General features: G+C 40.4%; 101 protein-coding genes, 4 pseudogenes and 2 riboswitches (1 of these 107 only partly in view). Of the genes and pseudogenes, 29 read left to right on the top strand and 76 right to left on the bottom strand.

The annotated features are described in order from the left end of the window. From MHB45_RS01075 to MHB45_RS01025, 11 genes are all read right to left on the bottom strand, one after another. On the bottom strand, positions 1 to 2,946 hold the 5' portion of the coding sequence (locus MHB45_RS01075) for a non-ribosomal peptide synthetase (RefSeq protein WP_253349037.1). Its footprint begins 1,773 nt before the window's first position; 2,946 of the gene's 4,719 nt are visible here — the first part of the coding sequence; its start codon is at positions 2,944 to 2,946; the stop codon falls past the left edge of the window. Positions 2,947 to 2,972: 26 nt separating this feature from the next. Next, positions 2,973 to 3,239 carry a phosphopantetheine-binding protein gene (locus tag MHB45_RS01070; RefSeq protein ID WP_048679062.1) on the bottom strand — a complete coding sequence of 89 codons (267 nt, stop codon included), beginning with the start codon at positions 3,237 to 3,239 and terminating at the stop codon, positions 2,973 to 2,975. 10 nt (positions 3,240 to 3,249) lie between these two features. Then, on the bottom strand, positions 3,250 to 10,785 hold the full coding sequence (locus tag MHB45_RS01065) for a non-ribosomal peptide synthetase (RefSeq protein ID WP_072272394.1): 7,536 nt from the start codon (positions 10,783 to 10,785) through the stop codon (positions 3,250 to 3,252). 12 nt (positions 10,786 to 10,797) lie between these two features. Then, entirely contained in the window at positions 10,798 to 11,457 is a 660-nt protein-coding gene (locus MHB45_RS01060) for a hypothetical protein (protein ID WP_048679052.1), read from the bottom strand. Next, the gene (locus MHB45_RS01055) at positions 11,448 to 12,158 is read right to left on the bottom strand and encodes a 4'-phosphopantetheinyl transferase family protein (RefSeq protein WP_048679049.1); all 711 of its coding nucleotides are present in this window, start codon (positions 12,156 to 12,158) and stop codon (positions 11,448 to 11,450) included. Before MHB45_RS01055 ends, MHB45_RS01060 begins: the two co-directional genes overlap by 10 nt. 349 nt (positions 12,159 to 12,507) lie before the next feature. Further along, positions 12,508 to 12,795 carry a transposase gene (locus tag MHB45_RS01050; RefSeq protein ID WP_072272393.1) on the bottom strand — a complete coding sequence of 96 codons (288 nt, stop codon included), beginning with the start codon at positions 12,793 to 12,795 and terminating at the stop codon, positions 12,508 to 12,510. An 88-nt stretch (positions 12,796 to 12,883) separates the two neighbouring features. Then, positions 12,884 to 14,476, bottom strand: a complete 1,593-nt coding sequence (locus MHB45_RS01045; protein ID WP_072272392.1) for a hypothetical protein — start codon at positions 14,474 to 14,476, stop codon at positions 12,884 to 12,886. Next, positions 14,451 to 15,167, bottom strand: coding sequence for an ABC transporter ATP-binding protein (locus MHB45_RS01040; protein ID WP_072272391.1), 717 nt, complete (start codon positions 15,165 to 15,167; stop codon positions 14,451 to 14,453). The genes MHB45_RS01045 and MHB45_RS01040 overlap by 26 nt, the downstream gene beginning before the upstream one ends. Positions 15,168 to 15,216: 49 nt before the next feature. Continuing rightward, positions 15,217 to 16,005, bottom strand: coding sequence for an ABC transporter permease (locus MHB45_RS01035; RefSeq protein ID WP_048679040.1), 789 nt, complete (start codon positions 16,003 to 16,005; stop codon positions 15,217 to 15,219). Further along, positions 16,002 to 16,907: an ABC transporter ATP-binding protein gene (locus MHB45_RS01030; protein ID WP_072272390.1), complete on the bottom strand. Its 906-nt coding sequence runs from the start codon at positions 16,905 to 16,907 to the stop codon at positions 16,002 to 16,004. The genes MHB45_RS01035 and MHB45_RS01030 overlap by 4 nt, the downstream gene beginning before the upstream one ends. Continuing rightward, on the bottom strand, positions 16,904 to 17,143 hold the full coding sequence (locus MHB45_RS01025) for a PLD nuclease N-terminal domain-containing protein (RefSeq protein ID WP_034305547.1): 240 nt from the start codon (positions 17,141 to 17,143) through the stop codon (positions 16,904 to 16,906). Before MHB45_RS01025 ends, MHB45_RS01030 begins: the two co-directional genes overlap by 4 nt. Positions 17,144 to 17,548: 405 nt before the next feature. Here MHB45_RS01025 and MHB45_RS01020 point away from each other — a divergent pair, with 405 nt between their 5' ends. Beyond that, entirely contained in the window at positions 17,549 to 18,094 is a 546-nt protein-coding gene (locus MHB45_RS01020) for a helix-turn-helix domain-containing protein (protein ID WP_034305549.1), read from the top strand. Between the two features lie 185 nt (positions 18,095 to 18,279). Here the strand turns inward: MHB45_RS01020 and MHB45_RS01015 are convergent, their stop codons facing one another. Further along, on the bottom strand, positions 18,280 to 18,840 hold the full coding sequence (locus MHB45_RS01015; RefSeq protein WP_072272389.1) for a thioredoxin family protein: 561 nt from the start codon (positions 18,838 to 18,840) through the stop codon (positions 18,280 to 18,282). Between the two features lie 210 nt (positions 18,841 to 19,050). Here MHB45_RS01015 and MHB45_RS01010 point away from each other — a divergent pair, with 210 nt between their 5' ends. Both MHB45_RS01010 and MHB45_RS01005 read left to right on the top strand, forming a co-directional pair. Beyond that, a complete protein-coding gene (locus MHB45_RS01010; RefSeq protein ID WP_048679030.1) occupies positions 19,051 to 19,902 on the top strand; it encodes a GRP family sugar transporter in 852 nt (283 codons plus the stop codon). A gap of 18 nt (positions 19,903 to 19,920) precedes the next feature. Then, positions 19,921 to 20,706 (top strand): glucose-1-dehydrogenase, encoded by a 786-nt coding sequence (locus tag MHB45_RS01005; protein ID WP_260088794.1) that lies wholly within the window; start codon positions 19,921 to 19,923, stop codon positions 20,704 to 20,706. 140 nt (positions 20,707 to 20,846) lie between these two features. On the opposite strand, the gene MHB45_RS01000 is transcribed toward MHB45_RS01005, so the two are convergent. The 17 genes and pseudogenes from MHB45_RS01000 to MHB45_RS00920 form a co-directional block, all read right to left on the bottom strand. Next, on the bottom strand, positions 20,847 to 22,196 hold the full coding sequence (locus tag MHB45_RS01000) for an LLM class flavin-dependent oxidoreductase (RefSeq protein WP_072272387.1): 1,350 nt from the start codon (positions 22,194 to 22,196) through the stop codon (positions 20,847 to 20,849). A 16-nt stretch (positions 22,197 to 22,212) separates the two neighbouring features. Beyond that, positions 22,213 to 23,061, bottom strand: coding sequence for a MetQ/NlpA family ABC transporter substrate-binding protein (locus tag MHB45_RS00995; protein WP_176702886.1), 849 nt, complete (start codon positions 23,059 to 23,061; stop codon positions 22,213 to 22,215). 35 nt (positions 23,062 to 23,096) lie between these two features. Beyond that, a pseudogene (locus MHB45_RS00990) lies at positions 23,097 to 23,746 on the bottom strand (methionine ABC transporter permease). Further along, the gene (locus MHB45_RS00985; protein WP_072272385.1) at positions 23,688 to 24,767 is read right to left on the bottom strand and encodes a methionine ABC transporter ATP-binding protein; all 1,080 of its coding nucleotides are present in this window, start codon (positions 24,765 to 24,767) and stop codon (positions 23,688 to 23,690) included. Before MHB45_RS00985 ends, MHB45_RS00990 begins: the two are co-directional and overlap by 59 nt. Before the next feature lie 43 nt (positions 24,768 to 24,810). Then, complete coding sequence (locus MHB45_RS00980; protein WP_048679012.1) at positions 24,811 to 25,644, bottom strand: MetQ/NlpA family ABC transporter substrate-binding protein; 834 nt, start codon at positions 25,642 to 25,644, stop codon at positions 24,811 to 24,813. An 87-nt stretch (positions 25,645 to 25,731) separates the two neighbouring features. After that, positions 25,732 to 26,736, bottom strand: coding sequence for an LLM class flavin-dependent oxidoreductase (locus tag MHB45_RS00975; RefSeq protein ID WP_072272384.1), 1,005 nt, complete (start codon positions 26,734 to 26,736; stop codon positions 25,732 to 25,734). A 453-nt stretch (positions 26,737 to 27,189) separates the two neighbouring features. After that, the gene (locus MHB45_RS00970) at positions 27,190 to 28,332 is read right to left on the bottom strand and encodes an amidohydrolase (RefSeq protein ID WP_053087358.1); all 1,143 of its coding nucleotides are present in this window, start codon (positions 28,330 to 28,332) and stop codon (positions 27,190 to 27,192) included. 14 nt (positions 28,333 to 28,346) lie between these two features. Then, positions 28,347 to 28,856 (bottom strand): GNAT family N-acetyltransferase, encoded by a 510-nt coding sequence (locus tag MHB45_RS00965; RefSeq protein WP_048679003.1) that lies wholly within the window; start codon positions 28,854 to 28,856, stop codon positions 28,347 to 28,349. Between the two features lie 24 nt (positions 28,857 to 28,880). Then, the gene (locus MHB45_RS00960) at positions 28,881 to 29,651 is read right to left on the bottom strand and encodes an amino acid ABC transporter ATP-binding protein (RefSeq protein ID WP_048679000.1); all 771 of its coding nucleotides are present in this window, start codon (positions 29,649 to 29,651) and stop codon (positions 28,881 to 28,883) included. Beyond that, complete coding sequence (locus MHB45_RS00955) at positions 29,648 to 30,358, bottom strand: amino acid ABC transporter permease (RefSeq protein ID WP_048678997.1); 711 nt, start codon at positions 30,356 to 30,358, stop codon at positions 29,648 to 29,650. Before MHB45_RS00955 ends, MHB45_RS00960 begins: the two co-directional genes overlap by 4 nt. 20 nt (positions 30,359 to 30,378) lie before the next feature. Continuing rightward, positions 30,379 to 31,086 (bottom strand): amino acid ABC transporter permease, encoded by a 708-nt coding sequence (locus MHB45_RS00950; protein ID WP_072272383.1) that lies wholly within the window; start codon positions 31,084 to 31,086, stop codon positions 30,379 to 30,381. A gap of 32 nt (positions 31,087 to 31,118) precedes the next feature. Further along, complete coding sequence (locus tag MHB45_RS00945; protein WP_048678991.1) at positions 31,119 to 31,943, bottom strand: transporter substrate-binding domain-containing protein; 825 nt, start codon at positions 31,941 to 31,943, stop codon at positions 31,119 to 31,121. Between the two features lie 20 nt (positions 31,944 to 31,963). Beyond that, positions 31,964 to 32,497 (bottom strand): GNAT family N-acetyltransferase, encoded by a 534-nt coding sequence (locus MHB45_RS00940; RefSeq protein ID WP_072272382.1) that lies wholly within the window; start codon positions 32,495 to 32,497, stop codon positions 31,964 to 31,966. A gap of 121 nt (positions 32,498 to 32,618) precedes the next feature. Next, positions 32,619 to 32,879, bottom strand: coding sequence for a glutaredoxin family protein (locus tag MHB45_RS00935; protein ID WP_048678988.1), 261 nt, complete (start codon positions 32,877 to 32,879; stop codon positions 32,619 to 32,621). Between the two features lie 38 nt (positions 32,880 to 32,917). Next, positions 32,918 to 34,252 (bottom strand): LLM class flavin-dependent oxidoreductase, encoded by a 1,335-nt coding sequence (locus MHB45_RS00930; RefSeq protein ID WP_048678985.1) that lies wholly within the window; start codon positions 34,250 to 34,252, stop codon positions 32,918 to 32,920. A 74-nt stretch (positions 34,253 to 34,326) separates the two neighbouring features. Further along, positions 34,327 to 35,349, bottom strand: coding sequence for an LLM class flavin-dependent oxidoreductase (locus tag MHB45_RS00925; protein WP_048678982.1), 1,023 nt, complete (start codon positions 35,347 to 35,349; stop codon positions 34,327 to 34,329). Between the two features lie 133 nt (positions 35,350 to 35,482). Continuing rightward, positions 35,483 to 36,394, bottom strand: a complete 912-nt coding sequence (locus MHB45_RS00920) for a LysR family transcriptional regulator (RefSeq protein WP_048679107.1) — start codon at positions 36,392 to 36,394, stop codon at positions 35,483 to 35,485. 375 nt (positions 36,395 to 36,769) lie between these two features. On the opposite strand from MHB45_RS00920, the gene MHB45_RS00915 reads away from it, so the two are divergent. Beyond that, a complete protein-coding gene (locus tag MHB45_RS00915; RefSeq protein ID WP_072272381.1) occupies positions 36,770 to 36,982 on the top strand; it encodes a hypothetical protein in 213 nt (70 codons plus the stop codon). Between the two features lie 110 nt (positions 36,983 to 37,092). Here MHB45_RS00915 and MHB45_RS00910 read toward each other — a convergent pair. Then, positions 37,093 to 37,209: pseudogene (locus MHB45_RS00910) on the bottom strand (BBE domain-containing protein); the annotation flags it as partial. Positions 37,210 to 37,402: 193 nt separating this feature from the next. On the opposite strand from MHB45_RS00910, the gene MHB45_RS00905 reads away from it, so the two are divergent. After that, a complete protein-coding gene (locus MHB45_RS00905) occupies positions 37,403 to 37,579 on the top strand; it encodes a hypothetical protein (RefSeq protein WP_340907194.1) in 177 nt (58 codons plus the stop codon). Between the two features lie 24 nt (positions 37,580 to 37,603). Here MHB45_RS00905 and MHB45_RS00900 read toward each other — a convergent pair whose 3' ends face one another. Continuing rightward, positions 37,604 to 38,992 carry an amino acid permease gene (locus MHB45_RS00900; RefSeq protein WP_048685221.1) on the bottom strand — a complete coding sequence of 463 codons (1,389 nt, stop codon included), beginning with the start codon at positions 38,990 to 38,992 and terminating at the stop codon, positions 37,604 to 37,606. A 492-nt stretch (positions 38,993 to 39,484) separates the two neighbouring features. Further along, a riboswitch (glycine riboswitch) is annotated at positions 39,485 to 39,563 on the top strand. A gap of 207 nt (positions 39,564 to 39,770) precedes the next feature. Here MHB45_RS00900 and MHB45_RS00895 point away from each other — a divergent pair. From MHB45_RS00895 to MHB45_RS00885, 3 genes are all read left to right on the top strand, one after another. Then, positions 39,771 to 41,114: an amino acid permease gene (locus MHB45_RS00895; protein ID WP_340907193.1), complete on the top strand. Its 1,344-nt coding sequence runs from the start codon at positions 39,771 to 39,773 to the stop codon at positions 41,112 to 41,114. A gap of 273 nt (positions 41,115 to 41,387) precedes the next feature. Continuing rightward, the gene (locus MHB45_RS00890) at positions 41,388 to 41,588 is read left to right on the top strand and encodes a DUF3311 domain-containing protein (protein WP_048685209.1); all 201 of its coding nucleotides are present in this window, start codon (positions 41,388 to 41,390) and stop codon (positions 41,586 to 41,588) included. After that, positions 41,585 to 43,063 (top strand): sodium:solute symporter family protein, encoded by a 1,479-nt coding sequence (locus MHB45_RS00885; protein ID WP_072272378.1) that lies wholly within the window; start codon positions 41,585 to 41,587, stop codon positions 43,061 to 43,063. The genes MHB45_RS00890 and MHB45_RS00885 overlap by 4 nt, the downstream gene beginning before the upstream one ends. 132 nt (positions 43,064 to 43,195) lie before the next feature. Here the strand turns inward: MHB45_RS00885 and MHB45_RS00880 are convergent, their stop codons facing one another. Continuing rightward, positions 43,196 to 43,402 (bottom strand): hypothetical protein, encoded by a 207-nt coding sequence (locus MHB45_RS00880; RefSeq protein ID WP_237766584.1) that lies wholly within the window; start codon positions 43,400 to 43,402, stop codon positions 43,196 to 43,198. Positions 43,403 to 43,575: 173 nt separating this feature from the next. Between MHB45_RS00880 and MHB45_RS00875 the strand changes: the two genes are divergently transcribed. Beyond that, a complete protein-coding gene (locus MHB45_RS00875) occupies positions 43,576 to 43,872 on the top strand; it encodes a hypothetical protein (protein ID WP_142953047.1) in 297 nt (98 codons plus the stop codon). A gap of 64 nt (positions 43,873 to 43,936) precedes the next feature. On the opposite strand, the gene argH is transcribed toward MHB45_RS00875, so the two are convergent. Genes argH through MHB45_RS00850 form a run of 5 tightly spaced genes read right to left on the bottom strand, consistent with a single transcriptional unit; the run spans position 43,937 to position 50,555 of the window. Beyond that, positions 43,937 to 45,421, bottom strand: a complete 1,485-nt coding sequence (argH, locus tag MHB45_RS00870) for an argininosuccinate lyase (RefSeq protein ID WP_072272376.1) — start codon at positions 45,419 to 45,421, stop codon at positions 43,937 to 43,939. A gap of 15 nt (positions 45,422 to 45,436) precedes the next feature. Next, on the bottom strand, positions 45,437 to 47,125 hold the full coding sequence (locus MHB45_RS00865; protein WP_072272375.1) for an ABC transporter permease: 1,689 nt from the start codon (positions 47,123 to 47,125) through the stop codon (positions 45,437 to 45,439). Next, on the bottom strand, positions 47,122 to 48,234 hold the full coding sequence (locus tag MHB45_RS00860) for an ABC transporter ATP-binding protein (RefSeq protein ID WP_048685194.1): 1,113 nt from the start codon (positions 48,232 to 48,234) through the stop codon (positions 47,122 to 47,124). The genes MHB45_RS00865 and MHB45_RS00860 overlap by 4 nt, the downstream gene beginning before the upstream one ends. Positions 48,235 to 48,249: 15 nt before the next feature. After that, positions 48,250 to 49,329, bottom strand: a complete 1,080-nt coding sequence (locus MHB45_RS00855; protein WP_048685192.1) for an extracellular solute-binding protein — start codon at positions 49,327 to 49,329, stop codon at positions 48,250 to 48,252. Continuing rightward, a complete protein-coding gene (locus MHB45_RS00850; RefSeq protein ID WP_048685189.1) occupies positions 49,329 to 50,555 on the bottom strand; it encodes an ROK family transcriptional regulator in 1,227 nt (408 codons plus the stop codon). The genes MHB45_RS00855 and MHB45_RS00850 overlap by 1 nt, the downstream gene beginning before the upstream one ends. Positions 50,556 to 50,809: 254 nt before the next feature. Between MHB45_RS00850 and MHB45_RS00845 the strand changes: the two genes are divergently transcribed. Then, on the top strand, positions 50,810 to 53,317 hold the full coding sequence (locus MHB45_RS00845; protein ID WP_048685186.1) for an NEW3 domain-containing protein: 2,508 nt from the start codon (positions 50,810 to 50,812) through the stop codon (positions 53,315 to 53,317). 243 nt (positions 53,318 to 53,560) lie between these two features. Here MHB45_RS00845 and MHB45_RS00840 read toward each other — a convergent pair whose 3' ends face one another. The 4 genes and pseudogenes from MHB45_RS00840 to MHB45_RS00825 all read right to left on the bottom strand — a co-directional run bounded on the left by MHB45_RS00840 (position 53,561) and on the right by MHB45_RS00825 (position 57,643). Further along, the gene (locus MHB45_RS00840; protein ID WP_048685183.1) at positions 53,561 to 54,295 is read right to left on the bottom strand and encodes an amino acid ABC transporter ATP-binding protein; all 735 of its coding nucleotides are present in this window, start codon (positions 54,293 to 54,295) and stop codon (positions 53,561 to 53,563) included. Next, positions 54,292 to 54,936 (bottom strand): amino acid ABC transporter permease, encoded by a 645-nt coding sequence (locus MHB45_RS00835; protein ID WP_048685180.1) that lies wholly within the window; start codon positions 54,934 to 54,936, stop codon positions 54,292 to 54,294. The genes MHB45_RS00840 and MHB45_RS00835 overlap by 4 nt, the downstream gene beginning before the upstream one ends. Positions 54,937 to 55,009: 73 nt before the next feature. Continuing rightward, entirely contained in the window at positions 55,010 to 55,786 is a 777-nt protein-coding gene (locus MHB45_RS00830; RefSeq protein ID WP_048685177.1) for a transporter substrate-binding domain-containing protein, read from the bottom strand. 520 nt (positions 55,787 to 56,306) lie between these two features. Next, a pseudogene (locus tag MHB45_RS00825) lies at positions 56,307 to 57,643 on the bottom strand (YjiH family protein). 672 nt (positions 57,644 to 58,315) lie between these two features. On the opposite strand from MHB45_RS00825, the gene MHB45_RS00820 reads away from it, so the two are divergent. Further along, positions 58,316 to 59,368 (top strand): potassium channel family protein, encoded by a 1,053-nt coding sequence (locus MHB45_RS00820; protein WP_048685174.1) that lies wholly within the window; start codon positions 58,316 to 58,318, stop codon positions 59,366 to 59,368. A 353-nt stretch (positions 59,369 to 59,721) separates the two neighbouring features. Here MHB45_RS00820 and MHB45_RS00815 read toward each other — a convergent pair whose 3' ends face one another. The 6 genes from MHB45_RS00815 to MHB45_RS00790 all read right to left on the bottom strand — a co-directional run bounded on the left by MHB45_RS00815 (position 59,722) and on the right by MHB45_RS00790 (position 67,209). After that, positions 59,722 to 61,227, bottom strand: a complete 1,506-nt coding sequence (locus MHB45_RS00815) for a malate:quinone oxidoreductase (RefSeq protein ID WP_048685171.1) — start codon at positions 61,225 to 61,227, stop codon at positions 59,722 to 59,724. A gap of 596 nt (positions 61,228 to 61,823) precedes the next feature. Continuing rightward, on the bottom strand, positions 61,824 to 62,744 hold the full coding sequence (coaA, locus tag MHB45_RS00810) for a type I pantothenate kinase (RefSeq protein WP_048685168.1): 921 nt from the start codon (positions 62,742 to 62,744) through the stop codon (positions 61,824 to 61,826). Positions 62,745 to 62,839: 95 nt separating this feature from the next. Beyond that, the gene (locus MHB45_RS00805) at positions 62,840 to 63,133 is read right to left on the bottom strand and encodes an RNA polymerase alpha subunit C-terminal domain-containing protein (protein ID WP_048685166.1); all 294 of its coding nucleotides are present in this window, start codon (positions 63,131 to 63,133) and stop codon (positions 62,840 to 62,842) included. A 151-nt stretch (positions 63,134 to 63,284) separates the two neighbouring features. Then, the gene (locus tag MHB45_RS00800) at positions 63,285 to 64,682 is read right to left on the bottom strand and encodes an amino acid permease (protein ID WP_034305642.1); all 1,398 of its coding nucleotides are present in this window, start codon (positions 64,680 to 64,682) and stop codon (positions 63,285 to 63,287) included. Between the two features lie 331 nt (positions 64,683 to 65,013). After that, positions 65,014 to 65,973 (bottom strand): L-threonine 3-dehydrogenase, encoded by a 960-nt coding sequence (locus MHB45_RS00795; protein ID WP_053533708.1) that lies wholly within the window; start codon positions 65,971 to 65,973, stop codon positions 65,014 to 65,016. A gap of 45 nt (positions 65,974 to 66,018) precedes the next feature. Beyond that, complete coding sequence (locus MHB45_RS00790; RefSeq protein ID WP_048685159.1) at positions 66,019 to 67,209, bottom strand: glycine C-acetyltransferase; 1,191 nt, start codon at positions 67,207 to 67,209, stop codon at positions 66,019 to 66,021. Between the two features lie 373 nt (positions 67,210 to 67,582). On the opposite strand from MHB45_RS00790, the gene MHB45_RS00785 reads away from it, so the two are divergent. Next, entirely contained in the window at positions 67,583 to 67,714 is a 132-nt protein-coding gene (locus tag MHB45_RS00785) for a hypothetical protein (protein WP_260088796.1), read from the top strand. Positions 67,715 to 68,237: 523 nt separating this feature from the next. Here the strand turns inward: MHB45_RS00785 and MHB45_RS00780 are convergent. Further along, on the bottom strand, positions 68,238 to 69,023 hold the full coding sequence (locus MHB45_RS00780) for an SDR family oxidoreductase (protein WP_072272372.1): 786 nt from the start codon (positions 69,021 to 69,023) through the stop codon (positions 68,238 to 68,240). Positions 69,024 to 69,219: 196 nt separating this feature from the next. Here MHB45_RS00780 and MHB45_RS00775 point away from each other — a divergent pair, with 196 nt between their 5' ends. Beyond that, on the top strand, positions 69,220 to 70,119 hold the full coding sequence (locus MHB45_RS00775) for a 3-hydroxyacyl-CoA dehydrogenase (protein WP_048685156.1): 900 nt from the start codon (positions 69,220 to 69,222) through the stop codon (positions 70,117 to 70,119). Between the two features lie 148 nt (positions 70,120 to 70,267). Here the strand turns inward: MHB45_RS00775 and MHB45_RS00770 are convergent, their stop codons facing one another. From MHB45_RS00770 to MHB45_RS00750, 5 genes are all read right to left on the bottom strand, one after another. Beyond that, positions 70,268 to 70,786: a YehS family protein gene (locus MHB45_RS00770; protein WP_072272371.1), complete on the bottom strand. Its 519-nt coding sequence runs from the start codon at positions 70,784 to 70,786 to the stop codon at positions 70,268 to 70,270. Positions 70,787 to 70,903: 117 nt separating this feature from the next. Beyond that, positions 70,904 to 72,289 (bottom strand): 23S rRNA (uracil(1939)-C(5))-methyltransferase RlmD, encoded by a 1,386-nt coding sequence (gene rlmD / locus MHB45_RS00765; protein ID WP_048685151.1) that lies wholly within the window; start codon positions 72,287 to 72,289, stop codon positions 70,904 to 70,906. After that, positions 72,286 to 73,170 carry a DNA-3-methyladenine glycosylase family protein gene (locus MHB45_RS00760; protein WP_048685148.1) on the bottom strand — a complete coding sequence of 295 codons (885 nt, stop codon included), beginning with the start codon at positions 73,168 to 73,170 and terminating at the stop codon, positions 72,286 to 72,288. Before MHB45_RS00760 ends, rlmD begins: the two co-directional genes overlap by 4 nt. Before the next feature lie 122 nt (positions 73,171 to 73,292). Then, on the bottom strand, positions 73,293 to 74,078 hold the full coding sequence (gene pdaA / locus MHB45_RS00755; RefSeq protein ID WP_048685241.1) for a delta-lactam-biosynthetic de-N-acetylase: 786 nt from the start codon (positions 74,076 to 74,078) through the stop codon (positions 73,293 to 73,295). Between the two features lie 146 nt (positions 74,079 to 74,224). Continuing rightward, positions 74,225 to 74,410 (bottom strand): hypothetical protein, encoded by a 186-nt coding sequence (locus MHB45_RS00750; RefSeq protein WP_034306471.1) that lies wholly within the window; start codon positions 74,408 to 74,410, stop codon positions 74,225 to 74,227. 111 nt (positions 74,411 to 74,521) lie between these two features. On the opposite strand from MHB45_RS00750, the gene MHB45_RS00745 reads away from it, so the two are divergent. Beyond that, the gene (locus MHB45_RS00745; RefSeq protein WP_164468808.1) at positions 74,522 to 74,659 is read left to right on the top strand and encodes a hypothetical protein; all 138 of its coding nucleotides are present in this window, start codon (positions 74,522 to 74,524) and stop codon (positions 74,657 to 74,659) included. Between the two features lie 49 nt (positions 74,660 to 74,708). Here MHB45_RS00745 and MHB45_RS00740 read toward each other — a convergent pair whose 3' ends face one another. Further along, complete coding sequence (locus MHB45_RS00740; RefSeq protein WP_034305659.1) at positions 74,709 to 76,277, bottom strand: fumarate hydratase; 1,569 nt, start codon at positions 76,275 to 76,277, stop codon at positions 74,709 to 74,711. Positions 76,278 to 76,569: 292 nt separating this feature from the next. Beyond that, on the bottom strand, positions 76,570 to 76,755 hold the full coding sequence (locus MHB45_RS00735) for an SE1561 family protein (protein WP_034305661.1): 186 nt from the start codon (positions 76,753 to 76,755) through the stop codon (positions 76,570 to 76,572). Positions 76,756 to 76,911: 156 nt separating this feature from the next. On the opposite strand from MHB45_RS00735, the gene yfkAB reads away from it, so the two are divergent. Next, positions 76,912 to 78,033: a radical SAM/CxCxxxxC motif protein YfkAB gene (yfkAB, locus tag MHB45_RS00730; protein ID WP_397330416.1), complete on the top strand. Its 1,122-nt coding sequence runs from the start codon at positions 76,912 to 76,914 to the stop codon at positions 78,031 to 78,033. A 33-nt stretch (positions 78,034 to 78,066) separates the two neighbouring features. On the opposite strand, the gene MHB45_RS00725 is transcribed toward yfkAB, so the two are convergent. Together MHB45_RS00725 and cax are read right to left on the bottom strand one after the other, a co-directional pair. Next, positions 78,067 to 78,879, bottom strand: coding sequence for a YfkD famly protein (locus tag MHB45_RS00725; RefSeq protein ID WP_048685138.1), 813 nt, complete (start codon positions 78,877 to 78,879; stop codon positions 78,067 to 78,069). Between the two features lie 462 nt (positions 78,880 to 79,341). Further along, positions 79,342 to 80,400 (bottom strand): calcium/proton exchanger, encoded by a 1,059-nt coding sequence (cax, locus tag MHB45_RS00720; RefSeq protein ID WP_048685238.1) that lies wholly within the window; start codon positions 80,398 to 80,400, stop codon positions 79,342 to 79,344. A 189-nt stretch (positions 80,401 to 80,589) separates the two neighbouring features. Between cax and MHB45_RS00715 the strand changes: the two genes are divergently transcribed. Next, on the top strand, positions 80,590 to 81,756 hold the full coding sequence (locus tag MHB45_RS00715; RefSeq protein ID WP_048685135.1) for an MFS transporter: 1,167 nt from the start codon (positions 80,590 to 80,592) through the stop codon (positions 81,754 to 81,756). Positions 81,757 to 82,088: 332 nt separating this feature from the next. Next, on the top strand, positions 82,089 to 84,008 hold the full coding sequence (locus MHB45_RS00710) for a heavy metal translocating P-type ATPase (RefSeq protein ID WP_048685132.1): 1,920 nt from the start codon (positions 82,089 to 82,091) through the stop codon (positions 84,006 to 84,008). Positions 84,009 to 84,238: 230 nt separating this feature from the next. On the opposite strand, the gene MHB45_RS00705 is transcribed toward MHB45_RS00710, so the two are convergent. Further along, entirely contained in the window at positions 84,239 to 85,078 is an 840-nt protein-coding gene (locus tag MHB45_RS00705) for a YihY/virulence factor BrkB family protein (RefSeq protein WP_048685129.1), read from the bottom strand. A gap of 16 nt (positions 85,079 to 85,094) precedes the next feature. Next, positions 85,095 to 85,487 carry a hypothetical protein gene (locus tag MHB45_RS00700; RefSeq protein WP_048685126.1) on the bottom strand — a complete coding sequence of 131 codons (393 nt, stop codon included), beginning with the start codon at positions 85,485 to 85,487 and terminating at the stop codon, positions 85,095 to 85,097. Positions 85,488 to 85,718: 231 nt separating this feature from the next. Here MHB45_RS00700 and MHB45_RS00695 point away from each other — a divergent pair, with 231 nt between their 5' ends. The 4 genes from MHB45_RS00695 to MHB45_RS00680 all read left to right on the top strand — a co-directional run bounded on the left by MHB45_RS00695 (position 85,719) and on the right by MHB45_RS00680 (position 88,064). After that, positions 85,719 to 85,943, top strand: a complete 225-nt coding sequence (locus MHB45_RS00695; RefSeq protein WP_034305672.1) for a DUF1128 domain-containing protein — start codon at positions 85,719 to 85,721, stop codon at positions 85,941 to 85,943. 97 nt (positions 85,944 to 86,040) lie between these two features. Continuing rightward, positions 86,041 to 87,306, top strand: coding sequence for a molybdopterin molybdotransferase MoeA (locus MHB45_RS00690; protein WP_072272369.1), 1,266 nt, complete (start codon positions 86,041 to 86,043; stop codon positions 87,304 to 87,306). After that, positions 87,294 to 87,809, top strand: a complete 516-nt coding sequence (gene mobB / locus MHB45_RS00685; protein WP_065421158.1) for a molybdopterin-guanine dinucleotide biosynthesis protein B — start codon at positions 87,294 to 87,296, stop codon at positions 87,807 to 87,809. Before MHB45_RS00690 ends, mobB begins: the two co-directional genes overlap by 13 nt. A 12-nt stretch (positions 87,810 to 87,821) precedes the next feature. Beyond that, positions 87,822 to 88,064, top strand: a complete 243-nt coding sequence (locus MHB45_RS00680; RefSeq protein ID WP_048685118.1) for a DUF2164 domain-containing protein — start codon at positions 87,822 to 87,824, stop codon at positions 88,062 to 88,064. A 40-nt stretch (positions 88,065 to 88,104) separates the two neighbouring features. On the opposite strand, the gene map is transcribed toward MHB45_RS00680, so the two are convergent. From map to motA, 5 genes are all read right to left on the bottom strand, one after another. Further along, positions 88,105 to 88,851 carry a type I methionyl aminopeptidase gene (gene map / locus MHB45_RS00675; protein WP_072272368.1) on the bottom strand — a complete coding sequence of 249 codons (747 nt, stop codon included), beginning with the start codon at positions 88,849 to 88,851 and terminating at the stop codon, positions 88,105 to 88,107. Positions 88,852 to 88,957: 106 nt separating this feature from the next. Then, complete coding sequence (locus tag MHB45_RS00670; RefSeq protein WP_034305681.1) at positions 88,958 to 89,473, bottom strand: type 1 glutamine amidotransferase domain-containing protein; 516 nt, start codon at positions 89,471 to 89,473, stop codon at positions 88,958 to 88,960. Between the two features lie 127 nt (positions 89,474 to 89,600). Continuing rightward, a complete protein-coding gene (locus MHB45_RS00665) occupies positions 89,601 to 89,876 on the bottom strand; it encodes a late competence development ComFB family protein (RefSeq protein ID WP_072272367.1) in 276 nt (91 codons plus the stop codon). A 45-nt stretch (positions 89,877 to 89,921) separates the two neighbouring features. Then, the gene (gene motB, locus MHB45_RS00660) at positions 89,922 to 90,677 is read right to left on the bottom strand and encodes a flagellar motor protein MotB (protein ID WP_048685110.1); all 756 of its coding nucleotides are present in this window, start codon (positions 90,675 to 90,677) and stop codon (positions 89,922 to 89,924) included. Further along, complete coding sequence (gene motA, locus MHB45_RS00655) at positions 90,670 to 91,461, bottom strand: flagellar motor stator protein MotA (RefSeq protein WP_063595237.1); 792 nt, start codon at positions 91,459 to 91,461, stop codon at positions 90,670 to 90,672. The genes motB and motA overlap by 8 nt, the downstream gene beginning before the upstream one ends. A 193-nt stretch (positions 91,462 to 91,654) precedes the next feature. Here motA and MHB45_RS00650 point away from each other — a divergent pair, with 193 nt between their 5' ends. Then, positions 91,655 to 91,843 (top strand): hypothetical protein, encoded by a 189-nt coding sequence (locus MHB45_RS00650; protein WP_142398468.1) that lies wholly within the window; start codon positions 91,655 to 91,657, stop codon positions 91,841 to 91,843. A gap of 65 nt (positions 91,844 to 91,908) precedes the next feature. Here the strand turns inward: MHB45_RS00650 and MHB45_RS00645 are convergent, their stop codons facing one another. Further along, positions 91,909 to 93,006, bottom strand: a complete 1,098-nt coding sequence (locus MHB45_RS00645; RefSeq protein ID WP_048685104.1) for an AbrB family transcriptional regulator — start codon at positions 93,004 to 93,006, stop codon at positions 91,909 to 91,911. Positions 93,007 to 93,298: 292 nt separating this feature from the next. Between MHB45_RS00645 and mreBH the strand changes: the two genes are divergently transcribed. From mreBH to MHB45_RS00620, 5 genes are all read left to right on the top strand, one after another. Beyond that, positions 93,299 to 94,306, top strand: a complete 1,008-nt coding sequence (mreBH, locus tag MHB45_RS00640) for a rod-share determining protein MreBH (RefSeq protein WP_034305687.1) — start codon at positions 93,299 to 93,301, stop codon at positions 94,304 to 94,306. A gap of 265 nt (positions 94,307 to 94,571) precedes the next feature. Continuing rightward, positions 94,572 to 95,135, top strand: a complete 564-nt coding sequence (locus tag MHB45_RS00635) for a tyrosine-type recombinase/integrase (protein WP_048685101.1) — start codon at positions 94,572 to 94,574, stop codon at positions 95,133 to 95,135. Positions 95,136 to 95,187: 52 nt separating this feature from the next. Beyond that, a complete protein-coding gene (locus MHB45_RS00630) occupies positions 95,188 to 95,685 on the top strand; it encodes a cation:proton antiporter regulatory subunit (protein ID WP_034305691.1) in 498 nt (165 codons plus the stop codon). A 6-nt stretch (positions 95,686 to 95,691) separates the two neighbouring features. Beyond that, positions 95,692 to 96,918, top strand: a complete 1,227-nt coding sequence (locus tag MHB45_RS00625; RefSeq protein ID WP_072272366.1) for a cation:proton antiporter — start codon at positions 95,692 to 95,694, stop codon at positions 96,916 to 96,918. Positions 96,919 to 97,284: 366 nt separating this feature from the next. Further along, positions 97,285 to 98,151, top strand: a complete 867-nt coding sequence (locus MHB45_RS00620; RefSeq protein ID WP_072272365.1) for a YihY/virulence factor BrkB family protein — start codon at positions 97,285 to 97,287, stop codon at positions 98,149 to 98,151. A 48-nt stretch (positions 98,152 to 98,199) separates the two neighbouring features. On the opposite strand, the gene MHB45_RS00615 is transcribed toward MHB45_RS00620, so the two are convergent. The 4 genes and pseudogenes from MHB45_RS00615 to ribE all read right to left on the bottom strand — a co-directional run bounded on the left by MHB45_RS00615 (position 98,200) and on the right by ribE (position 101,622). Then, a complete protein-coding gene (locus MHB45_RS00615) occupies positions 98,200 to 99,366 on the bottom strand; it encodes a DHH family phosphoesterase (RefSeq protein ID WP_048685091.1) in 1,167 nt (388 codons plus the stop codon). Between the two features lie 409 nt (positions 99,367 to 99,775). Continuing rightward, positions 99,776 to 100,246 (bottom strand): 6,7-dimethyl-8-ribityllumazine synthase, encoded by a 471-nt coding sequence (gene ribH / locus MHB45_RS00610; protein ID WP_048685088.1) that lies wholly within the window; start codon positions 100,244 to 100,246, stop codon positions 99,776 to 99,778. A gap of 79 nt (positions 100,247 to 100,325) precedes the next feature. Beyond that, positions 100,326 to 100,964: pseudogene (gene ribB / locus MHB45_RS00605) on the bottom strand (3,4-dihydroxy-2-butanone-4-phosphate synthase); the annotation flags it as partial. Between the two features lie 19 nt (positions 100,965 to 100,983). After that, on the bottom strand, positions 100,984 to 101,622 hold the full coding sequence (ribE, locus tag MHB45_RS00600; protein WP_034305702.1) for a riboflavin synthase: 639 nt from the start codon (positions 101,620 to 101,622) through the stop codon (positions 100,984 to 100,986). 146 nt (positions 101,623 to 101,768) lie between these two features. Next, positions 101,769 to 101,900: riboswitch (FMN riboswitch) on the bottom strand. A gap of 203 nt (positions 101,901 to 102,103) precedes the next feature. Between ribE and MHB45_RS00595 the strand changes: the two genes are divergently transcribed. Beyond that, positions 102,104 to 102,832, top strand: a complete 729-nt coding sequence (locus MHB45_RS00595) for a TspO/MBR family protein (RefSeq protein ID WP_048685080.1) — start codon at positions 102,104 to 102,106, stop codon at positions 102,830 to 102,832. A gap of 17 nt (positions 102,833 to 102,849) precedes the next feature. Here the strand turns inward: MHB45_RS00595 and megL are convergent, their stop codons facing one another. From megL to putP, 4 genes are all read right to left on the bottom strand, one after another. Next, complete coding sequence (gene megL / locus MHB45_RS00590; protein WP_048685077.1) at positions 102,850 to 104,025, bottom strand: methionine gamma-lyase; 1,176 nt, start codon at positions 104,023 to 104,025, stop codon at positions 102,850 to 102,852. A 225-nt stretch (positions 104,026 to 104,250) separates the two neighbouring features. Beyond that, on the bottom strand, positions 104,251 to 105,387 hold the full coding sequence (locus MHB45_RS00585; RefSeq protein ID WP_048685074.1) for a DEAD/DEAH box helicase: 1,137 nt from the start codon (positions 105,385 to 105,387) through the stop codon (positions 104,251 to 104,253). Between the two features lie 47 nt (positions 105,388 to 105,434). Continuing rightward, positions 105,435 to 106,712, bottom strand: coding sequence for an ATP-binding protein (locus MHB45_RS00580; RefSeq protein ID WP_048685071.1), 1,278 nt, complete (start codon positions 106,710 to 106,712; stop codon positions 105,435 to 105,437). Positions 106,713 to 106,877: 165 nt separating this feature from the next. Further along, on the bottom strand, positions 106,878 to 108,347 hold the full coding sequence (gene putP / locus MHB45_RS00575) for a sodium/proline symporter PutP (protein ID WP_048685068.1): 1,470 nt from the start codon (positions 108,345 to 108,347) through the stop codon (positions 106,878 to 106,880). Positions 108,348 to 108,504: 157 nt separating this feature from the next. On the opposite strand from putP, the gene MHB45_RS00570 reads away from it, so the two are divergent. Further along, positions 108,505 to 110,565: a molybdopterin oxidoreductase family protein gene (locus MHB45_RS00570; RefSeq protein WP_048685065.1), complete on the top strand. Its 2,061-nt coding sequence runs from the start codon at positions 108,505 to 108,507 to the stop codon at positions 110,563 to 110,565. A 214-nt stretch (positions 110,566 to 110,779) separates the two neighbouring features. Here MHB45_RS00570 and MHB45_RS00565 read toward each other — a convergent pair whose 3' ends face one another. The 3 genes from MHB45_RS00565 to MHB45_RS00555 form a co-directional block, all read right to left on the bottom strand. Further along, a complete protein-coding gene (locus MHB45_RS00565; protein WP_048685059.1) occupies positions 110,780 to 112,300 on the bottom strand; it encodes an aldehyde dehydrogenase family protein in 1,521 nt (506 codons plus the stop codon). A gap of 217 nt (positions 112,301 to 112,517) precedes the next feature. Next, positions 112,518 to 113,951, bottom strand: coding sequence for an aldehyde dehydrogenase family protein (locus tag MHB45_RS00560; protein ID WP_048685224.1), 1,434 nt, complete (start codon positions 113,949 to 113,951; stop codon positions 112,518 to 112,520). Between the two features lie 18 nt (positions 113,952 to 113,969). Further along, positions 113,970 to 115,295, bottom strand: a complete 1,326-nt coding sequence (locus tag MHB45_RS00555) for an aminotransferase family protein (RefSeq protein ID WP_072272364.1) — start codon at positions 115,293 to 115,295, stop codon at positions 113,970 to 113,972. Positions 115,296 to 115,343 lie beyond the last annotated feature (48 nt).

Raw genomic sequence — 115,343 nt, 5'->3', positions numbered from 1 at the left:
TTGTTTATTTAAGTTGGGCTGATCCTGAACCTTAATGAATGAGTCACTTACTTGCGGATAAGCATTGAGGTTGACCGAAATCTCATCCACTTCGACACGGAAACCTCTGATTTTCACTTGATTATCTTTACGCCCCAGAAAAATCAACTCACCATCGCTCGTGAATTTTGCAAGGTCACCGCTGCGATACAAACGCTTTCCAGGTTTAAAAGGATGTTGAATGAACTTTTCTTTTGTTAAAGCATCATTATTCACATATCCAACAGCTAATCCTTCACCACCAATATATATTTCCCCTGCAGCACCGATTGGTACGAGTCTTTGCTCAGGATTTAATAAATAGACGTCAGTATTCAGGATGGGTTTGCCTATCGAAACTTTATTATTGGTAGTCTCATTGTTTTCATACGCTTTAAACATTTCAATCGTGGTCCATACTGAATATTCCGTTGGACCGTAGGCATTATAAAAATTTATATTTTGATAGCGATCCAGCAAGGTTATTGGACATTCAGACCCGGCTGAACCGACGAATTTCACATGGGATCCCTCTATATTGAGCTCTTGTAATACTGCGGGCGGCAATACTAGATGCGTTAACTTTTCACTTTTGATTTGATTTTCCAATGCGAGTAAATCAAACATTTCCTCCTTATTATTCCCGATATGCAGCTCTGCACCATTTAATAAGCTTCCAAAAATCTCATATATAGAAGCGTCAAAATTAAAAGTCGCAAATTGTAATACCTTTGAGGTCTCATCAAGTTGTAAGTACTTGTTTTGACTTATTATTAAATTCACTACGCCTCTATGGGATAACATGACACCTTTAGGTTTTCCTGTCGTCCCCGAAGTATAGATTATGTAAGCCAGATCGGAAGGTGCAATAGATTCGTTACAGCACTCGGTAGCCATGTAATGTACGGATTCAAGATCAATCACCTTAGCTATTTTTTTAATGGCAGGAGCCTCAACTTGATTCGTAATGCATACATCCATTTTCGAATCATTGACGATATAGTCCAATCTTTCAGCCGGCAGCATAGGATCCAGCGGAACGTATGCACACCCGGCTTTAATGACTCCCAACATGCCGATTACCATATCAATCGACCTGTTTACATGCAGGCCTACCTTATTAGAACCGTTTTCGGTATGTTTTCTAACCAATTTCGCTATCACATTCGACCTTTGATCTAATTCCGAATAAGTAATGGCCTGACCATTATCAGCAACGGCTAATTTGTTTGAATGCTTCTTGACGATTCTTTTGAATATGGAGGTGATCGTCTCATTTTGATGTGCATCCGAAACCTCACCTTGCCACTCAAATAACAAATGATTCATTTGATTGTCATCTAAATACTCCAAATGACAGATAGGTATATCCGCATTTCTGCAAATTTGGAATAACCATTTTTCGAAACTCAGCATGAGTCTTTCAATTGTTTCCCGTCTGAAAAGTTCATCGGAATACTCGAATTCCAGGATTAAGTCATGTGAACCCTTCACCTTTATAGTCAGGTCATAATTTGAATAGGGAATTTCGAATTTGTCTTGTTCAAGAGTGAAGAATGCGTTGCTAAAGTTCCCCTCAAAGCTTTCTTCCATTGCCAAAGCTGTTTGGAACAGTGGGGAATGACTGAGATCCCTGTCTGGATTAATGATTTCAACGATTTTTTCAAATGGAAAAGCCTGATGTTCCAATACATCCAAAATCACTTTACGATTCCGGTTCAATATTTCATGAAATGATTCTGATGGATCAACGGTCAGCTTCAATGGCAGCGTATTGACAAAGCATCCAACTGTCCGGGCAAATTCTTCTTGGCCACGGTTTGCCACGGTACTCCCGACAATGATTTGATCCTTCCCGGTATACCGACTTAAAAACACTTGATAGGCAGTCATCATAAAAGCATATAAAGTCGTACCATTCTCCTTTAAAACCCTGTCAATCCATGCACGAAGTTCATTCGTTATGGCCATTTCCAGTCTTTCGCCTGAGTAAGAAGGTGATTTTGGACGTTGAAAGTCAAATGGAAGTTCTAATGCTTCTTCCTCTTGATCTAAATAACTTTCCCAAAACCTCCTTTGGCTTGGCGTACTTTCCTTGACCCACTCCTTATGCCAGACAGCATAATCTAAATATTGCATGTCCAGAGGGGGAATATCCCCAACCCTGCCTGTTTGAATTCCTTCATAAATCTCCAATAACTCTTCGAAAAAGGTGACAAACGATACTCCATCAAAAATGATATGGTGAAAATTGCATACCAAATAATGTTTTTCTTCATCAACTCGAAATAGTTTCATATTAAATAAATGATCATTTTCCAGGTCGAAGCATCTTTCCATTTCTTCAGTAAGATGGGAGGTGACCATTATATCGCTGACTTCGGGATCTAATCCCCGGCAGTCTTCATAGGCAATCATGTTTCGGCTTTTTTTTGATAAGAATTGAAGGATTTGATGTTCTTCTCCTTTGAAATTAGTTCGCAAAGTTTCATGGCGTTCAATCATGAAATCTAATGCCTGTTGCAGGTCATCAATGTCCACAACGCCATTTAAAATGAATTTAAATGGCATATTATAGAGCATTTTCCTTTCATCCAGGCTGTCGAACAGATACATTCTATCTTGATTATGAGAAAGCATTCCTTCACTTTTCCCACGTTTATAAGGCTTATTTACCTCGTCTTCCCTCATGTCGAGGAGCATGTCCAGAAAACTTGCCAGTTTTTCTATATTCCATTGACTTGAAATGATTTCCGGTGTTAATTGAATACCAAACTCCTGTTTTATCGAAGACAAAAACTCATCTTTTTTTTCATTTGTGCTTAGTGATTCATTCATGTCCTCTACTAGTGATAGTTTAAAAGGTTCAATAACAATTGAAATCAAGTTTAATAGCCTATCTTCCGTTTCACTGATCATCCTGTTCATAGAAAAACACCTCAATTCTTTTCCATTCAACTTAACTTATGCATATCGTCCAATTGTTTGATGAGTACTGATAGTTCCTTGATGGTGGATTGTTCGAACATCACCTTGATTGGTAATCTCACTCCCAGGTTATTCTTCACCATTTGAATAAATTGCATCGCTAAAAGGGAATTCCCCCCTAAGTCAAAGAAGTTGGAATCTGTATCTATTGTCTCTTGTTCTAAAATTTCTTTCCAAAATCCAATAAGTTTTTCCTCAATTAACCTTTCCTTCACCGCAATTGTTATCTCCATATATTTCCCCTCATTTCACTTTTGATTTTTCCAGCATTTCACTTAAGATTTGATTAAATATAGAAAGTACGGATGACCTTAACTTTGGATTGACCGCTGCCTCATTAAATTTAATTTGAACACTTGAACCAGGGGTGATGATGATGACGATTGGATAATGGGTCGTTTCCCGTCCTTCTTTCAAACTCACATTGATTTCATCATTATTAGCTAGTTTCATCGGATAGTTTTCAAAAGCATATAATGATTCAAATAGTTGGTTTTCCAAATTAGCCCACTCATAAATCTCTGATAAAGGTGTATTCTCATAGGCACTTAATTCCAAAAATTCATTTTGAACCTCATCCAGTATTTCCATGTAGGTCTTTTCATGGCTGATATGCTTGATGAACGGCACAGTGTTGATAAATGGACCAACCATTGCCTCAATATTTTGGATAGGAATATTCCTGCCGGATGTCACTACGCCGCAGCATACATATTCCGTACCTTTTATTTCTTTCAAAGTGGCTAGCCAAATGGTTAGAAAGAAAGTATTCATGGTAATCTTGTATTCCTGACAGAATCGTTGAATGGAATCACTTAATTCTTCATCCAATACTTTCAAGTAGCTATTCTCAATGTACCCCTCGCCTTCTTGCACTCCCATTAAACTGGATCCGGAATTTCGGGCACCTTCCAACTTTCCTGCCCAATAGTCCCGCAGTTCCTTATTACTTGTATAATCTTTCATATATTCAACATACTTTTTAAATGAAGGACTCACGGATGATGATGGTGTTATTGAATGATAAGCAGCAAAAATGTCATTAATCACCATCGAGTAACTCCAGCCATCCATAATAATATGATGGAATGTCCATATTAATTGGTATTGATTTTCCGCAAGCTTAACGATCATGAAGCGATTCAGCTTATTATTCTCGATATCTATGATCTTATATTGATCAGCTAACAACTTTTCCAACTTCTCTTGATGATCGATCATTTCTTCATATTCAATCTCGGTATCCATGGAACTCATTAACAGTTGGTAGAATACCCCTTTTCTGCTTGAATACAATTTGGTTTTTAAAATGTCATGTTTCCCTGCAGTTGTCACAATGGCATTGGTTAATTTTTCGACGTCCAGAAAACCTTTAATATCAAAAATGAGCTGCACTTTATACTGGCTGCTTTCACTATCAAACAAGCTATGGTACAACATCCCTTTTTGCAAAGCCGTCAATTCATAAATATCAACAATTCTTGTTTCTTTGTGCAAGAGTTGGTTAAATTCCTCTTCAGGCATATCCACCAATGGAAAGTCTTCCGGACGGTACATCTGTTTTCCCCTTGTTTCTTCTTCCAATGTCCGTAACAATTCCTGCATATTATGTTGCATATATTGCTCAAAATCTTCTCTTACGAAATGTCTGTTATAGTTTATTTTTATGGTTTGCTCCTCATTCACTACAAGCAATTCGATATCGACTTCATGTTCGGTATAGGAATTATGTTGAATATCTTGTTCACTAAAAAAGGTGACCTCTTTTGCAGCCCATTCATTGTTTTGATGAAATCTACCTAGATTATTGAAACTGATGATCGGCCTATTTTGTTTCATATGTGTCTCGCCGCATAATTCGGTTATGATTCCATACTCAATCCCTTTATTAGGCAGGGACCTTAATTTTTTCTTTGTACCTTGAATCGTGTTCGAAATCGATTCTTTATTTTCTATATAAACCGGGCACATGGTCGTAAACCAGCCTACTGTCCTGGACAGATCGACACCTGCAAATAACTCTTCGCGACCATGTCCCTCCAAAGTAAAATGAATATCTTTTTTATTAAAATATTTCCCGATTAGCGCTGCGAAAATGGATAAGTATATTTCATCGATAGATGCTTTATACGTTTTTGTCATATCATTATAGATTTTGTTTGTAATCTCTTTATTCAGTTTCATTTCAAATGATTTTCCATCGTAAACATTTCCTGTTTTGACCAGGGCGTTTTCATATACCGTTTCATGTTCATTCAGCCAGTACTCTTTAATGCCTAAAGGAATGCTATTTTTATATTCATTGAGGTTATTCGCCCATTCCTTATATGATGTCGTTTTATTATCCAGTTTTAGTTCCTGATTGTTTATATCTTGAATATATAGCCGGTCAAAATCTTCGATCAAGATTCTCCAGGAAACCCCATCAACAAGTAAATGATGAATGATCCAAATGATTACATGCTCGTTTTGCCCAGTATTGATGCATACTATTTTCATTAGTGGTCCGTTTGAAATGTTGATGCCCTGTTGTGCACCGATCCCGAGTCTAGCTATTTCCCGTTCCTGTTGGTCCTTATTCAGGTTTGATAGATTTACGTAATTCAAAGTCCAATTTTCAGACGGGCCGATTTGCTTTTCCACCTGCGAAAATGATTCTTCTCTATTGAACCTTGATCTGAGCCCATCATGATGTCTGACGATATGGGCCATGATTCTTTGCAGCGCTTTCTCATTCAATTGCGGGTAGCCCTTTAACGTTACAGATTGATTCCAATGATTAAAATTATTTATTTGTTGAGTGAAAAACCAACTTTGAATAGGTGTAAATGGTGCCTTTCCAAAAACATCAGACTGATTTATCGTTACATCGCCCGTCAATTCCACAACCTTTGCCAGCTCTTCGATACTTTGTTTTTCAAAGATGTTTTTTGATGTGATGAGAAGATTTTCTTTCTTGGCAAGTGAACAAATTTGAATGCTTAGGATGGAATCTCCTCCACATTCGAAAAAGTTATCAAAGATGGTTATTTCCTGATTATTCAGCACCTCTTTCCATATCTTTAACAATTTTTGTTCCGTTCCATTCATGACACTTTTACTGTTAGTTCCTTCCGGGTTCGTTTTTGTATCCGGCAAGTTCTTCGCATCCACCTTGCCGTTAACGGTTAGCGGAAAGGACTCCATTTTAATGAAATAAGAAGGAATCATATAATGGGGAAGATGATTCTTCATATAATCCCGGATATAATTTTCTTCAAGGTCATTGTCGGAGATATAATAGGCCATGATGAATTTCTTCGATTTAGATTCATCTTTTATCGCTATATAGCAATCCTTTATACCAGGGCATTTATTTAGAACTGCACTGACCTCCCCAAGTTCGATACGATATCCGCGTATTTTCACTTGGTCATCAGCCCTGCCTGCAAAGAGTAGATTTCCATCTTCGGCATACTTAACCAAATCTCCAGTTTTATATAGTTTCCTTGAGGGATTGAACGGATTTTGAATGAAACTTTCATCGTTTTTCCCCGGATTATTTATATACCCCCTTGCAATGCCTTTCCCGCCGATATACAGCTCGCCTATTTGACCTTTAGGAACAGGCTTCATCCTGGAATTGAACAAGTATGCTTCTGCATTTAAGATTGGCTTTCCGATTGGAATCACTGTATCATCACTTGGAAGTACCTTATATGCTGTCGCAACGACCGTGCCCTCCGTTGGACCATAATTATTATATAAATCAAAGCTCAAACGCTCGGGTATCGTTTTTAAACGATCTCCCCCTGTCAAAATAGCTCTGATAGATTCTGGAAATTTCATATCGTTAATAAATAATTGCTCGAGCAGCCCCGTTGAAAAAAACGCGAGTGTTACCTTCTCCTTTTCCATCTTCTCCGAAAGGATCTCTACATCCAATAAATCATAGTAATCCAGTATCAGGAGTTTATTCCCATTCGTCAAATAAGGGAATATCTCCCAAACGGAAGCGTCAAAAGATGTATTCGAAACCAGTACTGCTGCATCCTTTCCATCTACTGAATAATAATTGATATGCCAATTACAGAGGTTGGCCAACCCTCCATGTTCAATCATGACCCCTTTAGGTTTTCCCGTTGTTCCTGAAGTGTAGATGATATAGGCCAGATCACTTTCCGATATCTTTCTTGAATGGAATTCTGAGCACTTCATTTCCCGTTCTTTTAGTATGTCTTCGATACATAATAGTTTTCCTTCTTCACCGGGATACTTTGGAAGTCCTTCTTCATTACTTAAGCAATATGTGATTTGAGAATCCTCAATCATATGTTTCAGCCGTGACTCTGGCTGTGACGGGTCCAAAGGCACATATGCCGCCCCAACTTTCATAATGGCTAAAATGGCCGTAACCATATTGATCGATCGATCCATAAAAATCCCAATTCTATCCTCTACACCTACATGATTTAGGAATAAGCGTTGTGCCACCTGATTTGCCTGGGCATTTAACTCGCTATACGTCACCTGATCATCACCATGAACAATGGCAACATCATTGAAATTTGTACTCACTTTATTCTCAAACCTGGTTATTACATCTTCAAAACGATGATCTTCCACTTCTTGAGTTACATTGCCTGTCCCCATTTCGATTAATGATCGCAACTGTGCAGGCTCTAAGTATGTTATGTCCTTTATCCGCTTGCTTGCCTTGGTTGTAATCTCTAACAGCCAATGCTGAAAATTACTAGCCATTCTTTGAATCGTCGTTTTATTGAATAATGAGTTGTTGAATTCAAATGAAATGACTAATTCATCCTCATCCATTTCTTCTGCCTGAACAACCAAATCAAATTTAGCTTTAAAGGTATTGATTTTTCTCGGTTTTAACTTGAAATTCCTATATGCCAGCTTTTCTTTTTGGTTATTTTGCAGGACGAATACTGTATCGAACAATGGCGTATTTTCCATGGTTCTTTCTGCCGATAAATATTTCAAAATATCCTTAGTAGGTAAATTTTGATGGTCAAAAACACCTGCAATTTTTTTTATGTTTTTTCGCAAAATCCCTTCAAATGAATCTTCCTGGGATACATGTAATTTAAAGGGCAAGGTGTTGACGAAATATCCTATCAATTGTTCAGTATCCACATGGTTTCTCTTCGCCAAAGGGCTGCCGACGACAACTTGCTCTTCATCAAAGTAAACCGATAAAAAGGTTTGATAGGCGGTAAGTAAACTCATGAACAAAGTCGATTTCGTTTTTTTATGAAGGCTTTCCAGGTTGTCTTTAATTTCTTTAGGTAACAAAAAGCTGATAATATCAGACGCGCTTTTACCTTCTCCGTTTTTTTGATGATCATATTGTAAAAAAGACTTTTGCCGTAATGCCGCTATTTCATTGCTCCAGAACTCATTATCCTTACCTGTTACATAATTTGGTGAGTTTTTTTGCCATAAAGCATAATCTCCATATTGGATTGCTTGGTTATCTCTATCATTTCGGTCGCCATTCTCGATTTCCTCATAAATGGAAAACCAATCATTGATCATTATTGGAATCGACCAACCATCAAAAATAATATGGTGGATGTTACATAATAATTGATATTCACTTTCATTCGTCTTCACTAACGTAATTGATAGGAGGGGACCATTTTCTAAATCAAATTGCCGTTCCGCTTCTTCCTTCACGAAGTGATTCACTTTTTCTTCCTGCATGTCTAAAGGAAGGTCCGAAACATCGAAATAATTAATAACATGATGAATCGACTCATCGAAAACCAAGATGCCCATTCCAGCTTCTTCCCTAATGACACTTTTTAAAATTTGATGTTTATTGCTTAGCTTATTTAACGATAATCCCAGGTTTCCTTCATTCACTTCACCTGCTATTTCATACGAAAAAACGATGTTATATAATGATTTGTCCACATTGGTTTGATGAATGAACCACAAATTTTCTTGCTCATATGTTAAAGGGTATGTATTTCTGACATTGATATGGATAGGTGTATAATCTTGCTTTACCTCTTCTTTTTGACGAGCTTCTATGACTTCGGATAATTTCATAATCGTATCGTTTTCCAATAAAACGGAAGGAGCAATTTCAATCTGAAATTGATTTTTAATATTGACAATCAATCTCATTATCGATAATGAGTTCATTCCACTTTCAAGTAGCGACTGATTATTTTTTATAACCCCATTGCCTATGATGCTAACAACCAATTCCCTTACTTTTTCACTTATAGTTTCATCTGCTGGACTCTTGATATTCGGTGTAGCTTCACAGTCTTTTATTATGAATTTTGGTAATAGTGATTTATCCAGTTTTCCATTTACAGTTAGGGGGATGTTGTCCACCTTGATAAAAAAGCTTGGAATCATATACGCTGGCAATGAGCTTTTTACACTTTCCCTCAAATAATCAGCAGCGAATTCTTCATCAGCAACATAGTATAAAAATAAATGCATATCATCGTTAAACGCTTTATCCATCGTAACAACTGCATTCTTGATGTTTTGCAATTCATTATACGCGCTCTCAATTTCCCCTAATTCAATCCTGAAACCTCTTAGCTGCACTTGCTCATCATTCCTGGAGATATATTGCAGATCACCATCATCCAACAGTTTCACTACATCCCCTGACTTATAGTAGCGGACATTATCAATATCCGTAAATTTCATCTCATTCATCATCGGATTTTTATAGTAGCCAAGCGATACACCTTTTCCTGAAACGTATAACTCTCCCTCTTCATCTCCAGTTACTTCTTGTCCATTTTGATTCATCACTTTGAATCCAAGATGAGGCAGGACTTTTCCGATATTGGTCATTCCTTTTTCCACATCACTATTGGCGATTTCTTTGTATGTTACATGAACGGTAGTTTCTGTTATTCCATACATATTTATTAGCTTTGGCAGCCTGCCATTTTTGGGAGAAAACCACTGCGTCAATTTCTTGAAGTTTAATGCTTCCCCTCCAAAAATAATGTATTTTAAACTTAATTCATTTTGACGATTTAGGAGCTCACCACTCACTTCGAAGAAAGCGCTTGGCGTACAATTAAAAACGGTTGTTTGTGTATTTATCAATAATTCAACAAAGGATATTGGATTTCTGCTTTCTTCAAATGAAACCACTACAACTTCTCCGCCATATATCCAAGCCCCCCACATCTCCCAGACGGAGAAATCAAATGCGTAGGAATGGAAAAATGTCCATTTATCTTTATTAGTAAATTCGAACAAATCGTCGCAGCCATAAAATAAGTTCATGACATTTTCATGTGAAACGCAAACTCCTTTAGGTTTTCCTGTAGAGCCCGATGTGAAAATGATATAGGCTGGATCCTCTGGGTCAATTAAAGTATGTAGATTCTCACCTGTCATTTCTTTTGAATTCTCTATCACTTCATCAATGGATACATAATTACAATCAATGTCTTTAATCCGGCTTTTATCTCCAATTAATAACTTCAATTCTGAATTCTTTATTATATGCTTTACTCTTTCATCAGGACTTTTAGGATCGATAGGTACATAAGTAACACCCAATTTAAGCAGGGCTATGATTAAAAATAAAACATGCTCGGATTTTTCAATATAGATTCCGACATTGTCTCCTTTATTTATCCCTTTGTCCTTTATGTACATTGCCATTTTATTTGCCAAGATATTCGTTTCTTTATATGTAAATTGCATATCCTTATTTCTTACTGCAATATGGTCTCCATATTTCCTGACACTTTCTTCAAATAAATTCGCTAAAGAATTCATATTCATCATTTTCCCCCATTATTTTAAATATGTGCCTGATGCAACTGTCAACATATGAAAAACCAAAGAAACCAAAGCGATTACAATCGTTATGATCCATGCGTTTCTTCTCTTAATGAGCGCCAATTTTTCGAGACTATAGCTGAATAGAATTAAACTGACAATGTAAAACAACTCAAACTCGGCCATGAATGTGTGAAGGATGGAGTTTTTATCATGCACCAGTAAGGATAAACTAGTGAATGTCGTTTCCTTGCTCTTAACCAATAATGCGATGATTGCATTAACACCAGATCCAATCACGATGCATATCCCTGCATTTATGACAGCTTGGCAAATCCCTTTTATATTTACCGGCCTTTCTTTTAAAACTAAAAATAATAGGCACACAATTAATATTTGAATGATGAATGTAACCAATAATCCAAGAGCTCCCATTACAATTGTGTTAATGGCAAAACTCGTTGCCCCGATCTCTGAAATGGACATGCCATTTAATACGTTCATCCCTTTTTGATCTGCAGAATATAACAAAAGCGTCGTTTCGACACCTGCTATTAAACTGAGTAGCAATAACGAAATGATTAACTTGTGAACTCTTTCCTCTTTTTTAAAAAGATAGTGTACTAATCTGTTATTGTTTTTTAATTCAGCATTCGCTTCCATTTTCAATTCCATTGGTATTCCCCCTCAATTATTTTCGTAGAATTTATCGGAAAGGTAACACTCCTTATTTCATCATTCACGAGTACAACCGTTGATTTATATTGGGTAAAATTTTTATAGAAAAGTGAGATGCTATCTTGATCCATATCAACCTTGGAAATTTCATAGATTTCAAGTGGAGAGGTCAATCCTGTTTTTAGTATCTTTGATAGACTTTCTTTTGCACTAAAGAAAACTTCTTTACTTAAAACACCATCGCTTTCCTTAATCATTTTTTTCTCGGATTCCGTTAAATAGGTTTCTAAAAATTCAGAATCTGATTTCGTTTTAGTCTCAATATCGATTCCCATTGGATGCAATTGATCAAAAAGCAATATTCCGAATGTTTTATCCGTATGTGTGATGGATATACCCATGTTCATTAATAAGAACAAGTTAGTAACAATAACCGGCTGTCCAAAGACTCCTTTCAACAGGGATACATTCTTTATTTCATCCAAACCAATACCTAAAAACTCCATAATTGCTTTTTTTCCAAAGTACAAACTTTTCCTTGCTTCGATGGATCTTTTGGGACCATTTTGCAAATTTAGATAATTCCATTCTTTTTCGTTGAAAACATCATCAATATAGTCCAAATTGACTGAATCCGCTTCATAAAACTTGATATAAGATTTATAAATTTTTTTATTATTCATAAAATATTCAATCAATTATAATTTTCCTCCCCTCTTTTATTCCGCATTTTTCTCCATTTTTTCCCTCTAAAATTTCTTTTTTAAAACAATTATTTCAATTCCTGGGTTAAATATTACCTATTATCATTATCGATAACACTTTATCACAACAATTTTGCCGAGTCTATTAAAAATTTGTAAATTATCTACATTACATAATAACTTTACCAATTTTTATTATTTTTCTTTTTTAGTAGTATTTTCATAGGACTTATCGTGGGAATTTAGAATGAAAAAATCCCTTGAAATTTTCTAATTAAAAAAGCCATATTTTATTTTTCACTATAATTTGTGAAAAATAAAATATGGCTTTAATACTGTTCCATCATTTTGGTTGTTTAATAAAAATGTGCATGGCCTTTTTTAATATCTCATTCTCTTCCTGTAGATCTTTAATTATTTTATCCTTTTCCTCTTTCAGACTGAGCCCCGAAAAACCTTTACTGGAGTCCGCCAAGTCAACTTCATTTATTTCCTTATAGATATTGATCCAATTTCTTAATGTAGGTATGGATATATTAAGTTCTTCGGCCAATTCTCTAGGCTTTCTGCCTTCTTCCAATACTAATCGAGCAGCATAAATTTTAAAATCTTTATCATGGTGCTTCCCCATAATAAGACACTCCTTTTTTAAATTTATTTAGTGCCGATTTTCTGTACTTCCTTTATCAAACGAAAATATTTTTCTAATATAAAGACTTTCATAAATTTAATTTCAATCTATTAATCAAAATGGAATTGATCGCTATTGAGATCACTAAAATCATTAGCGCTCCAATCAGGGGTTGGACACTGAACCACACCAAGCCAAAATGAATCGCTGTTACCAAGATTAATAATGGCAATCCATAAAGCAGGCTTATTAATACATTGGGGTTGGATTTAATTGCAGCAGATGGGTTCTCCCATTCTATACTAGGATTTTTCATATCATATAATGGTGTTAGAAGATTATAGCAAACCACTAGACAAGAAGTGATTAATAACATGACTGCATGTTCCATTTCCCAATAGCCAAATAGGGCAAATATCAAAAAGCTGATCACTACGGCTATAATACTGATTATTGATGAAAATATCACTTTAGAAAAATAAACATATTTTTCATCAAACGGGACGCTTTTCAGTAAATAATGATATTTACCTTCTCTTGAATATGGGGTTCCGCTTATATTATTTATACAACACAAGAAAAGGACCGAATAGGAAAAATATTTATCAAAGACTCCCTCTTTCGTTATATTCAAATAATTCGGGAACACTTCATTCTGAATCAGCAATAACATGACAAGTGAAAAAATCGGCGGCAAAAGAAGACCTAAAGCGATTTGCATCTTAAAATATGCTTCTGACTTAATGATCCATATCTCTCTTTGTAAATAGTTACTCCATTGATTTTTTGATATATTAACCTTTGAGTTTTTCACATTCGTTTTGTTGTTTCCCAATATCCCGTTTTTAAAGTAATGAACAGAAATGTTCTCTATAATCATTGAATACAAAAGGAAACCAATTGCCAGTATCGAAATATAAATAATAAAGAATTGAACGGTTATTTCATTTGATACAAAAGCATCCAGTATCCATTTAATCACTGGAATCATATTTGCGGTTTCAAATATATGTCTCATCAACAATTCCAACGAGTTTTTTAGCCCTTCAAAAGAATTCAAATCTATTTCCGAGATGACCTTTGAAATGGCAACTGATGATTTTCCTGCAAAATATACAATCGAAATAATCGTAAGCGTTAGGATGATAGCAATGTTAACCATTAAGTATGCTACTTTACTTTTGAATCTATAATAATGCCTATTCATGCACGATAGGATAAAAAGCAGGAACAAAGCCGTTAAACCATTGACAATTGGTAAAAACGTGATTAATTTAATCGCTTCGATAAACTTTAGATCGACTATCAAGAAGCCTAATGTTGGCACTTGGATCATCATTGATAAGGTGATCGGGACCCATAAGCTACTTAACACTTTGGCCCTTGATATTTCCTTATAGGTGAGTGGCAGAGGTGCCAATACTTTAAATTCATCATAAGAAAATATTTGTGATGTGGACAAATAGCAAACCAACGCAAAGACGAGAATGCTGGAAATCGTTAAATTATAAAATAGGAAGACCTGGGTATCTCCAAGAAAATAAACAACGGCGTTAAAGACAGTCAGCTGCAAAAACATATAAAAAACGGCTATTATCAGGACAGCCTGCAACATTGTCTGCTTGGGCATTTTATAGAAGGAAGAAACGAAAAATCTAGTTAACTGAAGTTTTTCCTTCATATACCTGAGCCTCCATAAAGGTAGATTCCAATGAACTTTCACCTATTATATTTTGTATCTCATCATGCAGGATGATTTTTCCCTCTTTTAAAATAGCCACTGAATTACAAATTTTCTCCGCCACATCCAGCAGGTGCGTCGAGAAAAACACTGTACCGCCCATTTCAACATATTGTTTGATTAACCCCTTAAAAACTAAAACGGCGTTTGGATCTAATCCGTTCAATGGTTCATCCATAATGATGATCGGGGGATTAATCGTAAAAGCCGCTATCAGGGATACCTTATGCATCATTCCATAAGAATAACTTCCCATTGGCTTTTTAATGGACTCCTGCATCCCAAACCGATTGATATATTTCCCCAACCGTTCTTTGTCATCATTTCCATATAGGTTCATCAAGAAACGAATCCAATCAAATCCCGAAACATTGTTAAACACATTGATAGTATCAGGAATGAAGAAAAATTGTTTTTTATATTCAATGCCGTCTTCTTTGGTCAGGCCATTTATTTCAACCTTTCCATTTTCTGAATCTAAAATGCCTGTAATAATGTTCAGCGTCGTGGTTTTCCCTGCACCATTTGCTCCTATAAAACCTAAGGTTTCCCCTTTTTTGATTTCTAGATTCACACCTTTCAAAATCTTCTTGGCCGAGTAGCTTTTCTCCAAATCTGTGATGCTTAACAAAGTTATCATCCTCCCATCACTTCATGATTAACACATTTCCATCCCCAACTTATTCATTATTGAATTTCTTTTTAGAAATCCATATGTTCGTTATCAATATCGTTACTGCCGTCCATGCAAGTGCAGCTAATGCACCCCAAATCGCCTGTGAATTGACTGTGCCTAAAATCAGTACTTCCATGGCATGCTTACTCATGCTTGCCGGATTCACATTGTCTATTACCGGACTTAATCCAACTATGATTCTACAGCCAAGGAGAAATACTATCGAAATTAATGCAATGATACCCTGGCTATTAAAAATGGTACTTATCATCGTCGTGAATGAAACGATAAATAGGATCCACAGCAGATAGAACAATAAAGCCACTATTAAATCCCCAAAATCAACACTCGTAAACAAAAAAACTACATACAGATATGAAACCAAATATCCCAATGCCACACTGCAGGCAACAAACAGGTAATTGGAAATGATTTTCCCGCTTATATAAGATCCAACCGTCACAGGCCTTGTAAGTATGAAAGCAAGCATCCCATTTGCTTTATCGGATTGAACGACTCCCATCATGGAAACGATGATGATCATGACCCCTAGCTGATCAAATTGAGACCCTAAAGTACTGGCAAGAACTTCGCCGCCTTTTTGGGCAGCCATGCTTGGATCAATGGTGATCCCTTGGCCCCCGCCCAGTGCCTCTAATATTGAAGGTAAATAATAGCTTACAACTGGTTGAGTTATTCCTAAAAATATAAATACAAGCGGCAGCCAAATCACTTTAAATTCACGTACCATCTGAACAAATTCCTTTTTAGCTAAAACGGCAAAATTATTCATTTTCCCACCACCAATTTTAAGAATATCTCTTCCAATGTATCGTTATCTATTTCGAACCTAACAAGATCAACATTATGCTCCAAAGCATTCGCCAGTAACATATTCTTGTTTGACTCAATATCTTCCACTTCTATCTTCAATTTATTTCCCATTACCTCTACACCTTTGACGAAGTTCAAGCTTTTAACGTTTTCAATCCATTTTTGACTTTTAGAGGTTATGTCGACATTGATTTTATTTCCGCTATTTCTATTCAATAATTCTGACATCGTTGTGTCCTCAATTTTTTTACCGCTTTTTATAATGACAAACCTCTCACATATTTCTTCTGCATCGCTTAATATATGCGTCGATAATAAAATTGTCGTATCTTTCTTTATCTCTTTTATGATATTCAACACTTCTCTCCGGCCAATGGGATCTAATGCCGAAACCGGTTCATCCATGACAATCAATGCCGGTTTATGTAACAGCGCCTGTGCAATACCAAGCCTTTGTTTCATTCCGCCCGAAAAAGTCCGCACCTTTGAATTCTCTTCCCCGCTCAACCCCACTTTCGACAATATCTCTGGGATGCCATTTAATAATTCCTCCCTCTTGATACCCGAAAGCTGCCCCATGAAAGTAAGGGTTTCTTTGGCGGTCATCCATTGAAAGAAGTTAGGATATTGTGGTAAGTAGCCTATTTCCTTTTTCATTTTTGAAATTTTCTTACCGTCAAGCAATACTTCTCCCATACTTGGATCTATAATATCTGCAATCACTTTTATCAGTGTCGATTTACCAGCCCCATTTGGCCCAATCAATCCAACACATTCCCCTGATTGCAATTCCATTGAAAAATTATTGACCGCTGTTTTTTCTTTAAATTTTTTTGTAACATTTTTAATTTCTAATTTCATATTCTTTCACTGTCCTTTCTACCGATAACGAAGTACAGAATTGGACCGATAGTATTTGCAAAAATAATGATGAGTGTCCACAATAAAACATTTTTCCTCGTCTTTCGATTTCTGTATAAATCAATTAATGCTATAAGCACTAAAATCATTCCAATTGCAATTACCGGTAAAATGATCGGCAGAATAGACATGAAATCAATATCTTTCAATTCGTTCCATCCATAATGCAATTCCATATATACCACTCCTTTGGTAACGAAATATTATTATCATTATCGATAATGATAACATCTAATTTGGAATTTTGCACCTATTTTTTTTCTTAATAAAATATTGTTTTAGTTTTTATTGTTATTTATAATGATAATATTATCATAATGAATAATAATAAAAATATAGCGATATTTATTAATTTTCATTAAATGTAGACATTTTTTAAAAAATTAAAACAATTAAAAAATACTTATTATTTACTTCGAAAAAATATTTCGGTACTATTATTTTTCGAACCGTGTCATTTTTATTTAAATGACAATGATTCAAACATTACAATATATGACGAATTAAACTTATTATTCATGACCAACAGGAAAGTTCACTAAAAATTATCCAGTTATAATTTCCAATGTGAGGAGAATAAGATGATTAATAAAGCTGAAATTTTAATGCACCCAGTAAGAATAAAGATTACCCAAGCTTTAATGAGAAATAGGGAAAATGGTTTAACACCATTAGAAATGTTAAAAATCATTAAAGATGTACCCCAAGCAACATTATATAGACATATACAGGTTCTTTTGGATTCAGGGGTCATTCGCATAGTAAAAGAGAAAAAAGTGAGATCCGTTTCCGAAAAATACTACGTTTTAAATGAAGAAGAAGCACGACTTAGCGGGGAAGAATGGAAAAAATCCTCTAATGAAAAAAAGGTGAACTATTTTTCTTATTATCAATTATCCCTTATGACCCAATATCAAAACTATCTTACTAAATTGGAAGAAAGAGACTGCGCAGAAGATGGTTCAACCTTTTCCCTTTTAGAACTAAAGCTTGATGATGAAAGCTTCCTTAACTTCCAAAATGAATTGAACGATCTAATGTTAAAATACTACAAAGCAACGAATCAAAGTGCGAAACAAGACTCTCCTATTCGAACAATCGGCGTTACAATTATTCCAGAATCATAAAAAATGAAAAGGCTGTTCCAAAACCTTGGACTCAAAAACGAATATTATAGAAAAAACCGTTAGGAAACATATCTATATATTCACCAACCAGTCAGGTTGCAGTCCATGTTTTGAAACAGCCCTATAAATTCCATAATGGGCTTACCACCCGTTATGGGACATGACTAAAAGTGATGCACCCGCAATCAGCAGCTCCCCAATGTTTCCTTTATACTTCCGTATACTTCGTCCCACAGGTGTTTTTCTTCAGCAAAAGCCGCAGTTATCTTTTTAATAACTGCTTTTTGCTCTGCCTCGAAACGTTCATCATCCTTGGCAGGCAGGTCAGACCTTAACTCCATTACGAACTCTTGTACCTTTGGTGCACGAGGTCCCCAAACAGCCTTTTCTTCACCATCCTTATCAATGAATATAAAAATGGGAATCGAACGCGCTGTTCCATTCGTTAAATATTGATCCATCAGTTCAAGATTTTGATCTCGTAAAATCATGCGAGTTTCGATATTTGCCGCTTCAGATATATTCAGCAGTATAGGAATATTCATCATCGCGTCTCCGCACCAGTCTTCAGTAATGACAATAACTCGAAGTGCCTTCTTCTTTAATGCATCAAAAAACTCTTGGTCCTCTGCAGAAATGGAAAAACCTTGCTGGATCGATTGTAAGTTTTCTTTATGAACTTTCATCGAAGATACAAATTCTTGAGCAGGAATCCCCTTTTCAAACCATTCATTCAGTGTCTTCATCGTATTTCTCCTAACTATTTTTTAAATTAAAAGTACCATAAACCACTTATTATTTCATTGTTTCCACTCCGAAGAATAAAATGACAAATTGGTAAATTAAAACCATGTTTTCTTTCCCGTGTAAAGGGAAAACTATACATACACTCAATAGCTTACTAACTATTTTATATTGATAGAAACATTGTTTTCTAGTTTAGGAGATGAAATTTTGTGGAAGGCTTTCTCTTTGCGCTACTCCCTGCATTGACATGGGGCAGCTTAGTGCTTGTTTCCGAAAAACTCGGAGGCAACTCTTATAATCAAACACTTGGCATTACAATCGGTTCATTACTGTTCGCCATCATGATGACTTTCATCAATCCGCCGGAATGGAGCAGTCTAGTATGGATTGTCGGCATCATTTCCGGGATAGGCTGGGCATTCGGGCAGTTATTTCAATTCAATAGCGTCAAGGAAATCGGGGTATCGAAAACCGTTCCAATCTCAACAGGACTGCAAATTCTAGGAAATACACTTTTTGCGGTTATCATTTTCAGGGAATGGAATGACAAGATGACAATCATCATCGGCATTGTTGCAATCATCTGTTTGATTACAGGTGTCTTGCTGACAAGCTATGGCGATGGTGATAACAAAAAAGAAGGAAGCATGAAAAAAGGGGTTTTTTACCTTGCCATTTCTACGGTGGGTTATGTTACATATGTCATCGTCGTCAGATGGAATGAGGTTGACGGATGGTCGGCGATCCTGCCGCAAGCAATTGGCATGTTCCTGGCTGCCTTGCTCCTTTCCATTAAACATAAACCATTTAATAAGTATGCCGGACGAAATATCCTTACCGGAATGATGTGGGCTGTCGGTAATATCGGTCTCCTGCTCGCTAATCCTAAAGTGGGCGTGGCCATCGCATTCTCATTTTCCCAAATGGGAATCGTCATTTCCACTTTAGGCGGCATCTTTCTTTTAGGAGAGAAAAAATCCCAAAAGCAAATGGCCTTTGTCATCATCGGGTGTGTACTCGTAATTGCTGGCGGAATCATGATTGGCTTTACAAAAGAATAGTCAAAGGAGAGCTGAATGATGTATAAAGATTTAGAGAAAAAAGTGGTCGTGATCACTGGCGCGGCAAAAGGATTAGGAAAAGCCATGGCCGAAAGGTTCGGTAAAGAAAAAGCACATGTCGTATTAAATTATCACACTGAAAATGGTGACCATAAGGAAATCATCAAAACGATTGAAGCAGCAGGCGGGAAAGCCGCAGCCATTCAAGGTGACGTTTCAAAGGAAGCGGATGTGAAGAAATTGCTTTCTTTCGCTGTGGACACCTTTGGTACAATCGACATCATGATCAACAATGCTGGTATTGAAAATGAAGTGCCCAGCGAAAAATTGACTCTTGAAGATTGGCAGAAAGTCATCGATGTAAATTTAACGGGGATGTTCCTGGCAAGCAGGGAAGCAATCAGTTATATGCTCGATCATGGCATTAAGGGCAATATCATTAACATGTCTTCCGTTCATGACCGGATACCTTGGCCTCATTTTGTCCACTATGCAGCTAGTAAGGGCGGAGTCAAGATGATGACAGAAACCCTTGCACTTGAATATGCTCCTAAAGGGATCCGCATTAATAATATTTCACCTGGTGCAATCGACACACCCATCAATGCCGAAAAATTCAATGACCCGAAAGCTAAACAAGAAGTCATCAACCTGATACCGATGGGATACATCGGAAAACCGGAACAAATTGCCGCTTGTGCCGCTTGGCTCGCTTCCGCTGAATCGAGCTATGTAACGGGAATGACCTTATATGCTGATGGCGGAATGACCAAATATCCAGGTTTCCAAGCAGGAAAAGGCTGAACTTAACTTGTTAGTTTTAGTAGCGGTTGATATTTAGGAGAAAAGAATTTGAGGGACTAGGATTTTTCCTATGTCCCTCATTCCTTTTTACTCCCATTATATATGACTTTAATGATTCTAATGAAAATGCGAGATATCCCTTATTCCAAATAATTTGATATTTCTTCATTAGCAAAGCGATTTTTTGGATTCTTTAATCCAAGGTGATCACGGAGAGTGTCTCCTTCATAGTCCAAACGGAACAAACCCCTCTCCTGTAAAATGGGAACAACCTTCTCGACGAAATCTAAGTCGCCTGGTAACAATGGAAATTGAAGCATAAAGCCATCAGCAGCTTTTTCAGTAAACCATACCTCCATTTCATCAGCTACTTGAGTTGGTGTACCGACAAATCTATCTCGTCTGGCAGGACTGAAAAATCTCGCATATAATTCACCCACTTTTATGTCTTCTTCACCAATAATTTTCTTCATTTCATTAAAGTTACTTTGTATGCTATTTACTAATGGAAATTCGACATCCTTCGCTGGTGTATCTAAAGAATATTTTGAAAAATCCACGTTGCCCATATAACCAGAAACGAATTTCAAACTCTCATAAGGGTCGACGAGACTTTGGAGTTTATTGTATTTTTGAATGGCTATTTCCTCGGTTTCTCCGATAATAGGGGAAATGCCGTGAAGGATGTGAAGCTCTTCCACGCTTCTTCCAAAGGCCATTAAAGACGATTTTAATTCTTGATAATATCGTTTGGATTCTTCAATGTTATCCCAATGTGTGAAAACGACTTCGGCTGTTCGAGCGGCTAATCGCTGCCCTGGTATAGACGCACCCGCTTGAATGATAACCGGCTGCCCCTGCGCCGAACGTGCAATATTCAACGGACCTTTTACCGAAAAATAGTTGCCTTTATACCGAAGCTCATGCACTTTATCAGGATCAAAAAATTGTCCCGTTTCTTTGTTATGCACAAACGCATCATCTTCCCACGAATCCCATAATCCTTGGACAACGTCGATGAACTCCTCCGCTCGTTCATAACGATGATCGTGTGCCAAATGTTTATCACGACTGAAATTCAAGGCCGTCTCTCCGGTCGCATCAGCTGTAGTAACAACATTCCATCCCACCCGTCCGCCGCTTATATGGTCAACAGAAGCAAATTGGCGAGCGAGTACATATGGTTCACTATACGTTGTAGAAGCTGTCGCCCCAATGCCGATTTTTTCTGTCGCTGAAGCTAATGCTGTAATTAGTACAATCGGATCAAATCGATTAAGTATTTGAGGATGCGATTCATGATTAATGGCCAAACTATCTGCCACAAAGGCAAGGTCAAATTTCCCTTTTTCTGCAATTTTCGAGAGTCTTTGCAAAGCTTTCACATCAATACTTGCATTCGGATTTGATGTCGGATGCCGCCACGACGCAACATGCATACCTGTTCCAATCAGATAAGCAGCTAACTTCATCTGTCTGTCTTGAGCCATTCTAATCTCTCCTTCCTTATTTATTAGAATAAATCTCCTTATAACTGCTCAATTCTTTCAAGGTAATGAATGTTGGAATATAGTTTCCATTGTAAGTTTCTTCAATAAATTTAGCGGTTTTCTCTGATTGATAGAGATCAACTAATTTTCGGTAAATTTCATTGTCTTGATCTTCACTCCTAGCCGCTATGATATTAATATAAGGCTTTGCAGTACTGCTTTCATAAATAAGAGCATCTATTAAATTTAGTCCCGCTTCTACCGCAACCCCATTATTAATCACTGAACCAGCTGTATCTTCCATCACACGCGGGGCACTGGCACCATCGACAGGAACAATTTTGATTTTCTTCGGATTTTCCTTTATTTTGTCCTGTCCGCCATTCCCGTCAAAGTCATCCACAACCTTTAAGAGTTTTGCTTCTTGTAATAGCAATAAAGCTCTTCCCCAGTTAGCTTGGTCATTGGGCACAGCAATTTGTGCACCATTTGGGATCTCTTCCACCGATTTATATTTGCTTGAATACAAACCGAGAGGAGCAATAATCGTAGTCCCAATTGGAACGATGTCTGTATTATTGTTCGCATTAAATGAATCTAAATAGGCAACATGTTGAAAGGCGTTGATATCAATATCCCCTTCTGCCAGCGCTTCGTTCGGATCATATGCCGAAGAGAAATTAACAAGTTCAATTTCCACCCCTTCTTTTTCAGCCTGTTCCTTTAAAAATTCCCATGTTCGAAGTTCAGAATTTCTAATACCTACCTTCACTTTCTGTTTCCCTCCTGCATTCGTTGAATCACTTGAGCAACCTGCCAATAACACCCCCAAGATAAGCAGTATAGGTAAAATATATTTTTTCATCATTCATTCCACTCTCCCTTTGTACACTACCGCCACTACACTCTTCTAATTTTCCGTTCGAATAAATTTCCTAAACTTTGTACTCCCTGAACAACAATTACTAGAATTACAACGGTGACGAATATCGTAATAGTGCTAAAGCGTTGATAGCCATATGTTATCGCTACATCTCCAAGTCCACCGCCACCTATAGCTCCTGCCATGGCTGTAGCGCCCACTAAACCAATTGTTGCAGTTGTTATACTTAGAATTAATGACGCAAAAGCCTCAGGCATTAAAAACCTGAAAATAATTTGTAACGGCGTTGCTCCCATGGCTTTCGCAGCTTCAATAATGCCTTCATCCACTTCCAATAGCGAATTCTCCACAAGTCTTGAGATATATGGGCCAATATGAAGCACGAGTGGCACAATTGCTGCTGTTGTACCAATCGACGTACCAACCATTAGTCTTGTAAATGGAATAATCGCCACAAGTAAGATAATAAACGGAATTGATCGGAAAATTTTTCAATCGGATTCACGATAGAAAAAATAAATCTATTTTCATAAATATGACCTTTTCTAGTTACAACCAATAAAATGCCTAAGAATATTCCAATGATGCTTCCAAAAAAAAGTGAAATACTAACCATGTACAGAGTTTCCCACAAGGCGTTTAAAATGAGCTCTTTGCTTACTTCCATCCTTCGTAACCTCCTTCACTTTGACATTTTGATTCTTTATAAACTGTAATGCCCGATCAATTTCATCTTCATTTCCTATTATTTCAACAATTAAATTACCAAATGGGATGCCTTGTAACTCAGTAATATTGCCGAACAAAACGTTTATTTCCACACTAAACCTCTTCGCTGTTTTTGAAACGATAGGCTGCCCAGAGCTCAATCCCAAAAAATCAATTTTAAAAATTCGACTGAAATAGGCATCCTCATTGAGCAATCCATATACACTTGATGGCACTTCATCACGAACAACCGATCGAATGAAGTTACGTGTTGTTTCTGTTCGTGGACGGGCAAAAATATCGATTACATTTCCTGATTCAATCACGCTCCCATCCTCCATCACTGCAACCCGATTACAAATTTCTTTAATCACTTCCATTTCGTGCGTGATAATTAGAATGGTAATTTTATATTCTTCATTAATCCGTTTCAACAGATTCAGGATTGATTTTGTTGTTTGTGGATCCAATGCCGATGTTGCTTCATCGCATAATAAAATCGAAGGGTTTGTAGCCAAAGCACGGGCAATCCCGACACGCTGCTTTTGTCCACCTGAAAGTTGATTTGGATAGTTCATTGCTTTGTTTTCTAGACCAACAAAGCGGAGAATCTCATTAACTCGTTCTTTAATCTCTTTTTTCTTTTTTTTACTTAACAATAATGGCATCGCCACATTATCAAAGACTGTTTTGGAATTAAGTAAATTAAAATGCTGAAATATCATGCCAATATTTTTCTTAGCTTCACGCAAATCTTTTTCAGACATCTTGGCAAGGTCTTTTCCTTCTACAATCACTTCGCCTGAAGTAGGATATTCAAGTAGATTCACAGTTCGGATGAGTGTACTTTTTCCGGCTCCACTAAAACCGATAACCCCGAATATATCCCCTTTTTCAACGGTTATATTAATCTCCTTTAACGCTTCAATTTTCTTCTCCCCGCCATCAAAAACTTTTGAAACCCGACGAAATTCTATCAAAGTGGCCACCTCCTCTTATTAACTAGCTTGGTATAGACACCCCTTAAAACGCGGGCACGACGGCTCCTTCATATTGATCAAAAATAAATTCTTTGACCTTTTCCGTCGTTAATGCATTCGCAAGCTTTTGGATCGCTTTATCGTCCTTATTGTCTGGACGAGCAACTAAAATGTTTACATAAGGTGAGTCCTTCCCTTCAATTATCAATGCATCATCGAGAGGTTTTAACCGTCCTTCCAGAGCATAGTTTGTGTTAATGGCCGATGCTTCCACATCATCTAGCGAGTGAACTAAAAGAGGGGAATCGACTGGAATGAATTCTATTTTTTTATCATTTTTTGTAATGTCCTCAATCGTATAATCCCCTGACTTGGAAGCATCCAACTCAATGATATTATTTGCCGCAAAAAGCTGTAACGACCGCGAAAAGTTTACTGGATCTTTCGGTACGGCTACTTTCGCTCCGTCTGACAATTCACCTATAGACTTAATTTTTTTGGAATAGACACCAAATGGTTCAATATGTACACCCTTCACATTAACCAAATTCAAACCACTATCTTTATTTACTTGCTCTAAGTAAGGGGTATGTTGGAAGAAGTTTGCATCCAATTCTTTGTCTGCTGTTTGTTGATTCGTTTGAATACCATCCGTAGAAATCACTACATCCAGTTTCACGCCTTGTTTTTCTAAATCCGGTGCGATAAACTCTAAAATTTCTGCATGTGGTATTGAGGCTGCACCAATTTTCAAAGTCACTTCCTCATCCTTGTCTCCTTTACTCCCCGATGATGTTTGCTCATTATTTCCACAAGCTCCTAATACCAGCAATACTACTGTTAAAACCGTAACGGACAGCCATTTAATTTTCTTCAATGTTTCTCGCTCCTTTTTTATCCTTTTATATTGGAATAACAAACATTAATCAGCTGCTTCATGCCCTCTGGATCTTTTCTTTTCCTTCTATATGTTAGTCTCTTCCCCTAAGAGAAGCGGACTCAACAACTGAAAGGATTGGACCCGTTCTGCTTCTCTTCGAAGCGGTGTATGCAAAATAAATTCATCCACTTGAAAAACTTTCTGAAGTTCCTTTAAAATCCCGTTAACATATCCTGGAGTTCCAGCAATAACACTTGCGGTCTGCTCTTCTATTTCGTAAGCTTCACCAGCCTGCTTCTCAAATGACTCAGCCTGCTCACGTGATTGAACTGTCAGCGTCCGGCCACTTTGTAGATGAACTTTAAATAGTTTGTGTTCGCTTGCCAGCTCCTCTGCTTTTTGTTGGGTAGGAGCTGCCACAACCGCTACTGATACGATAAAGCGCCCTTCTGGGTACTTGCTTCGGTAAGCAGAAGACGCTTCATACAGCTTGGTATCATCACTATTAATAAATCTGGCGAATACAAAATCCATTCCGAGGTTAGCGGCTAGTTGAGCGCTGTCTGAACTTGCACCAAGCAGAAAGGTTTCTGGCTTTTCAGGCGGTATCGGTGTTGCTTGAATACCAGAGAGCAAGTGAACATCATCGATTGAATTTTCAATTATTTTTTGTAATAAGGATGCACGTTCCCCAAAATCTTTTCCATCATTCAGAGTTCCAAATTGTAACGCCTTTGTTGATAAAGGAAATCCACCTGGTGCTTTACCAATGCCAAGATCTACCCTGCCCGGGGCAAGAGTGGATAAAACATGAAAATTTTCAGCGACTTTATAAGGGCTGTAGTGTTGAAGCATGACACCTCCCGAACCTACACGAATGGATGTGGTTTTCGATAATAAATAAGAAATTAATACTTCCGGTGAAGATCCAGCAACTTGTTCCATATGATGATGTTCCGATACCCAAAAACGGGTATATCCCCATTCTTCAGCTTTTTGAGCTAGGTTTACGGTTTGCTTAAGTGCATCAACTGCCGAACTCCCAGGAAAAATGGGGCTTTGATCTAATATTCCAAGCTTAAAACTCATATGACTTTCTCTCCAATCATTAATACCGAGTTAACAAATCGAATTAGTTGTTTTAATGTAATTGAAATTCATCCTAACATTGTGAACAAGCACTTGACAACACCTTATTTGATAGAAAAATTTATTTAATTCATAAAAAAATTCTATCAATTACTTATGAATTTGGAATGCCTTTGCCTAATAATTAACCACGCTCTCGCCTATCATGGTTTGAGATTTATTCTTCTTACCGCTATCAGAATAGGATTAATCAATGAGAGGAAGAGAAATGGAGAGAGGAGTCTATGAAAAGCTGGAATAAAAAAATGAAGAGTGGCTATGTGTGGAAGCTAAAATGGGGGGGAATGTTCGCATCATGAATATGCTTGAAATCAAATTTGACCGAAACCTTAGGAATTACAACAACAAAGGTGCTAGGCACGAAAATGTGTCTGGCACCTTTGTCATGTATGTTCACCACTTATCATGGTTATATAATAAATCCTTGGCACTTTCATATAAAAAATGAGCGGCCTTAATAATGGCTTTTTCATCAACAGTAAAAGCTGGATGATGCCAGTCTTCGTTTCCGTTTGTACCAAAAAAGGCAAAGGTACCGGGGATATGTTGAAGGTAATAAGCGAAATCTTCACCACCCATTGAAGGTTCTGGATTGATTACATGCAATGATTGCTGCCGAGCAGACCTGCGTGCCATCTCTGTGACTGCCGGATGATTAAGAAGCGCGGGCGGTCCAGGAAACCAACCAATCTCAGCTTCCTGTGAAAAAGCAGCAGCAATATGATTCACAATCGAATAAAACTTTTCTTTTACTTCTTCGCGGATCCCAGAACTAAAGGTTCGGATCGTTCCTTCCAATATGACGTCACCCGGAATTACATTCCACGTGTTTCCACCTGTTACTCTCGTAACACTCACCACGGCACTTTCTAATGGGGATACATTCCGGCTGACGATAGTTTGAAGAGCGGTAATAAGCTGAGCCGCTGCCGCTATTGGATCTTTTCCGTGTTGAGGGATGGCCGCGTGGCTCCCCTTCCCTTGAAGAACAACATGAAAACGGTCTACTGCCGCCATTAACGGACCATCTTTTATCCCAATGGTGCCGACAGGCAAATTGGGTTTATTGTGCAGCCCAATCACAGCCGCTACATCGTCAATTTGACCATCTTTTATCACATGTACCGCTCCGCCACCTAATTCTTCTGCGGGTTGAAAAAGCAATCGCACTGTCCCGCACAACTCTGATTGATATTCTTTCAAAAGGTAGGCAGCACCTATAACAGCTGCCGTATGAAAATCATGGCCGCAAGCATGCATCACCCCTTTTACTTTCGAAGCAAATGGCAGCCCGGTTCGTTCCTCAATCGGAAGTCCATCGATATCCGCCCTTATGGCTACTGTCGGTCCGGGTCTGCCACCCTTTATATCTGCAAAAACACCTGTTTTCAATCCTGTATGACGGATTTCAATGCCCTCTTCCTCGAGCCAATTTTGAATTGATTTTGTCGTTTCAAATTCTTCATTTGATAACTCAGGATATTGATGTAAATGGCGCCGTATCGATATTAAGCGCTTTTCCAGCTCTCGACTCATACAGTCGCCTCCTTCTATAAATCTAAGCGATAGCATTTTACTAAAATATCATGATTTTGAAATTCCTTCGTTCGATCCCGTTTAAAGCCAAACCATTCATATAGTTTAATGGCCTTATGCATCTTATCAGTAGAATGTAGATACAAACTGGACGCACCTTGCGATTTTGCATAATTTACACTAGCCTTTAATAATTCCTGAGCGATACCGCGTCCCCTTGATTCGGGATGAACCGCCAACAACCGAATGATTGGTGAAAAAATCCCAAGTTCCGGCTTTTCATATGCTTTTTCAGATGACTGAAAAAGCTGTAATGTGCCAAGGATATCCTGATTGCACTTTGCAACCAACACCTTATCAACATGTGGATTATCCAACGAGGATTCAATATTTTTTAAATATCCTTCCCAAGCTTCCGGGTTCGAATATTCATGTTCATATTGTTGATAACTTTCTACCAATAAGCGGCGCACCGTCTCTTTATCTGCTTCAATCAATTCATCGACTACGATTGTATTAATCATACGTCCTCCCTTGGCCCCCTTCCTTTAATTCGCCCTTTCTTCTAAAAACGATACGGAAAAATCTCTTGATATCCGATTTAAAAATTGTCGTGTTCGCTCTTCCTTTGGAGCATTGAAAATCTCCAATGGTGACCCTTCTTCTACAATCACCCCGCCATCCATGAAAAGAACACGATCCGAAATCTCTTTAGCAAAACTCATTTCATGGGTTACAATCACCATCGTGATGCCTTCCTGTGCAATTGCTTTAATGACAGAAAGCACCTCCCCAACCAACTCAGGATCGAGTGCCGACGTTGGCTCGTCAAATAGAATGACCTCCGGATTTAAAGCAAGTGCCCTGGCAATTCCAACACGTTGCTGTTGACCTCCTGACAATTGCGAAGGGAAATGGTCATGCTTATCTCCCAAACCTACTTTTTCCAATAACAGCTCACTTTCCCGTTTCGCCTCAGCTTTCTTAAATTTTTTTGTAACAATTAACCCTTCCATTACATTTTCCAAAACAGTTTTATGAGCAAATAAGTTATAATGCTGAAAAACCATTGCCGATTGTCTCCTAAGGGATAAGATTTCCCTTTTGGTCGCCTTCTTGGACTTCACCTGTATATTTCCCACTTGAACGATACCCTCTTCTGGTTTCTCCAGAAAATTCAAGCACCTAAGTAGGGTCGTTTTCCCAGATCCACTTGGTCCTAGAATGGTAACTACTTCTCCCTTGCCTATTTTCAAATTAATCCCTTTTAAAACAGGCTGCTGGTTAAATGATTTTTTTATATCTTTTAAATAAATCATTGTATTCCTCCTCGATTATAGGCAGTGGCCTTTTTCTCAATTAAAAACGAAAGCCCCTCTGCAATGATTGTGAGACCCCAATAAATTAAACCAGCAGCGATAAAAGACTCCAAAAATTTCAAATTGGTGGATGCAACAATATTGGCTGCTCCTGTCATTTCTTTTTGGGATACAATGAAAGCAATGGATGACGTATGCAGAAATCCAATGAAAATATTCGTGAAATTCGGGATGGACTGAGCAATGGCCTGTGGCAAAACAATTCGCGTCATGGCTTGAAACGAATTCATCCCCACGGAATAGGCTGCCTCCATTTGGCCATTGGGGACACTGATAATTCCCGATCTGAATATTTCTGATAAATAAGCACCCGCACTCAACGATAAAGCGGTTAAGACAAATAAAATGATCGGAATGGAATTAGATTGTATACCCAAATCAAATTTCTTAGAGATTTGATCGATTAATAATGGAAAACCGAAATAAATGAGCATTATGTGCATGATAATCGGTGTTCCTCTAAAGAAGGAGACATAGCCATTTGCAATTCTACTTAGAAATTTCACTTTATAAATCCTAATCAAGGCAACAGCGAGACCGATAATAAAACCTGCAAGAAGAGGAAGAATCGTTAAGATAAGTGTGATCGGAAGTGCTCTAATAATCTCCTTAAAAGCAGTCCAAATGAATAATATATCAATCGTCAAGTCCTTCCCTCCTCCCTTTGTTATCCAGTAACAGACACATCAACAGATTGATGCCGATTAATGCGATTTTCATAAAGTCTGAATATCTTCTCGAACAATAGCACGACTGCATAATAGATGACAGCTAATGAGAGATAGACTTCGAGAGCGTGTGCAGTTGCAGCAATTAATGTCTCTCCCCTGCCCATCATATCCATTACGCCGATGGTAAAGGCAAGTGAGGTATCCTTCAAGGATCCAATAATTGAGTTTGCGATATTCGGGAAAGCAATCCGTATGGCCTGAGGAAGCACAATTCGAAAAAAACTTTGACTATTATTCATACCAACAGAATAGGCTGCTTCCGTTTGCCCATAATCTACAGCCTTAATCGCTCCTCGGAATATTTCTGCGAAATGCGCCCCATTACTTAATGCATAAGTAATAATGACGAAATACAGAGCATCCATTCTTGAAATATCAATATTAATGAATAAAAGAATTGCAGGCAGTCCATAAAAAACTAGAAATAATTGTATTAAAATAGGCGTTCCTCGAATGAATGAAATATACAAAATGACTAGTTGATTCAATACTGGGATACGAAATAATCTCAGGATGGCTGCCGCTATCCCGATTACCATTCCTAATAAAACGGATGCTGCCAGAATTTGCAATGTTACTCCAAGGTAATATATTAACGTCGGAATGAAATCGACGATTAATGAAGGATCAAATGCTTTCCCCATGCTTTAGCACCTCCGCGCTTGCTACTATCTAATTAAAATCCTACTGAATAGTCTGCGCCAAGCCACTTTTTACTTAGTTCGCTAACTACCCCATCTTCTTTAAGCTCCACAAGTGCTTCATCAATTCTCTTCTGTAATGGCGTTTCGTCTTTTCTTAGCAAAAAGTATACTTTTGAATTAAGAAGTGGCTCACCCACAACCTTTTGCTGTGCATCTGCTTGTTTATTTAAGAAGTCGACGGCAAATGGTGTAGTAATGGTAGCATCCGCCCGACCAGTTTTGATTTGATTCTTCGTATCATCTACGCCTTGACCAGAATAGACAATTTCAATACCGGCATTATTTTCTTTATTATACTTTTCAAGAAAAACAGCAGAATTGCTCGTTGCACTCACTATCGCTTTTTTTCCTTTTAGATCTTTAATGGAGTGAATATCATTGTTGTCCTGATGAACTGTAACTTGAAGGGGAAAGACATTATATGGTTCTTTATTAAATAGAAATTTTTCTTTTCGTTCATCATTCACCTCCATTTGGTGCGCAACAAAATCTATTTTGTTCGTTTCTAAACTTAATAATAGATTAGAAAATTCCATCGTTTTAAATTCAAATTCATATTCAGGCAGCTTTTCATCGATTTGACGAACCAACTCGACATCATACCCTGTCAGCTTACCATTACTATCCAAAAAGCAAATATTAGGGAATTGCGTCCCAGTTCCGACAATGATTTTCCGTACTTTTTTATCCTTTGAATCTCCAGAACTGGATTTTGCTGTACTCGTTGTTTCATTCGAAGAGCAAGCTCCCAAAAAGGTAAGTAGCAGTGCCATAACAAGTAATAATGTTTTTTTCATCTCAATTCCCCCGAACATTTTTAATTACTAACAATTGGTTCTTTATTTTCAATAATGCGATACAGCGTTTCATCTAGAATTTTACGAAGATACACAATTTTTTTCCCATCGTGATCTCGTTCAGCAAAAATCTCATAGCCCCTTCTTTCATAAATGGAACCAAGCCAAGGATGACGTTCAGCTGTCGCCAAATAGACGGCCGGCGCTTTCACCTGTTTCCGAAGTATGTTTTCTTCCACCCAGGTTAACAAAGTCGAGCCAAAACCTTTTTGTTTGTATAGGGGGTCGACTGCAAACCACCAAATGAATGGGTACGGACTGAACTGATCAGGATCATTCCATGGATGACGAACTGTCACAGTGGAAACAATTTGGCCCTCTTGTTCTAAAACATAAGTGAGATTCCGCCGAATATTATTCGTCACTAGCTGCAAATCAGCAGTCGCAGCGAGAAAGTTAATATTCAATTCCCTGATTGGTTCATAAGCCCGAAGTGTAACGTTTAGCACTTCGGGAGCATCCTTTACAGTGGCAAGACGGATTAGCTGTGTCATGATTAACTCCCCTTTTCTATAACATATTAATTACACAAGAATAGTCGGATTTATTTATGCAATCTTTCCTTAATTCAATCAGTCATTCTTTTAGACTCAGTTTTAATCGCGTGATTTTTTGTTATTGTACACGTTTAAGTACTTTTTCAAGATTAGGAATTCCAATTTCCGTAACGCTCTCATATACGCTACCTCGCCCAATTTCAATAATTGGCACATACCGAACACCATATTTGATTTCTAAAATATCTCGTCGATCATCATGATTGGTAACATCCACCGTTTGATAAGCGATCTCCTTTTCTTTTAAGTATTGTTTAACCTCTTCGCAATAGTGACATCCTTGTTTTGACCAAACGACGACAGATAACGCTTCTCCCAATTCTTATTCCTCCTTCAATTTTTAAATTGATTCTTCAATCATTGATTAATGCTTTCTTTCGCATAACGATTTTCCGGGAATGGAAGCCCCAAGTTGCCTCTTAATGTTTCTGCTTCATATTCAGTACGATATATTCCCCTTTTTTGAAGGATAGGGATCACATAGTCTACAAAGTCACTTAAAGCATTTGGAACACTTGAAGAAAAGATAAATCCGTCCGCACCCTTCTCGTCAAACCATTGCTGAATCAGATGCGCCACTTTCTCGGGAGTTCCAATAAAAGAAGTCCGGGGTGTTGTCTCCTTAAGTGCTACTTGACGGAGCGTTAACTGTTTCTCCTTCGCTTCCTGTTTGATTCGGTCAGTCGTACTTCGGAAACTGTTTTTTCCGATGTCTCCGAGATCTGGGAAAGGTGCATCCAGTTCATATTGGGAAAAATCATGATGATCGAAGTATCGTCCCAAATAGTCAAGCGCCTTATCTATAGAAACCAGGTTAGCGAGTTCTTGATATTTGTGCTCCGCTTCTTCCTCAGTTGCACCAATGATTGGCGCGATACCTGGCAGAATAACAATTTCATCAGGATTTCTCCCGAATGCAATAGCCCTGTTTTTTACATCTTGATAAAATATCTTGGCATCTTCCAATGTTGGTTGACCTGTAAAGATTGCATCCGCTTCTTTAGCCGCAAAATTTTTGCCAGCTTCTGATGAACCAGCTTGAAAAACGACAGGTCTCCCCTGTTTTGATCTGGCAATGTTGAGTGGTCCTTGCACGGAGAAAAATTCTCCTTTATGCTTTAATTGATGCATTTTAGAAGGATCAAAAAACTCACCGGTCTCTTTATCCCGAGTAAACGCGTCATCCTCCCATGAATCCCAAAGTCCCTTGGTGACTTGTATATATTCTGATGCTATCCGATAGCGTTTGGCATGATCAGGGTGTTCTTCAATCGTTTTGTTATAGTTCAAGGCCGTACTCTCAAGAGGGGTAGTAACAAGGTTCCATCCGCCACGACCTTGACTAATGTGATCAAGTGAAGCAAATTGCCGAGCTACAGTAAATGGCTCACTGTATGAGGTGGAAACTGTACCGACAAGCCCTATTCTTGATGTGAAAGCAGCGAGTGCGGATAAAATGGTAAGTGGTTCAAATCGATTTAAGAAATGCGGTATTGACTTCTCATTGATAAACAATCCGTCAGCAATGAAAAGTAAATCGAACTTTCCCTCTTCAGCCTTCTGGGCCTGCTCCTTATAAAATTCAAGACTAACACTGGCATCTGCTTGAATGTCTGGATGTCTCCAACCGGATATACTCCCTCCAACTCCATGAATAAGCGCTCCAAATTTCAACTTTCTCTGTTCAGACATCGATACTCCTCCTTTAATTAGTCGGTTTTCAACTTTGCTGACATCCCACATCTCCCCTAATTGCTGATGCCTTTTTAATTTTGGCTCGTAACGTGTTTCTCTTCAGATAAGGCTAATTGAAGTGGACTCAACAATCGAAAAGATCTGAACCTTTCTGTTTCCTTTAAAATTGGCGAATGTAGGATAAACTCATCTACTCCGTGCTTTTCATGTAAATTTGCTAAGACTTCTTTTACATAAGAAGGAGTTCCAGCAATAATATCGGAATCCTGTTCTTCTATTTCGTAAGGCTCCCCAGACTGCTTCCCGAATATCTCTGCTTGCGCTAAGGTTTGGACCGTGACAGAACGACCGCTTTTGAGATGAACTTTCACAATCTTCCGGTCACCTGTTAACTGTTCTGCTTCTTGTTGTGAAGGAGCAGCAATCACTGAAACCGATACCTTAAAGCTACCAGTTGGATAGATACTTTGGTAAATGTGTGCAGCATCTTCAAGTACAGTCTCATTACTGTTGATAAATCGAGCAAATACATAAGCTATCCCAAGTTCGGCTGCTAACCTGGCACTGTCAGTACTTGCACCAAGCAGAAACATCTTAGGCTTTTCGGAAGGTAGCGGTGTCGCTTGAATGCCTGCAAGCGGGTGAGATTCATTAACTGAATTCTCGATTATTTCTTGCAGGAAAGATAACCGCTCTTCGAAATCTTTTCCATCATTCACAGTTCCAAACTGTAGCGCCTTCGTTGATAAGGGGAGCCCACCTGGTGCCTTTCCGATGCCAAGGTCTACCCTGCCTGGCGAAAGATTCGATAATACGTGAAAGTTTTCCGCCACTTTATATGGACTATAATGCTGAAGCATAACACCTCCGGACCCTACCCGAATCGACTTTGTCTGAGCTAATAAATAAGAAATCAAAACTTCCGGGGAAGACCCCGCCAGCTGTTCGGCATGATGATGTTCCGATACCCAGAAACGGGTATACCCCCACTCTTCTGCATGTTTAGCCAGATTAATGGTTTGCTGTAGTGCATCAAATGCTGAAGCCCCTGGAAATATCGGGCTCTGGTCTAAAATGCCAAGCTTATAACTCATATTCTCTCCTCCTATTTAATTCAAAGTTTACTTATGCGAATAATTATATTTTGACATATCCTATCACCTAAAACATGCTAATGGCAATGGTTTTACTAATAGAAAAAATTATTGTATTGATAGAAAATATCTATCAATTCGATTGTATTGGTAATTGCTGATGTTTTTTCTCAAATTTCCGAATTGATAAAAGAATGTCTTTCCATAATAAAGGGGATTCCACTCCATGATTTAAATGCGTCAGATAGATGTGCTGCTTTATCTTGATTAAATGTGACACATCCACTTCAACCAACGTACCTTGTTCTAACTCTTTTTTAATACATAAGTACGGTAAAAATCCGATACAGCTTCTGCTAAGAATTAGCGACTTCGCCACTTCCAGGTGATCAACCTGAAAATCAATGCGCGGCTCTACATTTGATACTTCAAAAATTTTATGAACGTGGTTCCAGTCAAGCGCACCACACTCAAAAAATACCAACGGCTCCATTGCTAATTCCTGTACTGTTAGCCCAGTTCGAAGTTGAAATGGATGTCCTGGATACACGACTAAACGAATCGAATTATCAAGGGTTTTGTAATTTTGCAGACCACTATGTGTAATATCCTTCATAAAGGCTATATCAACCTGTTTCTGAAGCAATTTTTCCATTAATGCATCATTTGTTGCTGAAATGAATTTAAAGCGTAAATTTGGGTTTTCCTTTTTCCATAGAGGAAGAGCAAATGGAATAAAGTATTGCGATGTAATGATATTAGCCCCTATCGTTATTTCCTCCAGTTCGCTTCCTGTCTTCAACTGCTGTTTCCCCTGGTGAAAGGTACGAATAATTTGATCCGCAAATGGAATGAAGGCTTTCCCTTTTTCGGTTAAAATAATCCCTCTTCCTTGCCTCTCAAATAGTACTGAATCGAGTTCACTCTCAAGCGTCTTAATTCTTGCCGAAACCGTTGGCTGTGATAAAAACATCGCCTCTGCGGCTTTATGAAAACTATTAAGGTGAACAACATACATAAACGCTTCAATATGATCAATATTCATCTTGCCAACTCCTTTTTCCAAAATGAACGCAAAAAGCTCCTGTTCGCTTATCGCGTTCAGGAGCTTTCGGTTGTCCAATCAGCCCATCCACTTATAATGATTCTTTCTCCGATTTTAATCTGATAAATCCAATAAGTAAAGTATAATTTAAACATCACAACAACGAATAGATCACATTTTTTTCCGTTATCTTACAATTTGATTTCAATACTATTTATGCAGATGAAAATTTCAGGATTCTAAGTAAATAAAACGAATAATCCCATTCTCTTTCTGCCCGCTTTTCAATCCTAAGTGTGCATCTTTTTTACAAAATAGAAAAGAACGGTCATCCTAATGGAGTAATTCCAAAAATGACAAAAGGAGAGAAACTACATGCCTCAACAACAAATTGATATCAATCAATTAAATCAAGCAAAAGCAAACGTTACCCTTACGCAAACCTTACTTTCACAAGCAATTGAAAAATCTTCCTCTGGTCCAACTTTGGCACAAGAAGCCATTAAACAAGCTGCTCAAGAAATTGCCCAAGCCCAATCTTCCGTAAATCAGGTTTACAATACAGTACAAGCTCAGCAAGCGGAATGATTTTGGGGATTATCTCGATTAATTGATTCAAAACAAGAATAAAGAGGCCTATATCCAAATCCAGGAATAGGCCTTTATATAACGAATGTATTTGTTGAATCCAAGCTTTTTCACCCCCACTTATTTAATGGCGGTATGCTTTGCGGGAACTTAAACGCATTGTATGGATCATACCTCGTTTTCACTACTCGAAGCCGTTTGAAATTTTCTCCATAATACGCAGCTGGTCAATCTTTAATGGTGTAACGATACGCCCGGTAAGCTTTGTTCTTTCCAAAAGATAGCCCCTTCCTCGGGCAACATCCTATGAAAAAAGCTGGCAAGAAGACATATTCCTAAGCTTATTGATTCATTCCCCCTGCTGGCCCCCCTTGTTACGGGGTCAAATTAGCTACACTCGTGAGTTTCGCTGTTTTACTCGTGAATTCAACGATTTTACCCGTGAGTTTCGCTGTTTTACTCGTGAATTCAACGACTTTACTCGCGAATTTCGCTGTTTTACTCGTGAATTCAACGACTTTACTCGTGAGTTTCGCTATTTTACTCGTGAATTCCACAATTGATCTACAAGGACAAAAAAGGCCCTTCTCGAATTAGAGAAGGGCTTTTTAATAGAATTTCTTATCCTGAAATCTCATCATCGGATTTAACGTCCAATGGTGTTCGTTTATCCATTTTCAGCAAGTAATAACTTGCTATTACCAAGGCTAGGAAAACGATCCCGACAACCAAGGAAATCCTTGTACTAGGATTGATCCACATACCTACCAGCACCATCAGCAAAAAGGCTATTGTTGCATAGTTACTGTAAGGGGCCAATGGCATTTTGAACGGATGTTTCTCCATTTCAGCGGCATTTACCTTTCTGAATTTAAGCTCACTGATCAGTAAGACAAACCATGGAATCATCCCGGGCAAAACACTCGCACTGTACACATAAAGGAATACTTGCGGCGGTGCAAGGTAATTCAGGATAACCCCGATGCCCAATCCTAATAATACAGCGATCGTGCAATATGCCGGCACTCCATTTTTAGATACTTTAGCAAAGACTTTCGGAGCTTGGCCATTCAATGCCAGTGTGTAAAGCATACGACCTGCACTGAAAATCCCACTGTTGCATCCAGACATTGCCGCAGTGATTACGACAAAATTGATGATGCCTGCTGCTGCTGTGATACCTATTTTAGCAAAGGTTGAAACGAATGGGCTGCCTAAGTCATCCAGTTGATCCCAAGGGAAGACTGTCACGATGACGAATATGGCACCAATATAGAAAATTAAAATGCGCCATATGATTGATTGGATCGCTTTTGTTACGGTCTTCGTTGGGTCTTTCGCTTCTCCGGCTGTGATGCCGATAAGCTCAACGCCTTGATAGGAAGCCACGACAAGCGAAAGCGCAAAGAAGAATCCTGTCCAGCCTCCCGTAAAGAAGCCGCCATTTTCCCAAAGATTCGATAATCCAATCGCATCCCCGCCATTCCCTATTCCAAAGAAGATAAGGCCTAGGCCGGCAACGATCATCAATATAATCGTTATGATTTTTATAAGTGCAAACCAGAATTCAAATTCCCCGAAGGATTTAACGGAAATGAGGTTGGCCGCTCCCAAGATGATCATGGCGACCACACCTGGTATCCAGGCCGGTAACTCCGGGAACCAATATTGCATATACAAGCCAACCGCAATGATTTCGGACATTCCGACGATTACCCATTGAAACCAATTGCTCCAAGCAGTCATATAACCTGCCAAAGGATGTATATAGCTGCTCGCAAAGGTTGCAAAAGAACCTGTAGTCGGTTCTAAATAAAGCATCTCACCCATGGAACGCATGATGAAAAATATAAAAATACCTGCGATGGCATAAGCAAGCATTACAGAGGGCCCTGTCCATTTGATCGTGCTCGCCGATCCCATGAATAACCCGACACCTATGGTTCCGCCCAAAGCTATCATTTGAATGTGACGTGCTTCCAGCCCTCTCTTTAATTCCTTGTTCGACATGTTTAACTCCCCCAGATGCAATATCGGTAATGCTTTTCTATCCTTACCACGAACTTATTAATTATTGCGGTTAAAAATGCTCTATCGAAAAAATATCAATAACACTTCATTTATGTTTTCTTATCTTATAATAGTAAATATTCTGTAAAAATACAATTGTATTTTTGAAATAAACAGTTGCCAAATATATCTTGGCAATTTTCCTAATCTAAAAATATAATTTTTAAAAAATGATGATCAATATTTTATAATAGTGATCATCCAAAAAAATAAATTTTTCAAGTACCTTAAAAATTAAGACCACTATTAAACTACAGATAATGCCTGTTTCATTTCAAAAAATTTGTTGACCTACCGAAAAATAGATGATAGAATTCCAATATTATTTTATAAGCATAATGAATGATCAAGCAGTGGAAAATTATCACTGGCTGACATTTCTTCACAACCGCATACAAGCAAGCGATGAATGCTATGGATGACACTATAGCAGGAGCAGCTTCTGGAGAGACTGTACAAGATGCAGCGCCGAAGGATTCACAATCTCAGGCAAAAGGACAGAAGAGTAACGAATGATAAAATTGTTATTCTGAACCCTTTAAGAGATTGGTATTATCCAATCTCTTTTTTTATTGTCCATTTTGTGGTTGGACTAAAAACAACAGCTTTAAAACCAATGGGAAAGGCAAGCTGGACGAAAAAATTACGTCCCTCTCTCCAAGACCATGCAGGTAAACTCATTCACTACCAAGACTATAAAAAGACGGGGGCGTAAGAATTGGCAAAACAAGAATTAAAAAGAGATTTAAAAAATAGACATGTACAACTGATCGCAATAGGAGGAACCATTGGCACCGGATTATTTTTAGGTTCCGGAAAAGCCATACAATTGGCAGGACCTTCTATATTATTTTCTTATCTGATAATAGGGATTGCCTTGTATTTTGTGATGAGGGCCCTGGGGGAATTGCTCTTATCCAATGCAGGGTATGCATCATTCACTGAATTTGCAACCGAATATGTCGGTCCATGGGCCGGCTTCGTAACAGGGTGGACATATTGGTTCTGTTGGATCATGACCGCAATGGCCGATATCATAGCTGTCGGCGTCTATATGCAATATTGGTTCGATATCCCTCAATGGATTCCGGCTCTAATATGCCTGGTCATTCTGTTAGGATTGAACCTTTTGACCGTTAAGTTATTTGGTGAATTGGAATTCTGGTTTGCCATCATTAAAGTAATCACGATCATCGCCTTGATCGTCGTGGGGATCATCCTTTTGATCATCGGCTTCAATACCAATAGCGGAACGGTTTCCCTAACGAACCTATGGAATCATGGGGGCATGTTCCCTAATGGCATTTCTGGATTCCTATTATCTTTACAGCTGGTCGTCTTCTCATTTGTCGGTGTCGAATTGGTCGGGGTTTCTGCAGCAGAAACGGCAAACCCGAGAAAGAACATTCCATCTGCCATCAATAAAATCCCTGTCCGGATTTTACTTTTCTATGTTGGTGCACTATTCGTCATTCTCTGCGTCAACCCATGGACACAACTGGATGCCACGAGCAGCCCATTTGTAGAGGTCTTTGCGTTAATCGGCATTCCTGTCGCTGCAGGGATCATCAACTTCGTCGTTTTGACATCCGCTGCTTCTGCATGCAACAGTGGTTTATTTTCAACGAGCCGAATACTTTATACGTTAAGCAGGAATGGCGAAGCCCCTGCTAAACTGGAAAAATTAAATAAACAGGCTGTTCCGAGCAATGCCTTATTAACATCCACAATCGTTGTATCAATAGGGGCATTATTAAGCAAACTGATACCTGAACAGGCATTTACCGTCGTGACGACCATCAGTGCCATCTGTTTCATATGGGTATGGAGCATTATCTTGATTTCCCATATCAAATATTCGAAAACAAGGCCTGACCTAAGAGCAAAATCGACTTTCAAGGCTCCTTTTACACCCTTTGTCAATTACGCCATATTAGGATTATTCCTGTTCATCCTTATTGTTATGCTATTCGCTGAAGCTACACGGCTATCACTGCTCTTGACCCCAATCTGGTTCATACTTTTGGTAATACTATATAACTCTAGGAAAAAATATAGCTAAAGGAAATAAAGCCTTGAACTCACTATGAATTCAAGGCTTTATCTGTTTTATGAACATATCATTGTTCGGCTGTCTGCGCACTGCTGCTAAAATATATCAGGCAACTGCATTAAATTTTATATCAAAATAGTGTAAGCTAATATATATTATCGGACCTTTTCGGTCAGGTATGAATTTTCCATCCGGTTCGGTTCACACATCCATCAGTGGCATTGAAGAATAAACCCCCATTGGTGGGCGTTTCACTTTATTTAAAACGGAGGGGGTTGTTTAATGAAGATTATATATATTCTTACACTAGTTCCTTTTATAGGCATACTGGGATTTCTACCTTTTGTTAATAAAATAGAACCATATGTATTAGGGATGCCTTTCAATATGTTCTGGATGGCTATGTGGGTGGTCCTTACCTCTGCCATACTCGGCATCATGTATAAGCTGGATCCCAGGAATCGGGAAGGTGACCAGGAATGAATATTGCTCTCTTAATCATTTTAGCATTTTTACTTCTATCGATATTTTTAGGAATACGCTCTTCAAAAGGAAAAGATATGGACTTGGAACAATGGACGGTGGGCGGACGCGGTTTTGGTGCGATATTCGTCTTTCTGCTGATGGCCGGGGAAATCTATACGACCTTCTCCTTCCTTGGCGGCAGCGGCTGGGCTTATGGCAAGGGCGCACCCGCTCTATATGTTCTAATTTACATTACCTTGTCTTACGTATTATCCTATTGGCTCCTGCCGGAAATATGGAGATACGCCAAAGAAAATAAACTGATGTCTCAATCCGATTTCTTTGTAAGCAAATATAAGAGTCCCGGTTTAGGAATTTTGGCTGCACTTGTCGGTGTGGTGTCGATGATTCCAGTGATCGTCGTGCAGCTGAAAGGATTGGGGATCATTGTCTCAGAAGCATCTTATGGTGCCATCTCTATGTCTGAGGCAGTTTGGATGGGGGCGATCAGCCTTACCATTTATGTGATGATCTCAGGTATACACGGTTCAGTTTGGACCGCGGTCATTAAAGATATCATGATGGTCGCCATAATAGGATTTTTGGGGATTTATCTGCCAATTCATTACTTTGGCGGATTTCAGCCGATGTTTGAAGCGGTTGATGCGGCCAAGCCAGGTTTTCTTAAGTTCCCAGATCAGGGACTTAGCGTATCATGGTTCATCTCCACAGTAATATTGCTCGTATTCGGTTTCTATATGTGGCCACAGGTTTTCAGCGCTGTTTATTCAGCACGCAGCGGCAAGGTATTTCGAAAGAACGCCATCATCAGCCCTTTATATACACTCATGCTGTTATTCGTCTTTTTCGTTGGGTTTACAGCTATATTGAAAGTGCCCGGACTCGTTGGGGCAGATGCAGACCTCTCATTGCTGCGCCTTTCGATCGAGACCTTTGATCCATGGTTTATAGGCATAATCGGCGGCGCTGGATTGTTGACCGCATTGGTGCCGGGATCCATGCTTTTGATGAGCGTCGCTACACTGCTCGCGAAAAACGTTTATAAGGAATTTGCACCTGCCGTATCCGATCGCCACATTGTACGATTGGCAAAGTTCCTTGTGCCAATCATTGCCCTTATAGCCGTCTACTTCACCTTAAACGGCGGCGAAACGATGTCGGCATTAATTCTTATGGGATACAGTCTCATCACACAGCTCTTCCCATCCCTTCTCTTTAGTCTGAAAAGGAATAATCCGATCAATAAATTTGGCGCAATCGCCGGCATCATTACCGGATTGGCCATCGTAATCTGCATTACACTCAGTCAATCGACAATAGGGACCTTGTTTCCATCCTTGCCGCAAGCAACAAAAGATTTGAATGTGGGAATCATTGCATTGGCAGTCAATTTCATTGTGATGATCACGGTGAGTATTGCTTTCAGAAAGCACGCAGTTCAGTTGGAACCTAAATCCGTTAACGATATATGAAGCAAATTTGAAACTGGTTATGGATCAATAAACATTGGAGGCTCAGTCAAAAGACTGAGCCTTACTTATTCTCGGCTTCCAAGTATAGTGCTTTTTCTCAATATTGTTTATGGGAAACCTCATTTTAGACTATTAATCTTTTCTGTTTATAAACAAATCCCCTATTTTAACTAATAAATACAACGAAAAAATAATCATCAAGGTTCTGGATACCACCAGACCATCAATAGCTAAATCATATCCGCCTCTTAATAAGACTTCCGGATTCGAACATAAAGTAATCGATATTACGAAAGCTATTAAAATCAGGATAACACCGAACTGAGATCTATTTGACATTAACATTCCGCCTCATATTATATATTTTCCAAATAACAGCATTGTTTTTAGGAATAATCTACATTCATTGTCTCTGGGGATGACTCAGTTGCATCAAAAATCCAAAATAAATAGCCGCCCTGATAAAGAATGACTATAATATGAAGCTTTCTCAGTAAAATGGATCGTATTGCTTGCGAGCCAACAAAAAAAACTCTCTTCAGAAGGTTCATGCCTTTATCCGTGAGTTAGGAGCAAATACTCGTGAGTTTCATGCTTTTACTCGTGAGTTTGGAGCAAATACTCGTGAATTTCATGCTTTTACTCGTGAATTCCGAGCAAATACTCGTGAATTGCTTTTACTCGTGAGTTTGGAGCAAATACTCGTGAGGTTCATGCCTTTACTCGTGAGTTCCGAGCAAATACTCGTGAATTTCATGCTTTTACTCGTGAGTTCCGAGCAAATACTCGTGAATTGCTTTTATTCGTGAGTTTGAAGCAAATACTCGTGAGGTTCATGCCCGTTAAAACTCATTTTCTTTTTACCCCGTACCTTCAGTAATCCACTAAAGCCTTCCTGCCATCATTCAATTCTTTGACCACTTTCTTATATTCCTGCAACTCTTGTTCCAGTTTTTGTTTTCTATTTACAATCATTCTCGTAACCTCTTTCGGGGAGGGCCCGCCTTGAATGCTTCTGATTTCCACAAAATATTCGGGAGAGATTATTTTTTTCCATTCATCTTCTGCTATGTTCACTGAAACGAATTCATTTATGATCTTGTTGATTTCTTGTGTGTCCCAATCATATAGCTCTTTCCCTTCACTAATCGACTTTTTTGCAATATGACTGGCTATCGAATGGGCTTTTCTAAAGGATATGTCGTAATCTCTTGATAGGGTATCCGCTAATTCAGTAACCGTTATACTGGATTTTGCGGCCATTTTCTTTGTATGTTCTTCATTTACTTTCAAAGTCGATATGACGGCATACATTAGTTTCATGACACGGCCTGCATTCGAAAAAGCGCGATATAAATGCGGCTGTAAATCATCTTCCGTATCGACGATATCACCAAATGGTGTATTGTGAATCATATTCATTGCAGCAAGTGCATCACCATACGCACTGCTTGCAATCGAACGGGAATGTTCAATGGAGACAGGATTCCTTTTTTGCGGCATGATGCTGCTTACTTGAACATAAGGGTCCGCCACGTGAAATGTACCAAACTCCCTTGTCACATGCTGCAGGAAATCTTGGATCCACCTTCCGGTATTGACCATGCACGTCATGATGGCAGTTGCGGTTTCCAATAAATAATCTGCCCCGCCTATCGAGTCATAGGAATTTTCAATCACCGAATCAAACCCAAGCAGTTCAGCCGTACGGTTCCGACTGATCGGAAAACCGGTGGTCGTTAAAGCGGCTGCACCCAAAGGGGATTGGTTAACCGTTTCATAGGCTGCCCATAACCGGCCAATATCCCTTTGAAGCACATCATAAATGGCTAAAAAGTAATGTCCTATTGTAGTCGGCTGAGCCGGTTGGGTATGCGTGTAACCTGTAATATAGGTTTCTGTATGTTTTTCAGCCTGCACCAAGAATGCTTCACTCAATTGGTTTGCATAGCCAACCAATTGGAGCAGATGACCTCTCAAAACAAGCCGGTACATCGCAACCCCCATATCATTACGACTGCGGCCGATATGAATCTTCCCTGCAAGTTCATGGCCGATTTCCTCACCGATCTTTGCCTCCATCATGAAGAATAAGTCTTCGAATTGGGGCTGATAGGTCAACTGCGCGAGATCTGTTTGGGCCACTTTCCGAATCCCATCAAGCATGGTTTTCGCCTCTTCATCTTTAATGATCTTTTGTTCCGAAAGCATGATGACATGTGCCCGATGAATATCGAACATTGCATCAAATAAGTAATCTCTTTGATCATTAAAAACAGGCATCAGAAGCTCTCTAGCATAGGTTTTTCCTGGAAAGACACTACCTTCATTTTTGATAAATTCTTCAAGCCTGCTCATCTTTGAACCTCCGATTTATAAAGCTTTTTCCGCTTTGATTCCAAAAAACTTGTTCGAAATAAAGAGAACGATTACAATCAGCGTGATTTGAATCATCCCATAGGCAGCGGCCTGCCCCATATTGAACATCCGAAGCTGATTCATGATTTCAATGGATATGGGCCTGTTTGAAATCGTGTACAACAGGACCGAGGTCGGGAATTCCCCCACAGATTCGATAAATGCCAATAATGTCCCTGATAAAACACCAGGCATAATAATCGGAAATATGACCCTTCTGAAAGTATAAAACCACTTAGCCCCCAAGTTTCTGGCTGCTTCCTCAATCGAATCATCCAGCTGCTCCAGAACGGCATTAGTCGACCGGACAACGAGTGGAATATGCCTGATGAAATAGGCAAGCGGCAAAATCCAAAATGTTCCTACCAAGATTTGACCGAAAGAAAAAACGCTAGGTTCATTGAATGCGAATATCAAGTTCATCCCTATGACCGTTGCAGGCAACGCCCAAGGAATCATGACTAGAATATCGACAAAGCTTTTCCCGACGAATTTCCGTTTGACAAGTACATAAGACGCTATGACCCCAAACACCAGATTTGCCAACGTTGCAATAACCGCCATCAGTAAACTATTTCGTAACGGTTTGAAGATATTAGGGTCTTCAAACAAAAGCCTGTAATTTTCCACATTAAATACTGTGGGATACGTTTGAAATGTCCAGGTTCCATCTGGCACAAGTGAAAGCAACAGAATCGTAAAGTGCGGTAAAAGCAGAATCATTACGCCGATGATACCAGTTAGGACCATCACCCATTTTATAAATGGGTTCCTCACTTCACTCCTGTGTGCGCCTATTCCTTTCGAAGCCATGCGATAATCCTTCCTATTCTGATACCAACGCATGAATAATAGAAATGAAATCGAAACGATGGATAGGATGACGGATTGAGTAGCGGCAATTTCCATATCACCATTGATTTTTGAAAAATAAATTTGCAGGCTTAACACCCTGTATCCGCCAGCTAATAAAAACGGGGCACTGAAAGAAGCCATCGATATCATGAAAACAAGTAAAGAGGCGGCAACGATGGCAGGTGTCAATAATGGAAATGTCACCTTCCAAAAAACCTTTAATTTATTTGCGCCTAAGTTATAAGCGGCTTCTTCAAGTGATGGATCTATTTTATTAATTGCAGCGGATACGGTCATATAAAAATAAACATACATCGTATAGGCATGCACGATAAGAATTCCCGATACCCCGCCAATCTTGAATGGAACCTTATCGAGGCCAAACAGGTCCTTGATGGCATTTGGAATCAATCCCGATTCTCCATATAAAAACATAAAGGCCATGACCCCTACCAATGATGGAAGGACAATCGGCAAAATCGCTGCTGATGAGAAGAAGCTTCTGCCGGGAAAATCGTAACGGTTAAAAATGAATGCGAGCGGTATGCCAATCAAGGCACTGACCAATACACTCAATAAGGATATATAAACAGAATTCCAAAGAGCCTCTAAGTTCGTTTTCGATTCCTGTACGAAGAAGTCCTGATAATTTCCAAGGGATATCGATCCGTCTTTTTGCAGACTTTCAACAAAGGTCCTCAATGACGGGTAGAGTACATATGCTATGAGCACCAATACAACTGGTATAAGGAGCCAAACCGTCAATCTCGTATCACGATTTTTAATCATGGCGCATCACCGCTTATGACAGGGATAAGACGCAGCTGTTTCTCGGGAAGCTGGACATACACTTCCTTTCCTTGATAAAAGTATCCAAAATCATGGGTGTTAAATACGTCGACCCTTAGTAACACGTCTTGAACATCCACCATGACATTCACAACAGATCCAAAGAATTGGACGGAATTTATTTTACCTTTAAAGATATTCATTCCTTCTTCGGTCACATCCAGAATCCTGATTGCCTCAGGACGAATCGAAACAGCAAGGTCAGCATCACTCTGTATGATCGAAATTCCGTCCCTAGCTTGATTTTCCACATTCAATTTAATCGGTTGTTCACTATTCTTAAGGGCAACCTCTATATTATCTTGATGAACTTTTTCAACTTGAACGGGCAAAAGATTAATTTCGCCTATAAAACTCGCCACAAAATCATTAGCCGGCCGATTATAAATTTCTGTTGGCGTCCCGACCTGGTGACATACACCATAATTGAACACAGCGATTCGATCACTCATGGATAATGCCTCTGCCTGATCATGTGTGACATAAATGGTGGTAATCTTATAATCACGCTGCAGCCTTAAGATTTCCACTCTCATTTCATCACGAAGCTTGGCATCCAGATTACTTAATGGTTCATCCAGCAGTAATATTTCCGGTTCAATGACCAGTGCTCGCGCAAGGGCCACCCTCTGCTGCTGTCCTCCGCTTAACTGGCTCACTTGACGATTCGAGTAGCTCTCAAGCCTGACCTTTTGGAGGGCATCCAGCACTCTCTTCTTTAAGTCAGCAGAAGAAACCTTTCTCACACGCAAGCCAAACGCTACATTTTCAAAAACAGTCATATGGGGAAAGAGGGCATAGTTTTGAAAAACCATGCCTGTATTTCTTTTCTCCGGAGGTACACGCGTCATATCTTTGTCGCCAAATCGGACGACACCTTTAGTTGGATAATAAAAACCGGCTATCATCCGAAGTGTTGTCGTTTTACCGCAGCCGCTTGGACCAAGAAAGGTAAAAAACTCACCTTCTTTGATGTCCAGATTTAACTGGTCAACAGCTATCGTTTTCCCGAAGGCTTTTTGGACATTCTCTATTTTTATTGACGCCATCCCAACGACACTTCCTTATTCTTTAATTTCTTTATCTCCACTTTTAATATTTTCGTCCCAGTATTTCATCCACTCGTCACCTTTTTCCTGGAATGCATTCCAATCAATTTCCATCGCTTTAATTTCGGTTTCCGTGATCCATTCAGGTAAACCCTTCACATCACTTCTGGTCGGAATCCTGTAAAATTCTTCTGCTAATGTTTTTGCGGCTTCTGGTGAATTCACGAACTCATAAAAGGCTTCAGCCGCTTTGGGATGCTTGGCACCTTCAACGATGGCGATACCTTCCGTCAATACTGGCGTTCCGCTTTCTGGAATGACGAACTCAAATGGATAATTTTTATTTTCTTTCAGCATGACGACATCCGGCATTGCCCAAACGGAAAGTGAGCCCTCTCCTTTGGCTACCTTGTTATACATCATTTCAGGATTCGCTGAATATTCCTTCGTGTTTTGGTCGAGCTTCTTTAACCAGTCATACCCTTCTTTCGGATCATTTGTATCCTTATACGTACGATAGATCATCGCAGAAAAAATTGTCCTCATCGTTCCGGAGGCTAACGGATAGCGGATGATGATTTCGTCTTTCCATTTCGGATCAAGCAGCTCATCCCAATCTTTCGGTACCTCGTCTTTTGATAATTCTTTGCTGTTATACATGATGACTTCCGGTGTCTGGCTCGTTCCTGTCCAATACCATTCCGGGTCGCGGAATCCTTCATCGAGACTATCGGAATAGCTAGGCTTATAAGCGGCCAGCAGCCCATCATCCTTTGCTTGATTGAAGTTCGTGGAAGGTGCCCCCCACCAAACGTCTGCCTGCGGATTACTTTTCTCTGAACGAACACGGTCAAGGATTTCCTGAGACCCCATATCAAGCCACTCAACATCAATACCATACTTACCTTCGAACTGCTTTTCGAATTTTGATAAAATATCTTTGCCATGCGGCGAATAAACAACGATTTTATCTTCGAGCTCACCCTTTTCGCCAGCATCCGAATTCGTTTTCGTATCTGTACCGTTACACCCCGAAATTAATAGTGCTGCCGATAAGGTCAGTACTGAAACAAGCGACTTTTTCCTATTTTTCATTAATATTCCCCCTCATCACGAAAATTCAAAATGCCATCATGTTCCCTTAAGAAAAGGGAAACCGCTCCAAGCACCCCTGCGTTTTCTCCCAGTTGTGAAGTTTTCATTTCTACTAAACTTGGAAGATATCGATCAACGACCTCCCGAATTCTAGGTAAAATGTATTCAGCAGAATTTAATACACCACCTCCTAAAATGATCACTTCCGGATTTAGCAAACTAGCCGCATTGACAATTCCGCAGGCTAAATGTTCAATGGCTTCATTTATGATGGCCATAGCTGCCGTGTCTCCTTTTTTTGCTGCCAAAAAAGCATCCTCCCCCGATAGTTCGGAAGATTTGGCCCGTTCGAATAAAAAATGGTGAGGGTCCTTGAGGACCTCCCTGGTGAAATGACCGCCAATCGACTTGCCTCCTGCGACACTTTCCAAATAGCCGTATCTATGGAAAATCGGCTTGAATTCACGTTTTATATCCTCTTTGTCCGTCACCATATATCCCATTTCCCCAGCGGCACTGGAAGCTCCTCTGTATAACTGGTTATTCAAGATGATGCCGCTTCCGATTCCCGTGCCAACCGCAATGAACAGCAAATTCCGCTTATTTTGTGCATTCCCCAGCCACTGTTCACCTAGTGCAGCCGCGTTTACATCATTGTCAAGAAAGATGGGGAAATCAAAATAACGCTTCGCTTCTGCTATAAATGGATATTGCACCCAGCCTAAACTCGGTGCCTCTATTACTAATCCGCTTGCCGTTTGCGTAATGCCAGGGATCCCGACTCCCATCCCCAATATCCTTTCCTTCGCAATCTGATTCTTTGCAATTAACCGCTCCGTTTCAATCGCCATTTGTTTAAGAAGCCCTGAATTTAAATAAGTGTTTGTTGAAAAACTAGTGTCAGCAAGGATGTTGCCGCTTAAATCGCTTAAAACGATTTTCACTTTCGTCCCGCCTATATCGACACCGATGATATAGGCGGCCTTTTCATTAAAAAAGAGCTGGATGGGCCTCCTCCCGCCTTGAGATGAGGATACTCCTATTCCTTTCTCGAATACCCATTTCTCCTGTATAAGTTCATCCACAGCCTGAGAAACAGTTGGTTTACTTAGCTGAAGCTTAACGGCGATTTCAGCTCTTGAAATGGGTGAACATTCTTGGATGCATTGAATGATTCTTTTTTTATTTACATATTTTTGATGACTGGGTGTCCTTTTAAAACTCATCACATCACGGCCTTACATTATTTAGTTAGTAAATCTTCCTAATTAAGTAAAAATATAACTTAAATGATTTCAACGCACAATACTTTTTCGTAATATTTAAAATGTTCAATTTTTAATAGTTACTTCGCATTATTTACATTTATAACCATTAGTGCTATTTATTAGATAGGTTTTTTTGTCTGGTTAGTTAGAAAGCATTACTAACCTACATTTTTTTAGGTGTTTAATAAAAGTTGAAGGGGGTTAAAAGAAGAATGAAAAAAGCTTTGTTATCGTTGCTTTCCCTTTTGTTGGTTCTTGCGTCATTGCCGCTTGGAGGCAGCGCTGCAAATCCTGATGAAACCAACGTTGAATTATGGAATGCGGTCAAGCCGCTCGAAACGACTGTGACATTCTTGAACAGCGGTGCCCATCCCGATGATGAACGCAGTGACTTTCTCGCTTATCTATCGAGAGGGTTAGGGGTGAAAACATCCAGCCTGATTGCAAACCGTGGTGAGGGAGGACAAAATGAAATTGGGGATGAACTGGATAACGCTCTTGGAATCATCCGTTCGAGGGAAATGATAGAAGCTGCAAAAATCACCGGGGTTAAAGCCTATCATCTAAGTGAAACCACCTCTGATCCCATTTATGATTTCGGTTTCTCTAAAACACCAGAGGAAACATTACAAAAATGGGGCGAGGAACTCACATATGAACGGCTTATCCGCTTTATTCGGACGTATCAGCCAGATATATTGATGCCATCCTTTCAAAATGATGATACCCAGCATGGACATCATCGAACAATGACAATCCTAAGTGAACGTGCCTTTACGGATGCCGCCGACCCAACTGTGTTTCCACAACAATTGAAACAAGGTCTATCGGTATGGCAAGTGAAAAAGTTATATTTGCCCGTTTCCTCGGCAGATCAAGCAACCACTTCGATAGAAATCGGTAAATATGACCCAATATACAAAATGACTTACCCACAGCTTGGAGAACAATCCCGCTATCTGCACAAAAGCCAAGGCATGGGTTCTGATATCCCTGCAGCACCACGCCAGATCCATTTGGATTTGAAGCAAAGCGCGGTTGATACAAAAAGCGAGTCGGACCTTTTTGCAGGTGTACCTTACAATTTTACTGAATGGGCTGAAAAACTCCCTCGCTCAGCTTCAAAATTAAAAGGTGAATTTAAATACCTGCAACGGAATCTGAACGCTGTTATTGAGGCTTATCCCCATGCAAAACGTGTTTTTTCAACATCCCAAAAAGCTCTTTCCAAGGTTCGTTCAATGACTGCGCAAGTCAAAAAGGCAAAGCTAAGCCCTGCCATCAAAAACGACTTGCTTCATAAGCTCTCATTAAAAGAAGAGCAATTGCAAAACGTCAGTTATGTCTCCTCAGGGCTCGAGGTTCAAGCTAAAGCAGCTTCAAAGATTCTTACGAAAGGTCAAAATACGTACGTAACCATAACCATGAAGAATAACGGGAAACAAACATTGAAAAAAGTCGCTGCTGCATTGAACGTGCCTAAAGGATGGAAGACAAAAACAAAATCAAAAGATGTCAATCTGGCACCTAATAAATCAGCGACAATGACCTACCTGGTTGAAGTCCCTGAAGATGCAGCTTATTACCATGCCTATGATGAATCAACCATTACGACCAGCATTTCTTATAAATACGGGAGCACAAAAACTTCCATCAAGGAAGAATTGGATGGAACGATCGCCGTCCTTCCCGACGTTGGCCTTACCTTAACTCCTGAAGATATCGTCGTAAATACAGCAGATGTAAGAGAGGAAATCCCAGTGACGGTGACCTTGAAAAATTATACAGAAGGAAAAGCATCAGCAAAGGTCGCTTTAAAAGTCCCTGAAAATTGGGGAGTTCATCCCCAAAATGCCACTGTATCATTTAATGAAAAATCAGAAGAAAAACAAGTGAAGTTCACCCTCAGACCACCGAAGGCCATCCAAAAAGGTGAATATCAGGTGAAGGCTGCAGCCACTGTCAATGGGAAAACCTTTGATTCGACCATTCAGGAGATTTCCTATGACCATATCGGAACATTCTATTACCAATACCCAGCAGCTATCAATACCGTTGCATTTGAGCTTTTGAAGCCAGCTTCATTAAAAGTGGGGTACATTGAAAGCGGATTCGATAAAGTGGCAGATTACTTAAGCAATGCAGGGCTGAACATTACGAAGTTAACTGCAGCTGATTTAGCTGAAGGTGATTTAAGTCAATATGACACGATCGTTACAGGCATCCGTGCCTATCTATCGAGGGAAGATTTAAAGGCAAATAACGGGCGCTTACTTGAGTATGTGGAAAACGGCGGACATCTCGTCGTGCAATACCATAAACCGGGTGATGGATGGGATGCCTTGAAGACGGCTCCATATTCTCTTACCCTCGGGAATCCTTCGATTCGCTGGCGGGTAACCGATGAAAAAGCCACAGTAAACGTGTCGAAACCAGAATCGGCGCTTTTTACCTATCCAAATAAAATAACAAATGATGACTGGAGCAATTGGGTCCAAGAAAGAGGATTGTATTTCCCAATGGAATGGGATGAACGGTATGAAACATTCATTTCCATGGCAGATCCGAATGAAGAACCATTTGATGGCGGTATCCTTATGGCTAAGTATGGTAATGGCACCTACCTCTACACCAACCTTGTCCTATACAGGCAAATTCAAGGCCAGGTTCCAGGCGGATATCGAATCATGACCAACTTGATTAGTTACGGTGCCAAATAAGTAAAAAGAAACCTATGCATGTGTTGAATGCATAGGTTTCTTTTCTGTGACGTTTGGCCGATTGAAGCTGATATGAATAAAAACATCTCCTGACTGATAGGTTCCTGCTCTAAAAACCAAAAAAGTTATGCACAAAGATGAGGAAAAGGCTCATGCGTTTGGGTTTCCCCTCATTTCCCGCATTCCTTTGTCCACACTTTATGCACAACTTCATTCATGATTTACGATCTTAAAAACATCCCGTTAAAGCACTTTGCTCAAGAATGCTTTGGTTCTTTCATGCTGAGGGTTACCGAATAATTCATTCGGCTCATTTTCTTCCACGATATACCCTCCATCCATGAATATCACCCGGTCCCCGACTTCCCGGGCAAAGCCCATTTCATGTGTAACGACGACCATTGTCATGCCTTCTTTAGCCAGTTGTTTCATTACCTCCAAAACATCGCCGACCATTTCAGGGTCAAGGGCCGAAGTCGGTTCATCAAATAGCATGATCTTCGGATTCATCGCCAATGCCCTTGCGATGGCGACCCGCTGTTTTTGTCCGCCGGAAAGTTCCCCTGGATAGCTATTTGCTTTTTCCTTTAGACCAACCTTATCCAATAACTCAAGCGCTAATCTTCCTGCTTCCGCTTTATCGGTGGCACGAATTTTAATAGGGCCCAAGGTTATGTTCTCCAAAACGGTCTTATGAGGAAATAGATTGAAATGTTGAAAAACCATTCCAACTTCTTGCCGGACTTTGTTTATATTGATTTTCCTTTTAGGATCGGTTATATCATGTCCGTTAATGACCACCTCGCCACCCGTAACTTCCTCAAGGAGATTCAGGCAACGCAGGAATGTACTCTTTCCAGATCCAGAAGGGCCTATTACGCAAATTACTTCCTTTTCCTGCACTTCTGCATTAATATCTTTTAAAACTTCGACAGTTCCAAATGATTTTCTCAGGTTTTTTACTGTAATGATGCTCATCGAACTTGTACCCTCCTTTCTATGAAATTAGCAATTAGGGTTAACAAATAGATGATGATAAAGTAAATCACACCTACGGCCAGCCAAATCTTGAATGCTTCAAAAGTTGCCGAAGCTTGAATCTGACCTTGCTGGGTTAAATCGGCTATACCAATGACGGATAATAGAGAAGTATCCTTCAAGCTGATGATCGATTGATTCGTAATGGTAGGGAGCATCCTTCTAAAGGCTTGCGGAAGCACGACATATCTCATTGTTTGAGCTCCAGTGAACCCGATGGATCTTGCCGCCTCCGTTTGCCCTTTATCGATGGATTGTATCCCTGCCCTTATTATTTCAGCAAAATATGCCCCTGCATTGATTGCAACGGTAATTATTCCAGCTGTTGTACTGTCCAAAGAAATCAAATTCAATGAATTCACACCAAAATAGATAAAAAATAACTGAACGATGAACGGTGTCCCTCGTATTGCATCCACATAAACCTTTGCAATCCAGTTCAAGATTTTGATGGGGGCAAGTCGCAGCAATGCGACAAGTAAACCAATCAAAAACCCTAGGATAATGGCAATCACAAAGATATAAAGTGTCACCTGAAGTCCTTTTAATAAAAGTGGCAACGCCGCAACAATTATATCCATTTCTTTCACCCCTTTGAAAAAGAAAGCGCGCAATAAGCGCGCCTAATGAGCTTTAATCTATTGTTTATTAACCTTATTCACCAAGATACGTTTTTATAATTTCATCATACGTGCCGTCTTTTTTAAGATTGGCAAGACCATCATTTATTTTTTTCAATAAATCCTCGTTTTGCCCTTTCAATACAGCAATTCCATATTGGTCACCATTCAAACGGTCACCTACGATTTTCAACCCAAGATCTTTTTGGGCGATTGCATATGAGATGACAGGATAATCTTCTATAAGGGCATCCGCATTACCGTTGGCCACTTCCTGGAACATCGCTGGACTATCATTGAATTGAACAACTTTGATTCCTAGTTTCGTAGCATTATCCTGTGCATATTTAGCACCTGTTGTTCCTTTTTTCACTGCTATGGTTTTTCCTTTAAGATCCTTAACGGTTTTAGTGCTTGTATTATCTTTCTTAACAACTATTGTTAACCCTGCATCAAAATACGGTGTTGAGAAATCCACTACCTTTTTTCTTTCCTCTGTAATGCTCATTCCCGCAATGGCCACATCAAGCTGATTGGCTTGCATAGCCGGAATGATTCCACCGAAATCCATTGGAGACAATTTGATTTTGAAATCCTGGTCTTTCGCGATTGCATTGATCAATTCAATATCGATACCTTTATAGTCGTTCCCCTCTTTAAATTCAAAAGGAGGATAAGTCGTATCCACACCAACTTTATATACCTTTTCAGGTTTCTTTTCCTCACCTGCATTTTTTCCTTCATTGGTTCCACAAGCCGAGATAAAGATAGTTAAAATCAAAAACATACTCAATAAACCAAGTTTCTTCATTCAAATCACTCCAATTCTAAATTATACGTGATAATAAATAATTCTCCCTATAATATAGCATAAGAATAAAGTATTATAATATGAATTTTCAGAATAAATATTATTTTCTCCAAATAATTTTTATGGATGTTTTTCCTAATATTGTTCATGTGATGGAAAATACAAAAAGGCTATGGGATCCTTCTCGATAAAAATGGCCGATCATGTCATCAATACCTCTAAAACAAGACCATTGGAGGGTGGTATTCACCAGGGTCCTTTAGTCATCCCTAATAGTAGATGCCCATTAGTTGGATAAGAAAAAAACTAAATCAATTAACTTTTGGATACTTTTAAACTGGAATACAAGGAATTGTTTTTCCGCCTTCCACTCCCCCTGCTTCAAATGTCCTCCGCAACCGTGAGTCCTACCATGTCTACTTCTATCAAAAAAAGGCCAACCAGTAATTTTTACTGGTCGACCTTATAATACCAACGCATCCGTTCGATTTGTGATCGAATTAAGATTCATTGATTTGCACTAAAGCAGCAATATTGCGATGGGTGCCGTAATAATTAACGTGATGAGTGTCCGTTCAAACCAGATTACAATCAACTTCGTAATGCTGATCGGGATTTCGGTTGATAGGATACAAGGTATCGTCGCTGAAAAGAACAATATGGATGAAACAGAAACCACGGCAATGATGAACTTAGTTACCAGAGGTGCATCAACTACAAGAAGCGCCGGCAGGAACATTTCTGCAATTCCTATAGCTGAAGCTTTGGCAGCCAAAAATGGTTCAGGTATTTGCAATGCCCAGGTAAATGGGTAAAAAAGATAGCCAAGTAAATTAAATATTGGAGTGTACTCCGCTAATACAAGGCTGATGAGACCAACGGATAAAATGGACGGCAGAATGCTCATTGTCATAAGAAAACCGTCCTTTAAGTTCTCCCATAATTTCTGCCAAGACTTACGGAATTATTTGCTCCCACCATCGCACTGTTCCAGGCATTTCGGAAAAGTCCTTCTTTGATAACTTCTTCTGGATCCGCATTATCCGAATAATATTCGTCGCTCATTTTATTTAATGGCCAAATGCGTACGGTAATGGCAGTGACAAGGTACGTGATCCCTAAAGAAACCCAAAAGAAAAGCGACCATAAATCCATAAGCCCGAGGGTTTTTGCTACAACGATCATGAACGTTGCTGAAACCGTTGAAAAGCCAGTTGCAATAATAGCTGCCTCTTTAAGGGTGTATTTTCCTTCTTTATATAGTCGATTCGTAATAAGCATACCAATGGAATAGCTACCTGCTAAATCAGCAACCATATCAACCGCTGAACGCCCCGGCGTTTTAAATATCGGCCTCATGATCGGCTGCATCAGTACACCCAAAAATTCGAGAAGCCCGTATCCAATGAGAAGCGCCAAAAATATAGCACCTAAAGGAACGACAAGACCTACAGGTATGACAAGTTTTTCGAAAAGGAAAGGACCCATACTTGGGGCCATTAACCATTCGGGTCCGATCTTGAAATATATTAAGATCGCAACAACAGCACCTAATACTTTTAATAAAGAAAAAACGATTGATACTTTATCTTTGCTCCAGGTTTTTGAAATAAATGGATAAACAGCTCCTAATAGAATGACAATAAGAGCATAAATGGGAACGGCTGACGGCAAGGTTACTTTGATCCATGTTACTATATGATCAATTGGTATGCTTGAAACACCATTTATGGTAATGGGAATAAAAAACATAAAACTTCCTATTAAACTGTATATAATAAACTTCAGTACATTCGTAGTAGATTGAATCTGCGGCTCCTCTTGTTTCGTATTTGTCGCAACATTTGGTGATTCCATAATCATTCCCCCTTTAATTTAATTGCCTATTGGGTAAATTCTGGCGTCATGCCCACATCCAATCACGTAAAGTATCACCTTATTCCAGCAGCAAACACCCCAGCTATGTGCCGCTTTCCCATCCCCCGTGTACCGGTGCACAACTAAAACCCGGTAATATTGTTCATTAACATGCGAAGCACTGCCACTTGTTGCGAGACTTTTATATGCAATCCTGTTCTTTTTTTAATATCTTTACCCTTTCACTTGTATCCGCTTTCATTTTGCTTGTCCTCCTCATTATTTAACATTCATTGTATACTGAAAATTCTAATAATAATTTTACTTTTTGATGATTATTTTATAATTTATATTCTAAAATTCATCTATTATTGTCCTTTTTATAATCTATATTAAAATCAGAGCGAAATTTAAGAGCAGAATCTATAGTTTTGGTACCAAAAACTAACTGAATGAGTGGTCTATTAAGCTTGGGCAGATAAAACTCAGTGTTCCTGCCCCTTTTTTGCATAAGAAACAGAGCTGAACGTCACACATCCAATCAAGCTTTCTTTTATATGCTTTTTGCTCCCAACTTGGGGATAAATAGTTCTTACTCTTACGTTTAATTATCTGTTAAATTGGGGAAATATAAATTCAATCGACGATGACTTAATAACTAGGATGGGTATGATGAGAATTAAGGTAAAAAAAATAATATATTACCTGATTAAATTAAGAGGGAAAATCTTTATACCATTTGCCATTTTATACATATTAGTTGCAGCATATATTGCTTTTTCTATAGAGCCACAGACGTTCGAATCATATTTAACTTCAGTTTACTGGGTTCTTACAACGCTTGCTACGGTTGGTTTTGGTGACTATGCACCGGTCACCGATCTTGGAAAAGCATTTACCATCGGTCTATACATAACGGGTATTGGGCTTGTTAGTCTTTTTATTGGAAAAATCATTAAATCTGTATATCTTATCGAAAAACGTAAAGTTGGTGGAAAAATGAAATATACAGGTAAAAATCATATCATTCTGATTGGATGGAGTGAAAAGTCAAAATCAGCAATTCAAGAAATTTTTAAATCTGATGAAACCATCGATATTGTAATCATTGATAACCTGGAAAAATCCCCCATGATGGAGGAGCGTCTGTTTTATGTTCGCGGGGATGCCACGGATGAAGAAACATTACTCCGTGCAAATCTGCCTAAAGCAAAAGGCGTTATCATTTTTGCTGACCAAATAACACAAGATAATTATGCTACAAAGGATCCGTTACTTGTCGATGGAAAGACATTATTAGTTGCCACTGCCATAACGTCCATTGAAGAAAAAACCAATACGGCAATACACGTCACCGCTGAGGTAATCAATCAAAAGCATATTCGTTTATTTGAGCGTGTAAAGGTGGATGAGTTTATTCCTACACAAGAAATGATCTCCCACGCAGCAGTACGATCATTATTTTCTCATGGAGTCACTCACATGTATTCAGAACTTATGAGCTCAAAGTATGAAGAGACGATGTATGAGATTTCTAAACAAGATGAATGGCGAACCTATCGTGATGCATTCATGGACCTTCTTAATAAAGGGGCCACACTGGTAGCAGATCGTGGTGACCTTAACATAAACCAAAAATTAGATGCACGAATTCCTGATGATGCACAGCTTTTCATAATTTGCGATAAAGAGACCATTTCTAAAATAAATTCAAAAATACATTAGAAGCAGAAATCTTTAGGGATGCTATAATGGCATCCCTCAGTTTGTAGACAAAAGGGTTTTATCTAATGTTAAAACTAAGTTGATTGGAGCGGGTGTTCGAGACTCCTGCTTAGAAAAGCGCGTCTAGGGTAGACCCCGCAGTCGCAAGCCGAGGGAGGACCGCCCGCGGAAAGCCGAGGGCCTCTCGTTCCAATCAACGTCCAAATTGTACAAGCCATAAACTCAATTTTCTTCGAATTTGCCTGCAAATATGCATCCTTAATTGAATAGCAAAACAAAAAAAGAACCTTCAATCAAAGATCGATTAAAGGTTCTGTTGTTTTTAATTTCAATGTTGCTTCGATATCCAAAAATTAACTATAAACTAGCTCTTTTTTTTTGCTAAGACCAAGCGTCTCTGATGTTGAAGTTTGAATTTCGTGTAAAAGCTCTGTATTTTCCATTAGTGACTCTCCATAAGAAGGAATCATTTCTTTAATTTTCGGTTCCCATTCTTTCATGCGTTGCGGGAAGCATTTATTAATTACCTCAAGCATAACGTGAACAGCAGTAGAAGCCCCTGGAGAAGCACCTAGCAATGCTGCAATTGAGCCATCGGATGCACTTACAACTTCCGTACCAAATTGAAGTGTACCTTTGCCGCCTTCAGCAGTATCTTTGATAACTTGTACACGTTGGCCAGCTACTACTAAATCCCAATCCTCGCTCTTAGCGTTCGGGATGAACTCTCGTAACTCTTCCATACGCTGTTCTTTCGATAACATAACTTGCTGGATCAGGTATTTTGTCAATGGCATCTCTTTTGCGCCAGCCGCCAACATAGTTAAAACATTATTCGGTTTTACGGAAGTTATTAAATCGAACATTGAACCTGTTTTTAAGAACTTCGGTGAGAAGCCCGCAAATGGTCCAAATAGCAACGATTTTTTATTGTCGATAAAACGTGTATCAAGATGCGGAACAGACATTGGTGGTGCACCAACTTTAGCTTTTCCGTATACTTTCCCATGATGCTGTGCAACAACTTCCGGATTATTACATACCATGAAATATCCACTTACCGGGAATCCTCCGATATGTTTCCCTTCAGGAATGCCGGATTTTTGCAGTAAATGCAAGCTTCCGCCCCCGCCTCCGATAAAGACGAATTTAGCATTATGACGTTCTACGCTACCGGTATCGACATTACGCACTTTTAATTCCCATGAGCCATCACTGGCACGTTTAACATTATCAACACTATGTTTATATTTGATATCGACGTTTTGAGCCTTTAAGTGGTCAAACAACATGCGTGTCAGAGCACCGAAGTTAACGTCTGTACCGTAATCAATTTTTGTTGCCGCTATAGATTCATTCGATGGACGGTCTTGCATAATAAGTGGAATCCATTCCATCAGTTTTGCTGGGTCATCGGAATACTCCATACCTTGGAACAGAGGATTTTTGGACAGCGCTTCAAAACGTTTCTTTAAGAACGCTACATTTTTATCCCCTTGCACCATACTCATATGAGGCAATGGCATGATAAAGTCTTGCGGATTATCAATCAGCTTACAGTTTACAAGATACGACCAAAACTGCAATGAAACTTGGAACTGTTCATTTATTTTAATTGCTTTGCTAATATCTATAGATCCGTCAGCTTTTTCGGATGTATAGTTAAGCTCGCACAGCGCAGAATGACCCGTACCCGCATTATTCCATTCGTTAGAGCTTTCTTCTCCTGCGTTTGCAAGCTTCTCAAATACTTTGATTTCCCATTCCGGTGCTAACTCTTTCAGTAATGATCCCAAAGTCGCGCTCATGACTCCGCCGCCAATTAAGATAACGTCTGTTTGTTTCTGTATGTTGCTCATTATAACCTTCCTTATCCCCTATATTTGCAAAAAAGATGTAGGCGCTCCTGCTTAGGTGTCAAAAAAAAGCCCGGCACGAACTAGGAACACACCTTTTCTGTCTCCTTATAACTATATCATAATCTATTATTATTATTTCATAGATTAAAATATTCTACTATTACTTTTTTTGTTAAAATGTTGATTTTGAGAAGAAATTAGCTTAAACTTATCCGCCCCGATAGTCGCATTAAAAGATTTCTTCAGCAACTTCCCATCATTGAAGGAATAAACTGTTAGTGAAATAATATTGACAGATTCGAAAAAGCCAGGAAAATACACATTTATTGACAAAAACAGAAGGGAAATTAGAACTTTCTGTAACCATTTCCCTAAAAAACAAGGACCTTCCTGAAATTGCTAAACTCTTAACTTTTTAACTTGTATCATAAATTCCATCCAATTATTAGATATTATAACAATACCAATAATTACTGAAAGCTAAACCAATATAAGGTAATGTCACCGATAATATTCTTAATCTTAAGACTTATCTCATAGTCCCTCATTGGTATAATTTCTTAACTTATTGCTATTACAAAAAAACATTATTTCTATTATTTTTGCAAGAAGATATTTTCAACTTTGTGTTCTGACCCTTTTTTCAAGACGAGTTTTGCCCGTCCTTTTGTCGGCAGTATATTTTCATGTAAATTTTTTAAATTAATTTCTTCCCAAATTTGAGTCGCTTTTTTTATGGCCTGTTCTTTAGAAAAGTCAATATAACGATGGAAATAGGATTCGGGACTTTGAAATGCAGTCTTTTGAAGTAAAAGGAACCTTTCGACATACCACCGCTCTATGTCGTTAACATCTGCATCTACATAGAGTGAGAAATCAAAAAAGTCACTGACGAATACTTGATTTTCCTTGTCAACTTGAAGAACATTAACACCTTCCACTATTAGAATATCCGGATTACAGATCGTCTGCACTTCATTTGGCAAAATGTCATACTTCAAATGTGAGTAGATTGGAACTTCCACTTTATTTTTTCCCGCTTTTACATCTCCGATAAGATTGATTAACTTTTGGGTATCATAACTTTCAGGAAACCCTTTTCTTTTCATCAATCCTTTTTCTTCTAAAAGATCATTTGGGTACAAAAAACCGTCGGTAGTGACAAGACCTACGTTTCTGTGATTATCCCATCTGGATAATAAAGTCTGAAGTAACCTTGCAGTCGTACTCTTTCCTACAGCAACACTCCCTGCAATCCCAATGATATAAGGTACTTTTTTAGCATCAGTTTTTAGAAATGAAGAAGTGGCTGTGTTAAGCTGTTGGGATGCCTCAACATGTAAATTGATCAAACGAGTCAAGGGCAAATAAACCTCTTCCACTTCCTGAATGGATATTTCTTCATTTATTCCTTTTAAGTTATCCAATTCTTCTTCAGTTAAAGGAAGAGGGGTATGGTTTCGCAAAGATGCCCACTTTTTTCGATTGAATTCAAAATAGGGAGTATAGGAACTCATGATTTTTCGTTACCTCACTTTTTAGAGTTACTATCAGTTTAACAAGGATGATGTCCATAAAAAAGATGTTCCTGATCCCTTATTCACTAAATTGATTAAGCTTTGAATGATAACCCACCTGTCTCCAAAGCTTCCCTAAGTTTCGGTAAAGAAGCTGGTCCCATACCGTGGAATTTCAAAATTTCTTTTTCACTATATGTTGATAGCTGTTGTAAAGAGGTTACCCCATTGCTTTCCAATGCACGTCTGGCAGGTGCCGAGAGCACTGAAAGGAATCCTGTATCAGGTTTTCGTTCCTGCTCACATACAGGACAGGTTGGACAGTCACTGGATTTATAGTATTTGTGTCCCTTTTCGCAAGTCCTCAAATTCTTCTTTGAAGTGGTCATTGTCAATTTCTCCTTTTCTCTGGCTTTTAAGTCCAAACATAAAAAGTTCACCCTTCACAATGAAGCAATCATTTTAATCCATTTTATCATTAATTTCATTGGAAAAGGGTTGCCGCAGCAACCCTTTGCAAAACCCAAAGTGAATGATGGATTAACCCACTTTGTCCTCCTTCTTAGCCTCTGTCTGAGCATTGGCTTGTACACGCTTGTCTATTCCAAAAGCGAAATAACTAATTGCTACGATAGCCAGAAAACCTATTCCAACCATAAGAGATATACGTGTGTCATCATTAAACCACATACCGATCAATACCATGATCAAGAAAGCGATGGTCAGGTAGTTTGTAACAGGTGCAAACGGCATCTTGAATGGATGATTGTGCATTTCAGCTTTTTTGACCTTCCTGAATTTAATTTGACTGATCAGAATGACAAACCATGGAATCATTCCAGGAAGTACACTCGCACTGTATACATGCACAAATAAATTTTCTGGTGCAATATAACTTAAAACAACTCCAATCGCTAAACCGACAATCACTCCGAACGTACCGAATAAAGGGACACCGCTATTAGATACTTTTGCAAAGAACTTTGGAGCTTGTCCATTCATCCCTAATGTGTAAAGCATGCGTCCTGCACTGTAAATACCACTATTGCAGCCAGACATTGCAGCCGTGATTACGACAAAATTAATGATTCCAGCTGCTGCCGTGATACCAACCTTCGCAAAGGTCGCAACAAATGGACTGCCAATTGAACTTAATTGATCCCAAGGGTAAACGGTTACAATAATGAAGATCGCACCGATATAGAAGATTAAAATACGCCAAATGGTACTTTGAATCGCTTTCGTTATCGTTTTTTGCGGATCTTTTGCTTCACCAGCCGTAATCCCAATTAATTCTACACCTTGATAAGCGGCAACCACCAGTGAGAGAGCAAAGAAGAAGCCCTTCCAGCCGCCTGTAAATAAACCGCCATGTTCCCAAAGATTCGATAACCCTAAGGCTTCCCCTCCGTTACCGATTCCAAAGAAAATCAGTCCAAAACCTGCAACGATCATTAAAATAATCGTTACGATTTTAATCAGTGCAAACCAAAATTCAATTTCCCCAAAGGATTTAACGGAAATTAAGTTCGCTGCTCCAAGAATCACCATTGCAATTAAACCTGGAATCCAAGCAGGGAGATCAGGGTACCAATACTGCATGTACGTCCCCACTGCAATAATTTCTGCCATCCCGACGATAACCCACTGGAACCAGTTACTCCAAGCTGTCATATACCCTGCCAATGGATGAATGTACTTATAACCAAACGTTGCAAAAGAACCTGTACTTGGCTCTAAGTACAACATTTCCCCCATTGCGCGCATGATCAAGAATATAAATAAACCAGAGATCGCATAAGCTAACATTACAGACGGACCTGTCCATTGAATCGTGCTGGCTGAACCCATAAATAAACCGACACCAATCGTTCCGCCCAAAGCGATCATCTGAATATGACGACCTTTCAAGTCCCTATTCAAATCTTTGTTTGCCATTCCATTTCCCCCTACACTACTAATAGTCGAAATTTTATGCAAGATGCTTATTACACTCCCTATTTAGTATAGAAATGATATAGCAGGCACCACTTTATTTAATCTTTCTTAAAGCCGCCTCATAAAATCACTCTTCACTTTTAAGCATCCCTGACAGTCAGAAAGATTACTATCCATTTTCATGTTATTTCTTTATTCTGTCCGAGGTGCCATAGAAAGCGCTTACTTTTTACCGGTTATAACAGTTCACCCCTCATACGTAAAAATTCCCCTGTATAAAATAACTCGAATAAAAGAGTTTTGCAACTCTTTTATTCGGCTGGCAGGTTTATTACGCTGTTACCAAAAGGGACTTTAATCTCAGCTTTAACAACATATCATTGGTCATTTTCTCCAAATCATATTCCGCCTTGAATCCCCACTCTTCCTTTGCACATGTTGAATCAATTGTATTTGGCCAACTGTCTGCAATGGATTGTCTTACAGGATCGACTTCATAATTCATGACAAATTCCGGTATATGCTTTTTAATTTCGGCTGCAATTTGCTCCGGATCAAAGCTCATGGCAGAAACATTGAAAGAATTCCGATGTTTCAATTTTGAAGCATCTGCCTCCATTAAAGCAATGATGGCAGCTAAAGCGTCCGGCATATACATCATGTCCATATACGTTCCCTTATCAATGTAAGAAGTATATCGCTTGTTTTTAATCGCTTCATAGTAAATTTCAACTGCATAGTCGGTAGTTCCGCCGCCAGGAGGTGTGACATACGAAATCAGTCCCGGGAATCGAAGCCCCCTCGTATCAACCCCAAATTTATGATGATAATAATCACATAATAACTCTCCGGATACTTTATTCACGCCGTACATCGTATTCGGCCGTTGAATGATGTCTTGCGGTGTCCAATCTTTAGGAGTGGTTGGACCAAACGCACCAATGGAACTAGGTGTGAATAATTGGCAATCGAGTTCTCGTGCCGTTTCCAAAGCATTGACCAATCCGCCCATGTTTAAATGCCAAGCTAAAAGCGGCTTCTTTTCAGCTGTTGCCGACAATAAAGCGGCCAAATGTATAATCGTATCCACTTCATGTTTTTTTGCCATGTTAAACATCGCTTTTTCATCCGTAACATCCAAAACTTCAAATGGACCTGATTGAGCAACATCACTGTCCGTTTTTCGGATATCTGTCGCAATGATATTGTCAGCTCCATAAACCTCTCTCATTTTTAGCGTCAGTTCTGAACCAATTTGACCTAAAGCTCCCGTTACCAAGACCTTTTTCATCAAAAATCCCTCCCCATGTTTTAAACTCTGAAACAAGCAATCTACTTATATGATCGACATCTCTTTTCCTACTTTTTCATAAATGGCCAATGCGCTATCCAACATCTCTTTTGTATGAGCCGCAGTAGGCATATTCCTCACTCTTCCTGTACCTTTTGGAACGGTAGGGAATACGATGGATTTAGCATACACACCTTCTTCATTCAGCCTCTTGCTGAATTGCTGCGTTTTTGCTTCATCACCTATAATGCAAGGCGTAATCGGTGTTTCGCTCTCCCCGATATCAAACCCTAATTCTTTTAGGCCTTTTTTCAAGTAATCGCTATTTTCCCAAAGCTTATTTTGAAGTTCTGAGCTATTCATCAAAATATTGATGGCTTCTATGCTAGCTGCAACTGCTCCCGGTGTGGCAGCCGTTGAAAATAAAAATGGACGGCTTCTCACCTTTAACCAATCAATCAAATCTTTCTTTCCTGCTACATAGCCCCCAACAACACCAATGGCTTTGGATAATGTTCCAATTTGGAAATCCACTTTATCCGATAACCCAAAATGTTTAACCGTTCCTGCACCATTACCTAATACACCCGAACCATGCGCATCATCAACATACGTAATTAAGTCGAACTCTTTGGCAATCTTCACAATTTCAGGAAGTTTGGCTATATCCCCATCCATCGAGAACACTCCGTCGGTAATGATCATGATCTTGTTATACAATCCGGATTCCTTTGCTTGACGTGCTTTTGTCCGTAAATCGTCCATGTCGGAATGGATAAAGGGAATGATTTTCGCCTTGGATAGTCGGCATCCATCAATGATTGAAGCATGATTCAGTTCATCTGAAAGAATGGCATCGTGTTTATCCATCACTCCTGAAATCGCTGCCATATTACAGTTAAATCCAGATTGATAAGCAATGGCTGCTTCTGTATGCTTAAACTCGGCGAGCTTTTCTTCTAATTTGACATGAATATCTAACGTTCCGTTGATCGTACGAACGGCACCTGCACCGACACCATATGTTTTCGTCGCTTCTATGCAAGCCTCTATTAATCGTCTATCTGTTGCTAAACCTAAATAATTATTGGATGATAAATTAATTAGCTCCCTGCCCGCAATCGTGATAACCGGACCATTAGCACCTTCCACTGGATCAATAACGTTGTAAAGTCCCTTTTCTTTTAAATCTTCCAAATTTTCTTTCAAAAATTCATTTAATATTTCACTTGACATTTAATATACCCCCTCATTGATGGTTGGAATACATGCAGGATTTTTATATGTTTTACACCTATTTTAAAAATATTGTATTTTTTCCCTTTTTTTCAAAAATACACGTGTCTTCTCCAGAAACACACAAAGAATTAGTGTAAATCCCTTTATACTAAGTGTTATAACAATCATATTAATGGATAATTTTAATGTTGTCCATATTGTGCGGACAAAAAAATTGAATTTTTGTAGTTCTTACAATCAACATCCGCCTAAAATGCGTTTAAATCAATGAAAATACGAAGAGAATTTCATCAATTTTCCAAGGCAACCGATGTTATATCTACTGGTTTTTTGGGGACCTTAACCAGTAACCTAATTAAGGAGGGGTATAGTGAAAACGGAAGATGAAAAAACCTCAGATGGCCTAAATGAGATTTTTGAGATTATCAATGCAAAAGGTGACATTGGGGAATTAAAAGAAATCGTCCAAAAACCTGATGAACAAACAAATGAAGACAAGTAAACCAAGGGGAATATCCTCTTTAAGTTTGTTGACAAAAGAAAGTTCAGAATGGTTCAATTCCTAATCATGAATTGTTTTTGGGACTTATTTTCCTCTCCAGGCAATCGCTTTCCCGAGCAGTCTTAGCGCCTGAGGGGTCTCCCTTGGACATGATTTTCTAAGCAGGAGTCCCGAACACCCGCTCCAACCAATTGGATTGTTTTTTAAAGATAAAAACTGCAGTCAAATCCGAGTTCTTCCAATTTGTCCATAGTCAGCAAGGGGATTAATTATCCTCTTTTTCGTCTGTTTTACATTGTACTAATGGACGCTTAAGTCCATTACAACTAAAAAATGAGCTGCTGATCAGCTCGGATATTGCATTAAATCTCATGTACAAAAAACAAAAAAGTCATGCAAAAGAATGGGATAAAAGGGCTAGAGAATAAGGATTTTCCCTATTTCTTCCTTGTCCACAATCCATGCACAACTAACAAAATTACTCCTTTACTGCACTAACCCTATGACAATAGTGCTCCATACATCAGATTTCCATGTCCCACCGTTTCTTTTCGGTCTCTTTCATCAGTTTTTCCGTTTTCTCGGGATGGACAGTACGGAATTTATGGTGGTCAGCCGGGATGATTTCGATCATCTTTTCTATCATATCTTCCGGATCGAATTGGTTTTTTAATCCCTTTTCTTGCTTTTTCATATCCTCTGCTCTTGTAAAATTCTTTTCTCCATCGTACCATTTCCATTTTTCCTCAGCTGCCCTGTCGTTAAAACCGGTATTGTAGGCACCCGGATTGATGGTCGCAACCTGCACCCCAAACTCCTCCAGCTCATCCTTTAAGGTTAATGCCATTCCCTCGATGGCATGTTTGGTTGCTGCATAAGGACCGCCGTATGGTGTCGTTATGATCCCAGCCATTGAACTTAAGAACACGATTTTCCCTTTTCCTTTTTTGACCAGCTTTCTTGCAGCAAACTGAACGGATTCTAGTGTAGCGAAAACATTCACTTCGAAGATCGCCCTGAATCGGTCCATCGGCATTTCTCCGAGCGGTCCTCCTTCATTGATCGCCGCATTTGCAACAAATACATCAAAGTCATGATTATCAATTCCTGCTCGATCACGTTCATTTGTAATATCCAATTTGAAGACTTCCATATCCAAGCCCCGTTCCCGCGCCTCCCTCATTAGATCCGTTTTCTGGGAAGTGATTTCCGTTGTGGCAATTACACGGTGTCCCTGCTTTGCTAACCCGAGTGCAGCTCCTCTTCCAAGCCCGCTGCCCGCTCCAGTAATGAAAATTGTTTTGCCCATCTTTCATTCCTCCTATCAAGCTTCTCTATGTCTCTTCTTCCCATAAACGAATGGTATAAACCATTTAAAATGGTCTGCGTGTTTATCCATTCTTTTAAAAGGAAAAAAACTATATCAAGTTTATTCCTGCATCTATATTCAAGTTAAGCGCATAATTAACAAGTAGAGATATCCAAAGAAATAAAGGAGAATGACTATGAATTATCAGAATATCACCATTGCCGGCAGCGGCGTTTTAGGCAGTCAGATTGCATTTCAAACCGCATTCAAAGGATTTAACGTATCAGTATATGACATCAATGATGAAGCATTAGAACGTGCAAAAGATAGGATCATTAATTTGAAGCCCTACTATAAAGAAGACCTAGGAGCTGCGGAGGAAAATCTTAATGCTGCTTATGCCCGCATTTCTTTCCACAGTGATTTATCTGGGGCAGTTGCCGAAGCTGACCTTGTGATTGAAGCGATTCCGGAAGTGGTTCAAATCAAAACGGATTTTTACACAGAGTTAGGAAAAGTCGCTCCTGAAAAAACAATTTTCGCTACAAACTCTTCTACATTATTACCAAGCCAATTTGCCGAAGCGACAGGCCGTCCAAAAAAATTCCTGGCTTTACACTTCGCTAATGAAATCTGGAAAAACAATACCGCAGAAATCATGAAACATCCTGGAACGGATAATGAAGTGTTCGAGGAAGTGATTGAATTTGCAAAAGCGATTGGAATGGTTCCTCTGCCTTTACATAAAGAGCAGCCAGGCTATATATTGAATTCCTTATTGGTTCCTCTTTTGGATGCTGCCCAAATGCTCTTATTAAAAGGAGTGGCTGATACGGAAACCATCGATAAAACATGGATGGTCGCAACAGGAGCACCCCTTGGACCTTTCGCCATTTTAGATGTGGTAGGAATCAATACCGCTTATAATATTTCACTTGCAAAAGCGAAAGCGACAGGTGATCCAGAAGTTGAAAAGCTGGCTAACTTATTGAAAACAGAGTATATCGATAAAGGGAAAATCGGAAGAGAAGCAGGAGAAGGCTTCTATAAATATCCCAACCCCAATTTCGCAAAACCAGACTTTTTAAGAGGCTGATTGAGAAGGTGCCTTGAAGGTCCCTTGTGTTTCTTTACTATTTCGCACTTTATATCCCTTCAATAACATCATTAAAAAAAGACCATGAAATCGTGAAAAGTAATTTCCACGATTTCATGATCTTATTCATAATGGGCATGTTACAGTGTTATCCCCTATATCTCAAAGTTAATCCTTTTAAGAAATTCCTGGCGTATCGATCTCCACACTCTTTATAATTCCTATGACCCACTTTTCTTAATATAGCGCTTAATTCCCCTTTGGTTATCATGACTCCTGCTTCTTCCAAAATATCAATCATATCCTCACTGGTTAATGATAATGCTATTTTCAGTTTCTTCAGAAGGATATTATTCACACTTTCCTTATGCTTTACAGCCGGTGCCGGACTTTGAGGCTGACCAGGTTTTGGCTCTTGTCTCCCTCTTTTAAAAATGATCAATCCATTTAAAAAGGACTCTAACATCATGTTATTGCAGTTTACCCCATCATCAGCTTCATCCATATCATCATATTCTTCATAATAATCATCTTTTGGTTTTGTGAGCATCTGCATGACTTCTTCCATTGTCACTTCGATCTCCCCGAGTTTAAATATCTCAACCATATCTTTATTTTTAATATCCAGCGCATATCTTAATCGAATTAATATATCATGATTATGCATCCAAAACCCTCCTATGTATTTCTCGATTTTCACAGTACTTTCATTATTTCACAAATGGTTGGAAATAAACGCAGATTAAAATCCGAGAACCTTTTACAGATTCCCGGATCACTCTGCTTATTCTTTAATCAGCTTCAATGAGGTTACTACTTCCACATGGCTCGTCTGCGGGAACATGTCCACGGGCTGCATGGCCTCCACGCGATATGAAGAGCCCAGTTCTTGTAAGTCCTTCGCCAATGTGGACGGGTTGCATGATACGTACACTATGGTTTTCGGTTTAACTTTCAAGATTGTCTGCAGTAAAGATTGGTCACAGCCGGATCTTGGCGGGTCGACGACCAGTACGTCCGGTTTCCAGCCTTCTTTGGTCCAGCGTGGAAGGATATTCTCGGCTTTGCCTGTTTCATAGTATACATTGTTGCGTTTATGTTTTTTTGCATTTTTCTTGGCGTCCTCAATGGATTCTTTGATGACGTCCATCCCTCTGACTTCCTTGGCATTTTCAGATAGCCATAGCCCAATGGTTCCAACACCGCAATAAGCGTCAACCACTTTTTCCGTGCCGGTTAAGGCTGCTGCTTTTTTCACTTCATCATATAAGCGAACAGTTTGAACCGGGTTAAGCTGGAAGAATGTACGGGCTGATAGTTCGTATGATAGGTCACCCAATGTTTCGTTGATGACTTTTTCGCCTGCCAGGTGAATCGTTTTTTCGCCAAAGATCAGTGATGTGTCCCGGTTGTTGATGTTTTGTACGACCGATTTCACTTCTGGCAATTGGTCACGAATTTGTTTTAGCAACTGATCTTTTTGTGGAATTTCCTCCGCTCCCGTCACAAGGACAACCTGCACTTCACCTGTTTCAAATCCTACCCGTGTAATGACCGTACGGATAACACCTTTTCTTTTTCTTTCGTTATAGATCGAGATGTTCAGGTTCTTTAGTATCTTTTTCACTGTACGTGTCACCTTATTCGTTGCCTTATGCTGTACAAGGCAATTCGGGATATCGATCAGTGTATGGGAATTCATCCCGTAAAGGCCAGCAATCAACTTGCCATCTTTTTGGCCGACTTGGTACTGACTTTTATTGCGATAATTCCAAGGATCTTCCATCCCGATCGTTTCTTTTATATTTAATGAAGAAACTGGGAATTTCGAATGACGTTCCATCGCTTGAATGACGATATCTCGTTTTTCAATAAGCTGCTGGTCATAGCTCAAATGCTGCAACTGACAACCGCCGCATTCTGCGTAAACCGGACATGGCGCTGCAATGCGATGCGGTGATTCTTTACGGATGGTTTTTATTTTCGCCTCGGTGAAGTTTGGCTGAACCTTTGTAACCAAAGCTACAATTTCTTCACCAGGTAATGCTCCTGGGACGAAGACGACTTTCTTTTTGAAATAACCGACTCCCTCTCCGTTAATCCCCAGCCGTTTAATCGTAAGCGGAAGGGTTTGATTCACTTCTAGTTTTGTATCTTGAATGTTTGTCATTTCTTTTCACTCCGTTTTTCAATGCTTCTCCACAAATAGAGGGAAGCGTAGCTTAGATATGGAGCCCATTTTACACTATAGGACTCCATTTCTTCTTGGGTTGGCTTTTGCGGTAAGCCATATAATATTTTCAAGGCATTTTGAATGCCAATGTCGGCTTTAGGAAATAGGTTCGGCCGGCCAAGTCCAAAAAGCAGGAAGTTTTCAGCCGTCCATCTACCGATACCGCGTATTTTTATTAGTGTATCCATAACCTCTTGATCGGATAGCTTTTCCATTATATCAAGGTCGAGATGGCCCTGAATGATCTGCTCGGAAAGTCCGATGACGTATTCCGCTTTCCGGCCACTGAATTGAATGGCTCTTAATTGCTCGATTTGAAGTTGGGCGGTTGTTTCCGGTGTCGGATAAAACCAGGCGCCCTCCATCTGGAAGCCGAAAGTTTTAACGAATCGTTCCGTGAGCGTATGGGCAAAAGATAAGTTCAATTGCTGATGTATGATGCATTTGACGAGGCAACTGTAGTAATCGAAGTCCAAGACTATGGCAGTACCGCGGTGCTCTTCGAATATTTCCCGCAAATCGGATTCCCGGAAGTGCCGGGAAACGCCTTCTAATGGCTGATGCCAATGAAAAACCTTTTTTAACCGTTCGATTGCTTTTGACTTGTACACCTCTGATTGACCTTTGATGATAAAAGATGGTTCATCGATATTTCCTATTGCCTGAACCTGCAAAACGATTGGTTCTTTTTCTATATATAGCGGAACTTTTACCGTCCTGTTAGTAAAATCAACTACCTGAAGTGGGTCTAACGATAATCGTTCGAGAACAAGATCGAAATTATAGGGTCCTTGAACCTGTAATTTTTCTGTCCACACAAGCGATCCATCCTTTAGCAGTTTTCCACGTATTATAGCATGTTTCCTGAAATATTACTTGAGATTGAGAAGAATGGATAAAAGCGGGACCTGAAATATCACGACAGGACCCGCTTCTCATTTTAATAAAGCATTCGGTTCGGCAACTGTTTCTCAATCATTACTTCATCAAGGCTACCAAAAGTGTACCCCTGTTTTTCAAGATCCGTCAGAATCGAGTCCAATGCTTCCGCATTATCCTTCGATACGGTATGCAATAATAAAATCGCGCCGGGATGAATCTGCTTAAGCACTTCATCATGTGCAAAAGCGGCACCCTTTTGTTGATCTACAATCCAGTCCCTATATGCCAGTGACCAAAAGATGTGGTAATACCCTTCTTTTTTTGCGATCCTCATTGTTCTCTCATTAAATACGCCACGAGGCGGCCTTAAATAGTTCATTCCCTTTTGCCCCGTTAATTTTTCCGTTGCTTCTTTTACCCGCTCAAGCTCGGTGCGAATCACATCGTCCGTCACGCTGGTCATATCCGGATGGTTCCATGAATGGTTTCCTACGATATGTCCCTCATTGGCCATACGGACAACAAGCTCAGGTGCCGTTTTTAAGTAATGACCCGTGACAAAAAAAGCACCAGGTGCACCATGTTTCTTCAGAACATCTAAAATCTGGGACGTATAGCCATTTTCATAACCGTTATCAAAGGTTAAATAAACGACTTTTTTCTTTGTATCCCCCTTATAAATCGCTTCATATTCAGGCAGCATTTCATTGAATTTTTTTCCGGCATCGGCAGGTGTCCCATTTTTTCCTTTATTGAAACCCCAGTTATAGGATTCTGCAAAAGCTGGACTGGCCAAAGAGCATATCAAGCATATAAAAGCGGATAAAATCACCATTTTTTTCATTGGAATATCCCCCATGTCTTTTTTCTTATTGTTTGGAACATGGAGATTTATATGCATGATATTGTGAAGGTCGAATCCCTTCCGCAAAACCAATCCCACGCAAAAAAAAGGCCCTTCCTCCGAAAAGGATAGGCCTCCATGTTTTTTTATCCTTTAAATAACGCTTGTGCCGCCTTCCAAATAATGGCGATAGCGAAAATGAGAACGATTACAATTCCGACTACGTCAAGGAATGTTTCAAGACCGGAGAAAATCGTGTTTGCCACAGGAAGTTGGATGAAAGCAAAACCGGTTATCATGGCGAAAAAGAATAAGATGTAGTTATTCTGCATGAAAATCCCTCCTTTCTCTTCTAATGTATGTGCGACCATTCAAAAAGATTGTACTTTTCTGAGGTAATTTTCGCCTTTTTTTTCATATACATGTACCAAGGGGGGAATGTAATGCTGGAATGGGTTATCACTCTAGGCTTTGTTGGTTGTCTTGGTTTAAGTGGTGGAGTGTTTGTTCATTTTGTGAAAAGCGGATTGAATTTGGAGGATTCATCAAGGATCGATCCACTGCCGGAAATCAAAGAGTAAGATATGCAAAAGACGCTCAACCTTTTGGTGAGCGTCTTTTGCCAAACATTTATTTAAATACCGGTTCTTTGAATTGTGCCAATTTTTCCAATGAAGATTGCTGAACGTCTTTATGCAGGCTGTTTCCATGTGAATCCATGGTAACTACTGCAGTGAATCCTTCAACATTCAGATGCCACATTGCTTCTGGAATACCAAATTCAGTGAAGTTCACACCTTCGACGGATTTGATGCAGTCTGCATAATATTGAGCAGCCCCGCCGATTGCATTTAGATAAACGCCGCCGTGTTCACTTAATGCTTCTAGTGTTTTTGGTCCCATTCCGCCTTTACCGATAACTGCACGGATGCCGAATCGCTTCATGATATCGCCTTGGTATGGTTCTTCACGAATACTTGTTGTTGGTCCGGCGGCCTTCACATGCCATTTGCCCTCTTCATCCTTCAGCATAACTGGTCCACAGTGATAGATGATTTGTCCATCCAGGTCGATTGGTGCAGGATTTTCAGATAAGTGCTTGTGGATGGCGTCACGGCCTGTATACATTCTGCCGTTAATATGAACTACGTCACCCACTTTTAATTCACGGATTTGTTCTTCCGTGATTGGTGCTTGCAGGGTGATTTCACGGGAAGCTTCAACGTCCGATTCTGCAGCGGCTGCCACTTCATCCTTCGCTGCTTTTTCTGCTTCCAGAGCAAAGTCGATTTTCTCGCCTTCTTGATACAACCACTCATTGATTTCGCCTGTTTCAGGATTGACTTTAACTCCTAAACGGCGGAACGCCCAGCAGTTGTAAGCAACGGATACGAAAAAGCTTGCCGGAATACGGTGCATGACCCCGATTTTACATCCAAGCAGTGTAGTTTCGCCGCCAAAGCCCATCGTGCCGATGCCCAATTCATTAGCAGTCTTCATGATGTAATCTTCAAGTTGACGAAGATCTTCATTCGGATTCACATCTTCATTACTGCGGAAAAGTTGAGCCTTAGCCAGATCATATCCGGATGAACGGTCCCCTCCGATACCCACGCCGATGAAGCCGGCACTGCAGCCTTGTCCTTGTGCTTGGTAGACAGAGTGAAGGATACATTTACGGATTCCGTCCAAATCACGGCCCGCTTTTCCCAATCCTTCAAGTTCCATAGGCAGACTGTATTGGATGTTCTTATTTTCACAGCCGCCACCTTTTAAGATGAGACGAACATCAATATAGTCTTTTTCCCACTGATCGAATTTAATGACAGGAAGACCTTCCCCAAGGTTATCCCCGCTATTTTCACCCGATAAAGAATCAACTGCGTTCGGACGAAGTTTTCCGCCTTTTGTCGCTAAGATGATTGCATTTCGAATTGCTTTTTTTATTTCAAGTTGGTTCACGCCAACCGGAGTTTTTATTTTGAAAGTCGGCAGACCAGTATCCTGGCAAATCGGTGATACATTGTCGTCAGCCATTGTAATATTATTCGTGATGGTGGTCAGGCTCAATGCAGAACGAGTACCTGCATTTTCACGTTGTTTTGCACTTTTGACCGCACGACGAACATCCTTTGGAAGATTCGTTGAAGTTTCAACGATAAGACTGTACATACTTTCTTGGAATTTTTGAATATCCAAATTTCTCTTCCCCCTCTTATTTCCCCTAGATTAGATTTAATCATTTCCCTGCTTCTCTATAAATAGTGAATGATTCAACACCCGTTTTATTATACATCTAACATAATCTTTCGAAAACAAGTAATTATTTTTCTTAATGAACAGCAATTTGGAGAGAAATGAGTAAAGCGCCAGAAATAGCCCATGTGTTAAATTCCATCACCAAACATTTCCATCAAAAAAGGATGACGAAGTTTCTCGTCATCCCTTCATGAATATTACCATTGAAAAAATCATACTATCGAAACAGATATTAGTCTTCGCGGGTTTTGAATTGTTCCACTTTGCCTTCCAAATCATCTATCATGCCGATTAAACGGTCTATATCTTCCAACTCCGTATTTTCCGGTTCGATATGATCAAGAACTTCCATGAACATCGTGAGGCGTTCTTTTAAATATGTTAATTGTTCGTTTTTACCTGTAATGGATTTTCCCATGAGGCACTCTCCTTCCGTTCTTCTATCATCGTAACGAAATCTGCTTGAAAGTGCAATGGCAAGCTATAAATGCAGCTCTCCGCCATTTGACAATTTTTGTCCCCATTGTTCATAATGGGTTAGTGCATTATTACGTAAGGAGTTTTAAATATGTCAATAATCAAGCAAGATCTTTTAACACCAATTACACCCAAGTATGATCCTTGGGAAGCATATATGGACGTTGAACAATATGGAAAACTCAGCCTTACCAATGTGGAGTTCACCACCACCACCCTTTGCAATATGCGATGTGAGCATTGTGCCGTCGGTTACACACTCCAACCCAAGGACCCGGATGCACTGCCTCTGGAATTACTGATCCAGCGCCTTGATGAGATCCCTTTGCTTCGTTCGCTCAGCATTACTGGCGGGGAACCGATGCTTTCAAGAAAACAAGTGAAGAATTATGTTTTGCCTCTATTGAAATATGCCCGTAGTCGCGGGGTCCGGACACAAATCAATTCCAATTTGACCCTTGACTTGGAACGGTATGAAGTAATCATTCCTTATTTGGATGTTCTCCACATTTCCCATAATTGGGGAACGATCGATGAATTCATTGATATCGGATTTGCCATGATGGACCGAAAACCATCCCGGGAACAGCGAAAGAAATTATTTGATAAAATGATCGAAAATTCCCGTGCCCTGACAAAGGCTGGTGTACTGGTATCTGCGGAAACGATGCTTAATAAACGGACATTGCCTCATCTTGAGCATATTCACAGGCAGATCGTCGATGAAATGGGATGTCAAAGGCATGAAATTCATCCGATGTATCCAAGCGATTTCGCTTCGGCACTTGAAACTTTACCACTGGACAAAATGCGTGAAGCGATTCATCATTTGCTTGATATCCGTGATGAAAATGTTTGGATGCTTTTCGGAACCCTGCCATTTTATCCTTGCAATAACAGTATAGAGGATATTAAGCTGCTTCAACGCCTTTATGGTTCACATAAAGTGACTGTGCGTAATGATCCTGATGGACGATCACGGTTGAACATCAATATTTTCACCGGGGAAGTGATCGTTACCGATTTTGGGGACGCGCCTACTTTAGGGAATATCAAAGATCAGCCCTTGACCGAATCCTATGAAACATGGATGAATTCGAAACTGGCCAATGAATTGAATTGCCACTGCCCGGCAGTCAAATGTCTAGGCCCGAATGTACTCGTCAAAAATGCATACTACCCGAAAGAGGACTTCAGGATCAGGAAGTCAACCATATGAAGAAAAACTCGCCAATCCGGCGAGTTTTTCAATTTACCTGGGTTGCTGTGAGACTGTAAAACTGAAGGAAACATGGTCCTGAACCGGTATCCATGCACCGATGCCTTGGGAAGTGATGTTCTTTATCGTAATGGTTCTTTTATTTCCTTTTAGGTTCAAATACACTTCCCCATATGTGACCTTGCCTTTTTCATTTACGGCGGAAGCATAGCTGGATAAGTAACCAATCCTATTTGAAGCAACATTGTATACTTCATCTTTTTTCGTGCCAGCTCCGATGATCGTTTCAAAAGCCAATGGCAAATTCGTTTTCTCAGTGGCTTTTAACAGCATCATTTTTTGAACATCCTCTGTCTTAGGGATTTTCGCTGTCAGGCCGCCACTCACTGCCTTCTGACTTTCCTGGACATAGCGGATCTTGTATGGAACTTCACCGCCGCGATTATCATAGTAATTCGTATTGATTTTTTGGTATTCCCAGTTTGGTGCCGTTTCCGAAGACTCATAATTCAATGCCCAATGGCCAAGGTAAATGGTCGCCCTGTAACCAAAAGCAAGCGGGGCCTTTGCAACTGCCGATTCATTCAACATATGGATGAGTTCTGGATTTTCAATCTTGATATCCGACGAATCGATCAATTGTTTGGCAAACTTACTCGGCTGCAGCATCGGAAGATCCTGGGTCGGGTTCGGATACGTATTCTCCTTTGCAATATTCAATACGGAAGGAGGGATATTCACCTTATTCGGACTTGCTTTGTCTACCGGTATATCTGCTGCAAAACTTACATTCGCCTGTATGAAGGCAATTAGGGCAATCATCGTAATAAGAATAGTTCTTCTCATGCTGTCGCACTCCTTTTGAGGGGTTCAATCATTTGATTATAGATTTTGTTTTTAGCCAACATTCTATACATTTCATTCAGATTTCAACTTTGTAATGAGTTTGTAAAGTTCAGAATATTTACTTTTCTCTTCAAATCGGTTATACTTATTTTACATTATAAAAAGGAGGCGAAATCGTTCATACCTATTAAACCTTCAGGAGGTATGCTTATCGAACAATCCATGACACCCTTTTAAAGGATGACAGAAAACGAATTCGCCAATACTTAAATCTGATGTAAAAGGATGGTGTGACACTCTAGAATATTTTCTCAACTTTTACAAAAGCATGATGAAAAATTTTGGAATAACTTATGAATGGTAATTTACTAATATAGAAATGACTCTGCTAAATCTAACCTGAGCAGAGTCATTTTTATTTTTATAAAAAGAAAGACCTCCCGCATCGGAAGGCCTGCATTCTTATAATAAGTAAAATCCAATTCCCATAATGAAGTAAGCGGCCAATAAGGTAAGCCCTTCAAACCAGTTCGTTTCCCCGTCATTGGAAATCATGATCATCAGAAAGACTGCTGTAACCATTGAGATCAGTTCTGGCATTGTGAAGACAAGCGGCATATGCGTTGGATACATTAATGAAATAAGTACGAGGACAGGAGCTACGAACATCGCTACTTGAAGCGTGGAACCGACGGCTATCTCCACTGCGACATCCATTTTGTTTTTATAGGCCATTATGACGGCGGACGCATGCTCTGCCGCGTTACCCACGATTGCAACGATAATGACACCGATGAATAACTCCGACCATCCGAAGGTTTCCCCCACTTCGCTGAACGTATGGACAAGTTTTTCCGATACGTATGCAACGGCCAATGTAGCGGCAGCAAGTATTATAATTGCCTTTTTCCTGCTCCACTCCGGTACTTCCTCCTCATGTTCCTCGGTTTTCTCCGTATGCTGATATACACCGCGGTGAGTCACCAATTTAAAGAATAATGCAGCAAGATATAATAAGATCAATATAATGGAAATTCCTACACTTAACGACATCGTGCTTGATTCATTCATGTCTTGTGTGAATACTTCCGGTATGACAAAGGCTACAATAACCGCAAAAATCAATAGACCGGCATTATGCCTCGCATCGAATACATTAAACTTCTGCCGTTTGTATTTAGTCCCTCCGACAAAGAATGAAAGTCCCGCCACCAACAATAAGTTTCCTAATACGGAACCAGTCAAAGAAGCCAACACGACCCCCACAAGCCCGGCCTTTAATGAAAAGATGGATATGATCAATTCCACTGCATTCCCAAAGGTTGCATTCAAAAGACCGCCAATCCTTGGTCCCATGACGATCGCTAAGCTTTCAGTAGCCCGGCCCATGAAGCCTGCAAGCGCGACGATGGTTAAGCAATAAACGATGAACATGATCACACTCGGCCAATGCAAAAATGACCCGATGACTGATATAGGGACGCCCAGCAGGACAAGCCCAAAAAATATTTTATTCACGATACTTCTCCTCACAATCCTATAGTTCTTTTTATGTAACAAAAACTATCATATAAAATCTTCGGGCGAAGACAAAGGAAAATTTTATCACCTTCTCTCTTCTTGTCAATATTTACCCAAATTTCTATTGCTTAATCCTCTTCCTAAGATGTAACATCAAGAAGGTATACATTTCTTAGGAGACTTGATTTTATGAATAATAAATTGCTTTTTAGCGTTTTAATCTTAATTGTCGGCATATCGGGGTTTTCTCAAGGGATGCTTCTGCCGATCATTGCCATCATTTTTGAAAATGACGGACTTAGCTCATCCCTGAACGGGTTTCATGCAGCCTCGCTTTATATTGGAATTCTGTTGATTTCTCCTTTTATGGAAGCACCGCTCCGTAAATACGGCTATAAGCCATTGATCATATTTGGCGGGATAACGGTCATTCTATCGCTAGCCTTATTTCCTGTTTGGAAATCATTCTGGTTCTGGTTTGTCCTCCGTTTCTTCATTGGAATCGGCGATCATACACTTCACTTTGCTACCCAGACCTGGATCACTGCCATTTCACCTAAAACGAAGCGCGGAAGGAATCTCGCCATTTATGGACTTTTCTTCAGTCTTGGCTTCATGGTAGGCCCGCTGATGACGAAGCTTCTCGAGATTAATCAGTCTTTGCCTTTCATCATCACATCCATACTTAGCCTTCTGGCTTGGTCTGCTGTTTTCCTTATTAGAAACGAACTTCCTGAACAGGATGATTCCGAAAGCACCTCATTCCTGGGCACTCTCAAAAGGTTTACGAAAGTGAGCCGCATAGCTTGGGTCGCATTTTTGCTTCCGTTCACATTCGGCGTGCTTGAGGCATCATTGAATAGCAATTTTCCTGTATTCGCCCTGCGTTCCGGAATCGATTTAACCGCAGTTTCCATCATCATTCCGGCATTTTCCGCGGGGACCCTGCTTACCCAGATTCCCTTGGGGATGATAAGTGACCGTTTTGGACGGCGAAAGACCTTGCTGACGATCCTTTTTTCAGGATTTGCCATATTCACGCTTGCAGGGATTTATTCCTATTCAGTGCTTGGTCTATTCATCTGCTTTATGTTTGGCGGAATGATGGTTGGTTCCACTTTCTCGCTGGGAATCAGTTATATGGCAGATCTTTTGCCTCGAAACCTATTACCTGCAGGAAATTTATTATGCAGTATTTTCTTTAGTCTCGGCAGCATCGGCGGTCCATTTTTTGGCGGCCTGGTCATTGAACATATCCAAGGCGGGAATTTTTTCTACATGATCAGCATCATGCTTTTCCTTGTCTTCATTTCATTGGCCTTGTTTAAGGAGAAAATGCCTGCTTCAGTTATGTAATATAGTTTATTATCTGGACTACTTCTTTTATTATTCAATTTGACCGGTATTTATCAAGAGTGCCTGTATATTGGAGATTCGATACTTTATATTTTTTACTAGATTAGAATCATTCTTCTTTATTTCTGAATAGGATATGTGGTAATATAATATTAACAAAAGGGACATCACCTTAATAAACCTTTGAAAACATTGCTGTCATCGCAATTACGATGGCAGCTTTCATATTTTATCCAGAGAAATGACGTTGATTATCTTTCTCAATTAGGTATAAAGCAAATGATAATCTATATCATTTACACAAAATAGAGAAGAATGTGGGAGGGAATCTTATGACTACAGATACTAAACATTTAACCCAACCGGCTACATGCAAAACCACTTGGTTGGAAAAAGCAAAACCTCATTTAGAACTTATTGCTGCATTATTCAGCGGTTTATTAATAGTTTTGGGCTGGGCCCTTTCAAAGAACGGAATGGAGTCCGCTTCCATCGTCATTTACTTAGCCTCTTTCTTGATTGGCGGATATGCCAAGGCAAAAGAAGGCATAGAAGATACGATTGCCGACCGGGAATTGAATGTTGAGATGCTGATGATTTTTGCGGCCATCGGTTCTGCTGTCATCGGATACTGGACGGAAGGTGCCATTTTGATTTTCATCTTCGCTTTAAGCGGCGCCCTTGAGACATACACGATGAATAAAAGCCATAAAGAAATTTCGGCACTTATGGACTTGCAGCCTGAAGAAGCGCTGCGCATCACTAACGGATATGAAGAAACCGTGTCCGTTTCCCAGTTGCATGTCGGGGATCTGATTTTAGTGAAACCGGGTGAGAGAGTTCCTTCAGATGGAAAAATCACGGACGGACGTACCAATATCGATGAAGCCGCCATTACTGGCGAATCCATACCAGTCAGTAAATCATTGGATGATGAAGTTTTCGCTGGAACGGTTAATCTCCGTGGTACGATTACCGTGGAAATCACCAAACCGGCAAGTGAAACACTATTTCAAAAAATAATCACTCTCGTTCAATCCGCACAAAGTGAAAAGTCCCCTTCCCAGTTGTTCATTGAACGGTTTGAAGGGACTTATGTAAAAGTGGTATTGACGGTTGTCGGTTTGATGATGTTCGTACCCCATTTTCTATTGGAGTGGAGCTGGACCGAAACATTCTACAGGGCGATGATCCTGCTCGTTGTCGCCTCTCCTTGCGCCCTTGTGGCCTCTATTATGCCAGCTACACTTTCAGCCATTTCAAATGGTGCTCGTCATGGCATTTTGTTTAAAGGCGGCATCCATCTTGAGAATCTAGGTAATCTGCAGGCAATTGCTTTGGATAAAACCGGTACATTGACAAAAGGAAAACCAGAGGTAACGGATGTCATTATCCGCAAAGATTTAAGCGAAGAAGATTTCTTATTTCACATTGCATCTGTTGAAAATTATTCGAACCACCCTTTGGCAACTTCGATCGTTCGTTATGCCAAAACGAAATTGCAAAGAGACATCATTAAACCGGATAACATGGAAGATATCTCAGGTAATGGGGTTCAAGCATACATCAATGGCGTGCTTTGGCAAGTCGGAAAAGCTGATTTCGTCGGTCGCAGTGAAGCAGAACGATTCCAAAATGGCATTGCGCTGACATTGGCTGAACAAGGTAAGACAATCGTGTATGCTAAAGATGATCGCGGAATTGCCGGTATACTCACTTTGAAAGATGTCGTGCGTGATGAAACCGTTACAGCCATCGAGGCTTTGAGGAATGAGGGCATCCATACCGTCATGCTGACAGGCGATGGTGAAAAAACGGCTAAAGCTATTGCCTCGGAGAGCCATATTGATGCATATATTGCCGAATGCCTGCCAGAAACGAAAGTGACTGAAGTGAAAAAGCTTAAAGAACATTTTGGCACTGTAGCGATGGTTGGGGATGGCATCAATGATGCACCTGCTCTGGCAACAGCATCTGTTGGTATTGCAATGGGTGAAGGAACGGATGTTGCCTTGGAAACAGCGGATGTCGTTCTGATGAAGAATGACCTGCCACGCATCGCGGAAGCAGTCAAATTATCCAAGAAGATGAATCGGATCATCAAACAAAACGTCATCTTTTCCATTTCGGTCATCATGATCCTGATAGCATCCAATTTCCTTCAATTCCTGGACCTCCCATATGGCGTCATTGGCCATGAAGGAAGCACAATCCTCGTTATACTGAACAGCTTAAGACTTTTGAGAAACTAAACCATGAAAAAGGAGCCATCCAAGGCTCCCTTTTTTTATGTTCATTTAGTGATATCCGTTCTTACCGTTTGCAGAACCTGATGTTTTATGGTTCGAACCTTTATTTTTTCCTTTTTGCTTTGTGCCGCCATCCTTTTTACTCATGAAAGAACTCCTCCTCTTTAATAGTTGTCATTTCTTGAATAGTATCCGCAGCATGATAGTCCGCTATTACGGGAACTCCAGGAAGCTCATGCACATTCTGGCTTTTTCCTTTCACTAATGAGCGCATTTATTTCCCCGCCCAGTATGATAATGAGCCCCGATAAATAAAACCAGACCATTAATACGATTATCCCTCCAAGACTTCCATATGTTGCGGAATAATTAGCGAAGTTCTCCACATAAAATGAAAACAAAAAAGAAGCGAGGCTCCATCCTGCCGTTGCAAAGATTGCACCAGGCAGTACGGTTATGCACTTTAGCTTAATGTTGGGCGCAATCCAATAAAGGATGGTGAACACAATTAAAAATACAAGCGTACTGACCACCCAGCGAAGTTGGTTCCAAATCGTAAGAAACTCATCGGATTGTCCAATTTCGGCAAATAAGAACACTCCGATCTGTTTTCCGAATACCGGCAGCAATAAAACGACAATAAAAACAAAAATCATCGCTAAAGTGAGAAGAATCGACATTCCCCGGGAAATAAAGAAAGTTCGACTTTCTTTTACACCATATGCATGGTTAAATGCTTTAATGATTGCATTCATCCCATTCGATGCCGACCATATCGTTCCGATGACACCAAACGACAATAAAGTCCCATTCGCTTCCATCACTTCCGATAGGTTAGCTTCAATGATTTTCATCGAATCGTCAGGTGCATATGTACGGACGGTATTTAATATATCTTCTTGTGAAAATGGCAGATAGGCCAATAAAGTGAATAAAAAAATAAGTAACGGAAACAGGGAAAGCAAGAAGAAATAAGACAGCTGTGCGGCAAGCCCCGACACATCATCGACCTGTAACCGTTTTACCAAAGTCTTGAAGAATGAGCCTTTCAGCCATTCTTTTTTATTGGCCATACCTCCACCCCATTTTCTAATTTAAGGAAATTCGTTCGTGGTCTCTAGAAGACGGCTCTTCTTCCTCTGCAGTAAAAACTTCCTTCGTCTCCATCACCACTTGGGCAACTTGAGATGGAATATCTTTCATTTCCTCAACCTTTTGGGAAATGAAGGATACATCTTCGGAAATTTTTTCAACAGTGGAACGGACCTTGGATGATGTTTCACGTACTTGTGTAAGCACCCCATTGGGATTCTTCACGAATTCCTTCATATTACTCATGCAGCTTTTGCTGTTTTCCAATACAGAATAACGCGTTTGCTTGTCAAAAAGGCTTATTGCCGCCCCAGCTAACGCCCCAATAAAGACCGCTTGCATAAATTTACTTTTCTTGGCACACTTATATTCTTCTCGAATGTTGCTCATATATTCTCCTCCTCGTCATATATTAGTTGATGGATAATGGTAGCTCTCTCCATTATACAATGTTTAAAAAAGTTTTTTCCTATCTTTTCCCAAACTCTCTCACTTTAAAACGCGAAGATCACCAAGATTATCGGGGGTCAAGCTTCATATCCCACCCGAATACTCATTGACTTCCAGCGGTAATCATGCAAAGATGAAAATAATTTAGGAACGTATGAAAGGATGAAGGAAATGGATTTAACGCAAAACACAGCCGAAAGTGTCGAGTTTATGATCGAGGCAATCAAGGATAAATTAAAAGTGATGAACTTCGGTGCAATCAAATCAACTCATTTTGATATCGAAATGTACGAAGAACTGCACGATATTTATACAATGGTGATGAAAAAAACGAATTTCAGTGTCCGTGAAATGGAAGCAATCGCTGAAGAACTTGGAAGACTGCGTAATAAGTAACATTCAAATCCTCCCATACCGGTGAGGATTTTTTTCATTTTCAAAAAAATTCTGCTACATTTGATATAGAAATTGAAAACGGACAGGAGTTGTAAGCATGGTAGAAAGAAGAACGCCCATCAGCATCGCAGAAGCAGTGGAAAAAGTGATGAAGCATAAATTAACAGGACATGTGGAACTGATTCCCCTAGAGGACAGCCAAGACCGTTTTTTGGCTCAGGATATTATAGCTACAAATGATATTCCGCATTTTAACCGCTCCCCATATGATGGATTCGCCCTCAGGTCCAAGGATACTTCTGAAGGTTCCATAAATAACCCCCTCGAGTTCGAAGTGGTGGAAGAGTTGGCTGCGGGTATGGTATCGACTATTCCCGTTCAAAAAAATCAAGTGGCAAGAATCATGACTGGAGCCCAGATGCCAGCTGAGTGTGATGCCGTAATCATGCTTGAACTTACGAAGGAATTCGAAAAGGACGGAAAGAAGTACATATCATTTAAACGCTCACTTAAGGAAGGCGAAAACGTTTCTTTTCAAGGCGAGGATGCTAAGAAAGGCGATGTTCTTGTAAAAAAAGGAACAGCGATCAATCCAGGGATCATCGGCTTGCTGGCAACATTCGGTTATGCGGAAGTGCCAGTTGCCAGGAAGCCTGTCGTCGGATTATTCGCTACGGGATCGGAACTGCTTGATGTTCATGAACCGTTGCAGCCTGGGAAAATCCGAAACAGCAACTCACATGCCATCTCCGCCCAAATTCGGAGGGCCGGGGGGGAAGTCCGTTTTTACGGAAAGCTTAAGGACGAATTCGAATTAAGCTACGAGGCCATTTCGACTGCCTTGGAGGAAGTGGATCTGCTCATTACAACAGGAGGAGTTTCTGTCGGTGATTTTGACCTTCTCCCGGATATTTATCAAAAGATTGGCGCCGATGTCTTATTCAACAAAGTGGCCATGCGCCCCGGCAGCGTTACGACTGTAGCGGTATATAATGACAAATTTTTATTCGGTTTATCCGGCAATCCATCCGCCAGTTATGTTGGCTTTGAACTATTTGCAAGACCGATCATCCGCACGATGCTGTTCACGGAATATCCGCATTTAAGAAAAGAGACGGCCCAATTGGCAGAGGACTTCTTAAAACCCAATCCATTCTCACGTCTGCTTCGCACCCGATTATTTTACGAATCCGGCCAGTTGAAGGTAATTCCAAGCGGTGTGGATAAATCCAATATTACAACAAGCTTGGCAGGTGCCAATTCCCTGACCGTCTTACCTGGGGGGACACGTGGTTTCCAAACGGGAGACTTCGTGGACATCCTGCTCCTCGATGACCAGGAAGGTTCCAAATGGCCTTGGTGAAGCCCTTTATTTTTCAGGTGGTTGGCTACCAAAATAGAGGAAAAACGACCTTCATAACGAATTTAATCAAAAAGCTTCGCGAAGCAAAATTAGAGACAGCCGTTTTAAAACATCATGGACATGGCGGAAAACCAGATGTTACAGGCACGAAGGATTCCAATAAACACTTTCTTGCTGGGGCGGCCGCTTCACTTGTTGAAGGAGATGGAACAATCGAGCTGCTCGGCAATTTCAGGGGGAGCGCCCCTATCACTGAGCTGATTCAATTACTGTGTCTATTTCTCCCTGATGTGATTTTAATTGAAGGGTATAAGCAAGAGGATTTTCCCAAAGTCATTTTAATCAAGGAAGAAAGTGACCTCCCGTTATTGGAACGGCTTACCAATGTCAAGGCAGCGGTGGCTTGGCCCGAATGTCTTGAACGAACCAGGAATCATGCTTCAGTACCTGTCTTCCCTTTGGATTCGGATCAATTCATTACATGGTTTTTAGAACAAATATGAAGGAGTGGGACAATGTTCATTCAATTCCCCATAGAAAAACGCCGCAAAATGATCGAAAGCATCCAAGAATATGTGTATCAGGAACATGGGAAGGCAATCGGTGAAATTGCTGCTGAAAATCACTTGCAGTTCATTTTCGAAAATATCGCTCCCTTTATTTACAATGAAGGGATCAAAGATGCTAAAAAAGTCATGGAGGACAGATTAGGAAATATCGAAGAGGATTTGTATTCATTGGAACGCCCCATTGATTAAAATGAAAAACAGCATCATAATCGATGCTGTTTTTTTATGTTCACTGTTCGGTTAGAATAAGCGGGCCGTTTTTCGTTATGGCAATCGTATGTTCATATTGAGCCGAGTATTTCCCATCTGCAGTGGATGCCGTCCATCCATTCGGGTTCCGGCTTGCTTTATATGTACCTACGTTTACCATTGGCTCGATGGTGAATACCATTCCTTCCTTAAGACGCGGACCTTTATTCGGCAGTCCATAATGCGGAACCTGAGGCTCTTCATGAATGACATTCCCTATCCCGTGTCCGATGAAATCACGAACGACAGAGAAGCCTTCCGCTTCGACAAATGTTTGTATGGCATGACCTATATCTCCAATCCGATTGCCTTCCACACATACTTCAATCGCCTTATATAAAGATTCCTTCGTCACATTCACTAAATGTTCGGTTTCCTTTGAAACCTTACCGACCGTATACGTCCAAGCAGAGTCAGCAAGGGCCCCATTATAATTGACGACCATATCAATCGTTACGATATCTCCGTTTTTCAAAGGGGTCTCGCGAGGGAAACCATGACAGATTTCTTCATTTATGCTGGCACATGTCGCATACTCATACCCTTTATAACCCTTTTGTTCCGGCTTCGCACCATGTTTTTTTAAGAATCCTTCAACAAATTCTTCTATTTCCCATGTTGTCACACCAGGAACAATCAACTTTGCAATCTCCCTATGACAAGCTGCCAAAATTTTACCCGATTCATGCATCGCTTGGATTTCACGTGCAGATTTTAATACGATCAATCGTGACACTTCCTTTTTTATTCGTCTCTCCTTTTATTTTACTGCAAAGATTGAAGTATATGAATCCTTTAAAATGAAAAATCCCGGCAGCTGCCGGGATTTTTCATTATTTCAATAGATTGAGCGATTCCCGGTTAAATGCCGGAAGATCTTCAGGTGTCCTGCTGGTTACAAGCTGGTTGCCGCAAACCACAACCTCTTTGTCCAAATATGTGGCACCTGCATACTCCATATCGACTTTAATGGATGTATACCCTGTTGCGTGGCGTCCTTCAAGTGTTTTGGCCGTAATCAGCAACTGCGGACCATGACAGATCGCAAATACAGGTTTTTTATCATCCATGAACGATTTTGCGAAAGATACGAAGCGTTCGTCAGCACGCAATTGATCAGGCGAGAACCCACCGGGGATGAATAACGCATCGAAACTTTCCGGTTTCACCGAGTCGATGCTTTCATCAATCTCGACTTCCACCTCCCCTTGTTTCCCTTTAACCGTTTTCCCTTTTACCATTTCAATCGTCGTTACCTTATGGCCGGCTTCTTCAAATGCTTTTGCCGGTTCACTATACTCCGAGTCCTCAAACATATTCGTTACTACACATGCGATTTTTTTACCCATAATCATTCATCTCCTCAATTTTTGATCGAATGAACCTACTTTGCACTTTATTTATGTTCCCTCTGACACTATAAATAAAACACATAATTAATAGTTGACCTTTTGTTTATGACTAAAATACCTCGAATCAATGTTTAGGGTACTGGCCAACAACGTGTATCGCATTGATGATTCTTTTATTGATCCATTTCCTGTTTTCTTCTGTATTCAAATTTCCAAATATTCTTTTCCGCCCTACTTCCGTGGTTACATAGTAATTAGGCAGGTTATTCAATGATAATGTGATGATGTCATTTTTACATTTCCTGCACGAACAAAATGTTTGGTATTCTATACCTGACATTAAAACCTGCACCCATGTCACAACGATTTCTTCCATAACATTTGTGTATTCTCTTTCCATATATGCTCCTTCAAAAAGAAAAACCCGTCCATTCCTGACAGGTTTTCACTCATTTATCGCTGTCCGTGGAACAATTAGGATTTCAACTCTCCGGTTTTTCGCCCTTCCTTTTTTCGTTTCATTGGAAGCAACCGGCTTGAATTCCCCATGTCCTTTAGCACTCAACATTTCGGGATCCAAATCCTTATTTTCGAGGAGAAGTTTCATAAAATTTACGGATCGCATCACACTCAGGTCCCAGTTGGATTCATACTTGGAATTTTTAATAGGAATATTATCGGTATGTCCGCTTACTATGATGTTTCTGGGTAAGTCCATGACCAGTAACTCCGAGATTCCTTTAGCAATTTTACGGTTTTCACTTCTCACCTCGGCCACACCCGATTCGAACAGCACATTTTCCCTAATTGAAATCAACATGCCTTCATCAGTAAGGTCCGTTCCCAATTTATCCGTTAAATCATTCTTTTCGATATAGGCATTTACACGCTCCTGAACTTCCGTAAGTTCTTCCTGCTCGTTTTTCCCTAGCTTCTCAAGATCTTCTGCACCTGTTCTTTGTTCTGGTGACGTCGGCTCATTGCTGGGGGAATCACTTGGAAAATCCATAAAACCCGTTCCGCTTGTAAAAACCTGGTTAAATACATTGGACAACTGCTGAAACCTTACTGCATCAACCGAACTTGAAGCGAATAAAACGATAAAAAGCGCAAGAAGCAATGTTAAGATATCGGCATAGGGAACCAGCCATGATTCATCGATATGCTCTTCATGCCTTTGTTTCTTTTTGCGCCTAGCCATCTTCTCTCACATCGCCTTCCAACCACTTTTTACGATCTCCAGCAGGCAAATATGATGTTAATTTCTGTTCAATCGTTCTCGGCGCTTCCCCTTCGATGATCGATAAAATCCCTTCAATCATCATTTCTTTGATTCTGACTTCCTGCTGCGATTTCCGTTTGAGCTTATTGGCAAAAGGATGCCATAACACATACCCCGTGTAAATCCCCATCAAGGTCGCGACGAACGCTGCAGATATGGCATGTCCCAATGCCTCCGTGTCAGCCATATTACCCAATGCAGCAATCAGCCCGATTACCGCACCCAATACGCCAAGCGTCGGAGCGTATGTACCGGCTTGACTGAAAATCGCCGCCGCACTTAGATGACGTTCTTCCATCGCGTCTATTTCCTCTGCTAAAATATCACGAATATAATCGGCACTCTGACCTTCGACTGCAAGGTTCAAGCCATTTTTCAAAAAGGCATTATCCACCTGATCCGAAATGCTTTCCAAGGCCAATAAGCCTTCCTTCCTGGCAATGACCGCCCATTCCGAAAAGGTTTTTATTAAATCTTCCGGCTTTGTCAATTTTTGTTCAAAGAATAAAATCTTGAATACTTTTGGCAGTCTTTTTAATTCCGACAAAGGGAAAGCCGTTACGACAGCAGCTATCGTCCCTACAATGATGATCAAAATAGCCGCCGGATTAATCAGCGCCGTTACACTAACACCTTTCAACACCATTCCGACTAAGATGGCCACAATACCAAGAACTACGCCCAAAACTGATGTTATATCCATAATACTCACCCATTCATTTAAAGTCTCGTCTCCTCCTTATATCGGATGAAGTTTAAAAAAAGTGAGGATTATTTTACTATTCGATTTCAATTTTCATTAAATCATCACAAAATATCCCCACCTTATTGCCTGCATGTGCTTATCAACAGCACAAATATTCCTTCAAGAATGGAACCTCAAGCATGTTCCGTACATGATTTTCTCAAAACATCTGGAATATGCGCATTTATTCGTTGTTTTTACACTTTTACTCGTGGGTTTCGCGCGTTTATTCGTGAGTTTCGCACTTTTACTCGTGGGTTTCACGCTTTTACTCGTGAATTTGGCACTTTTACTCGTGGGTTTCGTGCTTTTACTCGTGAGTTTCATACTTTACTCGTAAATTCCGCATATTGATGACATTTTTTCTCAATCTTCAGTTTTTCCGAAAGAAAAGGACAAAGCCTGTCAGCTTTGTCCCTGTTCTTGTTTCCCGTGGTTTCTTCCGGCCAGCCATTTTATGATGGGGGACAGAAAAAATAAAATGAATAAGATCCTGAATAAATGAAAGCTTGTGACAACGGATAAATCCACATGCACAGACATGGCTGTGACTGCCATTTCGGCGACGCCGCCTGGCGCCATGCTCAAAAAAAGTTCATTCGCCTGTAAAGATAGGGTTGGGGCAAACTGAATGGATAGATAATAGCAAAATCCAATCAATAGGACATTACTGACGAATACGGCTCCGAACATCTTCCTGAAAAGTCGGGGATTATCTACCTTCAGTGTGTATCCTAAATGTGCGCCGATCAACAATTGCGACAGGTTCAACCAAAAGTCAGGAATTTGCGGGGCACCTGGGCCTGCTAAATTGAATAGTGCTGCTGCCATGAGAGGTCCTAGCAAAAAAGGCAGCGGAAAATTGGCTCTCTTTGTGATGAAAATGAACATTAGCAAGGTTAACAACATCATGATGGCTAATTTCCCATCATATTCAAATAAGAAAAACGGCCGCTCCGTGACGGCCATTACCGCACCTGGTTCAACTGACATTACATGAGTCACAATCCACGGAACAATGGAAATCACCAGGATGACCCGCAGTGTTTGCATAAAGCCTACAACCGTTTCATCACTATCCTTCATTTCCTCACTTAAGACCACCATCTGGGAAAGGCCTCCCGGGAAACTGCCAAGCATGGATGTGCCCAAGGATAAGTTCATTCGTTTTCCGATAAACCAGCCAGTCAACACTGTAAACGAAATGATTGCGATTGTCGTAAAAAGCATTACAGGCAGATATTCAATCATCTCATTTAACGATTGTTTCGTGAATGAACTGCCCAATTGTAAACCTAGAATGACCAATCCAGTACTTCTAAAGGTTTTAGACCAATATAAGTACTTCCTTAACTTCACTTTCGCAATCATCACGACGAATAATGGTCCTAGCATCCATGGCAGGTATATGCCAAGGCTATCAAACGCGTAACCACCCAGGAATGCTAGAAAAGCTGTAAAAATGATTCTAAAACTCTTACTCTCGATTAAATTTACACTCACAAAATTACCTTCTTTATCTAAGCGGTTTTTCATCTATATCTTAACATAAAATAAGTTGGTTCAACGCTGTCATCCACGCTTGTTTCGACTGTAGCAAGGAGCGCAGCATTGAAATATACTAAAAGCAATTGCCTTCTCCAGTGCACTTTTTTATATTTAATCATGTTTTCGCTCCATGAAAAGAAACAGCATGGCACTTCCACCATTTACTAGATTTCCCACCCCCACAAACTCGCAATAAAAGGTAGAATAATATATATAGGGGGTCAAACTCTTATGGAGGGGTGACTAGATGTTATCAAATACAGAAATAGGCATTGACTTAGGAACTGCAAATACGCTAGTTTACAGTAAAAATAAAGGAATCGTATTTAATGAGCCATCTGTGGTGGCCATTGATATAGAGACTAATAAAGTATTGGCAGTCGGTGTTGATGCAAAAAACATGATCGGGAAAACACCTGGAAATATCGTGGCAATCCGTCCGCTTAAGGATGGTGTCATTGCGGATTTTAATGTGACCGCGCAAATGCTTAAGGAAATCATGAAAAAAGCAAGCAAGGCCCTAGGTTTATCGATTCGCAAACCTAGTGTAGTGGTCTGTACACCATCAGGTTCCACTTCAGTTGAGAGAAGGGCCATTCAGGATGCAGTCAAAAGCTGCGGAGCGAAACAGGTCCACCTTATCGAGGAACCAGTAGCAGCAGCAATAGGTGCGGGCCTGCCTGTCGAAGAGCCCGTTGCCAATGTCATCGTTGATATCGGCGGCGGAACGACTGAAGTCGCAATCATTTCTTATGGCGGCGTCGTTTCCTGCAATTCAATCAGAATTGGCGGAGATCAATTGGATGAAGATATCAGCCAATATGTCAGGAAAAAACATAATGTGCTGATTGGGGAAAGAACAGCCGAGGAAATAAAAAAAGAAATCGGCTACGCACTCGTTGAACATTCCGTGATCACCATGGAAGTCAGGGGCCGCGATCTTGTAACCGGGCTACCAAAACCGATTACAATATCATCCACCGACGTCCAGGAAGCCATCCAGGAATCGCTTCTTCATATACTTGAAGCGATAAGGGCCACTTTGGAAGATTGTCCTCCTGAATTGAGCGGGGATATCGTCGATCAAGGAGTCATCCTATCCGGCGGGGGTGCACTTCTCAACGGGGTACAGGAATGGCTGACGAATGAAATCGTCGTCCCTGTCCAACTTGCGGATAACCCGCTTGAATCAGTTGCCATCGGAACCGGGCTTTCACTAGAGGTCATTCACAAATTACAAAAAGCCGTGTACTAAAAAGATTAGGAAACCCCAACTTGGGGTTTCTTTTTTTATCATTCCAGACTGATTTCCCCCCATGATGCAAACAGCAATCTCCACATTAAATAACTTCCCCGAAATATTTAACCTCTTTTGAGCAGAGAATAAGGAAAAGATTTTTTTACGTTCGAAAGCATGCATTACTGATTGGATAGGCATCACGTGCAGAACTAATTGCATGCAATGTTACATAACTTGTGTTATAATGTAATTATGTTACATTGGTAAGAGGAGAAGATCTATGGAATATGTAGAAGCCTTTAAGGATATCAATCAAATCAGCAAAATAAAAACATACTTACGCGCTCACTCCAGTCGGGATTATTTATTGTTTGTACTCGGCATCAATACAGGAATGAAGATAAATGAAATGCTCGAAATCACCGTCGCCAGCGTTCTGGATGAAACGGGCAAAATCAAGGAGTTCTATGAGCAACGGACTGAAAGTGACGAAGTCAACCAAATTTATTTGAACCTGAAAGTCCGTACCGCCTTACAAGAATACCTTAAAGGCTCGAAGGTTATCGAAGGTCAGTTTTTATTTCTTTCCCCTAAGACAAAAAAGCCGATTACACGTCAACAGGCGCACCGAATCATCCATGATGCTGTGGAAGGTGCAGGGCTGACAGGCAAATTCGGAGCAAGTTCGATGCGTAAGACTTTTGGCTACCATGCCTATAAACAAGGAGTGTCACTGGCCTTGATACAGAAGCATTACCATCATTCCAGTCCATCGGAGACATTAAAATACATCGGTATATCCAAGGAGAAGAAATTCAAGACGAATATTGACGTTAACTTATAAACATTCTGCTATCTTCTATTAACTCTAACCAACATTTTAAGGAGGAATTCCAGTGAAAATTAGAGAAAGTGAACTTCCTGGTATTGGTCAAAAATTCGAAATCATAACGAGAAATGATGAAAAGTTAGTAATCGTCATTCACGATGATGGCCGTCGGGAATTATACCATTTTGATAATGAACATGAGGACGTCATATCGAGCATCACCCTTAATGATCAGGAATCCCGGCAACTGGCTTCCATCATAGGCGGCATGGTCTATAAACCCCAAGCACTTGAAACAATTGAAATGTCATTGGGTGACTTGGTGATCGAATGGTTCAAAGTCGAACCCGGTTCAAAGGCCATCAATCAAACGATCGGTTCGATTGATATCAGGAGCAATTATAACGTGACCGTCATCGCCCATTCTAAAAAAGGCAAAAAACAACTGAATAATCCTGGTCCAGACTCCATCATCGAAACAGGCGACACCCTTGTAATATCCGGTGAAAGAAAAGATATCCGTAACCTGATAAGAGAATTATTGACCGACGAAAGGAGTGACTAAGCTCATATGGATCATTTAGTCTTTGAAGTGGGAACTGCCCTACTTCTAGTGGCATTAGCCGCTCTCGTTGCAGGTAAATTCAAAATATCAAATGTTCCGCTATTAATTATCATCGGGATGCTCGTTGGCCCCCATGCCCCGAATTTCGGATTAATTGACCTGCGTTTCATTGAAAGTGATGAAATCATAGCATTCCTCGGTCGTGTCGGTATTTTATTCCTTCTGTTTTACCTTGGGCTTGAATTTTCCGTCAAAAAGCTTATGAAGTCAGGGAAAAATATCGTGACAGGCGGAACCTATTACATTTTAATCAACGTGGGAATGGCCTTGCTGTATGGTTTCCTGCTCGGTCTTCCATTAAAAGAGGTCCTGATATTAACCGGGATCATCAGTTTTTCTTCAAGTGCCATCGTGGCAAAGGTACTTGTGGACCTTAAAAGGACCGGTAACAATGAAACGGAGCTAATCCTTGGCATCATCATGTTTGAAGATATCTTCCTCGCTGTTTATTTATCAGTCGTATCCGGATTGGTATTAAGCTCTTCTGGTTCCGTTTGGGGAACATTACTTTCTACATTTATCGCGATTGGGTATATGCTGATATTTTTCGTTATCGCCCGGAAAGCATCTGGGGTCCTTAACAAATTATTCAATATAACCTCCGATGAGATTTTTATCATCGTCGTGTTCGCATTACTATTCTTCATCGCCGGTTTCTCGGAAACGATTCATGTTGCTGAAGCCATTGGTGCATTACTGCTCGGCCTGGTCTTTTCTGAAACGGAGCATAGCGACAGGATTGAGAAACTTGTCATTCCCTTCAGAGACTTCTTCGGGGCCATATTTTTCTTCAGCTTTGGCTTGAGTATCGATCCGACGACCCTTGGCGGAGCTGTCTGGATGGTTCTTGGTGCCGTCATCATCACCATAATCGGTAACTTTGCAGCTGGTATGATTGCCGGACGCAAATCCGGTTTATCTCACAGAGCATCCGCAAACATCGGTTTAACGATCGTTTCACGCGGCGAATTCTCCATCATTTTAGCCAACTTAGGCATTGCAGGAGGTTTAATGCCTATACTAACCCCGTTTGCAGCACTTTATGTTTTAACCTTAGCGATTCTTGGGCCGATCCTTACAAAAGAATCCAAACACATCTATAATATCCTAAATAAAGTATTCAAATGGACCCCTCCGAAAGTTCAAAAGAAACAGGAAAAAGAAATCCAATAGAAGAAAAAGGCCAGAAATTGCTTACTGGCCTTTTTTCTGTTTACCTTTTATAACTCACTAACATGATAATACTTGTTAGAAAGCGGGCATAAAATCATACTTAGTAGTAGTATCGGTGCCGTCCTTGAAGTATCAACAGCACCTATCACAGTTATTCTAGAAACTTTCGAGATTGAGGGATATTTCTTCACTGAGGATTTTAAACTTGCTTCTCTCCAAATATGTTTTCCGGGTTATGTCATTGTCACAAGCTTCTACAAGTGCCCGGATAAGAGGTTTAAATTTCTTTTCTTTTGAGGATTAACTTACATGAACAGAGGGAATAGAAGCAGATAACCTAAGTAACTATTCAGGAGTGATGCCCAGATGAATAAGTCGATCCAATTTTCAAAGAAACTTTTTAAAGAAATAAAGGAAGATCGTGTGACCGGGCTGGCAGCAGAACAAGCTTATTACTATTTACTGGCACTATTCCCTTTGCTCATATTACTGCTGTCCATATTACCTTATCTGAACATCGATATTCAGACAGCCCTCGACACGATAAAAACCTTCATGCCTGCAGAAACGATGGAAGTCATCGAGAAAAATATCATCAACATATTATCTGAACGGAACGGCGGCTTACTGACCTTTGGTTTCCTTGGAACGATATGGTCCGCTTCCAACGGAATGAATGCGTTCATCCATTCCATGAATATTGCCTATGATGTGGAAGAAACAAGGAATTTCATTAAAGCCCGCTTCATTTCCATTATATTGACATTAGGCCTGGTTGTAGCATTCATCGTCATGTTAGGTCTCCCCGTCTTCGGAAAAGTCATCATCGAATTATTACAGCAGGTCATTCCGATCCCAGAAGAAACGCAAATCTTATTCAGCTTATTACGGTGGGTCATCGCGGTTGTGGTCATCTCACTTGTCCTGGCCTTTTTATATCGCTTTGCACCGAATAAAAGTTTTCCCATTAAACATGTCATCCCTGGCGCAGTGACCGCAACTGTACTTTGGCTGGGAATATCACTTGGATTTTCATTCTATGTCAGTAACTTTGCCAACTACTCTTCCACTTACGGCAGTTTAGGAGGCGTCATCATCTTGATGCTATGGCTGTATTTGAGTGGTCTGATTTTTGTGATCGGCGGAGAAATCAATGCAATTCTTCATCGCCAAAATTCCATTCCAAAAAAACAGTCACGCACGATCGTTCATCCTGTCCCGCTTAAAAGATAAAATCAAGATCAAAAAGCGGCTGTCCCATTCGGACAGCCGCTTTTCCAATTAACCCTTATTGACAAACTCTTCATATCTTTCATCATGGGCCAGCCATGCAGCGTATTTCCGCTTCATGTATTTTTCCGCTTCCGCAAATGTATCGAATGTTTTTTTCTGTTGTTTGCCGTTGATTTCAACAATCCATTCCTCTTCTTCATCTTCATAGATGAATATGTCCTGTTTGTCTCTTGTTGAATATAGGCAACCCTCTGGGGATCCTTTTACATTCAATTGATTCTTATGTGCGTCTCGTTTAAGGGGCTCGGCATAGAAGGTCTTTTCGACATATTGGCTATAAGCCTTTTCGGACATCATACAACCGGCGGCTTTTTGGTGGCCGCCACCATCGTACTTGCCAGCAACCTCAGAAACATCTATATCATCGTGGATTGTCCGGAAGCTGATTCTTTTACTTCCTACCATCAGGATGGCTATATAATCCAGATGTGCGAACTCTTTCGACAGTTCATTTCCCAATTCCGAATGGTATGACTCTGCATGGACCACACCAGCTGTATGGGGACCGACCGTAGCTTGATAAACTTCTCTTTTTTTCCTGTTTATGTACCTATCCACTCGACTCTCTTCAACATTCAGAAGCGTTTGCTCCACTTCGTCAAAAGTGAAACTTTCAGCCGTGGACAGCTTATTTGCGATTTTCATTTCGAACTCCTCTATCGGAATCATGAAAAACAGGTCATTCAATCGCTTTGCCGTTGTATTTTTATTGACTTCCCATTCCCAAGTATCATATTGACGGACCAATTCAACGAATTCAGCGACAATGCTTGAAGGTTCCAGCAATTTATTTTCAACTGCATACTGATAGAATAATGATGTGGCTGCCGTCTGTTTACCATCTTCCTGTTCGACAGTTACAGATGCCCAATCATGTTCGTTCAAATGCAGTGCTGACTTATGATGATCGATCAGCATAGCCTTGCCTCCATCTTCCACAAACTGAGTAATCATTTTTTCATTATCTTCATCAACCGATAGATCAGTAACGATCAATGTATCTTCAATCTTGGCCTGCTCAAGAAATGCGCCTACATTCTGATTAAGGCGACCAATTGAATTATAACTAACCACTACATCTTCTCCGAATGCCAGCTTAGCTACAATGCCGCACCCGACTCCATCTAAATCATTATGTGTAAAGAGATGGTACACACAAACCCCTCCTAATAACTAATAAATTTACTTTTCCCTAAAGACATGAATTTCAATTGCAATCTTTACAATTGTAGCATAATCATATCTGCATATTTTATCATGCTTCCATTACGTGACGCTTTTGTTCGTTTTTTTTTCGAATAACTCCCTAATGATTCCTTACTTCCCATAATTTATAATGATAAATAATGAAAAAACACATTACTTTGAAATCGTGGTATTTCGATTGAAGGGGTTTCGGTGAGTGTCGAAGAGCCGCAATAACTAATCGATCAATGGCTAGGAACTTTACGAACTTAAGAAGAATTGCCAAATGGTTGAAGAAACTTGACTCAATCAGAACCAAGATCCGGCACATCAAAAAAAGCCGCAGGAATGTTATTTCCTGCGGCTTCCTTATGTGAAATCACTGTTCTATCAATTTTCCAAGGTTGGCCATTTCAATGGCACTAACCGCAGCTTCATAGCCTTTGTTACCTGATTTTGTTCCAGCACGTTCAATGGCTTGTTCAATATTCTCAGTTGTCAGCAAACCGAAGATAACCGGTACACCTGTTTCCAATGAAACGGAAGCCATGCCTTTAGCTGCTTCATTGCAGACATAATCATAATGTGAAGTAGCCCCCCTGATTACCGTTCCAAGACCGATTACCGCATCATATTTACCTGTATTCACAAGTTTCTTAGCAATTAACGGAAGTTCAAAAGCACCCGGGACCCACGCGATGTCAACATCATTCTCATCAACGCCATGACGCTTAAGGCCATCCAATGCCCCTCCTAAAAGCTTGCTTGTGATAAACTCATTAAATCTCCCTACCACGATTCCTACTTTCAATCCTGATCCGATTAATTGTGCTTCAATAGTTTTCCCCATGTCCAATTCCTCCTAATTTTTAAAAACAATAATTTTTTTTCATGTTAAGGTTTCAATCCTTAAAAATCCTTCAAGCTTTCGGGATGTTCAGTTCAAGTTCCTGTTTCCCGATTGGATCATTATGTTGAAGATACCGAATCAAATCGGCTATCGTAATGAACTTCAGGTTGAATTTGTCAGCGATGACTTCTAAATCGGATACGCGGGCCATCGATCCATCTTCATTCATGATCTCACAAATGACACCGGCTGGAGCGGCACCGCATAACTTCGCCAAGTCCACCGATGCCTCCGTATGTCCTGCCCTTCTTAATACGCCGCCTTCTTTAGCGACTATCGGAAAAGTGTGACCAGGCCTTTGGAAATCTTCAGCGACCGAATCTTCATTAAGAAGCTCAAGGATGGTCAAGGACCGTTCAAAAGCACTGATTCCTGTAGAGGTGCTTTTATGATCGACACTTACCGTAAAAGCAGTGCCATGATGATCGGTATTTTCTCCAACCATAGGATGCAGTTTCAATTTTGCTGCCAGTTGTTCAGTGATGGTCGTACAAATCAAACCACGTCCATGAGTCGCCATGAAATTAATCGCTTCCGGTGTCGCCTTTTCGGCCAACACTACAAAATCCCCTTCATTTTCACGGTCTTCATCATCGGACACGATTACTACCTTGCCAGCCTTTAAATCTTCTATTGCTTCTTCTATTGTATGGAACATCATTACACCGCCCTTTTTATTAGAATCCATGCTCTGCCAAAAACTCTAAATTCAGTCCTGGTTTTGGATTGCCATTTTTCATTTGATGTATTATATATTTCCCAATCATGTCGTTTTCGATGTTAACGATATCGCCAGCCGCTTTTTGTCCCAATATGGTGTCCTGATGAGTCAATGGAATCAATGATACCGTCAAAAGGTTCCTTTCGATCCCAAATATCGTCAAGCTGGTTCCATCAATGGCCACGGAACCTTTTGGAATGCAAAAGGCACTAAGCCCTTCTTCCAATTGGATTACATAATATACGGCATTTTCTTTCCGTTCTTTTTTTATGATCGTTCCGGTCCCGTCGATATGACCTGAAACAAAATGACCGCCAAACCTTCCCTGTGCACTCATGGCTCGTTCGAGATTAACAGGTGATCCCAATTTTAACGTCCGGATCGAGGAAGCTTTGACCGTTTCCGGCATCACGTCGACCGTAAATAAACTTTTCGTGAAGGACGTTACCGTTAAGCAGACCCCGTTGACTGAAATACTATCCCCCAGATGCACATCTTCAAGGATTTTTTCAGAACGAATCGATAACTCCATACTGCTTTTTCCTTTTTTCAAGGAATGTACGGTACCGATATCCTCAATGATTCCCGTAAACATGTTTTTCCCCCTTTTATAAAATATAAAAAACCCCTTAGGATGGCCTAAGGAGTTAGCAGGAGAAATGAGTGAAAAAAATTGTATACCTAAAAAGCCTAATATTTTCATTTTCGAAAAATTAGGCGTACGTATACACTTGGGTTCCACACGTCCTTCTCCCATCCAGACTGTACTGTCGGCTTTGGAATCTCACCAAATCCTGCCTTTTAACAGGCTCGCGGGCTTAGAATTTCTTCATCACCGCCGGTTGGGATTTTCACCCGACCCCGAAGGACTAAAATAATATGAATCTTTGAATATTTTATCACCATAAAGTGAAGATGTAAAATTTCTAACCTTAAATGGTTCAATTGTTACAGGAACTTCCTATCTTTATGTAAAAATGGTCCCCCATTAACCCCGATGTGCTCCAAAAAGGTTAGGCAGGATAAATATGTGGAATAGGATTAGGGGATCACAATTCATATAAGGAGGAAGCTTAATGCTTATTTCCATCATCAACTTGATTTTCTATCTGTTCGTTGTCACGATGAATTTTTCAGCCAATTTCCTGCCATTGAACGGCCAGACATCAGGAGAGATTTCCGATAAACTTAATGTCCTTTTCACTCCTGCCGGTTATGTATTTTCCATTTGGGGCTTGATCTATTTCCTGCTCGCCATCTGGGTCTTCAGGCAGTTTTTAAGTAAATATCAAAACAGCCCCGCTTATAAGGCATCCTTCCCTTGGTTCGCTTTAAGCTGTGTCCTGAATGGCGCATGGCTTTTAGCTTGGCACTATGAGCACTTTTTGTTATCCGTATTCATTATCATTGCTTTGCTGGTTACTTTAATGGTCATTTATACAAACATAAAAAAAGTGGAACACACTACTTTTGACCTATTTCCATTCTCCGTTTATACAGGCTGGGTTAGTGTCGCAACTATAGCTGACATTTCTTATTACCTAACCTATATCAAATGGGACGGTTTTGGGGTTTCCGAATCAACCTGGACGATCGTCCTGCTGATTGCTGCAACAACCCTGGCCTTTTTCTTTGCAGGTAAAAACCGGGATTGGTGCTATCCTCTCGTGTTCGTTTGGGCGTTCATAGGCATCGGGATACGAAATAGCGACGCCTATCCGGTAATCACAGACATTTCTTATATCCTGGCTACCATCACTTTTATCGTATCCATCACCATCTTCATTAAAAATAGAAGGAACTAAATGAGGGATATGGTACCCTAAAATGCTTGTTGAAGATCTTGCCATATATCCTGCCAAGCTTCTAGGCCAACTGAGAGACGGACCAGCTGGTCACTGATGCCCATTTGTTCCCGTGAATCTTCAGGAACGGCAGAGTGCGTCATGGTAGCGGGGTGCTGGATCAATGTTTCGGCATCCCCTAGACTTACGGCAATTTTGATAAGTTTCAATTTATTGAGGAAATCCTGTGCATCCTGTTTTGTGCCATGCAATTCGAAAGAGATAAGGCCGCCGCCATGTTTCATCTGTTTTTGCATGATATAATGATCCGGTGAAGCATCATCACCTGGATAATATACCTTTTTCACCTTTGGATGTTTCTTAAGTTCATGAAAGATTGCCATTGCATTGGCCGAATGACGGTCCATCCTGACGGGCAAGGTCTTTAACCCCCGCAATAGTAGCCAGGCGTCGAATGGTGAAATGATTCCACCGATATCTTTCTGTGTAGTCCCAGCTATATGATTCATGAATTCCTTTTTACCGACGACAAGTCCCGCAACGACATCCCCATGCCCGCAAAGATATTTCGTAGCGCTATGAAGGACAATATCACAGCCATATTCAAGCGGTCTCTGTAGGTAGGGCGTCGAAAACGTATTATCGACTACGACCGTTACATTATATTCCTTCGCAACCCTTACCACCATCTGTAAGTCAATCATTTTCATCGTCGGATTGATCGGGGTTTCTACATAGATGCAGGTCGTTTCCGGCCGGATCATTTTCCTAACCTGTTCTTCAGTATCCATTTCACAAAAATCATGAGTAATCCGGTATTTATTTTTCATTAGCTGCAGAAGGCCGAATGTACAACCATATACCCCCTGTGAGCAGAGGATGTGATCATCTGTTTTAGTTAACGCAAAAAGTACTGCTGAAACGGCTGCCATGCCTGAACCGAAAGCAAGGCCAGCTTCCCCGCCTTCCAGTGCGGCAATCTTTTCTTCAAGCACTTGTACCGTTGGATTTCCAAGGCGAGAATAAATATATCCATCTTCGATACCGGCAAAACGCCTCTCCCCTTGCTCGGCATTTTCGAAAGTGAATGTTGAGGTTTGGAATAAAGGTGTTGCCAAGCTTCCCAAATGCTTCTTCGAGTCATAACCTTCATGGATGACTGCCGTTTCAAATTGTTTATACTTTCTTGTCATACCGTCTCCTCCTAACCTATGTCTATTGCTATCATATGTCAAAAACCCACATAAAGGAAGCGTTTTCATTCATGATTATCCCCCATAAATTAACCCTGAATTTAGTAAAAATAAGCTGCATTCTGTTCAGTTGGATCCTGTAAGTTGAGCACCTCTTTTAATTTTTAATCCTAACGTGAATTCCAAAAAAAGGGGACAGCCGCCATGGCCGTCCCTTTTTCCGAATCATTCATCGACTACGATGTTTCCACCATAGAAGGTTACTCTCGTTAATGGAATCTCCAGTTCACGAGCCATTTTTTTCAACTCTCGCTCTTCTCTTTCCGTTACGATTGAAATGACCGTACCATCTGCACCTGCACGCCCAGTTCTACCGGATCTATGGATATATTGTTCGATGTTGTCAGCCATATCAATATGAACGACCGCAGTAAGACCTTTAATATCAAGCCCCCTTGCCGCTACATCCGTTGCTATCAGCATCGGGGATTTTCCGGAACGAAGCTTGCGCAGTGCTTTCTCCCTGTCGACTTTATTGGATTCACCGTGAAGCACGCCCATTTCAATACCTTTATAACTCAGTTTTTCATGTAAGACGCTAAGCTCCGCAATATCATTCAGGAAGGCAAGTGCCTTCACATCTTTAAGTCTTGTGATTTTCTCGAGAATCTTGGACTTTTCCCGTCTCTCAACAACAAAGTAAAGATGGTCCACCTTGGATTCCATTTTTTCATTTTTATCGACCTTGATCATTTCAGGTTCATTCATGAATCCCCGGGCCGCTTTTTCCGTTTCTTCTGGCAGGGTTGCTGAAAATACCATGATTTGCCGATCTTTTAGTGTTGTTTTGATAATATTATTGATCGTTCCCATATGCTCTGGAATGATCAATTGGTCACCTTCATCAAGTACTATCGTCTTAACTTCATGCATCTTCAGTTTCTTTTGGGCAATCAATTCGTAAATCCGTCCCGGTGTTCCAGCAATCACTTGTGGACGCTTCTTCAGTTTGTCCAACTGCCTTTTTACATTAGCACCGCCGATGAATGCTGCACCCGTAATGCCGCTTCCCTCTGACCAAATGCGAATTTCTTCATTGATCTGCATGACCAGTTCTCGTGATGATGCCAGAATCAAAGCTTGGGGCGATTTTTTTTCAGGATCAATCTTTTCCAGCAATGGCAGTAAATATGCCAATGTTTTTCCTGTACCTGTCGGTGATTCGGCCATGATATCCTTTCCCTCGACAATCACGGGAATCGCTTTCGTTTGTATCGGGGTAAGTTGTCCGAATCCGGACTTTTTCCAGGCTTCTTGTATATATGGTTTTCTATCGTTTATTAATGCAGGTAATTCGCTCATATCGTTCTCCTTTAATATAAAACTTTTCCTATCTTTCATAGTACCATTTATTCTTGTCCAGTAGCCAACGGAATACGAATTGTAACCGTCGTCCCTTTGTTTATCTCACTTTCAAAATCCATTTCCCCTTGAAGGCGATGAACGATTTTCCGGCAAATTGCAAGCCCGATCCCTGAACCTTTTTCCTTCGTCGAGTAAAAAGGTTCACCAATCCGTTCAAGGCGCTCGGGTCCCATTCCCATGCCATTATCACTCACGCTGACTACAGCATGTCCATCGATGATTTGCAGCGATATATCAATTTCCCCATTATCTTCGATCGCTTCAATGCTATTCTTGACGATATTGATTACCAACTGTTTAAGTTCAATTGAATCAGCCATAATATTAATCGGTTCGGCGGTTTTAATCCTTAGCCCCATTTCGATATTATTCAAATTCGTTTCTGCTTTCATCAACGTGAATACCTGTTGTAAACTGTCGGCAAGATCGATCCTGCAGAATGCGACATCCTGTTTCTTCCCGAGAACCAAAAGTTCACTTGAGATAATATTGATTCGGTCAATTTCCTTCAACATGATATCAGAATGCAGCGGATTCACTTCCTGGGTCATATCCATTAACTGTACGAATCCTTTTAACGATGTCAGCGGATTCCTTATCTCATGTGCGACGGCCGCAGCCAGATGTCCGATAACAGATAGCTTTTCAGACATGATCATCAATTCCTCTTCGCGCCGCAATTCGGTGATATCCCTTACGATGGCATATACTCCAAGCATTTCCGAGTGGACGATGATCGGTAAAAAAGTTACACGGATTATCCGTTGTTCATCACTGCTATTCTGAATGGTCGTTTCGAATTTTACAGCCTCCCCTTGAAGGGACTGTATAAAGAACTCAGCTATTTTATCACTTTCATTCCAGTTGATGAGATGATTCGCATTCTTGCCTTTCGAATTGTCACTATTATGACCTAACAGTTTTTCGGCTTCCGGGTTTATCGAAACAACATTTCCTTCGAGATTCAGCTCAAGGACACAATCCGGGTTATGCTTGAACAGCGACCGATACTGTTCATCCTTAAGAATGAATTCCTGTTGGGACCTCAACATCTTCCCCGTCCAATACCTGATTATGAAGTATAGGAAAAGCCCGGTTATGAATATGAACATCCACCCTTTGGAATGTTGAAACATTGCATATATTTGAACATCTTCCCTCGCCTGTGTCATAGAGATGTAATCCGTAACGATAATCCATAAGACCCCAAAGAATATATATATAAAAGCCACTTTACATGCAATTTTATGAGATTGGTTCATTTTTTTTCCTTTGCATTGTTTTTTGGTTTATTATTCCCAAATCACTCAAAAAAAGCCCTCATGTTTTCAACATAAGGACTCTATCGATATTGTACCATATATATTGCATTCATTGTTTTATATCGTTAAAAAATCCAGCAGCAGTTTAACTGGACGTTCAATAAATCAAGAAAGGTCTTTAATGGCTTGATTGAATTCTTCTTCTATATCTTTTGTAGGCTTGGGCGTTAATAAGCTGAAAACGACAACCGCTATTGAACCAGCGATGAAACCAGGAATGATTTCGTATATTTCAGCAAACTTATCGATCATATCCCAGACGATCACGGTTGCCGTACCGACAATCATTCCCGCCAAGGCTCCCCATTTCGTCATCCGTTTCCAGTACAGGCTTAACAGAATGACAGGACCGAATGCCGCACCAAAACCAGCCCATGCATAACCAACCAATTTAAGGATCGTACCGCTTGGATTAAAAGCCAATAATAGGGCAACGGCAGATATAGCCAATACGCCAAACCGACCTACCAGCACTAATTCCTTATCAGATGCATTCGGCCGTATGAACTGCTTATAGAAATCATCTGTCAGAGCACTTGCCGATACTAACAGCTGTGATGCAATCGTACTCATGACCGCTGCTAAAATCGCAGCCAACAAGAAGCCTGTAATTAAAGAAGGAAACAGTTCTTTAGCTAAAATGATGAATACGGACTCAGCATTTCTTTCCCCTAAAGGACTATTTGTCAGGTTAAAATATGCTATCCCCACCAATCCGGTGAACATCGCTCCGACGATAGCAAAAATCATCCATCCCATACCGATACGCCGTGCACTTTTCAATTCTTTAACAGATGAGACCGCCATGAATCGAACGATTATATGAGGCTGCCCGAAATAACCAAGCCCCCATGCCAGAAGAGATATGATGCCAATGGTTGATGTTCCTTCAAAAACATGCAATAAATTCGGGTTAATCGATTTTATTTCATTGAAGGTAGGATCCCAGCCTCCAATATTTACAATCGTGACAACTGGTACTAGAATTAAGGCAATGAACATGATTGTACCTTGTACGAAGTCCGTCCAGCTGACAGCCAGGAATCCGCCAAATAATGTATAAAGAATAACAACGCTCGCCGTCAGCCAGATACCCCACCGGTAATCTAAATTGAAAGCCGTACGGAAAAGCTCACCGCCTGCTACCATGCCTGAAGAGGTATAAAAGGTGAAGAAAATTAAAATGACCGATGCTGATACCACTTTTAAGACCCGGGAGCCATCTTTAAACCGATTTCCCAAAAAGTCGGGAATCGTAATCGAATTGCCGGCAATTTCCGTATATGTCCGAAGTCTTGGTGCCACGAATAACCAGTTTAAATAAGAGCCAGCACACAGGCCGATGACAATCCAGCCAGCACTCAACCCGCTTATGTACATCGCACCAGGAAGACCCATCAACAGCCAGCCACTCATATCGGAAGCCCCTGCACTCAATGCCGTTACAGCCGGGCCCAAGTTCCGGCCGCCAAGCATGTAATCGGTTAAGTTAGCCGTTTTCCGATAGGCCAAATAACCAATTAAAAGCATACCTGCCATGTATATTGCAATTGATATTATAATTCCATATTCCAAAAATGAATCCTCCTATTTATAGGTTAATTTTCATCTTGTAAGCTTATCAGAAAAAAAAACATATGTTAAGAAGTTCTTGCACCTTTCAACGATTTCACTTTCAATATAAGTAAGAAAATTCATTTTATTAGAATAAATCATTTAGGAGGAATGCGCCATGCAATCCTATATCAATCAGCCAGATGGAGTCTTTCCCTCTGTTTGTTCTCTTGACTGTCCTGATCAATGCGGTTTACTGCTGCACAAAAAAGATGGGAAAATCATTAAAGTTCAAGGAGACCCTGATCATCCAGTCACAAAAGGGAATATTTGCAACAAAGTCCGCAACATGACTGCCCGCCTATATGACCCCAATCGCTTAAAACAGCCATTAAAGCGCATTGGTCCGAAAGGAAAAGGGAATTTCGTTCCAATCAGCTGGGAAGAGGCCATTGACACAATCACTTCCAAATGGAAAGACTTGATCGAAATGCATGGACCGGAAAGCATACTTCCTTACAGCTTTTACGGAAACATGGGCAACCTCAGCGCCGAAGGGATGGATCGCCGCTTTTTCCACAAACTCGGTGCAAGCATGCTCGAGCGTTCCATCTGTAATGCGGCAGGCTCAGTCGGATACAGCTATACAATGGGTGGTTCATTCGGCATCGATCCAGAAGAAACGATCCATACCAAGCTATTCATTATGTGGGGCATCAACGCTGTGAGCACTAATATGCATCAAGTGACACTTGCCCAGCAAGCCCGAAAAAACGGGGCCAAAGTAGTTGTCATTGACGTTCATAAAAACCAAACCGGCAAGTGGGCAGATTGGTTCATTCCGATTCTGCCCGGCACCGATAGTGCACTTGCCCTCGGGTTAATGCATATTCTATATGCCGAGAATCTAGTCGACCAGCCTTTTCTCGATGAATACACAGTGGGTGCTGCTGAATTGCGCGAACATGTCCGCCAATATGACCCTGCGACCGTCTCCGCGATAACTGGCGTTCCCATTGATGACTTATATGAACTTGCCAGGATGTATGGCACTACAAGCCCATCATTCGTTCGGATAGGCAATGGCCTGCAGCACCATGACAATGGAGGCATGGCGGTACGTACCATTGCCTGCCTGCCTGCCCTTACCGGCCAATGGATGGAGGAAGGCGGCGGAGCCATCAAAGGGAATTCAGGATATCTGGCCTTTAATATAAATGCCTTAAGACGTCCTGATTTATTGCGAAATAAAGCTACCCGGACCATTAATATGAACCAAATCGGCCAAGCTCTAATGGAAAAAGAAAACCCGATTCGCTCCATGTTTGTATACGGCTCCAACCCAGCACTTGTCGCTCCGAATGCAAATAAGGTGCAGGAAGGTCTAATGCGGGAAGATCTATTCACAGTGGTCCATGATCTATTCTTAACCGAAACGGCCATGTTTGCCGACCTCGTCCTACCTGCCACGTCATCTTATGAAACGGAGGATTTTTATAATTCATATTGGCATAATTACGTCCAAATACAAAAACCTGTAGTCGAAAAATATGGCGAATCGAAATCGAATGTTGAATTGTTCAAACTGTTGGCTGCTGGGATGGGATTTGGGGAACAAGCATTTAGAGATTCAGAGGAAGATATGATACGGCAGGCTCTGGATTTTCCCGACAACCCGCATTTGGAAGGCATCACCTATGACTCCCTTTCAAGGAATCAATTTGTCAAAGCCAAAATGCAGCCGATGTTCCCAGGCAAACTCCCGACACCAAGCGGTAAAATCGAACTTTATTCCGAACGGATGAAGCGGGATGGATACGAGCCATTGCCCACATATACGCCAATCATAAAAGACAGTGACCTGCCATTTTTATTCATTCCGGCACCTAATCACAATTTCTTGAATTCAACCTTTTCAAATAATGCCAAACATATCTCCATGGAAAAGGAACCGAAACTGCACATGAATGCCGCCGATGCCAAAACAATGGGAATAGCCGCCGGAGATATGGTTAGAATCTGGAACGGTCGCGGTGAATGTTTACTTACCGCTGCTCCCGGTGAAAATGTGTTACCAGGCGTTCTTGTCAGCCAAGGCTTGTGGCAGAATACGCCAAAAACAAAGCAACACATCAATTCCCTTACCCCAGATCGCCTCGCGGATATGGGTAATGGCGCCGTTTTCTTTTCAGGACGGGTTGACCTTGAAAAAGTCCAACAAAAGTATAGAAATGTTTAGCAATCTTTGAATATATCTGCGGTTTTCGGATTATATCTGCGATTTTCGGATTATATCTGCGATTCTCGAATTATATCTGCGATTCTCGAATTATATCTGCGATTCTCGAATTATATCTGCGATTCTCGGATTATATCTGCGATTCTCGAATTATATCTGCGATTCCATATAAAAAGGCTGTTCCGCCAGGAACAGCCTTTTTTCGTCAAGCTATTTACTCTTCATCAAACCAGCCAGTTGGCTGGATATCCAAGTTATTATTGATTTGCTTCACTTCGGTGTAAGCTTCGTAACCGAAAGTTCCCAGTTCGCGTCCATTTCCACTTTGCTTGAACCCTCCCCAAGGAGCTTCGTTGTAAGTCGGATGATATGAGTTTATCCACGTGATGCCGGCACGCACTTTTTTAATGACACGGTACGCTTTTGAGATATCATTCGTGAACACCGCTCCCGCTAAACCATATTTCGTATCATTGGCAAGTCGCAGAGCTTCCGCTTCATCCTTGAATTTTTGAACGACGAGCACCGGTCCAAAAATTTCTTCCTGCACAATCCGCATATCCGGTGTCGTATCAACAAAAATAGTAGGTTCGACAAAGTAACCTTTATCCATGCCTTCTTCTTTAATTCGATTTCCACCGACGATTAATTTGGCACCTTCTTCTTTTCCGATTTGGATATAAGATAATATTTTGTTCATATGGGCTTCTGAAACGATAGGTCCCATCTGGCTGTTTTCATCAGAACCTGAACCTACTTTGATTTTTTTCGCCTTCGCCGTAAGACTTGCAATGAACTGATCGTAAATGGACTCTTCCAATAGTAAACGGGAGCCTGCTGAGCACACTTGTCCTTGATTACAGAAAATCCCGTATAGAGCATAATCAACAGCAGTCTCAAAGTCAGAATCCGCAAATACGATATTAGGCGATTTGCCGCCGAGCTCCAATGTGACTTTCTTTAGGTTACCCAGCGAAGCCTCCATGATCTTACGTCCTGTTGCCGTGCCTCCTGTAAAGGCTACTTTATCGATTTCCTCATGCTCTGCAATGGCTTGTCCGACAACTGGCCCCGCTCCTAACACAAGGTTCGCGACACCTTTTGGCAATCCTACCTCATCCATGATTTCAAATAGTTTGACCGCCGTCACCGGAGTGATCTCAGATGGTTTGAACACAACGGAATTTCCTGCAGCAAGCGCCGGAGCGAGTTTCCAGGCTGACATCATTAGCGGGAAATTCCAAGGAACGATCTGCCCGCATACACCGATCGGTTCCCTTACGACCATCGATTGCTGGCCGTCAGGAACTTCAAAAGTCTGACCTGTCGGTTTTGTGGCCAATCCTGCATAATATCTAAAACATGCTGCCGAATCAGCTATATCAAAACGAGCTTCACGCAATGGTTTCCCATTATCCAATGTTTCCAACGCAGCTAGTTCTTCAGCTTTTTCTTCTATTTTGTCGGCTATTTTGAATAAAATGCGAGCTCTTTCGACGGCAGGAGTTCCCCACCAACCACCTTCATAGAAAGCATATTTTGCTGCCTCGACCGCTGCATCCACATCTTCCTGTGTTCCTTCCGCTGCTTTTGCAATAACTTCCCCCGTGGCCGGATTCAATACATCCCTCTTCTCACCTGAAGTCGAATTCACCCATTCCCCATTGATGAACATCTTTAAGTCCAATGCTCCCGTTCCTTCTTTTTTCGTATTATTTTGCAAAGTTTCCTGCATGTAATTTCCTCCTCTGTTTTAAGTTATCTACCTATATATAAAATATGAGCAAGATTCATGCCAGTTTGAAATTTTAGGTAACTCACGGTTTTTTGCCCATTCCGCCCACATTTAAATTCAGCCGTGAATTACCTATTCATTTTTGCATAACCCATAGACAAAACTCTTGCTAGTTTCATAGAAAAAAGAGATGAGCAGCTGCTCACCTCTTTTCTGATTAATTCCGATTAATAATGACCAATTTCATTTCCGTCATTTCTTCAATGGCATATTTCAACCCTTCGCGCCCAGTCCCGCTTTTTTTGACTCCGCCATATGGCATGTTGTCAACACGGTAAGTTGGGATATCATTAATGATAACACCGCCGACTTCCAATTTTTCTGCGGCAGAAAGAGCCAGATTGATATTTTCCGTGTATATCCCGGCCTGCAATCCGAATTCGGAATCATTGACCAAGTCAATCGCTTCCTCAACGGAAGAAACCTTATTGATCAAAACAATTGGAGCGAAGACTTCCTGACAAGATACCTTAAGCATTGCATCCACTTCCAGCAACACAGTGGGATGCAGGATATTTCCTTCAGATTTACCTCCTGCTGCAACTATCGCACCGTGTTGTTTAGCTTCACCGATCCAATCCAGGCTTCGCTGTACATCCCCGGCGCTGATCAATGCTGAAATATCCACAGATGGGTCCAAGGAATCTCCCAGTTTCAAGCCATTCGTTGTTTCCGTGAATTTTTTGACGAACTCATCATACACCTCTTCATGAACATAAGCGCGCTGCAAGGAAATGCAGACCTGCCCTTGAAAAGCGAATGCTGCCGATACACAGCGTTGGATGATTTTATCGATATCGATCCCTTTATCCACGATGACAGCCGCATTCGAACCTAGTTCAAGACTCACCTTCTTTAACCCGGCCTTATTACGGATCCCGATTCCTACAGCTGGACTTCCAGTAAATGAGATGCTCTTCACCCGTGAATCGGTGACTAATTTATCACCGATTACCGAACCGCTTCCGGTAACTAAATTAAACGCACCTGCCGGCAAATCCGTTTCGGCCAATAATTCAGCAAGAAACAGTGAAGATAGCGGTGTTTGGCTCGCAGGTTTCAGGACGAGTGTATTTCCGGCAGCAATGGCCGGGCCCACTTTATGGGCAACCAGGTTCATCGGAAAATTAAATGGCGTAATCGCACCCACAACGCCTAGAGGCTCACGGACCGTGTATCCTATCCTTCCTTCTCCGTCAGCTGTGGCATCCATGGTCAATGTTTCTCCATGAATCCTTTTTGCTTCCTCTGCTGCAAATTTATATGTGGCAATCGTCCGGGATACTTCAACCATTGCCGTTTTAATCGGTTTCGCTGCCTCTTTTGCAATAATTTCAGCTGCCTCATCTTTGCGGCTTTCCAAAAGGCTCGCAAGCTTTTCAAGTATGGCGGCGCGTTTGTGACTAGGTAAAGCTGCCATCGTTTTTCTAGCCTGATAGGCTGATTCTATGGCCAACTCGACATCTTCAAGACTTGCCGAGGGAATCTCCGCTAGAACTTCCCCGCTATAAGGGGACTTTAGTGTCGTGAACTTTTCAGCTTCTTGCCATTTACCATTAATGTATAATTTCTTTTTCAGCGTTTCCGTCATGACCATCACTTTCACCTCTTATAAAATTTCTTTTTCGACTGCAGTAAATGTCTCATCAAGGATTTCAATCATTCTTTCGACTTCTGCTTTAGTAATGATTAAAGGCGGTGCGAATACGAGTGTATCTTGATCAAACGTAACTGAACGGCAAATCAAACCATTCTTCGCAGCTTCGGCAACAAGTCTTGGAGCAAGCTGTGTCTCAAAGCCTTCACCTGTTTGTTTGTCCTTTATGATGGAGATGCCTCCAATTAGTCCAAGTGCCCTCACATCACCAACAATCGGATGTTTGCTTTGGAGCTTCTTAAATCCGGCAAGCAACTCTTCACCACGCTGTTTCGAGTTTTCTATAAGGTTTTCACGTTCAATTATTTCAATATTTTTCAAAGCAACCGCACATGCCATCGGATGGCCACTGTATGTGTAGCCGTGTAAAAGCGTACCTTTTGATAGGGCAATGAAATCCTGATGCATCTTATCATTCAGGACGACCCCGCCTAACTGTGCATATCCACTCGTCACACCTTTTGCAAAGCACATCATATCAGGCACAACACCAAAGTGTTCAATCCCAAAATAAGTCCCTGTTCTTCCGAAACCTGTAATGACTTCATCCGTCACCATCAAAATGCCGTATTCATCACAAATTTCCCTTACTTCCTTAAAATAGCCTTCAGGAGGAAGGTTCACGCCACCGGCCCCTTGAATCGGTTCAGCGATAAATGCCGCAATCGTTTCCGGTCCTTCCTGTTCTATGACCTTACGCAACTCCTCGATGGAGGAACCGTCCACATGATAAAAATCAGGTGCGATTGAATTCGTGAAATCCCGGAACGGCTTCAGGCCAGTCGCACTTGTAGCTCCCATTGCCACTCCATGATAGGATTTCGAGCGGGAAATGATTTTTTGACGATTAGGCTGCCCTTTCAAAAGCCAGTAATGACGAGCAAGTTTGATCGCTGTATCATTCGACTCCGATCCACCTGAAGTGAAGAAAACTGCATTCAAATCCCCAGGCGCGATGGATGCGATTTTGGCCGCCAAACGGATTGCCGGCTCATTGCTGAAAGTGGCGAAACTTGATGTGAAAGCTAATTTGGCCATTTGTTCCTTCGCGACTTCAGCCATCTCTTCTTGTCCATGTCCAATATTCACATTCCAAAGTGAAGCCATGCCATCAATGACAGTCCTGCCCGTGACATCCGTAAGATATATTCCCTTTCCTTCCTTAAAGATGAAACTTGGACCATCTGCCTGCTGTTGTTCGATTGCAGTAGTCGGATGAATAAAATGCTTTTTATCCAAATCGATTAATTCCTGAATACTCGTAGTCTCTTTAATCATGTAAAAAACACCCTTCTCATGTAATGGATTTTTTCAAGCTAGTTTATT

Origin of the sequence: Peribacillus sp. FSL K6-5616 (assembly GCF_038008245.1) — a bacterium.
In the GTDB taxonomy this organism is placed as follows: domain Bacteria; phylum Bacillota; class Bacilli; order Bacillales; family DSM-1321; genus Peribacillus; species Peribacillus frigoritolerans.
Note: the sequence above shows the minus strand (reverse complement) of the source record. Positions and strands in the feature narration are given on the sequence as shown.

Excerpts from the sequence above, each read along its gene's own strand:
- MHB45_RS01070 (WP_048679062.1), bottom strand. The coding sequence starts at position 3,239 with ATGGAGATAACAATTGCGGTGAAGGAAAGGTTAATTGAGGAAAAACTT.
- MHB45_RS01065 (WP_072272394.1), bottom strand. The coding sequence starts at position 10,785 with ATGAATATGAATTCTTTAGCGAATTTATTTGAAGAAAGTGTCAGGAAA.
- MHB45_RS01060 (WP_048679052.1), bottom strand. The coding sequence starts at position 11,457 with ATGGAATTGAAAATGGAAGCGAATGCTGAATTAAAAAACAATAACAGA.
- MHB45_RS01050 (WP_072272393.1), bottom strand. The coding sequence starts at position 12,795 with ATGGGGAAGCACCATGATAAAGATTTTAAAATTTATGCTGCTCGATTA.
- MHB45_RS01045 (WP_072272392.1), bottom strand. The coding sequence starts at position 14,476 with ATGAAGGAAAAACTTCAGTTAACTAGATTTTTCGTTTCTTCCTTCTAT.
- MHB45_RS01035 (WP_048679040.1), bottom strand. The coding sequence starts at position 16,005 with ATGAATAATTTTGCCGTTTTAGCTAAAAAGGAATTTGTTCAGATGGTA.
- MHB45_RS01030 (WP_072272390.1), bottom strand. The coding sequence starts at position 16,907 with ATGAAATTAGAAATTAAAAATGTTACAAAAAAATTTAAAGAAAAAACA.
- MHB45_RS01025 (WP_034305547.1), bottom strand. The coding sequence starts at position 17,143 with ATGGAATTGCATTATGGATGGAACGAATTGAAAGATATTGATTTCATG.
- MHB45_RS01020 (WP_034305549.1), top strand. The coding sequence starts at position 17,549 with ATGATTAATAAAGCTGAAATTTTAATGCACCCAGTAAGAATAAAGATT.
- MHB45_RS01015 (WP_072272389.1), bottom strand. The coding sequence starts at position 18,840 with ATGAAGACACTGAATGAATGGTTTGAAAAGGGGATTCCTGCTCAAGAA.
- MHB45_RS01005 (WP_260088794.1), top strand. The coding sequence starts at position 19,921 with ATGTATAAAGATTTAGAGAAAAAAGTGGTCGTGATCACTGGCGCGGCA.
- MHB45_RS01000 (WP_072272387.1), bottom strand. The coding sequence starts at position 22,196 with ATGGCTCAAGACAGACAGATGAAGTTAGCTGCTTATCTGATTGGAACA.
- MHB45_RS00995 (WP_176702886.1), bottom strand. The coding sequence starts at position 23,061 with ATGAAAAAATATATTTTACCTATACTGCTTATCTTGGGGGTGTTATTG.
- MHB45_RS00975 (WP_072272384.1), bottom strand. The coding sequence starts at position 26,736 with ATGAGTTTTAAGCTTGGAATATTAGATCAAAGCCCCATTTTTCCTGGG.
- MHB45_RS00970 (WP_053087358.1), bottom strand. The coding sequence starts at position 28,332 with ATGAGTCGAGAGCTGGAAAAGCGCTTAATATCGATACGGCGCCATTTA.
- MHB45_RS00965 (WP_048679003.1), bottom strand. The coding sequence starts at position 28,856 with ATGATTAATACAATCGTAGTCGATGAATTGATTGAAGCAGATAAAGAG.
- MHB45_RS00960 (WP_048679000.1), bottom strand. The coding sequence starts at position 29,651 with ATGATTTATTTAAAAGATATAAAAAAATCATTTAACCAGCAGCCTGTT.
- MHB45_RS00950 (WP_072272383.1), bottom strand. The coding sequence starts at position 31,086 with ATGGGGAAAGCATTTGATCCTTCATTAATCGTCGATTTCATTCCGACG.
- MHB45_RS00945 (WP_048678991.1), bottom strand. The coding sequence starts at position 31,943 with ATGAAAAAAACATTATTACTTGTTATGGCACTGCTACTTACCTTTTTG.
- MHB45_RS00940 (WP_072272382.1), bottom strand. The coding sequence starts at position 32,497 with ATGACACAGCTAATCCGTCTTGCCACTGTAAAGGATGCTCCCGAAGTG.
- MHB45_RS00930 (WP_048678985.1), bottom strand. The coding sequence starts at position 34,252 with ATGTCTGAACAGAGAAAGTTGAAATTTGGAGCGCTTATTCATGGAGTT.
- MHB45_RS00925 (WP_048678982.1), bottom strand. The coding sequence starts at position 35,349 with ATGAGTTATAAGCTTGGCATTTTAGACCAGAGCCCGATATTTCCAGGG.
- MHB45_RS00920 (WP_048679107.1), bottom strand. The coding sequence starts at position 36,394 with ATGAATATTGATCATATTGAAGCGTTTATGTATGTTGTTCACCTTAAT.
- MHB45_RS00915 (WP_072272381.1), top strand. The coding sequence starts at position 36,770 with ATGCCTCAACAACAAATTGATATCAATCAATTAAATCAAGCAAAAGCA.
- MHB45_RS00900 (WP_048685221.1), bottom strand. The coding sequence starts at position 38,992 with ATGTCGAACAAGGAATTAAAGAGAGGGCTGGAAGCACGTCACATTCAA.
- MHB45_RS00890 (WP_048685209.1), top strand. The coding sequence starts at position 41,388 with ATGAAGATTATATATATTCTTACACTAGTTCCTTTTATAGGCATACTG.
- MHB45_RS00885 (WP_072272378.1), top strand. The coding sequence starts at position 41,585 with ATGAATATTGCTCTCTTAATCATTTTAGCATTTTTACTTCTATCGATA.
- MHB45_RS00880 (WP_237766584.1), bottom strand. The coding sequence starts at position 43,402 with ATGTCAAATAGATCTCAGTTCGGTGTTATCCTGATTTTAATAGCTTTC.
- argH (WP_072272376.1), bottom strand. The coding sequence starts at position 45,421 with ATGAGCAGGCTTGAAGAATTTATCAAAAATGAAGGTAGTGTCTTTCCA.
- MHB45_RS00865 (WP_072272375.1), bottom strand. The coding sequence starts at position 47,125 with ATGATTAAAAATCGTGATACGAGATTGACGGTTTGGCTCCTTATACCA.
- MHB45_RS00860 (WP_048685194.1), bottom strand. The coding sequence starts at position 48,234 with ATGGCGTCAATAAAAATAGAGAATGTCCAAAAAGCCTTCGGGAAAACG.
- MHB45_RS00855 (WP_048685192.1), bottom strand. The coding sequence starts at position 49,329 with ATGAAAAATAGGAAAAAGTCGCTTGTTTCAGTACTGACCTTATCGGCA.
- MHB45_RS00850 (WP_048685189.1), bottom strand. The coding sequence starts at position 50,555 with ATGAGTTTTAAAAGGACACCCAGTCATCAAAAATATGTAAATAAAAAA.
- MHB45_RS00845 (WP_048685186.1), top strand. The coding sequence starts at position 50,810 with ATGAAAAAAGCTTTGTTATCGTTGCTTTCCCTTTTGTTGGTTCTTGCG.
- MHB45_RS00840 (WP_048685183.1), bottom strand. The coding sequence starts at position 54,295 with ATGAGCATCATTACAGTAAAAAACCTGAGAAAATCATTTGGAACTGTC.
- MHB45_RS00835 (WP_048685180.1), bottom strand. The coding sequence starts at position 54,936 with ATGGATATAATTGTTGCGGCGTTGCCACTTTTATTAAAAGGACTTCAG.
- MHB45_RS00830 (WP_048685177.1), bottom strand. The coding sequence starts at position 55,786 with ATGAAGAAACTTGGTTTATTGAGTATGTTTTTGATTTTAACTATCTTT.
- MHB45_RS00820 (WP_048685174.1), top strand. The coding sequence starts at position 58,316 with ATGAGAATTAAGGTAAAAAAAATAATATATTACCTGATTAAATTAAGA.
- MHB45_RS00815 (WP_048685171.1), bottom strand. The coding sequence starts at position 61,227 with ATGAGCAACATACAGAAACAAACAGACGTTATCTTAATTGGCGGCGGA.
- coaA (WP_048685168.1), bottom strand. The coding sequence starts at position 62,744 with ATGAGTTCCTATACTCCCTATTTTGAATTCAATCGAAAAAAGTGGGCA.
- MHB45_RS00805 (WP_048685166.1), bottom strand. The coding sequence starts at position 63,133 with ATGACCACTTCAAAGAAGAATTTGAGGACTTGCGAAAAGGGACACAAA.
- MHB45_RS00800 (WP_034305642.1), bottom strand. The coding sequence starts at position 64,682 with ATGGCAAACAAAGATTTGAATAGGGACTTGAAAGGTCGTCATATTCAG.
- MHB45_RS00795 (WP_053533708.1), bottom strand. The coding sequence starts at position 65,973 with ATGAAAAAGGTCTTGGTAACGGGAGCTTTAGGTCAAATTGGTTCAGAA.
- MHB45_RS00790 (WP_048685159.1), bottom strand. The coding sequence starts at position 67,209 with ATGTCAAGTGAAATATTAAATGAATTTTTGAAAGAAAATTTGGAAGAT.
- MHB45_RS00780 (WP_072272372.1), bottom strand. The coding sequence starts at position 69,023 with ATGGGCAAAACAATTTTCATTACTGGAGCGGGCAGCGGGCTTGGAAGA.
- MHB45_RS00775 (WP_048685156.1), top strand. The coding sequence starts at position 69,220 with ATGAATTATCAGAATATCACCATTGCCGGCAGCGGCGTTTTAGGCAGT.
- MHB45_RS00770 (WP_072272371.1), bottom strand. The coding sequence starts at position 70,786 with ATGCATAATCATGATATATTAATTCGATTAAGATATGCGCTGGATATT.
- rlmD (WP_048685151.1), bottom strand. The coding sequence starts at position 72,289 with ATGACAAACATTCAAGATACAAAACTAGAAGTGAATCAAACCCTTCCG.
- pdaA (WP_048685241.1), bottom strand. The coding sequence starts at position 74,078 with ATGAAAAAAATGGTGATTTTATCCGCTTTTATATGCTTGATATGCTCT.
- MHB45_RS00750 (WP_034306471.1), bottom strand. The coding sequence starts at position 74,410 with ATGCAGAATAACTACATCTTATTCTTTTTCGCCATGATAACCGGTTTT.
- MHB45_RS00745 (WP_164468808.1), top strand. The coding sequence starts at position 74,522 with ATGCTGGAATGGGTTATCACTCTAGGCTTTGTTGGTTGTCTTGGTTTA.
- MHB45_RS00735 (WP_034305661.1), bottom strand. The coding sequence starts at position 76,755 with ATGGGAAAATCCATTACAGGTAAAAACGAACAATTAACATATTTAAAA.
- MHB45_RS00725 (WP_048685138.1), bottom strand. The coding sequence starts at position 78,879 with ATGAGAAGAACTATTCTTATTACGATGATTGCCCTAATTGCCTTCATA.
- MHB45_RS00715 (WP_048685135.1), top strand. The coding sequence starts at position 80,590 with ATGAATAATAAATTGCTTTTTAGCGTTTTAATCTTAATTGTCGGCATA.
- MHB45_RS00710 (WP_048685132.1), top strand. The coding sequence starts at position 82,089 with ATGACTACAGATACTAAACATTTAACCCAACCGGCTACATGCAAAACC.
- MHB45_RS00705 (WP_048685129.1), bottom strand. The coding sequence starts at position 85,078 with ATGGCCAATAAAAAAGAATGGCTGAAAGGCTCATTCTTCAAGACTTTG.
- MHB45_RS00700 (WP_048685126.1), bottom strand. The coding sequence starts at position 85,487 with ATGAGCAACATTCGAGAAGAATATAAGTGTGCCAAGAAAAGTAAATTT.
- MHB45_RS00695 (WP_034305672.1), top strand. The coding sequence starts at position 85,719 with ATGGATTTAACGCAAAACACAGCCGAAAGTGTCGAGTTTATGATCGAG.
- MHB45_RS00690 (WP_072272369.1), top strand. The coding sequence starts at position 86,041 with ATGGTAGAAAGAAGAACGCCCATCAGCATCGCAGAAGCAGTGGAAAAA.
- mobB (WP_065421158.1), top strand. The coding sequence starts at position 87,294 with ATGGCCTTGGTGAAGCCCTTTATTTTTCAGGTGGTTGGCTACCAAAAT.
- MHB45_RS00680 (WP_048685118.1), top strand. The coding sequence starts at position 87,822 with ATGTTCATTCAATTCCCCATAGAAAAACGCCGCAAAATGATCGAAAGC.
- MHB45_RS00670 (WP_034305681.1), bottom strand. The coding sequence starts at position 89,473 with ATGGGTAAAAAAATCGCATGTGTAGTAACGAATATGTTTGAGGACTCG.
- MHB45_RS00665 (WP_072272367.1), bottom strand. The coding sequence starts at position 89,876 with ATGGAAAGAGAATACACAAATGTTATGGAAGAAATCGTTGTGACATGG.
- motB (WP_048685110.1), bottom strand. The coding sequence starts at position 90,677 with ATGGCTAGGCGCAAAAAGAAACAAAGGCATGAAGAGCATATCGATGAA.
- motA (WP_063595237.1), bottom strand. The coding sequence starts at position 91,461 with ATGGATATAACATCAGTTTTGGGCGTAGTTCTTGGTATTGTGGCCATC.
- MHB45_RS00650 (WP_142398468.1), top strand. The coding sequence starts at position 91,655 with ATGATTTTCTCAAAACATCTGGAATATGCGCATTTATTCGTTGTTTTT.
- mreBH (WP_034305687.1), top strand. The coding sequence starts at position 93,299 with ATGTTATCAAATACAGAAATAGGCATTGACTTAGGAACTGCAAATACG.
- MHB45_RS00635 (WP_048685101.1), top strand. The coding sequence starts at position 94,572 with ATGGAATATGTAGAAGCCTTTAAGGATATCAATCAAATCAGCAAAATA.
- MHB45_RS00625 (WP_072272366.1), top strand. The coding sequence starts at position 95,692 with ATGGATCATTTAGTCTTTGAAGTGGGAACTGCCCTACTTCTAGTGGCA.
- MHB45_RS00620 (WP_072272365.1), top strand. The coding sequence starts at position 97,285 with ATGAATAAGTCGATCCAATTTTCAAAGAAACTTTTTAAAGAAATAAAG.
- ribH (WP_048685088.1), bottom strand. The coding sequence starts at position 100,246 with ATGGGGAAAACTATTGAAGCACAATTAATCGGATCAGGATTGAAAGTA.
- ribE (WP_034305702.1), bottom strand. The coding sequence starts at position 101,622 with ATGTTTACGGGAATCATTGAGGATATCGGTACCGTACATTCCTTGAAA.
- MHB45_RS00595 (WP_048685080.1), top strand. The coding sequence starts at position 102,104 with ATGCTTATTTCCATCATCAACTTGATTTTCTATCTGTTCGTTGTCACG.
- megL (WP_048685077.1), bottom strand. The coding sequence starts at position 104,025 with ATGACAAGAAAGTATAAACAATTTGAAACGGCAGTCATCCATGAAGGT.
- MHB45_RS00585 (WP_048685074.1), bottom strand. The coding sequence starts at position 105,387 with ATGAGCGAATTACCTGCATTAATAAACGATAGAAAACCATATATACAA.
- MHB45_RS00580 (WP_048685071.1), bottom strand. The coding sequence starts at position 106,712 with ATGAACCAATCTCATAAAATTGCATGTAAAGTGGCTTTTATATATATA.
- MHB45_RS00570 (WP_048685065.1), top strand. The coding sequence starts at position 108,505 with ATGCAATCCTATATCAATCAGCCAGATGGAGTCTTTCCCTCTGTTTGT.
- MHB45_RS00565 (WP_048685059.1), bottom strand. The coding sequence starts at position 112,300 with ATGCAGGAAACTTTGCAAAATAATACGAAAAAAGAAGGAACGGGAGCA.
- MHB45_RS00560 (WP_048685224.1), bottom strand. The coding sequence starts at position 113,951 with ATGACGGAAACGCTGAAAAAGAAATTATACATTAATGGTAAATGGCAA.
- MHB45_RS00555 (WP_072272364.1), bottom strand. The coding sequence starts at position 115,295 with ATGATTAAAGAGACTACGAGTATTCAGGAATTAATCGATTTGGATAAA.